Below are 115,343 nucleotides of genomic sequence, written 5' to 3'. Positions count from 1 at the left end.
GCGCCGGGCCGGCCCGCGCCACCGGCCTGGAGCAGGAAATCCTGGCCGGTCTCAAGCAAAACCTGCAGCAAATCAGCCAGCACGGGCAGCGGGCCTCGTCCATCATCAAAGACATGCTGGCCCACTCCCGCGCCGGCACCGGCCCGCGCGGCCTCTGCGACCTCAACGCCCTGACTCAGGAGGCCCTGACACTGGCCTACGAGGGCCTGCGCGCCCAAGACAAAACCTTCCGGGCCACGCTCGGCCAGGACTTTGCCGCCGCCCTGGCCCCGGTGGCCGTGGTGGGGCCCGACCTGAGCCGCGTGCTGCTCAACCTGTGCACCAACGCTTTCCACGCCGTGCGCGAGCGCCAGCGCGCCGCCCCCGGCCCCTACGAGCCCGCCGTGACGGTGAGCACCCGGGCCGTGCCCAACGGCGTCGAAATCCGGGTGCGGGACAACGGCACGGGCATGCCCGAGAGCGTGAAGGCCCGGGTGTTCGAGCCCTTCTTCACCACCAAGGCCGCCGACGAGGGCACGGGCCTGGGCCTCTCGCTCTCGCACGACATCGTGACCAAAGGCCACGGCGGCACCCTCACCGTCGAAAGTCGGGTGGGCGTGGGCACCGAATTCGTCATCACCCTGCCCGCTTAGGGTGCCCGGCTGGGCCCGGCCGGGCGGCGTTTGGCACCGGCCGGCGCCCAAGGTTCGGCCATTGCTGAGTAACATTGCCGGGAACATGGCCGGGGCGGGCTCCGGCCGCTGGCCGCATCTTCTTTCATGGCGAACTATTCGGATTTAGGCGATATTTTTCTCGTTGCCCCGGTGGCCTTCGGGGTGGTTAGCGCTTTGCGCAAATTTCTGGATTTGCCCCATCGCCTGCCGCGCTGGAACCGCTGGCTGACCTGGATTTGGGTGCCGGGGGGGCTGCTCTACCTCGGCGCCCGCGTGCTCAATATTCAGAGCTCTACCCTGGACGAAGCGTACTGGCTGCTGGTGCTGGCCGGGGTGATGGCCGTGCTGGTGGCCGTGCGCGACTACCGGCCCGCCCGCTCGCTGCTGCTGGCCATGGGGCCCCTGGCCCTTTACTGGCTCATCGAATACCTGCTGGAACTCCCCACCGGCAAAGTACCCAAGCAGTACGACAGCGCCCTCGATACCACGCAGGTCTTCGTCAGCATCTGGCTAATCACCTTCATCATCATTGCGCGCAGCCAGAAGAAAACCCTGGAAAAAGAGCGTGTGCTGCGCGAAGAAGAGGAAAAAGCCAAGCGCCTCATCGAAGCCCAGAACGCCCAGCTCGAACACCTGGTGAACGAGCGCACCGCCGCCCTCACCCACCAGGCCGAGGAGCTGCGCGCGGCCCTCACCGAGCTCAAAACCACGCAGGCCCAGCTCATTCAGAGCGAGAAGATGGCCAGCCTGGGCGAGCTTACCGCCGGCATTGCCCACGAGATTCAGAACCCGCTGAACTTCGTCAACAACTTCGCCGAAGTTTCGACCGAGCTGGTGACCGAGCTGGAGGAGGAGCGCGACAAGCCCGACCGCGACCTGGAACTGGAAGCCGACCTACTGGCCGACCTCAAGCAAAATCTGCAGAAAATCCACCAGCACGGCGGGCGCGCGGCCAGCATCGTGCGGGGCATGCTGGAGCACTCGCGCCAGAGCTCCGGCGAGCGCACGCCCACCGACCTCAACGCCCTGGCCGACGAGTACCTGCGCCTGGCCTACCACGGCCTGCGGGCCAAAGACAAAAGCTTCAACGCCACGCTCAAGCCCGATTTCGACCCCAACCTGCCGCCGGTCGAGGTCATTGCCCAGGACCTGGGCCGGGTGCTGCTCAACCTGCTCACCAACGCCTTCTATGCCGTGAAGCAGCGCCAGCAGCGCGGCGAGCCCGGCTACGCGCCCACCGTGAGCGTGAGCACCCGCCGCGTGGGCGACGCCGTGGAGCTGCGCGTGCAGGACAACGGCACGGGCATGCCCGAGAGCGTGAAGGCCAAAATCTTCCAGCCTTTTTTCACCACCAAGCCCACCGGCGAGGGCACCGGCCTGGGCCTGTCGCTGAGCTACGACATCGTGACCCAGGGCCACGGCGGCACGCTGGTGGTGGAAAGCCGCGAGGGCGAAGGCACCGAGTTCGTCATCAGCCTGCCGGCCTGACCGCCGCTTTTTGCCAGGCCGAACCCGCCCCCGGATGTAGCACGTCCGGGTGGCTGGCCCGCCTACGGTCGAGTCTCAGCAAGGGAATTTCACGAAGTTTCTGAGTAGCTTGCCGCTTAATTGAGTGGGCCGGTTAATGGCCAGCCTGCTAGTTCGTTTGCTTCGGCGCGTTCGGGTAATGGTGGCGAAGAAACGCCAGCCAGCAAAAGCCCAAACGCGTCTCAGATTCGGAATACGCCGACTTTTTCCAGGCCTCGTGCCCCGACCATTGCGCCCGTCGTTTTTATTTCTTTTTTCTCGCGTTGCCCGGCCGCTGGCGCAGCTGGCCGTGCTGCTGGGGCTGCTGGCCCGGCCCGGGGCGGCGCACGGCCGCGCCCCGCTGCCCGCGCCCGCCCAAAGCCGCGCCGTGGACAGCCTGCGCCGCCGGCTGGCCCGCCCGCTGCCCGACAGCAGCCGCGTGATGCTGCTGTGCCAGCTCAGCGACCAGCTTTGGACCCAAAGCACCGACTCGGCCGCCGTGTACGCTTACAAAGGCCTGGCGCTGGCCCGCCGCATTCATTACCGGCACGGCGAGGGCGAGGCCCTGAACCGCCTGGGCGCCGCCCTGCGCGAAAGCAACCTGGCCCGGGCGCTGGAGGTGTTCCAGAAGTCGCTGCGCATTGCCGAAGCCACCCACGACCGCGCCCTGGCCGCCCAAAACCTGCGCAGCATCGGCATCATTTACGTGTACCTGCGCGACCAGCGGCAGGGGCTGGCCTACTACTTCCGGGCCCTGAAAATAGGGGAGGAGCTGAAGGACGAGCGCCGCGTGGTGATTGAGCTCAGCAACATCGGGCTGGCCTACGACGTGTTCGACCAGCTCGATTCGTCGCGCATTTTTCAGGAGCGGGCCTACGCCCTGGCCCGCCGCCTGCACACGCCCACCAACTACATTTTGTACGGCCTCGGCAACGTGGCCCGCAAACAGGGGCGCACGGCGCAGGCCAAAGCCTTCTACCGGGCCAGCATCGCCGAGTCGAAGCAGGTGCAGCACCTGCGCAGCCTCAACTTTTCGTACGTGGGCCTGGCCACGCTCTACCAGGAGCAGGGCCGGCTCGATTCCAGCATTTACTACGCCCGGCTGGGTTGCCAGGCGGCCCAGGCCAACGGTTTTCTGCGGGGCGTGCTCAACGCCAGTACGCTGCTGACCAAGGACTTCAAGGCCCGCGGCAACGCCGACAGCGCCCTCAAGTACCAGAGCCTGATGCTGGTGATGCAGGACACGCTCTTTGGCCAGGAAAAGGTGATGCGCCTGCAAACCCTCAACTACCGCGAGCAGCAGCGCGCCCAGGACGTGGCCGCCGGCCAGGCCCGCCTCAAGGCCCGCTACCGCACCTATGCGCTGCTGGCGGGCGTGGTGGGCCTGCTGGCCCTGGCCCTGCTGCTGGCCCGCCACGCCCGCCAGCAGCAGCGGGCCCGCGAAGCCCTGGAGCAGTCATTGGCTGAGCTGAAAACGGCGCAGGACCAGCTGGTGCAGCGCGAGAAGATGGCATTTCTGGGCGAGCTCACGGCCGGCATTGCCCACGAGTTGCAAAACCCGCTCAACTTCGTGAAGAACTTTGCCGAAGTCAGCACCGACCTGGTGGACGAAATCACGGGCGAGCACCGCGACCCGGTGCGCAACAACGGCCTGGAGCAGGAAATCCTGGCCGGCCTGAAGCAAAACCTGCAGCAAATCAGCCAGCACGGCCAGCGCGCCACGTCCATCATCAAGGGCATGCTGGAGCACTCGCGCACCGGCACCAGCCAGCGCGTGCCCACCGACCTGAACCAGCTCGTGGACGAAAGCCTTCGCCTGGCCTACCAGGGCCTGCGCACCAAAGACAAGGAGTTCAACGCCGAGCTGATTACCAAGTTCGACGACGCGCTGCCGCTGGTGCCGGCCGTGCCGCAGGATTTGGGCCGAGTGCTCATCAATCTGTTTACCAACGCGTTTTACGCCGTGCAGCAGCGTCAGCGGCAGGGCGACGACTCCACCTACCACCCCGCCGTGACGGTGAGCACCCAAGTGGTGCCCAACGGCGTCGAAATCTGGGTGCGGGACAACGGCACGGGCATGAGCGAGAGCGTGCAGGCCCACATTTTCCAGCCCTTCTTCACCACCAAGCCGGTGGGCGAAGGCACCGGCCTGGGCCTCTCGCTGAGCCACGACATCGTGACCACCGGCCACGGCGGCACCCTCACGGTGGAAAGCCAGGAAGGCCAGGGCACCGAATTTGTGGTGCGGCTGCCCGCCTAACGCGGGCCCGGCTCTACCTTTGGGGAAGACTTTTTCATTGCCGATTCCGCCCCATGCAAATTCTGGTAGTTGACGACGAAACCGACGTGCGCGACTTGTTTCAGCAGCGCTTCCGCCGCGAAATCCGCAGCGGGCAGTGGAGCTTCAATTTCGCGTTTTCGGGCGAGGAAGCGCTGGAATACCTGCGCGCGCACCATTCCGAAGTCCTCATCATTCTTTCCGACATTAACATGCCCGGCATGAGTGGGCTCGATTTGCTGGGCCACGTGAAGGAAGAGTTCGAGATGCCGCCCACCACCATGATGATGATAACGGCCTACGGCGACGAGGAAAGCCACCGCAAGGCGCTAGAGCTGGGCGCCCACGATTTCCTCACCAAGCCCGTGGATTTTGCCGTGCTCAAGGATAAATTAGCACATTTGCTGCCGTCTTAAGCATTTGCATAAAGACCGTTATGTCGAGCTTGTCGAGACATCTCGCGTGCTTCGTTCCCACGAATGATTATTGCTCCGAGCGAGATGTCTCGACAAGCTCGACATGACGTTTAGCTGGTGTCCGCCGCATGGACTCTACCGACTACAACCCGTTCTATGAAAACGAAAATCCTGGTGGTCGACGACGAAACCGACCTGGAACTGCTCATCAAGCAGAAGTTTCGGCGCAAAATCCGCGAGGCTGTTTACGAGTTTGTGTTCGCCACCAACGGCGAGGAGGCCCTCACGCGCATCACCGAGCACCCCGATACCGACGTCATCCTCTCCGACATCAACATGCCGGTGATGGACGGCCTCACGCTGCTCACCCACACCCACGCCCAGCACCCGGCCATGAAAACGGTCATCGTCTCGGCCTACGGCGACCTCGGCAACCTGCGCACCGCCATGAACCGCGGCGCGTTCGACTTCGTGGTGAAGCCCGTCGATTTCACCGACCTGGAAGTGACCATCGAGAAAACCGCCGACCAGGTGCGCCAGTTACGCGACACGCTCAAGGCCATCCAAGAAAACAACATTCTGAAGATGTACGTCGACGAAACGGTGCTCAACTTCATGACCCGGCCCGACTTCGAAAACCGCCTCACGGCCTCCGAAACCGTGGAAGCCACCGTGGTTTTCCTCGACATCTGCGGCTTTACCTCGCTGGCCGAAAAGCTCGCGCCCGCCGACGTGGTGACTTTGCTCAATACCTATTTTGACCTGGTGGTGAAGGAGTTCATCGCCCACGGCGGCCACGTCGACAAGTTCATGGGCGACGCCGTGATGGTCGTTTTCCGCGGCGAACACCACCTCGACCGCGCCATCGACGCGGCGCTTTCGGCCCGCCAGGCCCTGCAGCAGAGCGACGCCCCGCTGCCCGCCGGCTTCGACTACCGCCCGCAGGTAAGCATCGGCGTGAACACCGGCGAAGTGGTGTCGGGCAACATCGGTTCGGCCTCCCTCAAACGCCTGGACTACACCGTTATCGGCGACGTGGTGAACATGTCGCAACGCCTGCAGTCAGCCGCCAAAGCCGACCAGATTATCATCAGCGAAGCCGTGTACCTGAAGGTGAAGGAGTCGTTTCAGTGCCAGTTCGTGAGCGAAGTGACGCTGAAGAACAAGGCGCTGCCAGTGAAGATTTACGAGGTGGTGGAGTAGTTAGCGCCAGAAAGCAAAGAAGCCCGTCATGTCGAGCTTGTCGAGACATCTCGCGTGCAGCAGCAATTCAATCGGATGAGTTACTCCCCCATGCGAGATGTCTCGACAAGCTCGACATGACCGTCTTTCTAGGCATGGCTGTCTGAATCTTCTCATGCAACCGGTTTAGCGAGCCAGCTCACGCATCTTCTCGTTCTGCAGCCGGATGCGCTGGCACAGCATCCGCAGGATGTTGCGCAGCACTTCGGCGCGCTCTTCCATCACATCGTAGAAATCTTCCTGGTCGATGCGGAAGGCCAGGACTTCGCTCAGGGCCACGGCCGTGGCCGAGCGGGGTTCGGCGTCGAGCAGGGCCAGTTCGCCGAAGAAGTCGCCCGGCCCGAAGGTGGCCAACTGCTGCGCGCCGGTGAAAATTCCCACTTGCCCGTCGTGCAGAATGAACAGCGAAGTGCCAATGTCGCCCTGCGCGAAAATCTCCTCGCCCTCGTGAAACGTCACTTCCTTCATAATGGGCACGATGCTGCTCAACACGTTTTCGGGCGTTTGGGCAAACAGGGCGGTGCTTTTGAGTATCACCACCCGCTCCAGCGAGGAGATGCGGGCTTCGGCGGTGTCGGAGGAATGATGGCTCATGTCGGGGAGGTGAAGCGTGGAAAGAGGCTGGCCCAGCGCGGCGGCCAACGAGGCGGCCGCCACCTGGGCGGCCTCGCGCAGCAGCTGGTAGGGAGAAACGAGGTAGGGGCGCAGCAGCCCGGCCGCGTCGGGCTCGGTGGGCTGCCAGCGGCGCAGGGCCAGGGCCAGCGTCCAGGAGGTGAAGGCCATGTGGCCGCGGCGCAGCAGCAGCGCGGGCAGCGGCTCGGCGGGCAGCGTTGCGGCGGTAGGGAAGGGCGCTGGGGAATTGCCGGCTCCGGCGGCTGGCCGCTGGGGCGCGGTGAGGCGGGCAAATAGCGCCGCTTTCTCAGCCAGCGGCGAGTCATCGAGCAGGGCTTGCAGTCCCTGGTACACGGGCCGCGGAATGAGGTTGTCGAGGATTTCGAGGGCGTTGGCCTGGCGCTCGCGGGCGGCGTGGGCCACGTTGCGCTGCGCCGTGGCCACCGATTCGGCGTCGTAGAGCTGTGCCAGCAAGCCGAACACGCGCTGGTGCAGCAGGCTCAGCTCGTACTCAATGGCGGGCTCAAACTCGGGGCGTCCATCGGCCACCAGGCCTTGCAGCAATTGCGTGGCAAGGTCGAATTCCTCGCGCAGCAGGTGCTCAAACACGGGGCGGTCGGCGGGCCGGGCTGGGAAGCGGCGCAAACTCCGCAGCGCCACGCTCCGGGTGAACAGGTGCGGGTGCCGGGCCAGCTCGACCAGGGCGGCGCGGCTGGTGCCGGTGTTCAGCCGTTCCAGCACCAGGGCCGCGCGTTGCGGGTGCAGCGGTTCGGGCTCGCGGCGCAGGGCGGCTTGCAGCAGCGGCACCACGGCCGGGCCCAGCGCCACAAGGCTGTCGGCGGCGGGCTGCCACAGGTGCTTGTCGTTGAGGGCCGCCAGCAGCGGCGGCACCAGCTGCAAATGCCCCACCGCGCCCAGGGCCGTGAGGGTGGCGCGCACCACGTCGGGCTCGGGGCTGGCCAGGCCGCGCTCCACCAGCTGCGCCTGAATGTCGGGCGGAAAGAAGGCCAGCAGGCGCAGCGCCACGTCGTAGGTGGTGGCCGGAGCGCTGCCGTGGGTGCCCGGCAGCAGCTGAAGCAGGCTGTGCCGGGCCGCCTCGTGCTGCGGCGCCACGTCCAGGCTGCCCCGAATGGCGCCCTGGCGCGCGTCCAAATCCTGGCCGGTGAGCAGCTGCCGCACCACCGGGGCGTCGGGGGCGGTGGCGGCCAGCTGCTGGGCGGCGGCGGCGCGCACGGCGGGGGCGGGGTCGCGCAGCGCCAGCGCCTGCAACGCCTCCGCGGGCAGGGCCGCGCCGCCGGAAGGGGCCAGCAGCGCCAGGCGCACGCGCTCATCGGGGTGTTCGAGCAGGGCGGGGGCGTGGCTGGCGAGGGTGCCGGGCTCGCGTTGGCGCAGCCAGGCCACGGCATTGAGCACTTCCGTGGGCTGCGGGCTTTGCAACTGGGCCAGCACCACGTGGCGGGCAGCATCGGGCAGGGCCAGCTCGGCGGTTTCGGCGAAGCGGCGGCCCAGGCCTTCTTTCAGCTCGGCGAGGTAGCTGCGGTAGGTGCGGGCCAGAAACAGAAGCGCCAGCAGCAGCAGCGCCCCCATCCACGCGAAGGGCCAGCCGCCGCCCAGCCGGCCCACGTAGCCCAGCACGAAGAACAACAGGCCCGTAAGCCCCATGCCCAGCGGCTCGTAAAAGCCCTTGGCCAGCGTGTGCGCGGCCAGGCGCTGCGTGGGCGCCAGCGGCTGAAAGAGCACGAGAAAAACGGGGTCGAACACGGTGCGGCGCAGCACTTCCAGCAGCAAGTACAACCCGCAGAAGAAGGCCAGCTGCCCGGTTTGGCTGTAGCCACCGGCCACCTGCAGGCCCCCGAAAACGGCCAGCGCCACCAGCGCCACTGCCGGCAGCAGCCGCAGCGACCACTGCACTCCGTAGCGTTCCAGCGCCTGCCGGCTCACCAGCAGCTTGAAAAACGTGGCCGCCACGTAGGTAGCTGCCAGCACCCAGCCCACTGACTGCATCACGTCGGCCGACGCGTGGAACTTGTGCTTCACGTTGAGGAAAAACATGTACTCGACCCCCGTGATGACGCCCGCAATGGCCACCAGGCTCAGGCACATGGCCAGCACCAGCTCGCTGCCGCCAAAGAGCTGCTGCACCAGCCGGCCCGGCGGCCGCCGCACCCGGCGCACCGCCCGCGCCGTGGCCTCCACCACGTGCGAGCTGAGCGTGGCCCGCAGCGTGAACAGCGCCCCCAGGTAGGCCACAAACGACAGCCCCAGCAGCACCGGCAGCTGCGCATCGCCGTGGATGAGGGCCGCCAGAATAGCGCCCAGCGCCTTGGCCGGCATGTCGCCAGAGCTGATGACGCTGAACAGGCGCTTGCTCTGCCGCACGTCAAACACCACCGCCGAAACGCCCCAGAACTCCAGATTGGTCAGCAGATAGATAACCCGGTAGCCCGCCATGATGGCCACCGCCGCGGCCACCGAATGGCCCACGGCCACCAGCACGCCCAGCACGCCTACCAGCGCCACTGCCGCCAGCAGCACGCGCACGGCCAGCTTGCGCAGCAATAAATGGTGCTCGAAGTAGGTGTATATTTTTCCCACCGCCATCATGGCCAGGGCGCCGGCCACGTAGCCCAGGGGCAGGCTTTCGGCGGGGTTGTGCTCCAGCAGCAGCACGTTGGCCGCCACGTACACCAGCACCGAGCCGATGCCGAGCAGGAAGTTGTGCAGCGAAAACAGCCCCACGGTGCGGGTTTCGCCGGCTTTGATGCCGAACAGGCGTTGGAGAGAGGTGGCCGAGAGCATGCAGAAAGGGCGGCCGGCACCACCGGGCACGGCCGTTGCCAAAGATACGGGCCGGGAGAAGCTATGCGGGGATTGTTAGGTAGAGCAACCCTAAGGGAAAGCAAAAGAACGTCATGTCGAGCCTGTCGAGACATCTCGCGTGCAGCAGTAATTCCTGATGATTGGATTACTACTGCACACGAGATGTCTCGACAGGCTCGACATGACGTTCTGCCCAAAACCATTACTGGACCGAGAAGCCCGATGTCCAGCTGTTAATACACCCGAATGGGCCGGCTGAAGCTGTTGTTGCTTTCCAGCCACTCGCTGATGGCGTTGCTGCCGTCCACCACGGCGCCCACGGTGAAGTTGCCGCTGGCGGTGGGCTTCCAGTTGTTCGTGGTGGCGGGCAGCAGGCGGGCCTGGCCGGGCAGCAGCGGCTGCTGCAGGCCCTGCAGGCTGCCCACGGCGGCCTTATCGATGGTGAAATTGACGCCGAGCTTGCTGCCGGTGGGCACCGGGGCGGTGCCCATGTTTTTCACCATCGCATAAAAGGTCACGGGCTGGCCGGGCTTGGGGAAGCGCGGCACCGTGAACACCTGCGTCACCTTCAAATCGGGCTTGGCCGTGGCGGCTTGCAGCGTGAAGGCGCCGCCCAGCGGCAGCTTGTCGGAGGCACTGCCCACGTTGAAACTGTAGGCGCCGGGGTGCACTTCGTAGGCCTTGGTTTGCTCGTTCCAGAAGTAAAAGTCCTCGGCCGAGAGCGTGAAGGTGACGGTTTTCTTCTGCTTCGGCGCCAGGTTAATGCGCTCGAAACCTTTGAGCTGCTTCACGGGCATGTCCAGCTTCGAGGATTTGTCGCTGAGGTAGAGCTGCACTACTTCGTCGCCGGCCACGGCGCCGGTGTTGGTTACGTCCACGCTGATGGTGACGGGGGCGCCGGCCGATACCGGGGCTTTGGGCACCTGCAGGTTGCCGTATTGGAAAGTGGTGTAGCTCAGGCCCGCGCCAAAGGCAAACTCCGGTTTCGTGCCTTTCTTATCATACATGCGGTAGCCTACGCCGTTGGCATCGCGCAGGTCGTCGCTCCAGGCGGTGAGCTGGCTGTCGCCGGTGGGCATGCTCACGGGCATGCGGCCGGCGGGGTTGTAGTCGCCCAGCAGCACATCAGCCAGGGCCGTGCCGGCTTCCTGGCCCGCGTAGAAGCTGTAGATGAGGCCTTTCATGCGGGGCAGGCTTTCGTGCATGGCGCACACGCCGCCGCTTTGCACCACCACCACCAGGTTGGGGTTGGCTTTGGCCAAAGCGTTGATGAGGGCCTGTTGCTGGCCGGGCAGGGTGGCCGAGTTATTGGCGCGGTCGTGGCCGGAGTTGTAGCCTTCGCCTTCCTGGGTGCTGTCGAGGCCGGCGGCGAAAATCACCACATCGGCGCCGCGGGCCAGCTCGCGGGCCAGCCGGAAGCCGGTGGTGTCGGCGCTGTTCATGTCGCAGCCTTTGGCGAAGGAAATTTTGGCCACGCCCAGCTTGGTTTCCAGGCCTTGTTTCAGGCTCACGGCGTAGGGAGGGCTGGTTTCGGAGCTGCCGTAGCAGTTCAAGTTGCCCTTGTCGGCGTTGGGGCCGATGAGGGCAATGCGCTTCAGCGAGGCCTTTTTCAGCGGCAAAATATTGCCGGAGTTCTTGAGCAGAATGATGGACTCGCGGGCCGCCTGCTGGTTGAGCTGGGTGTGGGCGGGCGTGTTGGCGTCGGCCTTGCTGCCTTTGGGGTAATAATCGAGCAGGCCGGCCATGATTTTCGTGCGCAGCACGTTGCGCACGGCCGCGTCGATGGCCGTCATCGGCACGGCGCCGCTGGCCACCAGTCCGGGTAGGTCCTTGAGGTAGTCGTCGGAGCCCATGCACACGTCGTTGCCGGCCAGGATGGCCTTTTTCGTGTCGTGCACCGCGTCCCAGTCCGACACCACGTAGAACGGGAAGCCCCAGCGCTCGCGCAGCACCGTGTTCAGCAGGTACGGGCTTTCGGCCGCGTGCTCGCCGTTGATGAGGTTGTAGGCCGACATCACGCTGAGCACGGCGCCCTCCTGCACCACCGTGCGGAAGTTGTAGCCGTAGTGCTCCATCACGCCGCGGTCGGTGAACAGCTCGTTGCGCGAGTGGCGCGTGGACTGCTTGCCTTCAATCATGAAGTGCTTCACGGTGGCCATCACGGGCGTTTTTTGGATGCCCTTGGCCACGCGCGACTGCAGCTGGCCAATCAGGTAGGGGTCTTCGCCGCCGCTTTCGGCACTGCGGCCGCCGCGCGGGTCCTGCGCCAAATCGATGCACGGCCCCAACTGCTGCTGCTTGCCAAAGGCCCAGAATTCCTCGCCCATGGCCTGGCCCACCTGCTCGGCCAGCCCGCGGTGCCAGGTCGAGACCATGCCCATGCCGGTGGGCCAGGCCGTGGCTTTCTGGAAGCGCACGCCGTGGGGGCCGTCGTCCATCACGAAGCCCGGAATCTTGAGCCGGGCATTGTCGGGCGTGGTCATGAAGCTGTTTTTGGTCAGCTGGGCCAGCTTTTCCTCGGTGCTCATGGCTTTGAGCAGCGAGTCGACGCGGGGCTCCAGGCCCAGGCGCTGGGCGGTGGCGGCCGGGCTGGCGGCCACCGCGAAAGCGGCCCCCAGGGCCAGGCGCCGGAAAAGGGAAACGGGTTTTTTCATAGTAAAACGGAAAGTCGGAGGGAAGGAAGCGGCGCAATGCCGCAAAAGGAACGGGCCCGCCGCGGGCCGGCTCACCAACTGGCACTCCGGGGCCCGTTCCTTCAAGATGACGCCGGCAGCCACTGGCGCCGGCATCGGCAGCACCGGCCGGAGTCTCACCATTCCGGGCGGTGTAAGGGGGGGGTGGAAAATTTAGTAGCCCGTCATGCTTCGACAAGCTCAGCATGACTTTCTTGATTTATTGTCCCATGTCAATAAATCAGCCTTTTTTCATGGCGTAAAACCGCACGTAGTCCACCAGCATCTGCTGCGGAAACGCGGCTTCGTCGATGCCTTTCTGGCCGCCCCACTCGCCGCCCACGGCCACGTTCAGCAGCAGGTGGAAGGGCTTGTCCCAGGGCCAGGCTTCCCAGCCGGTGCGCTCGTTGCGGGCCGCGAAGTATAGTTCGCCATCGATGTCGGCCGTAATGGTTTCCGGCGTCCACTCAATGGCGTAGACGTGGAAGGCCGTAGTGGCGTCGGGCAATTTGGTGGTGCCGCTTTTTTGGTTGTTGATGCGGAAGTAGTAGGCCTTGCAGTGCGTGGTGGCGTGTATCACGTTGGGGTCGTAGCCCACGTGCTCCATGATGTCGATTTCGCCGTTGTCGGGCCAGCTGTGGTTGCCGTAGCCGTTCACGTCGGGCAGCATCCAGATGGCGGGCCAGGTGCCGCGCCCGGCCGGGATTTTGGCCCGTATCTCGAAGCGGCCGTAGGCTTGGCTGCCGCGCGAGAGCAGCCGCGCCGAGGTGTAGGGGTTGGCGGGCATCAGGGCTTCCTTGCGGGCCTCCACTACGAGGTTACCGCCTTCCACGCGGGCGTTTTCGCGGCGGGCTTTGGTGTAGTATTGTTCCTCCTTATTGCCCCAGCCGCTGCCGCCCACGTCGTATTTCCACTTCGTGGAGTCGGGCAGGCCGGTGTAGTTGAACTCGTCGCTCCACGTCAGCTTGCTGAAGGTGTAGCGCGGCTTGGACGGGGGCGAGGTCGGGGGCGTGCCGCTCGAATGCAGCAGCAGGAGCCCGGCAAAGAGAAAGGAAATCATTGGGAGTCAGAATTGGGGCCCGAAGCGGCCGCAGTGGCAGCAAATCGGGCCGAAAATACCATCGGGGGCAGCCGCCCCGGCTTGTCCGGGCCAGAAGCGGCTGCCGCCCTATCCGGCGGGCTCATATCCCACCAAGTCCCGGCCGGAGTGGCAGCAAGCGGGCCGGGCGGCCCGCTTATTTGTACTGGTAAAACCGCACGTAATCCACTTGCATTTGCTGCGGGAAGGTGGTGGTGGCGTCGGGGTTGCCGTCGAAGTTGCCGCCCACGGCCACGTTGAGGATGCCGAAAAACGGGTTGTTGAAAGGGTAGGGGTTGGCGTCGCTGCTCGTGAACGAGTAGTACTGGCGGCCGTCGATGTAGAAGCGCATCAGGTTGCGGCTGCGCACCACCGAAAACAGGTGGAAGTCGTCGGAAAGGTCGGCGGGCAGGTTTTCCGTAGTGCCTTTGTAGCGGTGGTCGGCACCGCTGCTGCCGAAGTGCATGGTCGAGAGCAGCTCGCGGGGCCGGCTGCCGCGCTCCTCCATGATGTCGATTTCGCCGCACACCGGCCAGTTGTTCTGGTCAATGTCGGCGCCCAGCATCCAGATGGCCGGCCAGATGCCCTTGCCCTTGGGGGGCTTGGCCCGCACGTCGAAACGCCCAAACGTGAAGCTCTGGCGCCCTTTGGTCAGGATGCGGCCCGAGGTGTAGCTGGTGTTGCTGCCCGCCTGCGTGCGAATGGCCTTGATGACGAGGTTGCCCCCGCTGAGGAACACGTTGTCGGGCGAGTTGGTGTAGGTTTCGAGCTCGTTGTTGCCCCAGCCGCCGCCGCCCAGGTCGTAGGTCCACTTGGCGGGGTCCAGGGTAGCGCCGTCGAACTCGTCGCTCCACACCAGGTCGGTGTACTGGCTGTAGTCGCGCTGTTCTTCGTTGGCCACGGGCACCACCGGGTCAGCGGGCGGAAGCACTTTGGGAGATTCTTTGGTGCAGCCGCCCAGGCTCAGGGCCAGCAGCAAGCTGGCCCCGGCCCACGGCCTGAAAAAAGAAGGACGTTGGGAAAAAGACATAAGGACGAAGGGAAAGGAAGGGGTGGCAGGAAAACAGCGCGCCGCGCTACTTCACCACCAGTTTCAGGTCGAACACCAAGTTATCGGCCGTGCTACCGGCCCGGAGCACCATGTTGGTGTTGGTGATGGATAGGATGCGGTAGCGCAAGCCCGGCGCGTCGGTGACACCAATGAACGGCGAGGGCGTGGCGCTGGCCAACGTGAATTGGGCCAGGCCCTGGCCTGTGGCCGCGGCAAAGGTGAACGGCGTGGTCACGTTGCGGGGGGCATCGCAGGCGCCGCCCGCCACGAAAGTCTGCCCTTTGGCGTCGTAGGTAAACACGTCGTTGGTGCTGAAAGTGTACTCGTCGTCGGCCTGGCAGGCCGGCAGGGCACCGGGCGTGGGGTTGCCGGCGTAGTAGCTGGTGGGGTCGGCGTCGGAGGGGCCCACCGTGATGGGAGCCACCACGCCGTTGTCCAGCTTCCAGGTGCGCGACGAGCCGCCGGTGAGGTACTGCTTCACCAGGTTGAGCGACGAGGGAATCACGATGTCCTTGGTGGCGGAGAAGCCCTGGCCGCCGCGGCCGGCCGTAATCAGCTGCGCCTTGAAGGTGCCGCCTTTGGTGTAGACGTGCGTCACGGTTTGGCCCGAGGCCACCGAGCCGCGGCCGTCGGTGCCGCCGCCGTCGCCAAACTCCCATTCGTACAGGAAAGCGTCGGGGTTGGGCACGGCCGTGAAGGTGACTTCGGTGGTAAAGCCCACCGTGCGGGAGGTGGTGGTGAAGGTGGTGGTGGGCACGGGGCCATCCAGGGCGCCTTCGTCGCCCTTTTTGCAGGCGCTTAGCAGCAGCGTGCCGCCGAGCAGCAGCATCCCGGCCTTGTTCCAGATAGTATTCATGAGCGGTGTAAAGCTGAAAATGTGAGCGAAGGCGGCTTAGTAGCCGGGGTTCTGTACCAGGCCGGGGTTGGCGTCCAGTTCCGACTGCGGAATGGGCAGCACCAGGTTGGTGGCCGTGGGCACGGCACGCTGAATGCCCAGCGTGCGCAGGTAGGCGGCCTGGGCCGTCATCACCGGAATGAGGCCGTAAGGCGTGCCGTTGTAGCGCTTCAGGTCAAACCAGCGGTCGAACTCAAACGCCAGCTCGTACTTGCGTTCGCGCAGCACAGCGCCCGTGAAGTCGGTTGTGGCGGCCGTCAAATCGTGCGCGGGGGAAGCCACGTCGATGGGCAGGCCAAAGGCGCGGCGCCGCACTTTGTTGATGGCTTCCAGGCCTTCGGCGGTCGGGCCCACGGCCTCGGCCACAATCAGGTACATCTCGGCCAGGCGCAGCACGGGCACGTTCAGCGGCGAGTCCCAGATGTTGGTGTTCACCTTGCCCGTAAACCACTTCTTCACGTTGTAGCCGAAGGGCGAGCCCGTGGCCCGCGCCGACTGCCGGTTGCCGTCGGGGTACACGTCGCCGGGCACCCAGATGGTGGCCGCCTTGCGCGTGTCGCCGGCCTCGTAGCCGTTCACGAAGTCGGGCTCCGGCACATTGAAGCCGTAGCCGCTGCCGGCCGTTTGGTTCGAGCCGCGGGGGGCGAAGAACTCGTTCATGGCCGAGCCCACGTTGTTGCGGTCGTACTCGTTGTGGCCGTTCACATACTGCACCTCAAACAGCGACTCTTTGTCGTTGCGATTCTCGTTGGCTGGCTTGAAGTTGTCGGCGTAGTTGTCCCACATCGTCTTGCCCGAGCTCGTGATGACCCGGCGGGCCCAGGTGGCGGCGTCGGCTTTCTTGCCTTCGGTGATGTACACTTTGGCCAGCAGGCCAGCGGCGGCCCACTTGGTGGCGCGGCCCAGGTCGGCGCCCGAGTAGGAAGGCGGCAGGTTGTTGTAGGCGTCGGCCAGGTCTTTTTCGATTTGGGCGTACACCTGCGCGGCGGGGGTACGCGGAATGTTCACCGCTTCCGGGCTGGCCGGCGGGGCCGTGAACAGGGGCACGTCGCCGTAGGCCCGCACCAGGTCGAAGTAGAACTTGGCCCGCAGGAACTGGGCTTCGCCCAGGCAGCGGTTCTTGATGGCGGGGTCCATGTTGGCAATGCCGGGCACTTTCTGCAGCACCAAGTTGGCCCGCTGCAGACCCACGAAGCAGCCGCCCCAGAGGCGGGTGGCCACGATGTTGGTGCTCGGAATGCTGAAGGATTCCAGCTGCTTGTACTCCACGGCGTCGTTGCCGTCGTCGCCACCCGACACGGAGTTGTCGGCCCAGATGTCGAAGGCCCACATGGATAGGTTGTACTGGCCTTCCTTGGTCAACTCGCTGTAGGCGGCGTTGGTGGCCTGGATGGCGTCTTGCTGGCTTTGATAAAAGTTGGCGTCCGTAATCTGGTCAACGGGGGCTTCTTCCAGAAACTTCTCGCCGCAGCCGCCCAGCAGCAGGCCCAGGGAAAGCAGGAAAGTGCCGCAGGTAAATTTTGAGATGGTCATGACAGTGGTGGTGGGAATGTAAAAGGATTAGAACCCGATGTTCAAGCCGCCGAGGAAAACGCGGGTTTGGGGGTAAATGCCCAGGTCGACGCCGCTGGCGCTCACCTCCGGGTCGAAGCCGGTGTACTTGGTGAGCGTTATCAGGTTTTGGGCCGTGAAGTACACGCGAATCTGAGCGGCCGAAATGCGGCTCAGCACGGCGCGGGGCAGCGAGTAGCCCAGCGTCAGGTTCTTGAGGCGCACGTAGGAGCCGTCCTCGATGTAGTGGGTCGACACGCGCAGGTTGCTGTTCGGGTCGCCGTTGATGGCGCGCGGAATGTCGTTGCTCGTGCCCGGGCCGGTCCAGCGGCCCAGGATGCGGGTAGTGCCGTTGGTGGTGCTATACAGCGCGCTTTCCGTGATGTAGCGGTTGAGGTTGTACACGTCGTTGCCGCGCACGCCCTGGATGAAGAAGCTCAGGTCAAAGTTTTTGTAGCTGGCCGTGTTGGTCATGCCGAACGAAAAGTCGGGGTTCGGATTGCCGATGAACGTGCGGTCCTTGTCGGTGATGGTGCCGTCGCCGTTCAGGTCCTTGAACTTGATGTCGCCGGGGCCGGTGCCGCTGAGCTGGTAAAAGTCGGCCTTGGCCGAGCCGGCTTTGGCTGCCGCGTTCAGGCCGTTCAGCTCTTCCTGGCTTTGAATCAGGCCGTCGGCCACGTAACCGTAGAAGGAGCCAAAGGCCTGGTTGACGTCGTAGCGCACAATGGTGCCGCTCAGCGACGTCAGGCCGTTGTAGGGGATGCCGGCGCCCAGCGACTCCAGGCGGGTTTTGAAGGCCGAGAAGTTCAGCGTGGTCGACCAGTTCAGCGCGCCATCGGCCCCCCCGGTGAAGTTGTGCGAGGTCAGCGAGAGGTCGATGCCGCGGTTGTAAGCCGAAGCGGCGTTGGCGTTCACCGACTCGTAAGTGCCCGACACCAAGGACGGCGGCACGCCCGCAATCAGGTTGGGCGAGTTGCGGTTGTAGAGGTCGATGCTGGCTTCAAACCGGTTGTCCATAAAGCCCATGTCCAGCCCGATGTTGGCCTGGTCGTTGTATTCCCAGCGCAGGTTGGGGTTGGGCAGGCGCGTGGGTGCCCCGCCCGTGTTGAGGGCCCCGTCTGAGCCAAACGGGTAGTTGATGCCAAAGTTGATGGAATACAAATAGGCGAAGCGACCGGCGTTCAACTCGTTGCCCACCCGACCGTAGCCGGCGCGCAGCTTCAGGTTGCTGACGGTGCGGTTGCCTTTCAGGAATTCCTCCTCCGAAATGCGCCAGCCCACCGAGCCGCCGGGGAAGAAGCCGAACTTGTTGCCCGGCTGGAAGCGCGACGACCCGTCGTAGCGCAACGTGGCCTGGACGATGTACTTGCCGGCAAACTCGTAGTTCAGGCGGCTGAAGTAGCTGGCCAGGCGCCGGGGCGGGTCCACGGTCCCCCCGTTGCTGAGCAGCGGGTTGATGGGGCCCGAGTTGATGGTCTGCAGGTCGTTGCGCAGGTACTGCGTCCGGTTGGCCGAGATGTTGCTGAAGTTAAACTCCTGCGCCGACTGGCCCACCAGGAACGTGACGTGGTGCTTGTCGCCGCCGAACGTGCGGTCGTAGGTGGCCGTGTTCTCAATCAGGTAAGTCGGCGCGTAGCTCGACGTGGCTGAGGCGCCGGCCGTGGTGTAGCGTTGCGTGTAGCCGGCCAGTTCGGGGCCCTTGGGCGAGAAGCTGTTGAAGTTGTCGTAAATCATGTCAACGCCCACGTTGGTGCGGAAGCGCAAGCCTTTCAGCGGCTCCAGCTCGGCGTAGAACGTGGTGATGGCGCGGTTGCGGGTGAACTTCTGGTTGGTGCGCAGCGAAGTGGCCAGCGGGTTTTCTTCCGTGAAGTTGTCGGCCGCGCCGTTGGGCTGGTACCAGTAGCCGTCGGGGCGGTAGGCCTGCACCGTGGGTGGAATGCGCAGCAGCTGCTGCACGGCGCCGTATTCGTTGTTGCCGCCGTTGCCGCCGCCGTTGCTCGACACCTGCCGGTCGCCCAGGTGCGTGAGCGAGATGCTATTGCCGATTTTTAGCATTTTGCCAATCTGCACGTCGCCGTTGGCCCGCAGCGTAAAGCGCTCGAAATTGGTGCCTACGATGATGCCGTCCTGCTGGAAGTAGGTGCCCGACAGCGCGTAGCGGGCCTTCTCGCTGCCGCCCGTGGTCGAGAGCGAGTAGTTCTGAATCTTGGCCTGGCGGAACAGCAGGTCCTGCCAGTCGGTGCCTTCACCCAGCGAATTTGGGTCGCGCAGCTTGTCGAGCGCAATGGGCTTGCCGGCGGCAATGAGCGACTCGTTGTTGATGGTGGCGTACTCTTTGGCGTTGAGCAAGTCCAGCTTGCGCGCCAGAATCTGCACGCCCCGGTAAGCATCGACGTTGACGTTGGTTTTGCCGGCTTTGCCCCGCTTGGTCGTGATGATAACCACCCCGTTGGCCGCGCGCACGCCGTAGATGGCGGTGGCCGAAGCGTCTTTCAGGATGTCAATCGTTTCGATGTCGTTGGGACTGATGGCGTTCAGCTGGCTGTCGCCATTGTCGGGCAGCGGAAAGCCGTCGACCACGAAGAGCGGGTTGTTATTGCCGGCCGACGTGATGCCGCGCACCCGAATGGCCGTGCCCGCCGCCCCGCCGGGCGCCCCGCCGTTGGAGGTGATGGTGACGCCGGAAACCTTGCCCTGAATGGCCTGGGTCACGTCGGGCACGGGCTGGCGCACGATGTCGGCCGAGCCCACCGACGAAATGGCGCCCGTCACACTGCCCCGCTCCTGGGTGCCGTACCCCACCACCACCACTTCATTCAGCTTCTGGGCATCTTCTTTCAGGCTCACGCTCACGGCGCTGGCGTTGGCAGCCGTCACCACCACGGTTTGGGTGGTGTAGCCTATAAAGCTGAACACCAGCGTGCTACCCTCGGGTGCTGTCAGGCTGAAGGCACCATCGGCGTTGGTGCTGGTGCCCACGGAGGTGCCCCGCACGAGCACCGTCACGCCGGGCAGGCCAGTCCCGTCGGGCCCGGTCACGCGCCCGCTCACGGGCACCTCGGCCGCCGGCCGAACCAGCGGGTGCGCTGCCGCCACCGGCGCACTGTGCGCCAGCACCGGAAGCCCGCATGCCAACACCACCGCCGAACGGTGGAGCAGCGTATTTAAGTAAACAAGTCGCTTCATAATGAGAATTGTGAAGTGGGTGGGAAAAAATGAAAAGCTGTAGCACCGGTACCAGCAAGGCACCGCAAATCAGATTAATTAAATTAGTTCGTTGAGCCAGTAGTTTTGGCCGGAGCGGGAACACTGTGGGCACTGGCGCCGCCCGCGTAGCGGAACCGCGCCTGCTCCGTACCCACCCGCAGCGTGTACCAGCCGTCTTCGAGCTGCGGCCGGCCCTGGCCGTCGGGGTAGCTCAGGTCGCGCAGCGGGTCGATGTCGAAGGTCAGTTTCCGGCTTTGCCCGGCGGCGTAGGGCTGCTTCTCGAAGTGCTTGAGCAGGCGCACCGGCCGCGCAATCCGACCCACCTCGTCGGTCAGAAACCACAGGGCCGCTTCCTGCCCGGCGCGGGCGCCGGTGTTGGCCACCTGCACGGTGGCGCGCAGCTTGGCGCCGGTTCCAGTGAGTACCGAGTCGCTCAACGTCAGCCCCGAGTAGCGGTAGGAAGTGTAGCTCAGGCCTTCGCCAAACTCGGTGAGCATGTTGCTTGTATACTTGGCCCCAGCCGGGGCAAAGCCGGCCGCGAAGTCGCGCAGGTCGGCGCTGTTCTCGTTGGCGTCGTGGTGGTAGTTGGTGACGTGGCCGGCAAATTGCGGGTAAGTAAACGGCAGCTTGCCGCTCGGATTGGTTTTGCCGCTGATGACTTCGGCCAGCGCCGTGCCCCCGCCGTAGCCCGGCAGTCCCGCCCAGATAACGGCCGAACTGGCGCCCGCCACCGCCCGCACAATGCTCGGCCGGCCGCCGATGACGACCAGCACCGTGGGCTTGCCGCTGGCCTGCGCCGCGCGCGCCAGCTGCTGCTGGTCGTCGGGCAGGGTCAGGTCCGAGGTATTACCCAGCACTTCGGTATACGGCCGCTCGCCCAGGGCCAGCACCACGGCATCGGCCCGCTTCGCGGCGGCTCCCGCGCTGGCCAGCAAGGACTTGCCTTTAGAGTCGCGGCCGGGCAGCGTTTCAATAATGGCGTGGGGGTACTCCTTCCGCAGGGCTTCCACCAGCGTGGGCACGTCTTTAGGGTACGCTTCTTCAGCGCGGCCCTGCCAGGCCAGCGTCCAGCCGCCACACAGGTTGGCCCGCGACTCGGCCGAGGGCCCGAGTACCAACAGGCGCTTCACGAGGGCCGGAGCCAGCGGCAGCACGTTCTTCTCGTTTTTCAGCAACACCAGCGACTCGCGAGCCGCCGCCACGGCCTGGGCGCGCAGGGCCGGGTCGCCCACGCGGGCCAGCCGGTCGGCGCGCGGCAGCGGGGTTTCAAAGAGGCCAATTTCATCCTTCATCTGCAACATCCGGCCCGCCGAAAGCGTGATGCGCTCCTCGCTTAGGCGGCCCTCCTGCACCAGCTCTTTGGCGTAGCGGCAGAAGTTGGTGTTGTAGGGCGTCATGGCCACGTCGATGCCGGCGTCGATGGCCATCCAGGTGGCTTCCTTTTCGTTGGCGGCCACTTTCTGCACACGCGCCATGCGGTTGATGTCCTCCCAATCCGTCACCACCACACCCCGGAAGCCCATCTGGCGGCGCAGCAAGTCGGTGAGAATGGCCTTCGACGCGTGCACGGCTTCCCCGTTAATTTCGCCGGAATTTACCATCACGCTCTTCACCCCGGAATCGATTGCGGCTTGGAACGAAGGACGAAAGAACTCCTGCAAGCGCTGGTCGGGAATGAGGGCGTTGGTGCGGTCCCACCCGTTGCGCGGGTCTGAGTACCCAAGAAAGTGCTTGGCGCAAGCCGCTACTTTGTAAGGGGCTATGTCGTTATTAGACTGCAGCTCCCGCACGTAAGCCGCGCCCAGCGTAGCCGCTACCAGCGGGTCTTCGCCGTAGGTTTCGTAGAGCCGCGGCCAGTAGGTGTTCACGCCCAGGTCCAGCACCGGCGAGAACTGCCAGCGGTGGCCCAAGTCCGCCGATTCCAGCACGGTGGCGCGGGCGGTTTGGCGGGCCAGCTCGGGGTTGAAGGTGGCACCCAGGTTGAGATTGTGCGGGAAAATGGTGGTGCCACTTACGTAGCTGGCCCCATGCATGTGGTCGATGCCGTAGATGATGGGCACGTGCAGCCGCGACTCGCGCAGGGCAATGCGCTGGAGCGCGGCCACGTAGCGCAGCCACTGCGCGGCCGGCACTGCCTGACCGTTGATGAACGAGCCGACGTGAAAGTCCCGTACCAAAGCAGTTGCCTTGGCTGAGTCCAACACCACGTCCTTGTCTTCGCCCGTGGTGTTGATGGCCGAAATGTTGAGCTGGGTCATCTGCCCGATTTTCTCCTCCAGCGTCATCTGAGCCAGCAGTTGCTGCACCCGCGGGCTGAAAGTAGTTTCGGGCCGGTTGGCTGCCACCGGCGCGCTCGCTGAGACTGCTGGAGCCACTGCAACGGTAGGCACCGCCGCCCGCTGACACCCGAGGCACAGCGCCATGGTCAGCAGGTGCGCGGGCCAGCGGTGACGGCGCATAAACGCCGGCAGTGGGGCACGGGCAGGCACTTTCAAAAAGAAGGTGGCAGCGGTAAAAAACACGAGCGTCAGGTGGGATAGGACGCTCAAATGTATAAGGGCGTGTTTGGCAAATGCAAGAACGAAAACTGCGTCTATTGGCTGTTTTGGCTGTTTTTGCGTTTGCCCCACCTAATGCTTATACGCTTGCTGCACACACACACAACAGGCTTTAGGGCTTGCCGCATCGGGCAGCGCCTTTTCGTGGAATTGGTTCTTGGTCTAAAAAACAACGAAAAAAAACGCTTGCAATCAGAAAAAAATTACTCTTCAGCTACCTGCGCCCGTACTCCGACAGATTATTTGTCTGCACGAGTTGCCAGTGCCCAATCAGGGTAAACCGCCTCGTCGCAATCGTTGCCGGGCAAATGCCTGGCTATTTCTCGCTATCCACCGAGGCTTCTTCGGCCAGTTCCGGTTCGGTGGTAGCGTCCAGCAGCACGTGCGTCCACGGTTCGCCGTCTTCGTAGTCGGCGGCCTGGCGGCGGCGCTGCAAGGCCGCCAGCACCTTTTGCGCAAATGCCCAACTGGTGGCTTGGCGCAACTCCAGCACTCGGGCCAGTTCCGAAGCCGAGTAATTGCCTCTGTGCGCGTGCAGCAGAAACACGGCATACAAGGCCTTCACAATAGAAAACTTGCACTTCTGCAGCAGCGTACCGGCTGTGGCCGACTCCACGTAGCGGCAGCGGGTACAGCGGCGGGCGTGGGGTTCGCGGGCTTCGCAGCTTTTCTCGTGGCCGCATTTGCGGCAGCGGTAGCTGCTGTGGCCCCATTTCAGGTCGGCGAGGTAGCGCAGGCAGGCATCCTTGTCCGGGTAAATCTGGCTGAACTCGCCGAAGTCTACCTCGCGGGCTTCGATGCGGGCAGCCTTTTCGGCGTGCAGGTCGCGGCTAAGCTCGGCGTTCAGGTTCTCGATGGCCGCCGATTGCAGGGCCAGCAGGCCGTTGGCTTCCAGCAACTCACGGTTTTGGGCGGCCACGGTGTCGTTTTGGCGGCGCAGCTCGGCGGTGCGCTGGGTCACGAGGGCTTCCAGCTCGGAGTTGAGGCGGTCCTTTAGCTCCTGGTTTTCACGCATTTGCTCCACCAGGCGGTCCTGGGCCTGGTGCTTTTTGCGGAGCTGCTTCAGCAGGCGGTGCTGGGTGAGCAGGGTGGTGTCCATCAGGCCTTTGAGCTTTTCGCCCAGCGCGTAGCTCAGGATGACCACCTCGGCCACGAAGGCAGCATAGAGGCTATAAACGGTGTAGGCATTGTTGTAGAAATTAATGCCCAGCTTGCGCATGATGAGGAAAACCAGGCTGGTGGCCACCAGCGCCTGGGCCAGCAGCAGGTAGCGGGCCGGCCGCAGCCCGCTCCGGTACGCCCGGAAAGCCGAGTAATACAGCAGCCCATACGGCAGCAGGTACAGCCAGAAGCTAAACCCCGAATGAATCAGGGCCGCGTCGAGCACCAGCAGCGTGGTGCTCAGGCCCACCACCCAGCGCCCCACGCGGTACAAGGTGGGCAGGCGAGAGGCCATGTCGAGAAAGCCGCTGGCGTACACTGCAAACGTGATGAGCAGCAGCACCGGAGCCGCCGCGCCGATGAAATGGTTGAGCCCCGGCCCACCGGGCCACAGGTACTGAAACCCCAGCCCGTCTTCCGTCAGAAACAGCAGCGTGCCGCTCAGCACGTAGAGCACGTAGAATAAATAGGTCTGTTCTTTTAGAAAAAAGAACAGTATCAGGTTGTAAAGCAGCATGATGGCCAGCACGCCATAGAACACGCCCAGCAACCAGTACTGCACCGACAGCTCCGGAATCAGTCCCGGCCCGCTGTGCAGCATGGCCCGGAAGCTGGTGCGGGTGTCGGAGTGCAGGCGCAGGTAGTAGGTGGCCGTCTGGCCCGGTCGGGGCGGCAGGTCAAACAGGAAGTTTTTATAAGGGTGCGGGCGCGTGGCAAACGAGAGGCTGGCCCCCGTCACCACGCTGTCGTAGCCTGCGGCGGCGCCAGGGCGGGGGCGGAAAAACACGGCCTGGCCAATGTGCGAGTCGTAAAGCTCCAGGTACCAAGCGGCCGTCTCGTTGAGTGCGTGGCGCACGGTGATGCGCAGCCAGTAGGCGCTTTGGGTGCGGTTGATGTTGGACGGGTGCCCCGAGCCGCGCAGCCGCTCGAAGCGCCGGCTCCAGGCCGGGCTGTGCACTTCGGCGAAGCTGAGCCGGCCCGTGGGGTCTTCCAGCAAGCTGTAATAATTTTCGTCGAGGTAGATGGCCGACTGGGCGGGGTTGACGACGAGGGTGTCTTCGGGGGCGGCGTGCGCCGGAAAACTGCTTCCCACGAATGCCATCAACAGGAAGCCGAAGCCCGCCAAGAGCCGCCGCCACCCTTTCCCAACCTCGCCGCATTGGCCCGAAAGCGAATGGGTAGTGCGTGATTGTTGCATAAGACGCCTAAAATACAAAAAGCCCACCGGCTTTGGGCCGGCGGGCTTCGCAAACCAAAGGCGGCGGGCGCTACAAGCGGAACTGCGCGCCTACTTTGACGCCGAAATTCTGGTGTTTGGGCGTGATGGGCGTGTCCTGCGCAGGCTGGTCGCGGTAGGTGAGGCGGTGGATGAAATCGACCCGGATAAACTTGAAAATGTTCTCGATGCCGTAGCCCACTTCCACGTAGGGCTGCTTGTCGAGGGTGGGGATGGGGGCCAGCTCGTGGCCGCCCATGTCGCGCCGAGGCTGCGTGGTGTTGGCGTTCGACAGGCTGCCGTAGAGCAGGTTGGCCGTGCCCACCAGGCGCCAGTTGAGCGAACGAATGCCGGGGATGCCGTTTAGAAAGAGCCCTTCAAAATGATGGTCGAGGCGCAGCGACACCGAGTGGTCCGTCACGAACTCGAAGTAGTTCATCAGGTTGAAGGAGTTGGCGTTATAGAACGGCGTTTGGTTGCCGAGCGGCGTTTTGAGGATGAGGTAGGGCACGGCATCCGGAATGTAGCTGCCTTCCACGCGGTAGTTCAGGCGGCCCAGCTGGCCCACCGAGGCGCTGTGCGTGATGAGCAGGTTGAACTTCTGGTAGGGCGGCGGGGTGTTCTTCTCGAACAGGTTGCGGTAGCCGAACGTGTAGCGGAACGTGAACACGGGCAGGCGCTTGAGGCCCACCGCGCGGCGCCGGTTTTCGCTTTGCACCAGGTTTTCGTCGGGGGCGTAGCGCGATTCCAGCACCACTTCCGACAGCGTTAGGTCGTGGCCGATGGGCGCCGTCGGGCCACGGTCGGAAGTGGAGTAGTAAGCGAAGTCGTGCAGCGGCGAAATGTCCTGGTGGCGCGCCGTCAGGGTCTGGGTGAAGCCGTGAAACAGGTCGCGCTGTACGCTCAGCGAGTACAAATCGCGCAGGATGGGCCGGCCCTGAATGAAGCGGCCCCAGCGGGAGGCGGCCGCAAACAAATTATTATCAGAAGTAAAGTCGTTGTCGAGCAGGGCCACCTGCTCCACGTCGTGCTTGAACTCGCCGGTGAACACCGTCCAGTGCCGGCGCTCGGCAATGTAGTAGGTTCGGATGCCGTACTTGATGCGGGTGTCCTTGGTGCCGTAGGCCACGTAGCCCTGCGTCACCCAGTCGCGGCTGATGTCGGGCGTGGTGCGGAAACCCAGCCGGATGCGGCTGCCTTCGTAGTCGTTGTGCGCATACGAGGTGAGGATGGGGCCCACGTCCCAGCGGCCCACGCGCTTGTAGCCGTTCACAAACAAGTCGACCCAGTCCAGCAGGTTGCGCACCGAAGGCAGCTGCTTGGCCGAGTCGAGCACGGCAAACGTCTGGCGCTCCGAGAGGCTGAGCGTGTCGGGGCGGTGCTCGTCGAAGTAGCCGCGGGCGCCGCCCTGCGGCACGCTGGCGAGCAAGCCACCGCCCTGCTGCTCGGCGGGCTCCATCAGCGACGACACGATGGGCTGGTCGTAAAAGCCAGGCTCGGTGTGCAACTGGTTCCGCACGAAGTTGCTGCTCACCGTGGTAAAGCGCACCAGCATGGCGGCCTGCTTTTCGTAAGGCCGCACGCTGAGCACCAGCTTGGTGCGGATGGGCAGGCCCGGCCCGTCGCCGGGCGAGGTGAAGTCTTGGTAAATGCGCAGGTCGCTCACGAAGTTGATGTTGGCGTCGGGGCTGGCCACCACGTCGATGCGGCGCAGCGCGTAGCCTTCCTGCGTAATCCAGATGGTGCCTTTGAAGGCCAGGTCGTGGCTGCGCTTGGGCGTGACGGCGATTTTGTAGCACCAGTCCTTGCCCACAAACACGGAATCCTGCAGCTCGTAGTCGTAGGTCAGGCGGCCACCTTCGGCGATGGGGGAGATGAAGTCCTTGCCCAGCACGTTCTGCCAGTTGGGGTAGAAGTCGAAGTTCTGGAAGTTGGAACCCAGCATCTGCGAGAGGATGGAGCCCTCGCGCGGGCCGGCGCCGCGCATCTGCTTGTGCAGCAGGTCCTCGCGGCGGCGCAGCGGCGCGTTGCGCTGGTACACCCGCGAGCCCACTTCGGACGCGAAAATGGGCAGCGGGGCGTCGGCATCGGCAGCGGCGGCGGCGCCCTGGCGCACGGCCAGCGCCCGAATGTCTTTGATGACCTTGCGCTTGGCCAGGTTGGCGGGCACGTCAATCAGGCTGGTTTCGATGCGGTTGTAGGAGTCGTACTCGGCTGCCTGCAGGGCCGAACGCTCGTTTTCGGGCTTGTGGCGCTGCACTTCGCGCAGGATGCGGAAGGCCGGGTTTTCGGGCTGGCGCGACGACACCACCACTTCGCCCAGGGCCACGCCGCCGGTTTTCAGCCGGAACAGCACGGTTTGCGTGGCGGCGTCGCTGAGCTTGCGCCGCAGCGTGGCAAAGCCCATGGCCGAGGCCGCAATGGAATCGGGCGAGCCCGTGATGGCCAGCTTGAACTTGCCGTCGGCGTCGGCCGTGACGCCGAAATTGGTCTTGGGTACGAAGATGGACGCAAACGGCACCGGCTCGCCGTTGGTGGCCTCCACCACTTGGCCGCTGATTACGATACGCTGGGCGGCGGCTGGCAATACCAAGAGGAGTGCCAGGAGCAGCGGAGCAAAAAATTTCATACGGAGTAGTGTCGGGCCAAATGCAAGGAACTGTTGTAGTCTCGCAATTTACGCAAAGCGTGCATGGCTCCCAACTAGTTCCAGGCCGAAAGTATGAAAATTTCGGGCCAACTGTTAAACCTGGCGGCTCAACTGCTGTCCGGGCCCGGCCAAGGGCGCGCCGGTGCGTCGCCAAATCCGATTTTGCCCGCTGTCATCTTCATTTTCAGGGTACCCGGAGTCACTGGGCGAACCCAAAACGTTTGCGGCCTCCAAACCACCCGCGACTGCACGGCCAGCTATGCCAAAACCAATTCATCGACCAAAACCGCACGGAAGCGTGCCCTAGTCGGCAAGGCAAAAATTATCAGGTAGCCCGGTGAGCCAGATTTCGGCGCCGGCCCCTGCCGCCACGGCCGCATCAATATCCAGGAGCAAGCCTTGCTCCGCAGTCGCAGGTGTTTCCGGGCGGGTTATTTCTTCCACCGTGGCCACGGCCGGGTGGCGCGTGCCGTCGGGCAGCACCACCTCCACGGCCAGCGCGGTGTGCAGGGCATAGGCCGCCAGCGCGGGCGCCGGCCCGGCGGGCAGCACCAGCAGGCCGAGGCCGGGCAGGGGCCAGGCGGCGGCCACGTGTAGCAGCCGGGGAGCGGGCGTGTTGGGGGTGGGTGGCATCAGGGCTGGGCTGGGTTTTCGGGCGGGGCCGCCTTTTTGCGGCGCGGCCCGGGCCGCAGGAAGTTAGCGGCATTCGAGATAACGAAAACCGTGGACACGAAGCCGGCTATTTTTTCCAGCAGCAACAGGACTTCGGTGGAGCCCGCCGCGGGCACCGCGCCGCCTTCGGAGTTGCTGATGAGCGTGCCCACGCTGAAATAGAACAACTGTCCGAACACCGCCAATTCACTGCCCGGACGCAAGCTGTTGAAGGCGTGGTCGTTCACGCGGTAGAGGCAATAGAAGTCGAGCGCGAAGGACAGCACAATCATGAAAAGATTGAGCGAGACCAACAGCACAAACTGCCGGAATGCCTGGCGCAGCGCGGCCAGGGCCCGGAAATTGTGCAGCAGGAAATAGCCGGTTTTGCCCGCCGCACCTACCAGCAGCACGGCCGTGATGACGTTGGGCGACAGGCCCTCATACTTGTCAACCAAATACAACCCCAGGCCCAGCAGCAACAGCAGGCCGTGCTGCCAAAGCAGCTGATGCAACTGGTTTTGGGGCCGCGGGCGACTCATAATGCCAAAGAAAAAGCGGGCGAGGCGCACGCGGGGCAAAAGAACAACGGGAATTTCCGGCTTTTTGCCTACACCTCCACTTTCAGCGTGGCTGGCTCTTTGGTTACTTCAAACAGCTCGCCGTGGGGCACGATGGTGATTTGGCCGTATTCCTGCAGCAGCATCTTGTAGCATTCGGCCACGGGGCGGGGCTTGCGGTCGAGGTCGAAGAGGCCGCAGGGGTTCACTTTGCCCACTTTGCGGGCCAGGCCGATGTCCCAATCCAGCTGGTCGATGAGCGAGTACCAGGTGAAGCCGAGCACGGGCACGCCCTCGTCGCGCATGCGCAGGATATTCACCCACTGCTTCCAGAGCCAGGTCGGGGCGTTGTGGGCTTCCAGCACGTTGGTTTCGGTGTGCATCACGGGCTTGCGGTAGCGGCGGTAGTATTCGAGGGTGATGTTGTACCAGCCCAGCACGTCCATGCTGGTGCACAGCGTGCCGTCGGGCAGGATGATGCGCTCGTTGCGGCCGTAGTAGTCGTTGCCCATAATCTGGTAGCCGGGCGGCTCGCCGGCCATGAACCAGTCGTACTCGCGCCGGGTCAGGCCGTTGTCGAAGAGGTAGTTGAGCACGTCGCCGTCCGGGTGGTGGGCGTAGAGCAAGTCCAGCGAGACAAAGCGCAGCTTGTTTTCCAGCGTGACCTGCGGCGAGGGGTTGGCGCGCAGTTCGTGGATGTATTCGGCCGACTCGCTCTGCACGATGATGCAGTCGGGCCGGTGCACGGCAATCTGCTGGGTGGCCAGGATGCTGGCCGCCACCAGGTGCTTCATGGCCGTCACAAAACCGCGGTCGGACTTCAGCTGCTCGTTCCAGACGCCGTCTTTGGCGCTCATGCGCGCCGTCACGTAGATTTCGTTGATGGGCGTGTAGTAGCGCACCCAGGGGTAGCGCCGGGCCACGGCCCCCGCGTACTCGGCAAAATGAATGGGTAACTCAGGGTTCTGGAAGTTACCCAGCCAGTCGGGCACGCCGAAGTGCAGCAAATCCAGAATGGGCGTGATTTCTAGGCGCTGCATCTCGGCCATCACCTGGTCGGCAAATTCCCAGTTGTATTTCCCTGGCCCGAGGTGCGTCTTATAATACGGCAGCCCGTAGCGTAGCACTTTCAGCCCCAGGTTTTTCACCAACGCCAGGTCTTCGCGCCACCGTTCGTAGTGGCCGCACTCCTGCAGCAGGTCGCGCCGCGTGCGGCCGTGGTCAATGGTCGGGTTCGAGCATTCGATGCCGGTGGCAAACATGAAGTTGTTGGGCAGGCCGGTGGGCAGGCCACGGCCGTCGTGCCCGCGCGCGCCGCCAAACTCGTCGCCGGCGTAGTTGCCGTCGCCGTATTTTTCCTTGATGTGGGTGAGGAAAGCTTTCATTATGCTTGATTATGACTGAGAATGTCATGCAGAGCGTAGCGAAGCATCTTTACCGCAACACTAATACAAACAATGAGTTACTGCTGCGGTAAAGATGCTTCGCTACGCTCTGCATGACGGTCTTTTTGTACTCGTTCATGCGTCGCGCCGCTGCTGGCTTTTCAGAAACTTGTCCGCCGTGCGCAGGCTCAGCGCCATAATGGTCAGGGCCGGGTTCACGCTCAGCGCGCTGGGAAAAACGGAGTTGTCGCAGATGTACAGGTTGGGTACGTCGAAGGCGCGGCCATTGGCGTCCACCACGGCGTCGTCGCCGCTCAGGCCCATGCGGGCCGTGCCGATGACGTGCGCGTAGCGCGGAAACGCCCAGATGTCGGTGGCGCCGGCGGCTTCCCAGATGCGGCGCATCAGGGCTTCGGCGTGCTGGTTCATGCGCACCTCGTTTTCCTGGGCGGTGAAGTGCAGGCGCGGCTTGGGCAGGCCGCGGGCGTCTTTTTCCTCGGCCAGCTCCAAGTAGTTGTCGGCGTGAGGCAGGCAGTCGCCGAGGATGTTGATGCCGGCCACGTGGTTGTAGCTTTTCATGTAGTCGCGCAGCCGCTGGCCCCAGAATTTGCGCCCCCGTGCCACCTGTCCGGCAAAGGTGACGGGCATAATGCCAATGCTTTGCAACAGGTAGCCGCCCACAAAGTCGGCGTCCTGCGGCCGGTGCGTGTCCTGCGAAATCAACGCGCCCGGGATGCCTTTGTTTGGCCGCACGCTTTCGGCAAACGTGCCGAAAACCTGCACGCCGGGATGCGCCATGAGGTTTTTGCCCACTTGCCCGCTGGTCAAAGCCAGCTCATTCAGCAGCAGCAAGCGAGGCGTTTCCACCGAACCGGCGCAAAGAAACAGGTGGCGGCAACGTTGCCGCTGCTGCTCCCCATTCTGCGTGTACACCACGCCGGTGATGCGGCCCTGTGCATCGCGCTCAATCTCGGTCACGAAGCTGCTGGGCCGGATGTCGGCTCCGTGCTTCACGGCCAAGGGAATGAACGTGACGTCCATGCTGGCCTTGGCGCCGTTGGAGCAGCCGGCTTGGCAAAACCCGCGGTTGGTGCAGGCCTCGCGCCAGCCAATGCCTTCCTGGTAGTAGCGCGCCGACAGCGCCGCATTGGCCGCTGGCGAGGTGCGGATGCCCAGTTTCCCGGCGCCGCGCACCATGAGCTGGGCGGCGCCATTCAGCGGCAGGGGCGCCAGCGGGTAGCCCTTGCGCCGGCCCGGCCCCCAGGGGTAGGGCGTGGGCCCCGAGATGCCCAGAAACTGCTCCAACTCTTCGTAATACGGCTCCAGCTCCTCGTAGCCAAATGGCCAGTCCTCGCCCTTCCCAAAGTCGCGCTTTAGGTGCAAGTCATCGGGCAATGGGCGCGGCGTGTAGGCCGTGTAGTGCAGCGTGGAGCCGCCCACGCCGGTGCCGGAGTTGTTTTTGCCCATGGCCAGCGGGTCGCGCCCGGCGGCCAGCCGCTCGTCGTTCCAAAACAGGAAGTTCTGGGCCTGCTCGTCGGTGGCGAAGTCCTTCCCGGGGTTGTGCCAGGGGCCGGCTTCCAGCGCCACCACCTTCAGGCCGGCCATGGCCAGGCGGGCCAGTAGCGGCGCCCCGCCCGCGCCCAGCCCAATCACCACGCAGTCCACTTCATTGGCCTCGGCGGGCAGGGCCTGCGGCTGTTCCAAAGGCGTATCCACGGGCGCGGCAGCAGCCGCGGGTTCGTCGGCCAGCAGCGCGCGCAGCAGCGGGTCCTGGATTTCAGGTTTCACGGGATTAAGGACACTTTCTTCCAGGGTTTCTTCGTCGGGCATGCGGTGGGTGGTGATGGGTGAGTGGTGATAGAAAACATCTGTCATCCTGAGCATTCTGCGAAAGCAGAGACGAAGGACCTTATCGCCGCTGAACGACTTGCAGTAATCAAAACCAGCAGCCGTGAGAAGGTGCTTCGTCTCTGCTTTCGCAGAATGTTCAGGATGACAGCCGCTGCTCGTTTGCCTCGTCAGGTTCCCGGTCTTCGCGCTCGTTCAGCCCAATTTTCGTCCAGGCGGGCAGGTCGGCCATGCCCACGTAGCCGATTTCCTCCTGGGCTAGCGGGTGGGCGTAGTAGGTTTCGGTGAGGCCGGCCAGCAGCTCTTCAAAAAAGCGGCCGGCGTCCAGGGTTTGCCAGGCGGCGCCGGGCGGGCGGCCGTCGGCCAGGGCGTGCAGCACGGCGTCTTGCTGCTCGGGCGCTAACGCCAGGAAATCAGCCTGAAACAGGCTCTGCGCAATTTCCTGAATGCCGCCCAGGCCCAGGCGCATGGCTTCGCGGTCGGGCGGCAGCGCGTCGTAGCGCCAGCCGTCGGCCAGGCCCTTGGCGAGGCGGTCGTCCAGGGCCGGGGCCAGGGCAATGGGCTGCTCCGGCCGGTCGGGCTGCGGAAACAGCCGGCTCGCCACCGCTTCCAGCAGCGCGTATGCTTCGGCACTCAGAAACTGGGGCTCGTAAGTGGCCGGGGCAGCGAGGCGCTCCTGCAAGGCGGCGCGGGTGGCCTCGGAAACGTGCTCGGTGCCGAGCAAAGCGCGCACGGTGCCGCTCGGGTAGGTGGGGACGGGCATAGAAAAAGCTTTAGCTGACGCGGTGCCGCATCGAACGGCTCAGCTAATAACTCCTTACGAGCAAAATCTTCCCGCGGACTGAGAAAAAGAACGCCGTGGGGAAAAGAACGCCCCGGAACAAATTGAGAACGTCATGTCGAGCTGGTCGAGACATCTCGCGTGCCACCACTAACCCTGTTGGTTGAATTACTGCCCCAGGCGAGATGTCTCGACCAGCTCGACATGACGTTCTCATTTATTCCAGGGCGCCCCGTCTCTTATTCGTCGCTGCTGAGCTTGCCGCCGGTCACGTGCACGAGGCTGCCGGTCATAAAGGAGCCGTCCTGCGAGGCCAGCAGCACGTAGGCGGGCGCGAGCTCTTCGGGCTGCCCGGGCCGCTTGAGCGCGACTTCGTGGCCGAACTTCTCGATTTCCTCAATGGGCATGGTGCCGGGGATGTTGGGCGTCCAGACCGGGCCCGGCACCACGCAGTTCACCCGGATGCCCTTCTCGCCCAGATACAAGGCCAGCGACTTGGTAAGGGCGTGAATGCCGGCCTTGGAAGCCGCGTAATCGACCAGAATGGGAATGCCCGTGATGCCCACGATGCTGCCCGTATTGATGATGCAGTCGTCCTTTTGCAGGTGCGGAATGGCCGCCTGGGCCATCCAGATGTAGCCGAGAATGTTGGTGTCGAACGTGCGGCGGATTTGCTCTTCGGGAATGTCCTCAAACTTCTCCTGGCTGTTCTGAAAGGCGGCGTTGTTCACCAGAATGTTCAGCCCGCCCAGCTCGGCCACGGTGCGGCGCACGGCCTGCTTGCACTGCTCCGAGTCGCGCACGTCGAGCTGCAGCAGCAGGCACTTGCGCTTTTCGCGCTCCACCAGTTGCCGGGTTTTCTCGGCATCCTCCACGTTTTCGTTGAAGACCACGGCCACGTGGGCACCTTCTTTGGCGAAGGCAATGGCCACGGCCCGGCCAATGCCCGAGTCGGCCCCGGTGATGAGGGCAATTTTGTCCTGGAGCTTGCCGGCGGCGCGGTAGTTGGCCAGGTCCGAGTCGGGCTGCAGCTTCATGTCGGCCTGCCTGGCCGGGTAGGGCAGCTTCTGGGCGCCGGCTTTCATGTCCTGGGCCGTGGGGCGGCGCTCGGGTTTGGCGGGGGCGGTCTTGGCGGCAGCGGGGGCTTTTTTAGCGGCGGGCTTGGCGGCTGCGGGTTTTTTGGTGGGCATGAGCAGAAGGAAATGGACTGTTCCGCTTACGCGTAAATTGACGGAAAGGCTACCCGCAGCATTTCTGTCGGACTACGCGGCCGGGTCGGGATACATCGGCGGGCGCTCGGCGCCGGCCCCGGCCCGGCGGTGGCGGCGGTAGGCTTCGGCGGTGGCCCACATGGCGGCCAGCGGGCCCAGAAAGTACAGCCAAAGGCCTTGCCACTGGCCCGCCGCGACGGCCGCGCCCAGCGTGCGGGCCGGGTTCAGGCTCATGCCCGAAAGCGGCGACTCCACGCTCACAAAGAGCGCCAGCAGCAGCCCGGCCAGCGCGCCCGCCCACTTTTTGCGCCGGGCCGAGTGCAGCGCCCACAGCAGCCCCAGCATCAGCCCGGCCGAAATCAGCATTTCGGCCCCCAGCGCCAGCGCCCAGCCGTGGGGTGCCTCAATGGGCCGGGTGGTGTTGTAGTGAATGAGGTGGTGGCCAAACCACGGCGCCAGCAGCCAGTACATGCCGAGGCCCGCCCCCAAAGCCCCTGCAAACTGCGCCAGCACATACCACACCGCGTCGGGGGTGCGGATGTGGCCAAGCTGCCAGAAACCCAGGGTCACGGCCGGGTTGAAGTGCGCACCCGAGCGCCGGCCCCAGGGCGAATAGGCCATGGCCACTATCAGCCCGCCCACCACCAGCCCCACCCCCGTGCGCTGCACCCACTCGTGCGGCCCCAGTGCCCGCGCCACGGCCGAAGCCGGGTGATGAAAGACGACCGCCGCCGTGCTCGATACCGCCAGAAACGCCATGATGCCGCCGGCCTCAACCAAATAGTGGCGCCAGTGCTGGCGCAGCGCCTGGGCCATGCGGGTGGCAAACGCCATAGCGAAACGGGAAAGGGTGGGCTTCTGCAACGCAGAAAAGCCCGACAAGTTGGCCATTTAGCCGCCTTTGCCGGGCTTCCCTACTGATTTACAGCCGGCGCAGTGCCACCCGGCGGTTGCGCGGGCGTTGGGCGGGGTCGGCATTGTCGGCCACGGGCTGGGTGCCGCCGTAGCCCACGGGGCGCAGTTGCCCCTCGGCCGCGCCGTGGGCGGTGAGGTAGAGGCACACGGCCTCGGCGCGCTGCTGCGAAAGCTGGCGGTTGAGTTCGGCGTTGCCCACGTTGTCGGTGTGGCCCTGTACTTCGAAGCGTAGCGTGGGTTGGGCGTGCAGGATGGCGGCCAGCCCGTCGAGGGCAGTGCGCACGGCGGGCAGCAGGCGGGCCTGGCCCTGGTCGAAGTACAAGTCTGGCAGGGTCACGGCCTCGCCCACGGCCAGGGTGGCCAGGCGCGCCGTGCGGTCGGAGTCGGCCAGCACCAGGGCTGGTGGGGCAATGGGCGCCGCCGAAACCACCGCTGGCTTTGCCAGAATTGGAGTCGCCGGAGTCACCCGGCGCGGCGGCTGTGGGCGCGGGGTGGCCTTGGCCGGCGCGGGCACCGGGGGCTTTGCGGAGGCTGGGGTTTTGGCTACGGTTGGTGGCTTGGGCACCGCCGGCACCGGCCGGGCGGCCGCGGGCCGCGGGTTGTTCACAAACAAAAACTGCGTCGGAATCGGCTCGGGCTTGGGGTCGTCCGCATTCAGGCCCCATAGGTTGCGCCACGACGAGGGCGGCGGGGCCAGTGGCACGTCGGGCCGCTCCCAGGTGAGCTGGGCGCGGGTATCAAGGATGTCTTGGAAGTACTCCACGCGCAGCTTGTAGGGCTCGCCGGCCTTCAGCTCGGCGCTGGTGGTGAAGCGGCTGATGGGCTGCGGCCGCCACTCGTCCAGAATCAGCCGGTCGTTGAGCCAGATGCGCATGCCGTCGTCCACGGTCACATGAAAGACGTAGCGGCCGCTGGTGGGCACCCGCAGCCAGCCCGTCCAGCGCACCGAGAAATATTCGGCCGGCATGCCGGCAATGGGCGGCTGGTGCGCCCAATCGAAGGAAATGGTGGCGTCTACCCGGCTCCGCATAAACTGGGTGAAATCGGTACCGCGGTAGTATTCGGCCATCAGGCCGTTGCCCGCCTGCGTTTGGGCGCGGGCCGGGCCCGTTGCCAGCAGCAACAGTAGCGGGAACAGCAGTTGCTTGCAGTAGTTCAGGAAATTCAGCCGGGCCATACCCCCACAACGCTTCATTCGGGAAATGTAGTATCCGTTTCCCGGGCAAACCAGCTGCCGCTGGCTACTTAAACTCATTGCCGCAGTGGAAGCAGTGAAACCGCTTGTCGCGCACCGGGTAGCGCAGCAGCACCGACAGCAGCCCTGACCAGAACCCGTAGGTGTTGCGCGTGGCCGGCCCCCAGGCCACGTTCGACGACCCGCAGCGCGGGCAGCGGGGCGTCACCGGGTCGGGCGCTTCGGCCGCGAAAGACGCCACATCGGGCGTGGTAGCCAGTGGCACGGGCACCGAATGCAGCAGCTCCAGGGCCGCTTCCGCGTCGCGCTGGCGCACGTGCAGCCGCACGCCGCCCGTGGTGGGGCTGTAGAGCGGCAGCAGCCCCACCAGGTTTTCGTTGCTGAGAAAGCACGGAATGCCCGCCGCTTCCAGCCGCGTGCGGGCCAGGTTGGCCGCCATCGGCTCGTAGAACGATTCGAGGAAAACGACGGAATCGGGGTTGGCCACGGAACAGGGCGAGGGTTGGGTGAATTTGGGAGGCGTAGCGGCCCGTCATGCCGAGCGCCAGCGAAGCATCTTTACCGCAACAGTAATCAGATTTACTATCGCAGTAAAGATGCTTCGCTGGCGCTCGGCATGACGTTCTTTTTGGTTTTATTTTCTCTGCTTGGCGGTTTCGTTAATGCCTTTGGCCGCGTGGCCGGCCTGCAGCGCCACAAACTCCGCCTGCCGGGCCCGGATGGGCACCTCGTAGCGGGTGGGCATGTCCATCCGAATCTGTTTGAGCTGGTCGTTCAGGCGCTGGTACACGGCGCGGGCGTAGTCCCAGTCGCGGTCGGTGAAGGTGGCGCGCTCGGCTTTCACCGCCCGCACAAACTGGGTGTAGGCGTTGGGCAGGTCAGCGGGCGTGAGGGCGTTTACTTGGCCGGAGTAGGGGCCCAGCAGCTTGGTTTCCATCGCAATCTGCTCGCGCGGGTCCAGCGGGCGGGCGCGGCGGGCGCGGTTGGCCTCGTGGTAGGTGGCGGTGGCCTTACCCACGTTGGCAATCTTTTTGGTGGCTTTGCGGGCCAGCGTGTCCAGCTCGTGGCCGGCGGTGCGGGCGGCTTCCTGGCGTTCGCGCGGCGTGGAGTCGCAGCCGGTTAGGGCCAGGGCCGTCAGGGTTGCCAGGGCCCAGACGGGCCGGCAGGCAGTGGTTTTGAAACCTTCAACTAGATTGTTCATCGGGCACCGAAGTAAGGTGGGAGGCATTTGTTTTCTCGCCTTCTACGGCTGGGCCCGGCGAAAGTAAGGGCAACGGTTCGCGTGGCGGCCCGGGCCGCTATTCCAGCGCGCCGCCGTCTTCCAGCCGCTCGCGTAAGCTGAATTCCTGCTCCTGCAAGCCAGGCAGGTGAGGGCAAATGGCGGCCAGCCGCCCCAGCACGCGCAGGGCCCGGCGGTATTCGCCCAGCTGCCGCAGGATGCCCACCTTGCCCCACAGCGCCCCAAAATGCCGCGGCTCCCGGCGCAGGGTTTCGGCAATGTCGGCCAGCGAGGCCTTGAAATCACCGCGCAGGTAGTAGGCCGTGGCGCGCTTGTTCCAGGCTTCGGTGAAGTCCGGTTTGAGTAGGATGAGGCGCGTGAAGAGACTGATAGCCTGGGTGTACTCCTCGGCGTGCATCACGCGCATGCTGAATTCCATGTCCTTGTCCAGGGTCGCGTCGCCGCTGCTCAGCCACTGCTGCCAGATGCCGTTTTGCAGGGCCTCAATCTCGGCCGGCGCGGTGGCCGTGCGCAACTGGGCAAACAGGTCGTCGAGCATGGGATGATGGACCGATTAATGAATGTGCTGATGTGCTGCGGAAACCGGATTACATACGTGGCAACGGTTTTTCGGTAGTAGTTCGCATGGAATGCCACTCCACCTCAGCCATTGTTCTGGTGCGGCGGCCAGCACATCAGTACATTCATTAATCAGCATATCAAAACAGTTCCTTGGCCACGCGCCGAATGCTCTCGGCCTTGCCCATGCTGTAGTAGTGCAGGCAGGGCACGCCGTGGGCCATCAGCTCGCGGCTTTGGTTGAGGCACCACTCGATGCCGATGGCGCGGGCGGCCTCGTTGTCGCGGCACTGGCTCACGGCTTCCACCAGCGGCTCGGGCAGGTTGAGGTAGAAGGAGCGGGGCAGCATCGAGAGCTGCGCTTTGGTGGTGAGCGGCTTCAGGCCGGGGATGATGGGCACGTGGATGCCGGCCGCCCGGCACAACTTCTCGAAGCGGAAAAACTCCTCGTTGTCGAAAAACATCTGGGTCACGATGTACTCGGCGCCGCGGTCCACCTTGTGCTTGAGGTAGCGGATGTCGGCGTTGTAGTTGGGCGCTTCGAAGTGCTTTTCGGGGTAGCCGGCCGTGCCGATGCAGAAGTTGGTGGCCCAGGCCTCGTCCTGCTCCTGGTCGAGGTATTCGCCCTTGTTTAGGTTGGCCACCTGCCCGATGAGGTCGCAGGCGTAGGCGTGCCCGTCGGGCTCGGGCTTGAACACGCCTTCGCTCTTGATAGGGTCGCCGCGCAGGGCCAGGATGGAGTCGATGCCCAGAAAATGCAGGTCAATCAACGCATTCTCGGTTTCTTCCTTCGTGAAGCCCCCGCAGATGAGGTGGGGCACGGTGTCCACATCGAACCGGTTTTTGATGGCCGCGCAAATGCCCACGGTGCCGGGGCGGCGGCGCACGGTTTTCTTTTCCAGCAGGCCGTTGGGGTGGTGGCGGTACACGTACTCCTCGCGGTGGTAGGTCACGTCGATAAAGGGTGGCTTGAATTCCATCAGCGGCTCAATGTTCGAGAACAGCGTGTGGATGTTTTCGCCCTTCTTGGGCGGCAATACCTCGAAGGAAAACAAGGTTTTGCCGTTGGCGCGGGCCAGGTGGTCGGTAACTTTCATATAGTAGCGCGGACTTTGTAGTCCGCGTCCGGAATAGGGGTAAGGCGGTAAATTGCCACAACGAGGAAGTGGCGCGGTGACGCGGACTACAAAGTCCGCGCTACGTTACTTCTTCGGCTCGTAGTTCAGGTTCGGCATCAGCCAGCGCTCCAAATCGGCCAGTTTCATGCCCTTGCGTTGGGCAATGTCGGCCACCTGGTCCACCCCAATTTTGCCCAGGCCGAAGTAGCGCGAATCCGGGTGCGCGTAATACATACCGCTCACCGAGGAAGCCGGGTACATGGCCAGGTTTTCGGTGAGCGAGATGCCAGTGTTGCCCTCGGCGTCGAGCAACTGGAAGAGAGTAATTTTTTCGGTGTGGTCGGGGCAGCCGGGATAGCCGGGGGCGGGGCGCACGCCGCGGTATTTCTCCTGCACCAGGTCTTCGTTGGTGAGGTGCTCGTCGGGCGCGTAGCCCCAGAACTCGCGGCGCACCCGCTCGTGCAGGCGCTCAGCAAAGGCCTCGGCCAGGCGGTCGGCCAGGGCCTTCACCATGATGCTGGAGTAGTCGTCGTGGTCGGCCGCGTACTGGTCCAGCAGCTTCTCGATGCCGATGCCGGCCGTGACGGCGAAGCCGCCCAGGTAGTCGGCCCGGCCGGATTCCTTCGGCGCCAGGAAATCGGAGAAGGCGATGTTGGGAATCTTCGGTCCCTTCTCGCCCTGCTGCCGCAGCGTGAAAAACTCCGTGGCTACCGTCTCACGCGCGTCGTCGGCGTACACTTCAATGGTGTCGTAGTCCTTGGTATTGGCCGGCCAGAAGCCCAGCACGGCGCGCGCCGTGAGCAGCTTCTCGTCAATAATTTTCCGGAGCAGCGCCTGCGCGTCTTCAAACAGCTTGGTGGCGGCCTCGCCCAGGGTTTCGTCTTCCAGAATGCGCGGGTAGCGGCCCTTCAGCTCCCAGGTGTGGAAGAAGGGCGTCCAGTCGATGTACTGAGCCAGCTCGGCCAGGTCGTAGTCTTCCAGCACCTTGGTGCCGAGAAAGCTGGGCTTGGTAATCGAAACCGCGTCCCAGTCCGACTTAAAGCCGTTTTCGCGGGCGGCTTCGATGGTCAGGTAGTTCTTTTCGCGCTGGCGGCTGGCGTAGTCGGCGCGCAGGGCGGCGTAGTCGTCGGCCACGGTTTGAGCGTAGGCTTTTTCCCCTGAGCCCAGCAGGCCCGCCGCCACGCCCACCGAGCGCGAGGCGTCGTTGACGTGTACCACCGGGCCGCTGTAGGAGGGCGCAATTTTCACGGCCGTGTGCAGGCGCGAAGTCGTCGCGCCGCCGATGAGCAGCGGCGTTTTCATGCCGCGCTTTTCCATGGCCTGGGCCACGTACACCATCTCATCCAGGCTCGGCGTGATGAGGCCGGAGAGGCCGATGACGTCCACGTGCTGGGCCTGGGCTTCATCCAAAATGCGTTCCAGCGGCACCATCACGCCGAGGTCGATGATGTCGAAGTTGTTGCAGGCCAGCACCACGCCCACGATGTTCTTGCCGATGTCGTGCACGTCACCCTTCACCGTCGCCATCAGGATTTTGCCGGCCGTTTGGCGGTCCGAGCCCTGCTTGTCGGCCAATAAATATGGTTCGAGGTAGGCCACCGCTTTCTTCATCACCCGGGCCGATTTCACCACCTGCGGCAGGAACATTTTGCCGGCCCCGAACAGGTCGCCCACCACGTTCATGCCGGCCATCAGCGGGCCCTCAATCACGTCGAGCGGGCGGGCCAGCTCCTGGCGTGCGGCTTCGGTGTCTTCGTCGATGAACTCAGTCAGGCCCTTCACCAGCGCGTGCGTCAGGCGCTCCTGCACCGGCAGGCTGCGCCACTCGTCGGCCACCACTTCCACTTTGCCTTTCTGCTTCACCGTGTCGGCAAACTCCACCAGGCGCTCGGTGGCGTCGGCGCGGCGGTTCAGCAGCACGTCTTCGGCCAGTTCGAGCAAAGTGGGCTCGATTTCGTCGTACACGCCGAGCTGGCCGGGGTTCACGATGCCCATGTCCAGGCCCGCCCGGATGGCGTGGTAGAGGAAGGCCGTGTGCATGGCCTCGCGCACCACGTCGTTGCCGCGGAAGGAAAACGAAATGTTGGAAATGCCGCCGCTGGTGAGCGCGCCGGGCAGGTGGGCTTTAATCCAGCGCACGGCCTCAATGAAGTCGAGCGCGTAGTTGCGGTGCTCGTCCATGCCCGTGCCCACGGTCAGAATGTTGGGGTCGAAAATGATGTCGGCGGGGTCGAAGCCCACTTCCTTCACCAGAATGTCGTAGCTGCGCTGGCAGATTTCAATGCGGCGTTCCAGCGAGTCGGCCTGGCCGTTTTCGTCGAAAGCCATCACCACCACGGCGGCGCCGTACTGGCGCACCGTGCGGGCGCGTTCCCGGAACACGTCCTCGCCCTCTTTCAGCGAAATGGAGTTAACGATGCTCTTGCCCTGCACGCATTTCAAGCCGGCTTCCAGCACGCTCCATTTCGAGGAGTCTATCATGACGGGCACCCGCGCAATGTCGGGCTCCGAGGCGATGAGGTGCAGAAACGTCGTCATCACCTGCTCGGAGTCGAGCATGCCCTCGTCCATGTTGATGTCGAGCACCTGGGCGCCTTCCTCCACCTGCAGGCGGGCCACGGCCAGGGCTTCTTCATAGGCGCCGGTTCGGATGAGCCGGGCGAAAGCACGCGAGCCGGTCACGTTGCAGCGCTCGCCCACGTTCACAAACAGGCTGTCTTCTTTGATGCCGAACGGCTCCAAACCGCTCAGGCGCGTCACGGGGGGTACTTCGGTGGGCAGCTGGCGGGGCTTGTACTTCTTCGCCAGGCGGCTCAGCTCGGCAATGTGCTGGGGCGTGGTGCCACAACAACCTCCCACCACCGTCACAATGCCTTCCTGCAAATACTCCTCCACCAGCGCCGCAAATTCCTGGGCCGACTCATCATACCCACCGAAAGCATTCGGCAGGCCCGCGTTCGGATACGCCGAAATGTGCACGTCGGAAATGCGGCTCAGCTCCTCCACGTACTGCTTGAGCTGGTGCGCGCCGAGGGCGCAGTTCAGGCCCACGCTCAGCAGCGGCAGGTGGCGGATGCTGTTCCAGAAGGCTTCCACCGTCTGGCCGCTCAGGGTGCGGCCCGAGGCGTCCGTAATCGTGCCCGAAATCATGATGGGCACCACCCGGCCGCCTTCGTCAAAGAACTTTTGCACCGCAAAAAGCGCGGCTTTGGCGTTCAGCGTGTCGAAGATGGTTTCGATGAGCAGCGTGTCGACGCCGCCGTCCACCAGCCCGCGCACCTGCTCCAGGTAGGCGGTGGCCAGCTCATCAAACGTCACGGCGCGGAAGCCGGGCCGGTTCACGTCGGGCGAGAGCGAGGCCGTGCGGTTGGTGGGGCCCACGGCGCCGGCCACGAAACGCGGCTGCTCGGGCGTGGCGTACTCATCCGCCGCCTCGCGGGCCAGGCGCGCCGACTCATAATTCAGCTCGTACACCACGTGCTCCAGTCCGTAATCGGCCTGCGCAATGGTGGTGCCGCTGAAGGTGTTGGTTTCCACCATGTCGGCGCCCGCGGCGAAGTACTCGGCGTGGATGCCCTTGATGATGTCGGGTCGCGTCAAACTCAGCAGGTCGTTGTTGCCGCGCAGGGGCTTGGGGTGGTCGGCAAAGCGGGTGCCGCGGAAGTCCTCCTCCGTGAGCGGGTGGCGCTGAATCATGGTGCCCATCGCGCCGTCGAGAATCAGCAGGCGCTGGCGCAGGAGGTCGGGCAGCAAGTAGCGCGAACTTTGTAGTTCGCGTTCCGGTGCGGAGGTGGGCAGGGCAGGGGCGGAAACAGACATTGCTTTCTGGTCGGTATAGCGGCGTACAAGCGCGTATCCAGAAAGAAACCCGAACGGCTAGGTTCGGTTCCGGCTGTCATCTTCTCTCACCCAACAACGCGGTGAAACGGGAGTTGGCACCTACTCGCGGTAGGTTGCCAAGACGTCATCGGGCCCGGTCCCTCGGTCTTTCTGGATAGCAGCGCAAGGCGAAGATACAACGCCGGTGGCTTAATGAAGAAGTAGACTGTACCGAAGCACAGTCGGCTTTTGGAGTTCCGAAAGCGCATCGTGCCTCGGTACGGTGGGCTTCTGGCGGTTCCGGAAGGGCATTGCACCTCGCTCTGGTCCATTTCCGGCAGTACCGAAAGGCATCGTACCTCGCTCCCATTCACTTTCGGAAGACCGGAAGTGGATGGGAGCAAGCTCCGGTGGGCTTCCGCCAACTCCGGAAGTGAACGGGAGCAAGCTCTGATGCAACGGCCCTGCCCTACAGCGCCCAGGCCGGCCACACGCTGCCGGCCGCAAACACGGCCGGCTCCGGCGGCAGCTCCAGAAACGCGGTGGCACCCAGCAGCCCGGCCAAATCGCCGGAGCCGCCCACCCGCAGGGGCGTGGCCCGGCGGCCCTCGGCGTCCACGGCCAGGCGCACGGGCACGAAGTGGGCGAGCTGCGGCTTGAAATAAATGTCGACGGTGAGCACGGCCGGCAGCGGTGCCTCAAAAGCAGCGGGAGCGTCGGCCGCGCCCACGGGCCGTTGCACGGCACTCAGCCAGGGCCGCACGTAGCGGCAGGCCGTGATGAAGGTAGAAACCGGGTTGCCGGGCAGGCCAAACACCACCGGCCCGCCCGCCCGCGCCCCAAACCACAGCGGCTTGCCCGGCCGCTGGTTCACTTCATGAAAAATTTCGGCCACGTGCAGCTCGCGCAGCAAACCCGGCAGGTGGTCGGCGCGGCCCTTGCTCACGGCCCCGCTCAGCACCACGGCGTCGAAGCCGGCGCCCAGAATTTCAGTAAGACCGGCGCGCAGCTCGTCCAGCGAATCGGGTAGGTGAAACTGCGACACCTCGGCCCCGGCCTGGGCAAACAGCGCCTGCAAGGCATACACGTTGGACCGCCGAATCTGGTGCGGCAGGGGCGTTTCCCGGATGCTCACCAGCTCGTCGCCGGTGCTCACCACGGCCACGCGGGCGGCGCGCGTCACGCGCACTTCGGCGGCGCCCACGGTGGCGGCCACGGCCAGCTCGGCGGGGCCCAGGCGGGTGCCGGGCCGCAGCAGCGCATCGCCGGCGCGGCGGTCGGCGGCTTGGTGGTGAATGTTGACGCCGGGCGCCTCGGGCGGCGGAATCTGGACGGTGGCGCGGTTGTCGGCCAGCAAAATATCCTCGTAGCGCACCACCGTATCAGTGCCGGCGGGCAGCACCGCGCCGGTCATCACTTCCACGGCGTTTTGCGGGTTGAGCAGCGGCCGGGGCGGGGCGCCGGCGTACTGGGTGTGCTCGATGTCGAAGGCGGTTTGGCCCCCGGCCCAGGTGGCGAAGCGCACGGCAATGCCGTCCATGGCCACCCGGTTGAAGGGCGGAAAGTCGCGGTCGGCCGTGAGGGTTTCGGCCAGCATCCGGCTCGCCGCCTGGGGCAGGGGCACGGTTTCGAGGGGCAGCGGGCGGGCGGTGGCCAGCACGCGGGCAAAGGCTTCGGCAACGGAGAGCATAGGCAGGCTTGGGGCAGAGACGCATATTTGCGTCTCGGTGTTGAACGGGGCAGCCGCGCATTTAGCCGGCATCCGCGCGGGGCAGTCAAACAATCCGGGGCCGGGACGGGCTGTTACCAGCCGGCTTCGCTTCCGTGCTTTCGCGGCTGAGCTTCCTCTTAACGATTCAACGATTAGACGCAAATATGCGTCTCTACTCCTATGCTAACCAAGAACTTCACCCACGTCAACGCCGCCAACCAGCCCACCATGGTCGATGTGGGCCAGAAAACCCCCACCCGCCGCGTGGCCCGCGCCCACTGCCGCGTGGTGCTGGGCGAGGAGCTGCTGGCCCGCGTGCAGGCCGGCGAAATGCCCTCGCACAAAGGCCCGGTCATCCACACGGCCATTCTGGCGGGCATCATGGGGGCTAAGAAAACCGCCGACCTCATTCCGCTCTGCCACCCGCTGGGGCTGGACGATTGCTCGGTCAGCATCGAGCCCGACGGCCCCGCCGCCCTGCGCGTGGTGTGCACCGCCGTGGTCACGGGCCGCACCGGCGTGGAGATGGAGGCCCTGACCGGCGCTACCGTGGCCGCCCTCACCATCTACGACATGTGCAAGGCTTTCTCCCACGACATTACCATTGAAAATGTGCAGCTAATCGAGAAAACCGGCGGCAAAAAGGACTTCCATCGCGCCGAAAATTTGTAGATTTCCACATGGACAGTCTCCCCAATTCAACTACAAAGCGCCCCAAGCACGCCGCCCTCGCCCGCCCCGACGTGGGCGAGTTTGGCCGCCACGAACTGGCCATTCTCGGCGCGCCCTGCTCCGACATTCAGGCCCTGGTGGCCCGGCTGCTGCCGCTGCTTAGCCCGCAATTGCGCGTGGCCTACGTGGATGCCGACCACGCCGCCGGCGACGCCGCGGCTGCGGAAGAAGCGTTAGATGCTGCTGCCAGGCCTGTGCCCTACGTGGCTGAAAACAGCCTCTCCGCTGAGCTGGTTGATAAAATCACCCACCGCCAGCTCAACCTCACGCGGGCCCTCGACAAGTTCTCGCAGCCCGAGCTGCTGGCCCACGAAAGCGTGGTGCTCGTGAACGGCAACCACTTCCGGGCCCGCCAGCAAGTCGTCATCGTTGACCCGCGCAAGCCGCTCGACAAAAAGCTCGACCGCCTCACCGACGTCCGCCTCATCCTGCTCGCCGACGGCCAAACCGAGTTGCCGGCCGTCCTCACCGAGCACCTCAGCGCCGCGCCTTTGCCGCCGGTGCTGCGGTTGGCCGACACCGCCAAAATCGCGGCTTTCGTTCGGCAGTGGTACCAGATGGCCGTGCCCGTGCTGCGCGGCCTGGTGCTGGCCGGCGGCCGCAGCGAGCGCATGCTCACCGACAAAGGCAAGCTGCACTACCACGGCCTCGACCAGCGCCAGCACACGGCCGCACTGCTGGCCGAGTTTTGCCCCGACGTGCGCGTGTCTGTGCGCCCCGACCAAGCCGCTGACCTGCCCGCCGGCCTCACCGGGCTGCCCGATACATTTCTGGGCCTGGGCCCGCTGGGCGGCGTGCTTTCCGCCTTCCAGGCCGACCCCAACGCCGCCTGGCTGGTGCTGGCCTGCGACCTGCCCTTCCTCACCCGCGACACGCTGGAACACCTGGTGACGAACCGGCAGCCGGCCCGCATGGCCACCACCTTCCGCAGCCCCTGGGACGAGTTTCCCGAGCCGCTGGTCACCATCTGGGAGCCGCGCAGCTACGGGCAACTGTTGCGTTTGCTGAGCCTGGGCTATTCCTGTCCCCGCAAGGCGCTCATCAACTCCGACATCGAACTGCTGAGCCCGCCCGAGCCCAAGGAGCTACGCAACGTGAACACGCCCGAGGAGCGCGCCGCTGCCGAGCAGGAGCTGACACGCTGATTCAGCAAGAATGCCCACCCCGGTCCGACGCCTACGGATGCGCAGCCACCCACTCCGTGCCGTCCTCGTATTCCTCGCGCTTCCAGATGGTGACGACTTGCTTGAGCGTGTCGATGATGAACTGGCAGGCGGCAAAGCTTTCGGCGCGGTGCGGCGTGGCCACGGCCACCACCACGGCCACGTCGCCCAGCTCCAGGGTGCCTTTGCGGTGCACCACGGCCACTTCCTGCAGCATGGGCCACTTTTCGACGGCCTGCGCTACCACGTGGCCCAGCTGCGTGAGGGCCATGCTGTCGTAGGACTCGTAGTGCAGCCGGCGCACCGGCCGCCCGCCCGACTGGTTGCGCACCGTGCCGATGAAGGCATTGACGGCCCCGGCGGCGTCGGTTTGCACGGCGGCCAGCGCGGCGGCCACGTCAATGGGCTGGTCGGTGATGGAAAGGGTTGGCGTCATGCAGGCAGTAGCGCGGCAGTAGCGCGAACTTTGTAGTTCGCGTGCCCCGCGCTGTTCGGGTATCATTCTGGCACGCGAACTGCAAAGTTCGCGCTACTAAAAAAATCAGCCGCCGGCCACTGGCGGAATCAGGGCAATTTCATCCACCGTGTGCAGGGACTGGTCCAGGGCGGCGTACTCGTTGTTCACGGCCACGGCGCAGCTGCGCAGCTCGCCCAGCGCCGGGTATTGGCGGCGCATTTCGGCCAGCAGCTCGCCCACGGTGGCGGGGGCCGGCGCCGGCAGCTCAATGACGGACGTGCCCACGATGTCGCGGGTGATGCCGAACAGGGCGACTTTTAAGGACATATCTTCGACGTATCTTTTGGGCGTAAAACCGGGGCGCCGCCGCTAGCCAAGCCGCTTCGGCCGCCGGGGCCTGAACACCTTTCCCGCGTTGGGGGTTTAGCGCAAGCCGGCAGTCTTACGTACAGCCGGGCAAAATTGGTGATAAACGTGCTTCCATCTTCTGTTTCCGTGGCCCCGCCGGCCGTCTCGCCCCTCTACGACCAGCACGGCCGGCCGCTGGAGTACCTGCGCCTGGCCGTGACGGACCGCTGCAACCTGCGCTGCTTCTACTGCATGCCCGAAGAAGGCATCAAGTATTTGCCCAAGCACGAGCTGCTGAGCTACGAGGAAATGCTGCGCCTCACCGGCCTGCTGGCCACCCTGGGCGTGCGCAAAGTGCGCCTCACCGGCGGCGAGCCCTTCGTGCGGCGCGACCTGGTGCCGTTCATGGAGCGCCTGGCCGCGCTGCCTGGCATCGATGACATTAGCCTGACCACCAACGGCGTGCTCACGGCGCCGCACGTGCCCGCCCTGGCCCGCCTGGGCGTGCGCGCCGTCAACCTCAGCCTCGACACGCTGGACCGCGAGCGGTTCTTTCAAATCACGCGCCGCGACGAGCTGCCTAAGGTGCTGGAAACCTTCCACGCGCTGCTGGAAGCCGGCATTCAGGTAAAAATCAACGCCGTGGTGATGGACGGGCAAAACATCGAAGACCTGGCGCCCCTCGCCGGCCTCAGCCGCGACTTGCCTGTGGAAGTGCGCTTCATCGAAGAAATGCCCTTCAACGGCGGCAGCCACGAAGCCGGCCCCGCCTCCCTGCCCTGGAACCACCTGCGCATCCGCCAGCACCTGGAAGCCCGTTTTGGCGAGCTCACGCCCGTGCCCATGCCGGCCGGCGCCACGGCTTCCGAATACACCATTGCCGGCCACCAAGGCCGCGTGGGCATCATCGCGGCGTATTCGCGCACCTTCTGCGGCACTTGCAACCGCCTGCGCCTCACGGCCGAGGGCGGCATCAAAACCTGCCTCTACGACCAGGGCGTGCTCGACACCCGCGCCCTGCTGCGCGGCGGCAAATCCGACGAGGAAATCGTGGCCGCCCTCTCCGCCGCCTTCCGCCACCGCGCCGCCAACGGCTTCGAGGCCGAGCGGCAGCGGCCCCTGCACCAGCTCAGCTTCGAGAGCATGGCCACCATCGGCGGGTAGTTCAGGAGTAAAGCTCAGAACCTAGAACTTAGAGCTTAGAACTCAGAAGTTGAGATTTATTTGTTCTAAGCTCTGAGTTCTGAAATCCAAGTTCTCCTGATATGAAAGTTGTGCTTATCGTGGTGGGAGTGCTGGCGGCGCTGTACGTGCTGCTGTGCGCCGTGCTATATGTCAAGCAGGAAAGCCTGCTGTTCTTCCCCAGCCGGCTGCGGGCCGACTACCGATTCCGCTTCCCCGGCCGCTTTGAGGAGCGCTGGATTGCCGCGGCCGACGGCACGCGACTGCACGGCCTGCTGTTCCACGCCCCCCATCCGAAAGGCCTCGTTTTCTACCTGCACGGCAACGGCGGCGACCTGAGCAGCTGGGGCGAAGCCGCGCCCACTTACACCCGCCTCGGCTACGACGTCTTTTTCCTCGACTACCGCGGCTACGGCAAAAGCGGCGGCCGCATCAGCAGCCAAAACCAGCTGCTGAGCGACGTGCAAACGGCCTACCGCCAGCTCCTGGCCGAGTACGACGAAGCCGACATTGTGATTCTGGGCTACTCCCTGGGCACGGGGCCGGCCACCTGGCTGGCCGCGCAGCAGCACCCGAAACTGCTGATTCTGCAGGCGCCCTACTTCAGCATGCGCGATTTGGCCACGCATCATTATCCTGTCGTGCCGGGGTTTCTGGTGCGCTACCCGCTGCCCACCAACGAGCTCATTGCCCGGGTGCCGGCGCCCGTGGTGCTGTTTCACGGCGACCGCGACGAGGTGATTTATTACCAGTCCTCGCTGCGGTTGAAGGCCTTGCTGAAGCCTACGGACCGGCTCGTGCTGCTGCCGGGCGCGGGCCACAACGGCATGACCGACAACTTGGAGTACCAGCGGGAACTGGGCCGCGTGTTGCAGTGATTTTTGCCGGTTCAGGGAAAAGGTTAATAATGAACATCTTGTTCAGCGCGGTTGCAGTTACCATTGGCTTTATTGGCGTACTGCTATTGCCAGCAAAGTATTTATGTTAAATTTTTATTAGAAAAGTTAAAAATAATAAAATTCCAATTATAAGAGAATAAGAGTGTTAAACTGCACTGACGCCTTATATTTGCTAATTATTAGCGTGTTAGTGATTATACTATATGGCCGAATTGTACAATTTTGAAATCTCTTCTTCTTCGATTGCCACTCAGCCACAATCAACGGCCGAAACGCTTACGACAATTGAGCAGATAGCGCAGCTACGGCAAGAGTTAGCCGAGGCCCAGGCGGGGCGGCGCGCAGCCGAACAGGCGCTCGCCGACCAGCGCGAAATGTTCACTTCGATGCTCGACCAGTTGAAGGTGGAAGTCGTGGCCTTCGACGCCGAGCATCGCTACCAGTTCATCAACGCCCGCTGTTTCCAAAACGACGAAATGCGCACGTGGATGATTGGCAAGGACGATTTTGCCTTCTGCGAGCAGCGAGGCCGGCCCCTCGACCTGGCCCTGACCCGGCGACAGAAGTTTAAAGAAGCCGTGGCCCAGCGCACCGAAGTGGCTTGGGAAGAAACCATGGATTCGCCCGACGGGCAGCAGGTGCTGCGCCGCCATTTCATTCCGGTGTTTGCCCCCGACGGCTCGCTCCGCATGATGGTGGGCACGGGCGCCAACGTGACCCGGCGCCGCAACGCTGAAGCAGAACTAGTGAAGCAGCGCGAATTCTACGAATTTGCCCTGAACAACATCCCCAGTGACATCGGCCTGTTCGACCCCGATGGCCGCTATATGTTTGTGAACGCCAGCGGCATCAAGGACCCCGCCAAGCGGGCCTGGGTGCTGGGCAAGGACAATTTTGCGTACTGCGCCCAGTACGGCTACCCCATGTCGCTGGCCGAGGAGCGCCAGCAGCGCCTGCGGGAAGCCTTCGAGACGCGCCAGATGGTGACGTTCGAGGAGGCGTTTGACCGGCCCGAGGGCATTCGGCACCAGATGCGCTGCCTGCAGCCGGTATTCCACGCCGATGGCTCGCCGCGCATGATAGTGGCCTACGGCATCGACATCACCGAGCGGGTGACCACCGAGCGCGCCCTGCGCCACGCCAAGCTGGCCGCCGAGTCGGCGGTGCGGGCCCGCGAGTTGTTTCTGGCCAACATGAGCCACGAAATCCGCACGCCGATGAACGCCATCCTGGGCATGAGCCAGCTGCTGGCAAAAACTCCGCTGGCGCCCGACCAGGACAGCTACCGCCAGGCCATCACCACCTCGGCCGAGCACTTGCTGGTGATTATCAACGACATTCTGGACTTGTCGAAGCTGGAAGCCGGCAAGATGACGCTGGAACAGGTGGGCTTCACGCCGGTGCACTTGCTGGCCGAAATAGAGCAGACCCTGCACTACAAGGCCGAGGAGAAAGGCCTGCGCCTGCTCACGCGCGTGGATGACGCCGTGCCGCGCGTGCTGCTCGGCGACCCCTACCGCATCCGGCAGGTGCTGCTGAACCTGGCCGGCAACGCCATCAAGTTCACCGAGCACGGGTACGTGTCCATCACCTGCAAGTACGTGCCCGACAAGGGCGGCGAGGGCGGCGAAGTGGTGTTCCGGGTGGCCGACACCGGCATCGGCATCGAGCCGGAGTACGTGCAAAACATCTTCAACGAGTTCAGCCAGGCCGATTCGTCGGTGACGCGCAAGTTTGGCGGCACCGGGCTGGGCCTGAGCATCTGCCGCAACCTGCTCAAGCTCATGGGCAGCGACGTGCAGCTGGAGAGCGAGAAGAACAAGGGCACAGTGATGCAGTTTCCGCTGCGCCTGCCCGTGGGCTCGGCCGAAGACCTGGCGCCCAAAACCGTGCTGCCGCCCGACAACTCCGTGCGCCGCCACCTGCGCAACAAGCAGGTGCTGCTGGTGGAAGACAATCGCTTCAACCGCCAGATTGCCAAGACTTTTCTCACCCACGCCCACGTGCAGGTGACCGAAGCCGAGCACGGCGCCATGGCCGTGGAGCTGGCCCAGCACACGCGCTTCGACCTGATTCTGATGGACATTCAGATGCCGGTGATGGACGGCTACGCGGCCACCGCGCTGCTGCGCCACCAACTGGGCCTCACCACGCCCATCATCGCCCTCACGGCCAACGCCGTGAAGGGCGAGCGCGAAAAATGCCTCGGCGCGGGCATGGACAGCTACCTGGCCAAGCCCTTCAAGGAGGAAGAGTTGCTGAAAGTGGTGACCGAGTGGGCCCTGCCGCCGGGCTCCATTCCGCTGGAAGAAGAGCCGGAGCCCGACGCCGAGCCTACCTTCCTGCCGGCCCCGGCCGCGCCGGTGGAAAACGCCCCCGGCAAACTCTACGCCGTGGACGAGCTGCTGGCCGTGGGCCAGGGCGACCCGGAATTCGTGGCCTTTATGCTGGCCACCTTCGTGGAAAGCTGCGAGGAGGCCATGCAGGGCCTGAGCCAAGGCATGGAAAACGCCGACCTGACCCTGCTGAAAACCACCGCCCACACCCTGAAACCTAACCTGGTGCACCTGCGGGCCCAGCACCTGCTGCCGCCCGTGGAAGCGCTGGACAAGTGGGAAGGCGGCTTCCGGGCCGCGGAGCTGCAGCCGCTGGTAGATTCCATTGCGCTGCTATTGCGCGAAGTGGTGACGCAGATTACCCTCGACACCGCCGCCTGATAGGGCCGGAGCCTGGGGCCGCTTGGAACCCAGTGGACCTATTGGAGCCAACTAAAACGTCATGCCGAGCGCCAGCGAAGCATCTTTACCGCGCAAGTATTCATTTACTCTTCGCGGTAGGGATGTTTCGCTGGCGCTCTGCATGACGGGATAGTAAATGGATTTGGTGAAGCAATGGCGGGATTGGCCACTGGGCAGGAAACAGCTAACAAACTGCTGGTTACGGCTGCGCAATCTGCGGCTCGCAGGGCGGAAACGTTTGTTGGAAGAGGCGCGACGCATTTGCAAATCAGGCAACTACTAGCGGCTGCGGGGCGTTGGGGAAGCTTGTAATTTGCAGCTTTTGGGCGGGTGCGCCGGGCTGAGAAGAAGGAATACTGTATGATTTCGTTGACTGCATCGGCCCGGCCGATTTCCCGCAAGGCCCACCGCGTGGCCGTGGGGGCGTTGTTTTTCCTGTTGGGCTTGTGCTTTGCTACCTGGGCCTCGCGCATCCCGAGCGTGCAGCAGCGCATGGGCATTTCGGAGGCAGCGCTGGGCGGCGTGCTGCTGGCCATTCCGCTGGGGCAGCTGGTGTCGCTGCCGCTCACCGGCTGGCTGGTGGCCAAGGAAGGCAGCCGCAAAGTGGTGCTGTGGGGCGTGGTGCTCTACGCCACGGCGCTGCTGGGGCTGGGCTGGGCCACCAGCCTCTACCAACTGGTGCCTTGCCTGGTGCTGTTCGGCGTGGGCGGCAACCTCACCAACATCTCCGTGAACACCCAGGCCGTGGGCGTGGAGCGGCTGTATAAGCACAAGCCCATCATGGGCTCCTTCCACGGGCTGTGGAGCCTGGCGGGTTTCGCGGGGGCGGCCATTGGCTCGTTTATGATGGGGCAGGCCATCGCGCCCGGCGTGCATTTTATCTTCATCGCGCTGTTCATTCTGGCGGGCTTGGCGGTGAGCGCGGGCTACACCGTGCGGCAGGACGCCGGCGTGGACCCCGACCAGCCCATTTTTGTGAAGCCCGACAAGGAACTGCTGGGCCTGGGCGCCATCGCCTTCTGCGCGCTCGTGTGCGAGGGGGCCATGTTCGACTGGAGCGGGGTGTATTTCAAAAAGGTTATTCGGGCCGATAAGGACTGGGTAGGCGTGGGCTACACGGCCTTCATGAGCACCATGGCGCTGGGCCGCTTCGGGGCCGACTGGCTGGCCGCCCGCCTGGGGCCGCGCCGCGTCATTCAGCTGTGCGGCCTGCTCACGGCCACCGGGCTGCTCACGGCCGTGCTGCTGCCCACGCTGCCCACGGCGCTGCTGGGCTTTCTATTGGTGGGGTTTGGCACGTCGGCGGTGGTGCCGCTCGTGTACTCGGCGGCCGGCAAGTCGACGCAGATGTCGGCGGGCATGGCGCTGGCTTCGGTGTCGACGATTGGGTTTTTCGGGTTCCTGCTGGGACCACCGCTGATTGGCATGGTGGCCGGGGCCACGAGCCTGCGCGTGTCGTTTGCGCTGATTGCGTGCATGGGGCTGTGCGTGTCGGCGGTGGCGAGCCGGGTGCGGGTGTGAGAAGGGGATAGGGGACTCGTCAAAAGCGTTGAAACGTCATGCCGAGCGTCAGCGAAGCACCTTTACCGCAGCAGTAAATCCTAACATTTGAATTAGTATCGAGGTAGAGATGCTTCGCTACGCGCTGCATGACGTTCTTTTAATTCACTCGCTTACCCATCCCCAAACACCTATGCCCGAAACTCCACAAGTAACCAAATACGCCTGGGACGACATGCCCAAAGAGCAGCTGTCGGACCAGCTTTCCCGCCGCCTCATCACCGGCGATAAGGTGATGCTGGCCCACGTCTACCTCAAAAAAGGCTGCATCGTGCCGCTACACCACCACGAAAACGAGCAGATAACCTACATCCTGGAAGGCGCCCTGCGCTTTTGGATTGGCTCCGAAGACGCCGAGCCCATTGTGGTGGGCGTGGGCGAAGTGCTGCACATCCCCGGCAACGTGCCGCACAAAGCGGAGGCCCTGGAGGACACGCTGGACGTGGACATTTTCAGCCCGCCTCGCCAGGACTGGCTCGATAAATCGGACGATTACCTGCGTAAAAAGTAGCCCGGCCATGGACCTCGGATTGAAAGGCAAAGTGGCCCTGGTGGCCGCCGCCAGCAAGGGCCTGGGCCGGGCTGTGGCCGAAGAGCTGGCCGCGGAAGGCGCCGCGCTCATCCTTTGCGCCCGCCACGACGAAGCCTTGCAGGCAACCTGCGCCGCCATCTCCGCCGCCACGGGCGTGCCCGTGCTGGGCATTGCCGCCAACGTGGCCGAGCCGGCCGACGTGGCCCGCGTGGTGCAAGCCGCGCAGGGGCGGTTCGGGCGCATCGACATTCTGGTGACCAACGCGGGCGGCCCGCCCGCCGGCACCTTCGACGCGCTAAGCGCCGAGCAGTGGCACGCCGCCACGCAGCTGCTCCTCACCAGCGTGGTGGAGCTGACGCGCGCCGTGCTGCCCGGCATGAAGGCGCGGGGCTGGGGCCGCATCCTCAACATCACCTCCATCTCGGTGAAGCAGCCGGTGGAAAACCTCATGCTCTCCAACAGCCTGCGCGCGGCCGTGACGGGCATGGCCCGCACCCTGGCCACCGAAGTAGCTGCCGAAGGCATCACCGTCAACAACATCCTGCCCGGCTACACGCGCACCGAGCGGGTGGTGAGCCTGGCCGATGCCACCGCGGCCAAGGAAGGCATTTCGGCCGCTGATGCTACGGCGCGCTGGGAAAGCCAGATTCCGATGCGGCGGCTGGGCGAGCCCCGGGAGTTTGCCGCACTGGCCGCGTTTCTGTGCTCGGAGCGGGCCAGCTACATCACCGGCACCTCCATCCCCGTGGATGGCGGCTGGATTCGGGGGCTACTGTAGCCGCCTCAGCAGGCACGTCCGTCTGGCCCGGGCCGTTGCTATCAAACACTAAAAAAGCCCTGGCAACGAGCCAGGGCTTTTTGATGAGCCAGTGCCGGCCGCTTATTGCACTTGCAGGCGCGCCGACTGCGCGCCGTTGCGCACCAGGTACACGCCCGGCGCCAGGCCTTCCAGGCTGAGCGTTTCGCCCGCCGGCTGCTGGCGCAGGAGGCGGCCGGTGAGGTCCAGCAGCTGCACCGTGCCGCCCGTGGCGCCCAGCACCTGCACGCGGCCCTGGGCTGGGTTGGGCAGCAAGGTGAGCCGCGCGGGGGCGAGGCCGGTGGTGCCGCAGGAAGCGGTTGCCACCGGCGAGTATGACTCCGTGCCGTCGGCATCAACCTGGCGCAGGCGGTAGTACGCCGCGCCCGTCGCGCTACGGTCAGTGAAGGCGTAGCTGCCGCCCGTGGCCGAGGTGCCCAGGCCTTCCACAAAAGAGAGCGCCGTGAATTTCTGGCCATCAGCGGCGCGCTGCACTTCAAAGCCGCGCGAGTTTTTCTCCGACGCCGTGCGCCAGCTCAGCGCCACATCGGTGCCGCGGCACTCGGCCGTGAAACTCACCAGCGCCACCGGCAGCGGCAGCACGGCCGCCGTGGTGCCGTTGATGCGGTAGCTGACGGCGTCGGGCAATTGGCTGGCCACCACAAAGTCGAGGTCGCCGTCGCCGTCGAGGTCGCCCAGCACAATGTTGCGCGGGCCGCTGTTGGCGGTGGCATACGTGGTGGACACTGCCGTTGCAAAGCCTGTGTTGGCCGCATTGCGCAGGATGGTGCTCACCGTGCGGCCGTTCAGGTTGTTGTAGTTGGCCGCCATGATGTCCAGGTAGCCGTCGGCGTTCACGTCGCCCAGCGCCACGCTGATGGGGTCGGCTCCCACCCCAAGTTCGATGCCGCTGGTAGCAATGGAGCCAACGCCGGTGGACGCGTTTAGCAGCACCGAGACGCTGTTGGCGTCGCGGTTGGCGGTTACGAGGTCCACTTTGCCGTCGGCGTTCACATCGCCCGCAACCACTCCGTAAGGCGTTGCGCCAACCGTCGAAGTAACCCGCGTGGCAAATGCGAGCGCCCCGGGCGAGCCCGTGGTATTGCGGTAGATGTTCACGTTGTTAGGGCCGCTGCTTGCCACGGCAATGTCGAGCAGGCCGTCGTTGTCGAAGTCGGCCAGGGCCACGCTGGCGGGGGCACTGTTGTTTCCGTTGGCCACGGTGGCGCCCGTGATAAAGCTGGTGGCCGTGAGCGTAGAGCTAACCGCCAAGCCATTGGCGGCTTGCACCGCCGCCGGCAACAACACATTCTGCAGCACCGTCAGGTCGTTGCTGTCAAAATTAGCCGTCACAATGTCCAAATCCCCATCCGCGTCGACGTCGCCCAGCGCCACGCCGAAGGGTGTGGTGCCCACGGCGTATTGCTGGCTGGTGGCAAAGCTGACCGTGCCGGCCGCGGTGCCGGTGTTTCGAAACACGCTCACGTTGTTGGGGCCGGAATTGGCCGTGACGATGTCCAGCCGGCCGTCGCCGTTCACATCGCCCACCGCCATGCCGTAGGCAATGGCGTTGGTGGGCAGGTTGAGGACGACACGAGCCGCGAAGGTGGGTGCGGCCGGACTGCCGCTGTTGCCGGTGTTCCGAAACACGCTCACGTTGGCCTCGCTGGCCACAATGATGTCCAGCCGGCCGTCGCCGTCCACGTCGGCCGTGGCCACGCCGCGCGGATTGGTGCCCACGCCAGGATTTTGGGCTCCGCTGAAGGTGCCGTTGCCGGTACCGTTGTTTTGCGTGGCCACCGTGAACTGGTACACCTGCGCGTTGTTGCTGGCCTGGCCCAGGGCGGCGCTCACCACCGTATTGGGCACCGTCACGCTGATTACTTCGCCGGCTTTGTAGTAGCGCGCGGGCGTGATGGTAGCAGTGTTGCCGCTGATGGTGGGTACTTTTTTCAGGTTCAGCAATCCCCCGTACTGACTGCTGAAAATGTTGGTTTCCAGAACTGCTGCCGCCGTGGTGGGCGCGGTGAAAGTCAAATCCACGTCACTGGTGCGGTCCACGCCCAGCTGGTTGCGGGTGGGCGCCAGCGCCGTCAGCGCGAAAGGCGTGGAAGCCACCACGGTGAACGGCGCCGTGAGGTACGTGTTGTAGACGGAGGAGGAAGGGGGCTGCACCGCCGCCAGCACTGAGATGCCATCTATCAGCACATCCAACTTCTGTACGTTGGTGACGGCCGGGTAGAAGCGCTGCGACGCGCTGAACCGCACCCGGTAGGTGCCGGGCGCCAGCGTCAGGGTTTGCTGAAACTGGGTGGCGCCTTGCAAAAAGGCTACCCGGCTGCCGTCGGGCGGCGTGCTGGGCGAAAATCCCGCCCCGGTGTTGGCGATGCCCGAGCCGCCGTTGAACGTCCAGACCGCGCCGGTGGGAATGTAGCCATAAGTGCCATTGGCCAGCGGGTCGGCACTCTCGAAGCTGGCGTTGGCCACGGCCCCGGCTGCCTGGGTGGTGCCCGTCAGGACTTGCACTTGGTCGATGAAGGCGGTGTTGTCGCCGGTCGTGACCGTGCCGCGAAACGTCAGAACCGGATTAGTGGCGTGTGAGGCGGGAGCATTGGCCAGAAGCAGGCCGAGTGCGAGTGGGGTTAAGCGTAAGAATGATTTCATACAGAAAAAGGACAGCAAAAATTGTCAACCACAAAATTATAGCATTTATAGCGCATCCAGTATGATAATGCAACGAAAAGTGACAAATGTCACTTTATGCAAATGGCCTCAGTTGGCAGTTGAGAGGTGTGCTATTGGCACTTTTTCGATGGGTTGTAATGGCTGAAGCCGGTGTTACGGCGGTGCTTTTGTAACCTGCCAAGGTGCCTGCGCCGTTCTACCGCTCTCCACCTTCCGCACTGCTGTTTTGACCGAGACCCTCACCCACCGCCAGAAGATGTTCACCTTCGGCGGCATTTTGCTGGCCATGTTTCTGGGGTCTCTGGACCAAACCATTGTCTCGACGGCCCTGCCGCGCATTGTGGCCGATTTGCACGGTTTGGATAGGTTTACGTGGGTGGCCACGGCCTACCTGGTGGCCAGCACGGCGCTGGTGCCCATCTATGGCAAGCTGGCCGATATGTATTCGCGGCGCACGATTGAGGTGACGGCGGTGAGCATTTTTCTGGTGGGCTCGATGCTGTGCGGGCTGGCCGGCGAGTTTGGGCCGCTGCCGCTGCTGGGCGATGGCATGAACCAACTGGTGCTGTTTCGGGCCGTGCAGGGACTGGGCGGCGCGGGGCTGTTTGCCATGGCCTTCATCATCATCGCCGACTTGTTTGCGCCGGCCGAGCGGGGGCGCTACCAGGGCTTCACGGGGGCGGTGTTTGGCACCTCGTCGGTGCTGGGACCATTGCTGGGCGGCTTTCTCACGGACCGGGGTACGGGCCTGATTCCCGGGGTGGCGGGCTGGCGGCTGGTGTTCTACGTGAACCTGCCGCTGGGCGCGCTGGCCCTGTGGTTCATCCTCACCCAAATGCCGCCTCTGCGTCCGCAAACGGCGCCGAAGAAGTTCGATTTCCTTTCCGCCGTGCTGCTCATGGTGGGGCTGGGGCCGCTGGTGGTGGCCCTGCAGCTCAACAAAGCCGTGTACGGCTGGACTTCGCCCCTCACGCTGGGCCTGCTGGCGGTGGCGGCGCTGGCGCTGGGCTTGTTTGTGGTGCGCAGCCTGCGCCACGAAAACCCCATTCTCAACTTCGGGCTCTTCAAAAACACCGTGTTTCGCACCGCCAACGGGGCGCTGTTTCTGATGGGCGGGGCCTTCCTCGGCGTCATCATCTTCGAGCCTTTGTTCATGGTGAACGTGCTGGGCGAAAGCGCCACCCGCGCCGGCATCAGCCTGATTCCGATGTCGCTGGGCGTGGTCACGGGCTCCATGCTGGCAGGGCAGATGGTGTCGCGCTTCGGCCACTACAAGCGCTGGATGCTGGCCGGCCTGTCGCTGTTGCTGGTGGGGCTGTCGCTGCTGGCCACCATGCCGGTGGACGTGCCCTACTACCGCGTACTCGTGTTTCTGGCCATTTGCGGGCTGGGATTGGGGCCCACTATGCCGCTCTACACCCTGGCCGTGCAAAACGCCACCGAGCCCGCGCTCATGGGCCAGGCCACCTCGGCCAGCCAGTTTTTCCGGCAGATTGGCGGGGCCATTGCGGCCTCGGTGCTGGGCACGGTGCTCACCCTCACCCTGGCCCAACACCTGCCCGCCACGGCCGCTGGCCCCGCTGCCCGGCAAACCGTGGTGGCCGAAGGACCGGCCCTGCCCTCGGCTGCCGCCACCGGCCGGCCGAATGAGCAGGTGCGCCAGGCCTTTTCCAAGGCCGTGTCGCGGGTGTATTTCTGCAATATTTTCCTGGTGGTGGGCGGGCTCATCATGACGCTCTTCATCCCGGAGCTGCCATTGCGTAAGGCCAACCAGCGGGTGCCCGTGGCCGTGGAGTAGCGTCGGCAGCACCCGCACCCAGCGGCTGGCCGTACCTTCGCCCCGTTGGTTCTTAGGTTGAATTCCTTCAATCAGCGGACGGTTTCCGGCCGGACTCACCTCCTGGCGGGAATTAAAAGGGAATCGGGTGCAACTCCCGAACAGACGCGCTACTGTAAGTTTCCCGGCCCCGGTGGGCCGGAGCCGGTGCCCCGACGCACACCCATTGGCCTGCTTGCCGCGGGCTGAGAAGGGCGGGGCTCACCCGAAACAAGTCAGGAGACCTGCCGGCCGCCGAGTGATGCTGCCCTCGCGCTTTGGGGCTGGCATTGGCGGTGCCGTGCCGCTGCGCCGTGGGCGCGGCCGGTGGCGGCCGGCTGGTGGCGGCTTTGCTCAGAACAGGGCTTGAATACAGCAGGAGGCCGTTTTCCTCTCTTTTTTTCCTGTTGCCCATGCTCCTTGCCGACCGCATTGCCCGTGCCGAAACGCGCATTTTCAAGGCCGTTTTTCCCAATACCACCAACCATTACGACACGCTGTTTGGCGGGACCACGCTGCTGCTCATGGACGAAGTGGCCTTCATCGCCGCCACCCGGTTCTCGCGCCTCAAAATGGTGACCGTGTCCTCCGAGCGGGTCGATTTTACGCACCCCATTCCCGGCGGCTCGCTAGTGGAGCTGGTGGCCAGCATCGAGCACGTCGGCAACACCAGCCTGAAGGTGCGCGTCGAGCTGTTTGTGGAGCAGATGTATTCCGACGAACGCCACAAGGCCGTCACGGGTCTCTTCACCTTCGTGGCCGTGGACGAGCACAAGCAGCCCGTGCGCATTCTGCCGGCGGCCGAAGCCGCCTTACCAACGCTGGTAACGCCGCCTTTGGCCTCCTAACCACCGTTGCCAGCGTTGGTAATGGCATCTTTGGGCTTAAAGCCAGCCTTACCAACGTTGGTAAGGGCACCTTTGTCCTAAACCTTGCCTTACCAACGCTGGTAAGGGCATCTTTGGTCCCAAACCTAGCCTTACCAACACTGGTAAAGCCATTTTCGACTTTAAAAGGAAGCTTCCCAAACTTGGGAAGCAAGGTTTTGCCCTAAAGATGGCTCCCATAGTTTGGGGTGGCCACCTTTGGCGCTGTAGGTGCCCACCCCAAACTTGGGGAGGTGGTTTTAGCGCTTAATAAGACTCCCCAAGTTTGGGGCGGGCACCTACAGCGCCAAAGGTGGCCACCCCAAACTATGGGAGCAAGGTTTAGCGCCAAAACCTCCGCCCATAGTTTGGGGTGGCCCCTGGCCGCTAGAGCTTGCCCAGCCCCACCCAGCCGCGGCGCATGGCGTAATAAATGGCAGTGCCCACCACCAGCCCCACCAGGTAGCCATAGGGCAGCCCGGCGCTCAGCAGCCCCACCAGCAGCGCCACCAGCAAGTCGGCCCGCTGCTCGCTGATGTCGCGCAGCAGCGCGGCCAGGGACAGTGCCTCGAACAGCAGCAGCACGCCCAGCACCGGCAGCGGAAATATCTGCACCACTTCGGCAAAGCCCTGGCTGAAAAACAGCCCCATCACCAGGAAAATACCGCCGTAGATGACCACTGAGCCGCCCGTGCGCGCCCCGAACGCATAATGCCCCACCATGCCGCCCGAGCCGTGGCACACCGGAAAGCCGCCCAAAAATGGATTCACCAAGTTCATCAGCGCATAGGTGAAGCTGATTTTGCGGGTCGTCAATTGCCGTTCGGGAAATAGGTCCTGCGCCACCTGCCGGGTGGCCAAAACGGAGTTGCCGAGCGACAGCGGAATCTGAGGCAGCGCCAGCAGCAGCGCGCCGGTGAGGATGTCCGGCGTTTCGGGCAGGTGCCAGGCAGGCAAGTGTAGGCCCACGGCCTTTTGCGCGGTGGCCAAATCGAGCTTGAACACCAGCGCATACGCCACGCCCAGCGCAATGACGAGCAGTGCCGCCGGCCAGCGCCGGTTGCCAAACAGCACCACCGTCACCACGAAAGCCGCCGCGGCCAGCGCGTAGCCGGCCGCGCCATCGGCGCCCACGTACTTGGTGAGGGCCAGCGTGGCCAGCTGCAAGGCCAGCCCAAACTGAATGCCGCGCACCACGGCCTTGGGCACCAGCCGCGCCAGCGCATCAATCAGCCCCGTCACGGACAGGAAAAACATGCCGACGCCAATGGCCAGCCCGCCCCCAAAAATCAGCCTGCCGGGCAGCTTCTGGGCAATAACCAGCGCCGCGAAGGCCTTGAGCGGCTGCACCGGCATGGGCATGCGGTACCAGAGCCCGGTAAACACCTGCATCAGCCCGAACAAGATGAGCACCGAAGCGCTGTCGATGCCCGAGGCGGCGATGACGCCGATGAGCAGCGGCAAGTCAGTGCCCAGGTCGCCGAACGCGCCGGCCAGCTCGTTGCGGTCGAAGCGGATGGGCGGGCGGGCGGGGGCGGGGCGGGGCGGGGGAAGGGTTACGGGTTGCATAGAGACAAAGGTGGGAAGGTAGAACGTCATGCAGAGCGCAGCGCAGCATCTTGCCCGCAGGCACTAGTGCTTCCAATTGAGTTTACTGTTGCGGTAAAGATGCTTCGCTACCGCTCTGCATGACGTTCTTTTATCACACTGCCCCTACTTACGGTTCTTCAGCAGGCGGGCCAGCTCGCTGGCTTGCTCGGCGGCTTCGCCCAGGTACTCGCCGCTGGTGTAGCCCCGGCGGAAGCGCAGTGGCTTGAGGCGCTTGCCCAGCGCCTCCACGGCCATCTCGTGGTCGAGGGCGCCTTCGTGGTGGGCCAGGAAAACGGTGGCCACGCCGTTGCCAATGAAGTTGGTGATGCTGCGGGCTTCCGACATAAACCGGTCCACGCCCAGCAGCAGGGCCAGGCCTTCCACCGGAATCACCTTCATGGCCGTGAGCGTGCTGGCCAGCACCACAAAGCCGCTGCCCGCCACGCCCGCCGCGCCCTTGGAAGTGACCATGAGAATGCCCATCATGGTCAGAACCTGAGCGCCGGAAAGCTCAACGTGGAACACCTGGGCCAGAAACAGGGTGGAGAGCGAAAGGTAGATGGTGGTGCCGTCGAGGTTGAAGGAGTAGCCCGTGGGCACCACCAGCCCCACCACCGGCTGGGCACAGCCCATGCGCTCCAGCTTTTCCATGAGGCCCGGCAGGCCGGCTTCGGAGGACGACGTGCCCAGTACAATCAGCAGCTCCGCTTTTAGGTATTTCAAAAACGACCACACGCCCACGCCACAGTAGCGCAGAATAGCCCCCAGCACCAGAAAAACGAACACGCCCATGGTCAGGTACACCGTCACCATCAGCTTGCCCAGCGGCAGCAGCGTGGCGATGCCGTATTTGCCAATGGTGAAGGCCATGCCGCCAAACGCCCCGATGGGCGCCAGCAGCATCACGAGGTGCAGCCCGCGAAAAACGTATTTGGAAGCCTCTTTCAGGAAGTGAATGACGGGTTTGCGGCCGGCGTACTTGCTGAGCGCAATGCCCAGCGCGATGGCCACAATGAGTACTTGCAGCGTCAGATTATCGGCCAGAAAGTGGCCCCACGAGAACTCTGTGGCCCGTTTGGTGAACTCGCCCACCTTCCCGGCATCAAGCCGGCCGGTACTCACGCCCGCGCCCGGCCGCACCAGCGCCGCCACGCCCACCCCAATGAGCAAGGCCAGCGTGGTCACGATTTCAAAGTACAGCAAGGCCTTCCCGCCAATGCGCCCCACCTTCTTCAGGTCGCCCATGGTGCTAATGCCCAGTGTGATGGTAAGGAAGATAATCGGGTTGATGAACAGCTTCACCACGTCGATAAACCGCTTGCCCAGCGGCTCCATCTGCACGGCCGCGGCGGGCCGGAAGTGGCCCAGCAGCGCCCCGGCCACGATGGCCAGCAGCACCCAAAGCGTGAGGTTGCGGCTGAGTTTCTTGAGTTTCATGGGCAGCGGCGGGTAGGGACGGGGAGTGAAAGGAAAGGACTCACAAGAACGTCATGCGGGCAAGAACGTCATGTCGAGCTTGTCGAGACATCTCGCGTGCCACCACCAATCCTTTTGTTTGACGTTTGGTTTAGTGACAGCACGCGAGATGTCTCGGCAAGCTCGACATGACGTTATAACTATTCCCAATGGACCCTGCCATCCTGCTCCCTGCCGCCAGCTACGAATTCGCCAGCATCCAGAAAGTGAGCGGCGCCGGCCCGCCCGTGCCCGCTTCCGACCAGCTGGCCGCCGAAGAGCCCCTGGAAATCCGCATTGGCTACGAAACCGCCGGCCAGCGCCAACACCGCACCCTCTCCGTGACCATGCGCACGCCCGGCCACGACGAAGAGCTAGCCGCCGGCTTCCTGCTCACCGAAGGCCTGATTCACCATAAAAACGACCTGCTGGGTATTATTCCCTGCCCCGACGTGCAGAAAGCCGAAGAAGCCGGCAACGTCGTCCGTGCCGAGCTGGCGGCCCATGTGCAAGTCGATTTCGCGGCCCTGGAACGGCACTTTTACACCAGCTCCAGCTGCGGCGTGTGCGGCAAAACCAGCATCGATGCCGTGCGCACCGCCTCTTGCCCGGTGCTGCCGAATGAGGGGCCACGCATCGGCTACGAAACGGTGCACCAGCTGCCCGGGAAGCTGCGCGCCGCCCAGGCCGGCTTCGAGCAAACCGGTGGACAGCACGCCTCGGCCCTGTTTTCGCCGGCCGGCGAGCTGCTGCTGCTGCGCGAAGACGTGGGCCGCCACAACGCGTTGGACAAAGTCATCGGCGCGGCGCTGCTGGCCGACTGGCTGCCGCTGCACCAGCACGTGCTGCTGGTAAGCGGCCGCGTCAGCTTCGAGCTGGTGCAGAAAGCGGCCGCCGCCGGCATCGGAATTTTGGCGGCGGTGGGGGCCCCCAGCAGCCTGGCCGTGCAGGCGGCCGAGAGCTTTGGGATGACGGTGCTGGGTTTTGTGCGCCACGAGCGGTACAACGTGTATTGCCACGGCTGGCGGCTGGTCAGCTAGCAGTTAGCATTCATCAGTTAACATTTAACAATCCCAAGCCCGGCTTCAACTAACGAATGAAGCTGCGCGTAACACAGCATCCGGGGCTGGGCGCCGGGGGTGAAACGATAACTATTAACCGGTAAACGACATGAAGCTTCGCATCGAAGACGACACCCTCCGCTTGCGCCTCTCCGGGGCCGAAGTAGAAGAATTTGCCCGCACCGGCCGGGTCGAAAGCTCCGTGCATTTTGGCACCACGCCCGAGCAGCGCCTCACCTACGCCCTGGAGCGCGGCTCTGAGCCAGCCCAGACCCTCCCTCACGCCGAGCCCGTGCAGGTGCACTACGAGCCGGGCGCCCTCACCGTGCTGGTGCCTTTCGCGCTGGCCAAAGCCTGGGTCGAAACCGACCAGAACGGTTTTTCGCACGACCTGCCCCTGGCCGAAAACGAGCGCCTCCACATCTTGGTCGAAAAGGATTTATCCTGTGAGCACTGAGTTTACAGTGAACAGTTATCAGTGAGCAGTGAACAGTTAGCAATGACCTCACTTGGTACGGTTCTGCCCTCCTAATCCCCTGATAAAATTGATAACTCCTCACTGATAACTGTTCACTGAAATCATGCCCGATACCCCGCACTCCCCCCAAAACGACCCCGCGCAGGCCGGCAAAACCTACCAGCAGGGCGCCGAAGCTAATGCTCCCAAAAGCGGCGAGCGGCCCGACCAGGGCGCCGCCCCCTCGCCCAACCACTACCGCTCCGACCCCAACCGCACCCACGTGCACGCCCACATCCCGGCGCCCGATGTGGCCGGCGCCAAGTACCAGCATCCGGTATTGGCCCAGCCGCCGGAGGCCCTCACCGGCCTGCACCTGGAAGAGCGCCAGAAAATAGCGGCCGGCGTCACGGCCGTGCTCAAGTCCATGCAGTTCAGCTGGAGCGAGGCGGGCCTGACGCGCGGCACCCAGGCCCTGCTGAAGATGAACCAGAAAGACGGCTTCGACTGCTCCAGCTGCGCCTGGCCCGACCCCGACGAGCACCGCTCGGTGGCCGAGTTCTGCGAGAACGGCGCCAAGGCCAGCGCCTCCGACTCGGACCACCGCGCCGCTGGCCCCGAGTTTTTCAGCAAGCACAGCTTGGCCGAGCTCTCGCGCATGACCGACCGCGACCTCAACAACGCCGGCCGCCTCACGCACCCGCTGGTGAAGCGGCCCGGCGACAACCACTACTCGCGCATTGCCTGGCCCGATGCCTTCGACATCATTGCCAAGGAGCTGAACGGCATGACGTCGCCCGATGAAGCCATCTTCTACACCTCGGGCAAGGTGCCCAACGAGCCGGCCTTCCTGTTCCAGCTGTTTGCCCGTGAGTTTGGCACCAACAACCTGCCCGATTGCTCCAACATGTGCCACGAGAGCAGCGGCTCGGGCCTCACGCCCACCACCGGCCTGGGCAAAGGCTCCGTCACGCTCAACGACATTCACGAGGCCGAGGTGCTCATCATCATGGGCCAGAACCCCGGCACCAACCACCCGCGCATGCTCACGGCCCTGCAAATCGCGAAGAAAAACGGCGCCAAAATCATCAGCGTCAACCCGCTGATTGAAGCCGGCCTCAACCACTTCCGCAACCCGCAGGACTTCATGAACCCGCTGAAGGCTATGGGCACCCTGCTCGGGGGCGGCACGCAGATTACCGACGTGTACCTGCAGGTGCGCATCGACGGCGACATGGCCCTGTTGCGCGGCATCATGAAGCATTTGTTTGAGGCCGAGGACCTGAACCCCGGTCAGGTGGTAGACCGCGCTTTTGTGGAGGAATTCACCACTGGCTTCGAGGAGTTCAAACAGAACATTCTCAGTACCAGTTGGGAAGACATCGAGGAAATCAGCGGCATCAGCCGTGCGCAGCTCTTGGAAGCGGCCAACCTGATTGCCCGCAAGCAGAAAATCATCGTGTGCTGGGCCATGGGCATCACGCAGCAGCGCCAGGGCGTGGAAACGGTGAAGGAAATCGTGAACCTGCTGCTCATGAAGGGCGCCATCGGCAAGCCCGGCGCGGGCACTTGCCCGGTGCGCGGCCACTCCAACGTGCAGGGCGACCGCACGATGGGCATCTGGGAGCGCATGCCGCAGCATTTCCTCGATTCGCTGGAAAAAGAATTCGGCTTCACGCCGCCCAAAAAGGAAGGCTTCGACGTGGTGGAATCCCTCAAGGCTATGCGCCTGGGGCACACCAAGGTGTATTTCAGCCTGGGCGGCAACCTGCTGGCTGCCGGCCCCGACACCGAGATGATTGCCGAAGCCATGCGCCGGCAAAAACTAACCGTATTTGTGGGCACCAAGCTCAACCGCGGCCACCTCGTAACTGGCGAAACCAGCCTGCTGCTCCCCACCTTCGCCCACGCCGACATGGACATGCAGAAGGCCGGCCACCAGATGACCAGCTGCGAAAACTCCATGGGCGTGGTGAGCCAAAACAAGGGCGTGCTGGTGCCCGTGGAGGGCGACCAGCTCAGCGAAGTGGCCATCATTTGCGGCATGGCCATTGCCACGCTCGGCAGCAAGACCAAGACCGACTGGGTGGCCATGACGGAGAACTACGACGTCATCCGCGACCACATCGCCCGCGTCATCCCCAGCTTTGAGGACTACAACCACAAGCTGCGCAAGCCGGGCGGCTTCTACCTGCCCAACGGCCCCCGCGAGCGGAAATTCACCACCGACAACGGCAAAGCCAACTTCAGCAAAACCACGCTGGAGAAATACCCCCTGGAGCCCGACCAACTGGTGCTGATGACCGTGCGCTCGCACGACCAGTTCAACACCACCATTTACGAGTACAACGACCGGTACCGCGGCATCCACGGCGAGCGCCGCGTGCTCTTCATGAACCCTGCCGACATGCAAGCCCGCGGCATCAAAGCCAAGGACCTTATCGACATCACGAGCCACTACAAAGGCGAGCAGCGCCGCGTCGAGAAGTTCGTGGCCGTGCCCTACGATATTCCCAAGGGCAACGTTTCGGCCTACTTCCCGGAGGCTAATCCGCTGGTGCCTATCGGCTCGGTGGCCAAAGTCAGCAACACGCCCACTTCCAAATACGTGGTGGTGACAGTGGTGCCCACAGCTGCGAACAACGACGTGCGCATTCAGGAGCGGGAGAAAATGATGGCGGAATAGCCACCTGTCATTGCGAGCACAGCGAAGCAACCCGTCCTGTCAACCCCAGACACGCTCTTTTACCAGAAAGCCCCGGCACCATTGGTACCGGGGCTTTTTGTTTGGGCTTGTCACATTACTGGGTTGGTCGCTGAGAACAGGACGGATTGCCACGGCCTGCGGCCTCGCAATGACAGACGGAAAAAGCTTAAACCGCCGCCGGCTGCTTTTCCAAATCAAACAGCTCGCCCAGCAGCTCCACCAGCTGCCCGGCGTCGTCGCGCTTGCAGGCGGCTTTGAGCTGCAGCACGTGTTGCTTCAGCACCTTTTGCATCAGCGAGCGGGTGGCCTCGTCGAGGAGCTTGCTTTCGGCGGGCGTGGCTTTTTTCTGGAACCGGTCCAGCTCTTCCTGGCGCAGCTGCTCCAGGCTGGCTTTCACGCGCTGGATGATGGGCGACACCATCATTTCCTTGCTCCACTCGCTGAGGCCGGCAATGCTTTCGCCGATGATGGCGCGCACCTGCGGCACGGCGGCCAGGCGCATTTCCAGCGCGGCCGAGGCTTTGCTTTGGATGGCGTCGATGTTGTAGACCAGCACACCGGGCACTTGCTCCACGTCGGCCGCAATGCTGCGCGGCACGCTCAGGTCGATGAAAAACTTGAAGCTGAGCACGTCGAGGTGCTGCACCAGTTCTTTGGTAAAGAAAGGCTCGGCGCGGTTTATCGAAGAGATGATGACGTCGGCTTCCTTGAGCGCGGGCACCAGATTCTCAAAATCAACGATGTTCATGCCGCACTCCTCGGCCAGCGACTCGGCCTTGGCGCGGGTGCGGTTGCAGAGGGTGATGCTGCCAAAGGCCTTGCTGGCAGCCAGGTGGCGGCACACGTCGGCCCCAATTTCGCCCAGGCCCACCACCAGCACGTTGGGGTTGGCCACATCGGCGGTCAGCTCTTCCACCAGCTCCAGGGCGGCGTAACTCACCGAGGCGGCGCCGTCGCGGAAGCTGGTTTCGGTTTGCACGCGCTTGTTGGTGAAGAACACCGTGTGCAGCAGGCGGTGCAGGAAGGGGCCGGCGGCGTCGGCATCGGCGGCCCACTGGTAGGCCGTTTTCACTTGGTTGCTGATTTGCAGGTCGCCCACCACCTGCGCGTCGAGGCCCATGGCTACTTCAAAAAGGTGCTGCACGGCCGCGTCGGCATCGGTCAGCAGGTCGAAGTAGGGCAGAAACTGGCCGATGTCGGCGCGGTCCTTGAGGTGGCCCAGGGCGAGGATGACTTCGCGGCTGCGGTCGTCCTCGGCGGCGTAGTAAACTTCGGTGCGGTTGCAGGTGCTGAGCACGAGCAAGTCGGAGAGACCCAACTCGTTGTGCAGCGTGTGTAGAAAGCGGCGACAAGCGGCCTCGTCTAAAGAAAGCAGCTCGCGGATGGCCAGCGGCGCTTTCTTAAAGGATAGGCTAACGGCCTTGAACGGATGGGACATAGAATAGACGACACGAAATCGGACTACAAAATTACGGCAGGATTTCGGTACGCCCTACCAACAACCAACGCCCGGGCTGGGTTCGCGGCCCAAACCTGACGAATATCAGCCACCGGGCCGGCCCCAGGCGCCGCAAACGCCGCTGGCCTGCCAGCGGCTGATAAAAATCAGTCGCCCCGCGCCCGCACCCGCGCCCCAAAACCGCAACTTTCCGGAAGAACCGCCGTGCCCAGGGCCCGTACCTTTGCGTTATGTTACCGAAAAACGTTTCTGCTGCTGATTCTCCACTCGCTTCGCGCCCCGCCGGGGTTGCCTCGGGCGGACCAGCAGCCAGCGGCACCCTGGGAGCCGCCGGCGCCACCGACGAAACCGCGTCGCTGGAAGCCGAGGAAGCCATTGCCGCACCTGCGCCCGCCGTTACCTCTCCCGTGGCGTGGCTCTTGCTGCTGGTGCTGGCCTCCATCTGGGGCACGTCGTTCATTCTGATGAAGAAGGGCCTGGTGGTGTTTTCGGCCATGGAGCTGGGCGCTACCCGCGTCACGGTGGCCTCGCTGCTGCTGCTGCCGTTTGCCCTGCGCCACGTGGGCAGCGTGGAGCGCAGCCGGTTCAAGTGGCTGGCACTGAGTGGGGTGGTGGGCACGTTTATCCCGGCTTTCCTTTTTGCTTATGCCGAAACCAAGCTGGCTTCGGGGCTGGCGGGCGTGCTCAATGCTCTCACGGTGGTGTTTACGCTGCTGGTGGGGGCGCTGCTGTTTGGGCAGCGGCTCACGGCGCTGCGGGTGCTGGGCATCACGCTGGGCCTGGTGGGCACGGTGTTGATGCTGCTGCTCGGCGGCAGCGGCGGCGCGGAAACGCCCACGGGCGAGGGCAACGCTTGGTACGGGGTCTATATTCTGATTGCTACAATCGGCTACGGCTTGAGCGTCAACGTCATCAAGCACAAGCTGGGTGGCCTGACGCCGGTGGCCGTCACGTCGGTGCTGCTCATGCTTATTGGCGGGCCGGCGCTGGCGTATCTGCTGCTCGGTACTGATTTTGTGCACAAGCTGGCCACGGTGCCGGGCGCCTGGGCCGCGTTTGGCTACATCGCGCTGCTGGCCACCATGAGCACGGCGGTGGCCATGGTGCTGTTTAATAAGCTTATTCAGCAGTCCACGGCGCTGTTTGCCTCATCCAGCACCTACCTCATCCCCATCGTGGCCCTGGCCTGGGGCGCCCTCGATGGCGAAGCCTTCAACCTCTGGCATTTCGCGGGCATGGTGGTCATCCTGGCCGGCGTGCTGATTATTCACCGGGCCAAGTAGGCGAGTGAGAAACCGCCTGTCATCCTGAGCACAGCGAAGGACCTTCTCACGTTGAAACGATTAGTTCGGGCGTGAGAAGGTCCTTCGCTGTGCTCAGGATGACAGTCGATTACCGTTTTACTCGTTTACATAGGGCCACTCCTGGAACCAAGCGGGCAGGCCGGCCTGGCGGGCGTTGCCGCGCACGTAGGCCAGCAGGCGGGTGAGCTCGGCCTCGTCCTGCACCTCGTATTCAAACCAACCCACTTGCCAGAATTCGGCTTCGGGCGGGAGCTTGGGGCGCACCAGCCGGCGGCAATTGGTGCCGGTGCGCAGGTGCAGCAGGTCGATGGCTTTGGCGAAGGACAAGCCGCTGGCGGCGGGCAAATGCAGCACCAGGTGTGCGTGGTTGGGCAAAATGGCGAAGCCGTGCACCACGAAACCGGTTTCCTCCAGCATCATGATTTCGCCGGCCAGCACTTCGGCCATCTTCTCGTTTTCGAAGTAGCTAGGGCCGGTGGGCGCGCGGTCGAGCACGGCGTCGAACCTGGCGAAGAACTGCTTTTGGGCGCGGCGGTGGTCGGTGCCGGCAACTTGGGCCTGGCGCAGCTCGGCCTTCAGCTCGCGGCCGGTAGCGGCGGGGATGGTGCCGTGCAGGCGGAAAGTCAGAAAAGAGGTTTCGCCGGGAGCCATGCCTTGCAGTGCTGGAATTGGCCCATAAGGTACTCCGCCGCCGTAAATAATTGGTTTTATAGCTGCTGGCTGAGGGCTGCTCACCAAAACGCCTCCCGCCGGCAAACAGCGGCGGGAGGCGTTTGAACAGGTTTTGGGGCCGGCTACTTCCGGCGCAGCAGCGCCACCAGGGCGCCGCCGGCCACGGCCGCCACCACGCCCGCCACGGCCGGATGCAGGCTGGAACGGGTGTACAGGCTCTTTTGCATCACGTAGCCGGGGTGGTCGCCGTGCACGTGGCCGTCGCGCACGTAGGGGCCGTGCAGCGAGCCGCTGGGCTGGCGCGGGGGCTCGTCGCGGGCCTGCATTTTCATGGTCACCTTTTCGTTCACCAGGTCCATGGCGGCGGGCAGGTGCTTGTTCATGCTGCTGAACATCTTTCCGCCCCCGCCAATGTAGATGTCGCGCTGCGGGTGCTCGCAGGCGTGAATGATGGCGTTGGCCACCTCCTCGGGCGCGTACACGGGCGGCGGCAGCTTGGGCTCGCGGTCCATGTAGTTTTTGGCGTGCTGCGGGAAGGGCGTGTTGATGGCCGCCGGCTTGATGAGCGTCACCGAAATGGGATAGCCCGACTCGGCCAGCTCGATGCGCAGCGCGTCGGTGAAGCCCTTGATGGCGTGCTTGCTGGCCGAGTACATGCCTTGCAGCGGAAAGGCGATGTCGGAGGCCACGCTGCCGAGGTTGATGAGGGCGCCGCCGTGCTGCTTCAGCAGCTTCACCGCCGTCAGCGAGCCATTCACCACGCCCCAGAAGTTGGTGGCAAACATGCGCTGGCTGTCCTCGTCGCTCACTTCCTCCAGCCGGCCCCAGATGGACGCGGCGGCGTTGTTTATCCACGTGTCCACGCCGCCGAACTCCTGCTGTGCGGTGGCGGCAATGCGCTCAATGTCGGGAATGCGGGCCACGTCGGCCACCACGGTGGCCACTTGCGCGCCGTGCTGGCGGAGCTGGCCGGCCACTTTTTCGAGGTCTTCGGCGCTGCGGGCGGCCAGCATGAGCCGGGCGCCGCGCTTGGCCGCCATCTGGGCCGTGCAGAGGCCAATGCCGCTGGTGGCGCCTGTAATCACCACCGTTTGCTGGTTGAGGGGTTTGAGCTTCATGTGGGAAATCAAAGTGGAAAGGTTTCCCCAGCTTACGCGCCCAGCCGCAGCCCGGATGCAACGGCCGAGGTTAACCCGCGACAAAGGCTGGGTGCCCGACTACGGTTTCAGCCTCGATATCACCTCAGCCACCTACGAAATGAACCCCGAAATGCAAAAAGGCAGCCCCTTGCAGAAGGCTGCCTTTTTACTAATGATAGGAATAAGGAATATTTATAAAGTAATCAGCTATAAATCAAGCCACAAGTGATGAATGCACGGGTTAATACGGTAGCTTATTGCTTCATCACGCGCAGCGTAACGGGGCTATCGAGGCCGCGCAACTGCACCACGTAGATGCCGGCGGGCTGGGCGCTGAGGTCGAGGGCGAGGCGGGCCGGACCGGCCGGCAGCTGCTCGTTGATGGTCAGCACTTTTTCGCCCAGTACGTTCAGCACCGTGCCTTGCAGCGTGGTGGGCGCCGCCAGCGTGGCCCACACGGCAAACTGGCCGTTGCTGGGGTTGGGCACGGCGCTGATGGCCGTGGGCTCGGCGGCCGCGGCGCCTTCCACCGTCACCACCGGCGAGTAGGCGGCGGTGCCGTCTTTGTCCACCTGCCGCAGGCGGTAGTAGGCGGTGCCGGCCAGCGGGCGCGCATCCACAAAGGAGTAGGAGTGGGCCCCGGTGCTCGAACCGCTGCCTTCCACGGTGCCAATGGCCGCGAAGGTTTCACCGTTGGCGCTGCGCTCCACCACGAAGCGGGCGTTGTTTTTCTCGCTGGCGGTGGCCCAGGTGCAGGTCACGGTGGTTTTGGTGCGCTTGGCGTCGAATTTTACCAGTTCCACCGGCAGCGGGCCAGCGGCGTTGGAAGTCACGGCGAAGGGCGAGAAGCTGCTCACGCCGGTGCGCTGCGCGGCCCATTGCGTGGCGGTGCCGTTGCTCACGGTGCCCATGTCTTTCCGGACTTTGTCCCAGCCCGTGCCCACCGTGTAGTGGTCGATGAAGGCGTTGGCCTGCGTAAAGCCGGCGCCCTGGCGGCCGGTGTCCCAGCCCATTTTGAGCGTGGCCGACACCGGCGTGGCGGTTTCGCGGCTGATAAGCCAGGTGGTGTTCACGTTGCCGGTGTTGCTGGTTATCGGCGTCGAGCCCACGCCCGCGGCCGTATAGGTCGTGTAAATGCCGTCAATCACGCGCACACGGTAGGTTTCGTCCTTGTCGTTGCCGGCGCTGTTCACGCCCGCCGTGATAGATACGGGGAGGTAATTGGCAATGGCCGCCGCCGACGCCACCGGAAACAGCACCGGCACGCTGCTCGTACCCGCTCCCACCACGGTGGCGCGATACTCGCCGGTGCCGTTGGTTTGCACCTGGCCGCCGTTGGCGCGCGTGAGCGTGGCGCCGCGCAGCATGGTCAGGTTGTTGTTGCCCAGGCGAATGGTTTGCCGGTTGTTGGTGCCGTTGGTGAGCGTGAGCGACTGCGTCACCACCACTGCACCAGCCAAGTCCTTGTTGCTGAGGTTGCTCATTTCCAGGTTGGCGTAGGTGGCGGGCAGCACGCTCTGGGTAGCGGCGGCGCTGGCGTATTGCACGGTGCTGCCGGCGTCGAGGGCGCCCAGCGTCAGGCCGGCGGGGGCGTTTTCGAGGCGCAGCGTCGAGCCCGACGACACGTCCACGGTGCCCGTGAGGGCGTCGGCGGCGGTGAGGGTGAGCGCGGCCGGCGCGCCATCGGTGCCCACCACCACGCGGGAGTTGGTGCCGCTCACGTTCCAGCCGCCGGTCATGCGCGAAGTGGTGTTGGCGCTGCCCTGCACGATGTAGGTGTAGTTGGCCGCAGTGAAGTCGATGGGTGTTGTGGGGGGGCTGCCGCCGTCGGCGTTCTGGCCCCAGGTTGCGGTGCCATCGGTGGCGGTATTGTTGAGCAACCCCGTGGTTTTGGAATACAACACGTTGGTTTCCGGGTAGATAACGATGTCGTCGATGCTGATGCCGTTGCCGTTGGTGGTGGAGTTGAACGGGTAAACGAAGCGGATGACGATTTCCGTGTTGTTGGCCAGGCTCACGGGCAGGCGGTGCTGGGCCGTGCGCCGGTAAGTGGTCGAGTTGCCGTCGGACTGGCCCACGATGCCGCCGGTGGCCGGGGCCTGCAGGTCGAGCTCCGGCACGGCCGTCCAGCCGTTCACGCCGTTGTCCTGCACCAGGTCGTTGTTGGCGAAGCCCGTGGTGGTGGAATACTTGCGGTAGGAAGCGCGGAAGTACGCATCGAGGGCCAGCGAGGAGTTGTACCACTGCTCAATGGCGTAGCGGATGTCCAGGTTTTTGATGGTGACCCCCGACGTGTTGCGCAGCCGCACGCAGATGTAGCCCGTGCCGCTGTTGCCGTTCAGGCCGCCGGCAATGCCGCCCAGCGCCCGGTCGGCCGCGCCGGCCGTGCCAAAGTTGTAAGCTGCGCTGCCCGTGGCCGAGCCGTCGTTGGCCACAATGGGCGAGGGCACGCCCGCGAAAGAGCCGCCGGCATTATATCCCACAATAATACCAGGCAATAATCCACTGTTCGTGCCGCTGCCAAATGTTACATTTCCATTGCCCATGCCGTTGAAGTTTTGAACGTAGGGCCCCAGGGTAGTGGAAGTAAACGTGTATTGTGCCTGGGCGGAAAGCGCTAAAAACAGCGAAAATAAAGCTGTCAGGATGGTGTATCGTTGTTTCATAATGCTGAGGTTATTGTGTAAGAGGGCAATAAATAAACCGGCCCTTTTAATTCATATTGTATTAAAAGGCTATGACAAAGTTATCATGATGTTTTAGCTTTGGATGCTATTTATTTAAAAAATGCAAAATAAAATGATATTATAACGAAAGTTATTCTACGGTTGAGGTTATATTTTTCCGTTCATAGACGGCAAATAGTTTAGGCGATGCCAAAAATGGCCCGGCCCGAAACCGGTACAAACGGAGCCAGTACAAGCCAGCCAGGTGCAAGGGGCTACGGCTGCGCTTCGGTAGTTTGCCGGCGATTGGCCGGCGGTTTTTTCCGGTGCCGGGCGGCGGTGCGGGAGCCACAAAAGCGGGCTGGTGCCGTATTTAGAGGCACAATCGGCCGGGGCAGCACGCCCGGGCTTCTGCTCTTAGTTTGCTTACGAATGGACCTCGCACAGCTCATGGAAAACGAGCAGCGGTTCCGGGCTTTGTTTGAAAACAACCCGGACCTGATGCTCTTTCAAAACCGCGCAGGGATAATACTGGACGCCAACCCGGCCTTTCTGGCGCTCATCCATGCCGAAAAGGAGGCGGTGGTGGGGCAGTCAATTGACGAGTTTCTGCCGCCGGAGCTGCGGGCGATGTTTGCCCGCAAGCTGGCCGAGGCCTTCGAGGGCCACAAGGTGAAATTCGACGTGGAAGTCGGCTTCATCGGCGCCGACCGGCCGGTGTGGCTGAGCTGCACCAAAGTGCCCCTGCTGGTGGACGGCAGCGTGACCGGCGTGCACTTGGTGGCGCGCGACGTCACGGAGCTGTTTGCCTCGCACCGCACCATTCAGGAGCAGGCCCACCGGCTCAACACCATCTTTGAAAGCATCACCGACGCGTTTTTTCTGCTCGACGACAAGCTGCGCTTCACTTATGTGAACGGCGAAGTGGAGCGCCTGCTGAACGTGAGCCGGCCCGAAGTGCTGAACGTGCCCATCGAGGCGGTGGTGGGCGAGGGCAGCGACTTTTACAAGTACCTGAAGCGCGCCCAAGCCAGCGGGCAGGCCGCGCACTTCGAGGCGGTGTACGCCAAAACCAACCGCTGGCTGGAGGTGAAGGCCTTCCCGTCGGAGCAGCAGCTGTCGGTGTATTTCGCCGACATCACGGAAAAGGTGCGCTCGCAGGAAGACATGTACCGGCAGCACCGCGACCTGCAGCAGTTCACCTACATCGTGTCGCACAACCTGCGCGCGCCGCTGGCCAACGCTTTGGGGCTGGTCGATTTGCTGGGTTCGGTGCCCGCCGACTCGCCCGACCATACCCTGGCCCTCAGCAACCTGAAAACCAGCGTGCAGCAACTCGACGTGGTGCTGCGCGACATGAACACCATCCTGTCCATCCGCGACCAGCAGGGCATCACGGAGCCCGAAATGGTGCCCCTGGCCGACGTGGTGAACCAGGCCAGCCTCAACCTGCGCGAGCCCATGCAGCAATACCGCGGCGAGCTGCTGCTGAACATTGCGCCGGAGCTGCGCGTGCGCGCCAACCGCGCCTATCTGTACAGCATCTTCTTCAACCTGCTCTCGAACGCCATGAAATACCGCGCCGAAAGCCGCCCGCTGCGGGTGGAGGTGTCGGCGCGGGCGCGGCCCGAGGGCGGCGTGGACGTGGTGGTGGCCGACAACGGCTCGGGCTTCGACCTGGAGCGGGCCGGGGCCGACGTGTTTCGCCTCTACAAGCGGTTTCACACCGCGCAGGCCGGCCGCGGCATTGGCCTCTACCTCGTCAAAACCCACGTGGAGGCCATGGCCGGCACCATCGACGTGACCAGCGCCGTCGACGCGGGCACCCAATTCCACATTTATTTACCCTGAGCTCCGGCGCCCTACTCTTCCCTGCATGCACACCCTGCTGATTGACGACGACGCCATTGGCGTGTTTCTGACCGAGCGCCTGCTCAAGCGCGAGTCCTTTTCCGACAACATTACCTCCTTTGGCAGCGCCGAGGAAGCCCTCAACTTTCTGCGCCAAGCCCCGGCCGAAGAACTGCCCCGCGTGATTTTTCTGGACCTGAACATGCCCGTGATGGACGGCTGGGAGTTCCTCGAAGCCCTGCGGCCGCAGGAGGCGCAGCTGCACGGGCGCTGCCGCATCTACATCCTCACCTCCTCATTGGCCCAGTCCGACACGGCGCGGGTCGACGAGTTTGGCCTTGTGGCCGGCCTCATCCACAAGCCCATCGACAGCGCCCAGATTCAGAGCGTGCGCGACCAGATGGGGGCAGTTGAGACTTAAGAGTTGATAGAACAACAAACTCTTGACTGCTAACTCCTAACTCTTAACTGCCCCCGCCTGGAGCGGTAGGCACCTTGATGAAAAACGTAGTGCCGCGGTTTTCCGCGCTCTCAAACCAGATGGTGCCCTCGTGCAGGCGCACCAGCGTGTGGATTAGGTGCATGCCCAGGCCGGTGGTTTTTTCGCCGCGCAGGCCCGGGCGGCGGGCTTTGGTGAAACGGTCGAACAGCACCGGGTGCATCCGCTCCGGAATACCGATGCCGTCGTCGGCCACGGTCACGAGCACGTGGTCAGCGTGTTGCTCCAGGCCCACGGCAATGCGGCCGCCCTCGCCCGTGAACTTAATGGCGTTCGAAAGCAGGTTGTTGATGACCTGCAGGAACTTGTTGTTGTCGATTTCGACGTAGACCGCCGGGTGCGAGGTGCGGAACGAAAAGGACTTGGCCACCAGGTGCTCGCCTTTCTGGTAGGTGTCCATCACCTGGCTCAGGGCGGTGGCCAAGTCCACGCGGGTGCGCTTCATGTCCACGTTGGCCGAGTCCATGAACTCGCCGTCCACGAAGTCGCGGATGAGGTTCACGCTGTCGCGGCAGGTGTTCTGCATCACCTCAATCATCTTCTGCACTTGCGGGTCGTGCAGCACCTGAGTTTTCTCTTCCAGAAAGTCGGCCAGCTGGCGCAGCATGTTGAACGGCCCGGCCAAGTCGTGCGACAGGATTTCCAGGGTCGTGTTCTTCTTGGCCATGTACTTGTCGGCGTTGCGCAGGTACTCCTGCTCCACGGTCACGTCCTGCACGGTGCCCGTGAGCAGCACCTGGCCGTCGGCGGCCAGGGCCTGGTGAGCCTGCACGGCCAGCCAGCGCTGGGGCCGGTCGGGGCGGGGCTGCAGGCGCAGCAGCAGGTCGTCGTGGAGCTGGCCGGCGGCCAGGTCGGCAAAGCATTCGCGGGCGTAGGCCTGGTCGTCGGGCGGCAGGTAGCTCAGCAGGGTGGGCAGGTCAGCGTCCACGGCGTCGCGGCGGGCCCCCGGAAACAGCTGCTCGTAGGCGGCGCTCACGTAGAGCACCCGGCGTGCGCTCACGCTGTAGATGAAGAAGGTTTGCCGGCTGCCTTCGAGCAAGTGCTGAAACGGTTCCGGAGGGGTAATCATGGGAAAAGCAAGCAGAAAAGGCAAGGGCAGCAGAGCGCGGACCCGGCCGGTACAAAGACGGAATGGCGAAAGCCCGCGCTGCAAGAACGCCGAAATATACGCCGTTTCACTTTGCCCCCGCGCGCCCGAAACCGGGCCCGCAAAAGCTGGGCCGTGCGCCGCCCTCAACCTCAGCGAAAGCCACCAAAAAACGGGCCCCGGCAACCTACTTGCCGGGGCCCGTTTGGGCATCAAGAAGCAGAGCGGCCCGGGCTAGGCCGTGGCCGGTGCGCTGGGCTGCCCCAGCTTGGAATTCTTGTAGCCGTAGGTGAAATACACGGCCAGCCCAATGAGCAGCCACACGAAGAACAAGGTCCAGTTGCTGATGCCCAGCTCGGTCATCAAATACAGGTTGATGAGCAGGCCCAGGGTGGGCAGCAGCGAGAGCTTTTTGCGGAAAGAAAGCACGCTCAGGGCGATGCAGAACAGGAAAAACACCAGCGTGGGAATCTGGTGGGCAAAGCCACCGGTCACCTTGTCGCTCACGGCGTCGCGCTGCAGCCAGCCGTGCTGGCCGCTGGCGTCGAGCCAGAACTCGTGGTTGCTGGCCGCGTTGTAGCGCACCACCAGGAAGGCGCCCACGGCCAGAATGAGCGGCACCAGCCACTGGCCGTTGATGTAGGGCACCTTGAACCGGGCCTCCGAGCGGCCGTAGGGGTCGATGATGAGGATGCCGCCGCACACCAGCGCAAACGCGAACAGCGTGCCGATGCTGGTGAGGTCGACCACCAAATCCATGTTCAGGATGAGGGCGGGCACGGCCACGAAAAAGCCCGTGACGATGGTGGCAAACGACGGCGTGTGGAAGCGCGGGTGAATGCGGGCAAACACCGACGGCAGCAGCCCGTCGCGGCTCATGGTGAGCCAGATGCGCGGCTGGCCCAGCTGAAATACCAGCAGCACCGAGGCCATGGCAAACACCGCACTCACCGCCACCAGGCCCGAGAGGCGCGACAAGCCCACTTTGGCAAATACGAACGACAGCGGGTCGCCCACGCCCAATTCTTTGTAGGAAACCATGCCCGTGAGCACCAGCGTGATGATGACGTAGAGCACCGTGCAGATGACGAGGGCGTACATCATGGCCTTAGGCAGGTCGCGCTGCGGGTTTTTGCACTCCTCGGCGGTGGTCGAAATGGCGTCGAAGCCGATGTAGGCGAAGAACACCGCCGACACGCCCTTGAGCACGCCGCCCACGCCGTTGGGGGCGAAGGGGTGCCAGTTGGCGGGCTGCACGTAGAACGCGCCCACGGCAATGACGATGAACACCACAATCAGCTTGAGCAGCACTAGTAGGTTGGAGGCGTTTTTGCTTTCCTTAATGCCCACGTAGACCAGCGCCGTGATGAGGACGGTGATGACGAAGGCCGGCAAATCGACCACCAGGTGGAAGCCGTTGAACAGCTCAGGGGCCGAAGTCCAGGCTTTATAGCCGTCCATTTGGGTGGGCGTGGCCTCGGCCAGCGGCCGGCCGGTCTGCATGAGGCTCATCACGGCCTCGTAGCCGGCGTGGCCCGTTTGGGTGCCCATGGTGAGCCAGAGCGGCAGGTGCAGGCCGATGCCGTCGAGCAGCCCAGTGAAGTAATCGGACCAGGAAATGGCCACCACGATGTTGCCCACCGCGTATTCCATTATCAGGGCCCAGCCGATTATCCAGGCGGCCAGCTCGCCAAACGAAGCGTAGGCGTAGGTGTAGGCCGAGCCGCTGACCGGGATGGTGGCCGCGAACTGGGCGTAGCACAGCGCCGAAAACGCGCAGGCCACCGCCGTGAACACGAACAGCAGCGACACGGCGGGGCCGCCGTCGAGGCTGGCCTTGCCGATGGTGCTGAAAATGCCGGCCCCGATGATTGCCGCAATGCCCAGGGCGGTGAGGTCGCGCACGGTGAGGTGGCGGGCCAGGCCCCCGGCCACGGGGCCCTCATGGTCGGCGGGCGGGTTTTGGAGGATGGCCGCGATGGTTTTGCGGCGGAAAAGGGAAGTGGAGGAACGCATGAACGGTGGGCGGAGCAGGGTTTTGACGGGCAAAAGATAGCGCCTTTTGCGGGCTGCGGCTACGGCGGCGCGGCCCGGCCCCGTGGCGGAGCACCTCGAAGGGGTGGCGGAGCATCGTGAAACGTTGGCGCACGGCCTCGAAACGTTGGTGCAACACCCCGAAGCCGTGGCGCACTGCTCCAAAGCCGTGGCGCAACGGGCGGCTGGCGAAGCCCACGCCACTGCTCGCGGCCGGGACGTGTGCAATTGGCCGAGCCCGCGCATCAGGCTTCCAAACCAACCTGCCCTATGCGCCGCTCCACTGCCCTCACCATTCCGCAGCCCTGCCACGAAAGCTGGGATGCCATGACGCCTACCGCAACCGGCCGCCACTGCGCCGCCTGCCAGAAAACGGTGGTCGACTTCACCCGGAAAACCGATGCCGAAATCCTGGCCTTCCTGGCCGGGGCCGCGAGCGGGCGCACCTGCGGGCGCTTCGCGGCGGGGCAGCTGGCGCGGCCGTTGCAGCGCGCCGTGTCGGCTGCCCCCACGGCCCGGTGGCGGGCCTGGCTGGTGGCGGCCGTAGCCGTGTGGGCTGTGCGCGAAGGCGTGAGCCCGGCCGCCTGGGCCCAAGCCCCGGCGGAAACCCGCGCCCGCTACTGGGGCGGCCCGGTGCCGGCCACGCTGCCCGTGGAGGGGCCGCCCCTGGCGGCAAAAGGCTCCGCGACGACGACCTCAAACCAGCCCGCGGAATCAAGGGAAGCCACAATGGGCGCCCCACTGGCGTTGGAAGTGCAGCCGCTCACGATTCGGGGTGCCGTGACCGATGCGGCCACGGGCGAGGGCGTGCCCGGCGCCACGGTGCTGGTGCAGGGCACCACCGTGGGCGCGAGTACTTCGGCCGATGGCTCGTTTCAGCTGCCCATTCCGGCCGAGCTGGTGGGGCCGGCGGGCGTGCCGCTGCGCGTGTCGTTCATCGGCTACGTGGCGCAGTCCCGGGTGCTGGCCGCCGACAGCGCCGGCACCGCGCAGCTTATCCGGCTCGAAGCCGATACGAAGGGCTTGATTGGCGAAATTGTAGTAACGAGCCTTTACCGGGCCCTGCCGCCGGCGCCCTGGCACCCCCGGGCCCTGTTTGGCTGGGGCAAGTACTGGCTCACGCGGCCGTTTCGGCGGTGGTAAACCCTAAAGAAGCTAATTTAGACACATGGCCGTTCACTCTCTTATATCCATTCCGCGCCCCTGCTCCGAAAGCTGGGCCACGATGACGCCCACCGCCCAGGGCCGGCACTGCGCCGCGTGCGCCACCGAAGTGGTGGATTTCACTCGCTTGAGTGAGGCCGAAATCCTGGCTTTCCTCTCGGCGCCGCGCGGCTGCGCGCCGGTGTGCATCGTGGCGCACACCTCGCAGGTGGCGGCTGCGCCCGGTGCAAGTGGTAGCCGCTGGCGACGCTGGTTGGTGGCCGGACTGGCGCTGCTGGGCTGGCACCCGCTGGCGGCCAGCGCCGCCGACACCCCACAGGTGCCCCCCGCCCCGCCCGCGCTGGCGGCGGCCGACCCGGCGGCGCACAAGCAACTCATTATCCGGGGGCAAGTGACGGATGGCGAGAATGGGCGGCCGGTGCGGGGCATGTTCCTTTTTATCAATGACACCCAGTACGGGGCCACTACCGACGAGGCCGGCCGCTTCGAACTGGTGCTGGGAGCGCAGTGGCCGCCGGTGCAGGCCGGTACCCTCACGCTGCGCGTGCAAGGCCAGCCGTTTGAGTTCAAAGCGCAGGAAGTGCGCGTGAACCTGCGCGCGCCCCAGCCCATTGAAGTCCACATCACGTTGCAATCCGTGGAAGGGCGGGGGCGGATAATGGGCAAGCCCTACCTGCCGAAAAGGCCGGTGAAACCGCCACGCAGTTAGCTGCGAACAACAGCGAAACCCAGTGCCGACCAAACCTTTCGGCCCCAAAAAACCTTGTGGCAGGGTATGAGATTCCTGCGTTTCGCCCTGCTGCTGACGGTTGCCACCGCCTGTTCCATCCTCAAGCCCACCACCAAAAACGACCGGTTTCCCGGCCGGGCCCAGCTGCCCCAGGAAGAGGCGCCCCACGTCAACAACTCGTTGGAGTGGTGGTATTTCACCGGCCACCTCAAGGACGTGGCCACCGGCCAGACCTTCGGCGTGGAGTACGTTTTCTTCCACTTCAACCCCGACGGCAAGCAGGACTACCAAATGGTGCACTTCGCCCTCACCGACCCGCAAACCCAGCAGTTTCGCTACGACTACTACCTCGGCAAGCTGGCTCAGCCCCTCACCGCCGCCCTGCCCATCAGCCTCACCCAGCCCAAAGCCGCCGAAACCTGGACCCTCACCGGCCAGGAGGGCACCTACCAGCTGCGCGCCCGCATGGCCGCCCACGCCGGCCAGGCCATCAACCTGAGCACCATGCCGGCCAAGCCCGTGCTGTTGCACGGCGGCACCGGCTACGAACAGTACGGCGCCGTGGCCCAGGCCGGCTACTACAGCTACCCACGCCTCGCGGCCACCGGCACCATCGAAGTGGGCGGCCAAACCCACCAGGTGACCGGCGAGCTGTGGTACGACCGGCAGTGGAACTGCGGCGGCGTGAACAAGAAAAACGTGGCCTGGGACTGGCTCAGCCTGCAACTCGACGAGCCCCGGGAGGAACTGATGCTCTACACCGTGCACGACACCAAAACCGACCAGCACATCGGCGGCGGCTCGCACTTTGGCGAGAAAGGCGAAAACCTGCACCTCGCCGAAACCGACTTTCACCTGGAGCCCGTCACGTACTGGACCAGCCCCGTCTCGAAGAAAAAGTACCCCGCCACCTGGCACCTCACCGTGCCCGCCAAAGGCTACGACCTCACCGTGACGCCCCTGGTGCCCAACCAGGAGCTGAACCTGCGCGTCTTCAAAGTGCTGAACCTGCGCTACTGGGAAGGCATGTGCCGCGTGACCGGCACCCACCACGGCCGGCCCGTGACGGGCAACGCCTACGTGGAAATCACGAACCGCTAGCTGGCCGGCGTAGCACCAGCGTGGTGAGCGGTGGAAAGGTGGTGAGCAGGTGCGGCCCGCGCTGCTCTATTGGCCAGCCCAGTTCTTCCAGCGTGCGACGGCATTCGCCGGTAGTGCGAAAATCGGACAATACCGCCGTGCCGCCGGGCCGCAGCACCCGCGCTATTTCCTGGCAGGCCCGGCGCCGGCCGGCCAGGTCGGGGATGTTGTGCAGGCACAGGTTGCTCAGCACCACGTCGAAACTGGCATCGGCAAAAGGCATTGCGCGGGCGTCGGCGTTGAGGATATGGGTGCGGCTGCGCACGCCTTCGGCTTCGGCATTGGCATAGGCATTTTCTATCGAATTGCCCGATAAGTCTGCCGCGTTCCAGATATCGATGCCCGTGACGTGGCCCATGGGCGCGCGCTGGGCGGCGCCCACCAGCAGCAGGCCCCGGCCGGTGCCCACGTCAAGCACCTGCTCGTGGCCGCGCCAAGGCACCAGCGCCAGCAACCGGTCGCGGTGCGCCAGCTTGCCCCGCCCGCCGTACAGCAGCATCAGCACGGCCGAGGTGGCAAAGGAAATTCCCATAAACAGGAAGGTAGCGCCCAGCTCCAGCTCAATGGTGCTGAAACGAATAGTGCCGTGGGTAAAAGCATGAAGCAGCAGGCAAAACGCCCCTGCCAGCGCCAAATTGCCAATGACCGGCAAGGCATCAATCCCGTAGCGAAAAGCTTTCATGGGTTCAGTTATCAGCGGACAGTGAGCAAAAGAACGTCATGCAGAGCGCAAGTCGAAGCATGAAGCTCTTTTGCTCACGGCTACCCAATTACTGGTTCAGCACCACGCGGAAGGTGGTGCCGCGGCCCATTTCGCTCCATTTCACGAAGAGCCGGCCCTCGTGGTAGTTCTCGATGATGCGCTTGGCCAGGGCCAGGCCCAGGCCCCAGCCGCGCTTTTTGGTGGTGAAGCCGGGCATGAACACGCTGTCCAGCTTGTTTTTGGGAATGCCCTTGCCCGTGTCCGTAATGTCGACGGCGACCTGGCGGGGCGGGGCGCCGCGCCGGTACCAGGTGCGGCGCGTGCGCACCCGCCGCAGGTGCAGCGTGATGGAGCCGCGGCCGTCCATGGCGTCCACCGCGTTTTTGCAGATGTTCTCGATGACCCAGTCGAACAGGGGCACGTTGATGCGGGCGGGCGTGTCCAGCGGCAGGTCGGTTTCAATCTTGAAGATGACCTTTTTCGACACCCGGCTTTGCAGGTATTCGATGGCGTTGCGGGTGGTATGAAGCAGGTTTTCGTCCTTCAGCACCGGCACCGAGCCGATGTTGCTGAACCGCTCGGTGATGATTTCGAGGCGGCGGATGTCCTTGCCCAGCTCCTCCACAATGGGCTCATCCTTGAAGCGGTCGGAGTCGCGCAGGTAGTTTTGCCAGCCCACCAGGCTGCTGAGCGGCGTGCCCAACTGGTGGGCGGTTTCCTTGGCCAGGCCCACCCACACGCGGTTTTGCTCGGCCCGGCGCGAGGAGCTGAACGCGAAGTAGGCAATGACGGCCAGGCAGCCAATCACCACCAACTGCACCAGCGGGTAGGTGCGCAGCTGCCGCAGCAGCTGCGAGTCGCGGTAGAAAATGTAGTTCACCTGCCCGCCGCCAAATTTCACCACGATGGGCGGGTGCTTGGTTTTCATCAGCGCCAGCTCGGTTTGCAGGTAGGCCATGGAGTCGGACAGCGACAGGTGCCGCGCCATGTCGATGTTTTTGGCCGCGATGACGTCCTTGCCGTCGCTGCTGAGAATGACCGGGATGGTGGTGTTGCCGTTGATAATCTGGTCGAAGACGAAGGGGTTGGTGTCCAGCTCCGAATTGGCAATGTATTCCTGCGCCTTGGCGTAGAGCTGAATCTGCTGCTGCTCCCGCTCCGACACGCGCTGCACCAGCAGGTTGGTGTACACCACAGTGGCCGCCCCGATGAGCAGGGCCAGCACCGCCACCAGGATTTTGATGCGGGTTTTCTTTTCGTAAATCGGAATCATTCAGAAATAACAAGAGAAAATAAAGAACGTCATGTCGAGCTGGTCGAGACATCTCGCGTGCAGCAGTAATCAGTTACTCTGGCACGCGAGATGTCTCGACCAGCTCGACATGACGTTCGGTTACGTGCGCAGGTTACCCCACCAGCACGGCGTCGCTGCTGGCAATCTCCTGCAGAATCTCCAGCACCGCGGCGGGCGTTTCGGCGTCTACCAAACGGGTGCGCCAGGCTTTGGCACCTTCCAAGCCGCGGAAGTACTGGGCGTAGTGCCGGCGCATCTCAAACACGCCCACTTTTGGGCCCTTCCATTCCACGCTGCGGTCGAAGTGCATCTGGCACATGGCCACCCGCTCTTCCAGGGTGGGCGGGGCCAGCAGTTCACCAGTAGCCACGTAATGCTTCACCTCCCTAAAAATCCAGGGGTAGCCGATGCTGGCCCGGCCTATCATCACGCCGTCCACGCCGTAGCGGTTTTTATATTCCAGCGCCTTTTCGGGCGAAGTGATGTCGCCGTTGCCGAAAATGGGAATCTTGATGCGCGGGTTGTTTTTGATGCTGGCAATGAGGCGCCAGTCGGCCTCGCCCTTGTAGAGCTGGGCGCGGGTGCGGCCGTGCACCGTGAGGGCCTGAATGCCCACGTCCTGCAGGCGCTCGGCTACTTCTTCCACGTTTTTGGTGCCCTCGTCCCAGCCCAGGCGGGTTTTCACGGTCACGGGCAGGTGGGTGCTTTTGACCACGGCGGCGGTCATGGCCACCATCTTGGGGATGTCCTGGAGCAGAGCCGCGCCGGCGCCGCGGCAGGCCACCTGCTTCACCGGGCAGCCGTAGTTGATGTCAATCAGGTCGGGCCCGGCCTCGGTGCTGATGGCCGCGCACTCGCCCATCGTTTCCACATCGGAGCCGAAGAGCTGAATGCCGATGGGCCGCTCGTAGTCGAACACGTCGAGCTTCTTGCGGCTCTTGGCAGCGGCCCGAATCAGGCCTTCCGAGGAAATGAACTCGGTGTACATCAAATCGGCCCCGTTGGCCTTGCACACGGCGCGGAAGGGCGGGTCGCTCACGTCCTCCATGGGCGCGAGCAGGAGCGGGAAGTCGGGGAGGGAGATGTTGGGACCGATGTTGACCACGGGGATAGGTGAAATTGTAGGATACTGCATCGTTCAATCCCGTCTGTCATCCTGAGCGCAGCGAAGGACCTTATCACGTTTGGTGTCGAAATCAATCGCCAAAAGCGTTTCTTGGGTAACAAGGTCCTTCGCTGCGCTCAGGATGACAGACGGAACCAAGCGGAGCCTAAGTTAAAAACTGCGGTAAATTTACGCCTTCTGCAACTTGCACCCCGCTATGAAAGGTTTCCTGCCCCGCACCCTGCACCCCGGCCTGCAGATACTCATGCTGCTTGTGTTTCTGGTGGCCGGCGCCTGCGTGGGGCTGGCCGTGTTTTATGCCCTGGCGCAGGGCGTCTTCCACACCTCGGGAGTGGAGGCCGGTAACGCCATGCTGAACCCCAAGGCCTACCCGCAGGCCTGGCCGCTGCTGATGACCTACCAGGGCGTGCTCCTGTTTTGTGCCTGCGCGGGCGGGGCGCTGGCGCTGGCCTCGGCCTTGGGGTATCGGTGGGCCGAGTATTTCAACCCGCGGCGGCTGGGCGCGGGCTGGTGGCTGCTGGCGGCGGCGGCGCTTATCATCGTCATCCTGCCGTTCATGTCCACGCTCATTGCCTGGAACGCGGGGGCGCATTTCCCCGGCGCGCTGCATGGCTTTGAGGAGTGGGCGCGGGCCAGCGAAGACCGGGCCCAGGGCCTCACCACGTTTCTCACGCGGCTGACGTCGGCGGGGCGGTTGGTGGTGGCCTTGGTGGTGGTGGCGCTGGTGCCGGCCATCGGCGAGGAACTTATGTTTCGGGGCGTGATTCAGAAAAATCTGGTGCGCTGGTTTTCGCCGCACGTGGGCGTGTGGCTGGCGGCGGCCATTTTTTCGGCCATTCACCTGCAGTTTTTTGGGTTTGTGCCGCGCTTCGTGCTGGGGCTGGTGCTGGGCTACCTCTACCTCTGGAGCGGCAACATTCTGGTGAGCATGGCCGCCCACTTCACCCAAAACGCCTTTCAGCTCGTCATTCTCTACCTCACGCAGCACGGGCAGTTCGGCTGGGGCTTCGACCCTGACGCCACCGAGCCCCTGCCCTGGACGCTGGTGCTGCCCTCGGCGCTGCTCTCGGCCGGGCTGCTGTATTTCCTGCACCAGCGCATGACGGCCCCGGCCGCCCCCAGTGCCATGCTCACGCTGAGCAGCCAAGGCGTGGCGGTGCACCGAAACGAACCGTCAGCATAACCCAACAATCAAAAGTCCGTCATGCAGAGCGCAGCGAAGCATCTCGCGTGCTACAACTATTATTTACTATTGCACGCGAGATGCTTCGCTGCGCTCTGCATGACGGTCAGGTTTCCGTCTCTTTACCCATCCCAACTTGTCCGACTCTACGCCGCCGCTGCCCGCCACTCCCGCTGAAACCCCCGCCGCCAAAGCCGGCCCCAGCAACCTGCGCCTGCGCGTCATCTGGGGCGTCATCGGGGCCGCGCTGCTGCTGGGCAGCGTCTGGTTCAGCCCCTTCACGTTCGGGTTGTTTTTCGCCTTCGTGCAGGCCGTGATGCTGTGGGAGTTTTACCGCATGATGCGGGCGGGCGGCTACGCACCGGCTACGTGGTTGGGGATTGGAGTAGGACTTTTGTTATTCATTACCGCATCTGAAGGCTACTTGACTTCGCCTGTTTCTGGTGATACGGAGGACGGTATTCACTTCATGAATGCAAACCCATTCGGTCTGCTGATAATTTCTTCTGTTGTCTGTGGCACATTGTTGCCATTGGTACTGCTGGTGCGCGAAATGAAGCACTGGCCTAGTGCTAAACAGCCTTTCGTCAACGCTGCTACAACAGTCTTTGGGTTGCTCTACATAACCTTACCTATGACGATGCTTCATCTTATAGCTTTCTCTAAGGATGAAAGTAAATATGAGTATAGTTACGACTACCGTCGCATCTTCGCCCTGCTCTTCCTCATCTGGGCTTCTGACATCGGCGCCTACGCGGCCGGCAAAACCTTCGGCAAGCACAAAATGGCCCCCAAAATCTCGCCCGGCAAAACCTGGGAGGGCTGGGCCGGCGGCTTTTTAATGACTTTAATCGTGGGCTGGGCCATCGGTTTCATGCTGCCCGACCTGCCGCTCACGCACCGCCTCGTGGCGGCCGGCGTGGTGGCCGTGTTCGCGCCGCTGGGTGACCTGGCTGAGTCCATGCTCAAGCGCAGCGTGGGGGTGAAGGACTCGGGCAGCATCATGCCCGGCCACGGCGGCCTGCTCGATAGGTTCGACGCGTTTCTGCTGGTGCTGCCGGTGCTGGCGCTGCTGCAGCTGCTGGCGGGGTAGGGGACCGCCTGTCATTGCGAGCATTCCGCGCATCAAGCGGCGACGAAGCAATCTGTCCTGTTCTCAGCGACCAGCCTTGGAAAGTGATGAATTCAACCAGAAATCCCCGGCACTGCGCAGTACCGGGGATTTCTGGTAAAAGGACGTCTCTGGGTTTGAACAGGACGGATTGCCGCGTTCCGCTGCGCTCCACTCGCAATGACAGACGTTTGTGGCATTCCCCAAACGTTTGCAGCCAATTCATCTCCGGTCTTGCCAAAAACAATACCTTTGCGGCCCTGAACCGTACCCATAGTCCCACCCAACACCACTTCAACCAACCCCCACGAATGGCAGCCCACACCGTGTATAAAGAGCCCGCTCCGCTAGTAGACCGCGAAAACCCGCTTGAGTCGATGATGTCGCGCTTCAACATCGCCGCTGAAATCCTCGGCCTTGACGAAGCCACCTACAACGTTCTCAAAGCCCCCGACAAGCAAGTCATCGTCAACATCCCCGTGACGATGGACGACGGCCAGATTCACGTGTTCGAGGGCTACCGCGTGATTCACAACACCATCCTCGGCCCCAGCAAAGGCGGCATCCGCTACGACAAAAACGTGCACCTCGACGAGGTGAAGGCCCTCGCGGCCTGGATGACCTGGAAGTGCGCCGTGGTCGACATCCCCTACGGCGGCGCCAAAGGCGGCATCATCTGCGACCCGACCACGATGAGCCCCGGCGAAATCGAGCGCATGACCCGCGGCTACACGCTGGCCCTGAAAGACATTTTCGGCCCCGACCGCGACATTCCGGCCCCCGACATGGGCACCGGCCCCCGCGAAATGGCTTGGTTGATGGACGAATTCTCGAAAACCAACGGCATGACCTCGCCCGCCGTGGTGACCGGCAAACCGCTGGTAATGGGCGGCTCGCTGGGCCGCACCGAGGCCACCGGCCGCGGCGTGATGGTGTCGGCCCTGGCCGCCCTCAAAAAGCTAAACCTCAAGCCCACCGAAGTATCGGCCGCGGTGCAGGGCTTCGGCAACGTGGGCTCGTGGGCCGCAATTTTGCTGCACGCCCAGGGCGTGAAGATTAAGGCGGTTTCCGACATCTCAGGCGCCTACTGGAACGACAACGGCATCAACATCGACGAAGCCGTGGCCTATAAAAACGCCCACAACGGCCGCCTCGAAGGCTTCACCGGCGCCACGCCGATGGACCCCAACGACCTGCTGACTTCCGACGTGGACGTGCTGGTGCCCGCCGCCGTGGAAGACGTCATCACCGAGCACAACGCCCACAACATCAAAGCCAAGCTCATCGTGGAGGGCGCCAACGGCCCCACCTCAGCCTCGGCCGACCCGATTATCAACGAGAAGGGCATCATGGTGGTGCCGGACATTCTGGCCAACTCGGGCGGCGTCACGGTGTCATACTTCGAGTGGGTGCAGAACAAGCAGGGATTCAAGTGGAGCCTCGACATGGTGACCGAGCGCGCCGACCGCATCATGTCCGACGCTTTCGAGAAAGTGTACTCCACGAGCCAGAAATACAAGATTCCGATGCGCATCGCGGCCTACGTGGTGGCCATCGACAAAGTGGCCCAGACCTATAAGTTCCGCGGCGGCTTCTAAGCCTACATGAACCAATCCACTAACGTCATTGCTGGCGTTGGTGGAATTGAAGGCCGCGCAAGGCCTGCGTTTTGCGCGCCATTAAGAACCTCCGGCCCACTTTGCCCGTTGCGGCAAGGCGGGCCGTTGTTTCAACAGTGGGCTTTAACTTCGCCCCGGCGGCCAGTCTCGCAACTCAGATGAAAATACACAAAGAAGGAAGACGCATCCTGTTCGTCACGCTGCTGATTTTGCTGGCGCTAAACCTGTTGATGTTTTATTTCAACAAGGGCAACGTACTGGTCAACCGGCTGTTTGCGGGCGCCACGGTGATTATCTTTTTGCTGATTCTGCAATTTTTCCGCAGTCCGTTCCGGCACATGTTCACCCACGAAGACCTGCTGCTGGCCCCCGCCGACGGCAAAGTGGTGGTGATTGAAAATGTGTTCGAGCCCGAGTACTTCGAGGACGAGCGCAAGCAAATCAGCATTTTCATGTCGCCCATCAACGTGCACGTCACGCGCAACCCCATTTCGGGCCTGGTGAAGTACTTCAAGTACCATCCCGGCAACTACCTGGTGGCCTGGCATCCCAAAAGCAGCACCCAAAACGAGCGCACCACCGTGGTGGTCGAGTCGGATGCCGGCCCGCTGGTGCTCTTCCGGCAAATTGCCGGCGCCATGGCCCGCCGCATCGTGTGGTACGTGAACGAGGGCGACGAAGTGAGCCAGGGCGAGGAGTTCGGTTTCATCAAGTTCGGTTCGCGGGTCGATGTTTTCGTGCCGCTTGATGCCGAAGTGAAAGTGGAGCTAGGCCAGAAAGTGAAAGGCGGCGAAACGGTTATTTGCCAGCTGAAGGTCTGAACCGCAGATTCTCGCAGATTAAACGGATAAGAACGGATTCTAACGGGTCCGTTCTTTTTCGTTTTCTGTGCTTTTGCATTTACAACTCAGTAAATGGGCTTGGTTTTGACGAAGCGCTTAAATTCTAACGAAGGGCCACCGAAATTGATGAGGAGTCCAATGGGAAGGCGGTACGCCTCCAGGTAGTTGATGATTTGTGCGTGATGTGTTTCGTTCAGTCCACTTAGGGCTTTCAGCTCTACCAGCACAGTATTACCTACCAGAAAATCGACCCGACGCGAACCAATCTCCTTTTGGCGGTAATAGATGGGCATTTCCAGTTCTCGCTGCGCTTCCACGCCACACTGTTCCAACTCAATAGCCAGCGCCCGTTGGTAAATCACCTCTTGAAAACCGGTGCCAAGTACTCGATGAACCTGCATCGCGCAACCAATAATTTTACCCGTCAATTCCTTGTACGAGTTCAAATCTACTTGTGCCTTTTCCATACCCGAACACTTGTTTAACTCAAAAGGAAATCTATCAACGCAAAGCACAGAAAACAAAAAAGAACGGACCCGTCAGAATCCGTTCTTATCCGTTTAATCTGCGAAAATCTGCGGTTCAGACAAGCACGTGCGGCACAAACTCCGATAAGTTGGTAATGAGCCCGGTTTCGCGGCGAAAGCCCAGCGCACAAGCCTCACCGGCCCAGAACACGCCGGCCTGGTAGCGGCGGCCTTGCGCATCGGTTGGCAACTCGGCCCAGCGCTGGTAGAGCTGCGGCTGCTCGCCGAATTCGCCGGGTGCTTCGGCGCCGGGGCGGCCATCGGCCTGCATTTCAGCCACGTTCTGGCCTTCGCGGCCCAGCACTGGCTTGCGGATGTGGTGGCCGGACAAGGGATTTAGGCTGGCTTCGAGCAGCAGCGGGTGGTGCGGAAAAACTTCCCACAAATGCGCCAGCAGGGCTTTGCTTTGGAAGAGAAGGCTGTAGGCGGGGTTGGCCGTCACCACGTCGCGCGTGAGCTGTAGCTGCGTGAGGTCGGCGGTGAGGGCGGGCTCTTCCTCGGCCAGGATTTCCCAAGGCACGAGCTTGAACAGGAAGTCAAACTTCTGCCATTGGCCCGGCACCGATTCGGCCCACACGCCCCGGTCTTGGCCCTGCACCGAAACCGTCATGGCATCCACGGAGCAAACGAAGACGTCGGCAAATCCTGCCGTGCGGGCGGCTTCGGCCAGCACGGCGCAGTTGGCTTCGTCTTCGGCGCTGCCGGGCAGGTGCACGAGCAGGAGGGTGGCCTGCCGGTCGTTGTTCAGGGCGCGCCAGTGGCGGAACTGGTCCTCCAGGCACTCGAACAGGCCGTTGGCTTGGCGGTCGTCCTCCGATTGGCCGGCGGCCACCAGGCTGGCCCATTGCACCACGGCGGTTTCGGGCAGGCCGGTGGCGGTGTCGGCGTTGAATTCCAGCAGCTTGGGGCCGTCGGCGGTGAGGGCGATGTCGAAGCGGCCGTAGAGGTGCCAGTGCCGCTCGTCGTTCCAGGAGTGGCGCACGGCTTCCCACAGGTTGGCCGGGATGGCCAGTTTCTGCAGGAACTCGTCCAGAATTGGGTCCGGAATGGCCGCCACCAGCATGTCGTAGAGCGTGTCGGCGGCTTGGAGCAGGGTTTCGGCCTCGGTTTCGGTGAGCTGCACGGCTTCGCGGGCCACGTAGTGCTGGCAGGCGTCTTCGATGGCCCAGTCCCAGCCCAGGGCTTGCACGGCCGGGGCCACGTCGCCGGCGAGCGGAAGGAGGTTAATCATAGCTTTGGGTGATGAGTAAAACCGCTCGTCATGCAGCGCGCAGCGAAGCATCTTTACCGCAGTCGTAATCAGATTTAGTGGTGGCGGGCAAGATGCTTCGCTCGCGCTGCATGACGTTCTACTTTGTACAGTAACATCAGCCCAGCTACCCGCCAAAGCCCCGGAAGCCGCCGCGGCGGCCGAAGCCGCTGCTGCGGCCCGCCGGCGCGCTGCTGCGGAAGCCGGGCCGCGGCGCGCTGCGCACCGTGGAACGGCTTTCCTGCACGCCCGCCGTGGGGGAGGTGCGCCCGCCGCCGAAGCCCCGGCCGAAGAAGCCGCGGCCGGACTGGCGCTCGCGGGCCACGTTGGCGCGCCAGCCCTGGGTGCCTTGCATCAGGCCGGGGCTGGCGTAGTAGCCGGCGTTGGGCGTCAGGTAGCGGCCGGCCATGAAGCCGATGCCGCTCCACATGAGCACGTCCATCATGCCGGTGCCGTTGGCGCGGTTTTCGGGGTATTGGCGGCTGTAATCCTGCATCTGTCGTTGCAGGGCCTGGCCTTGCAGGGTGTCGGTTTTGCCGTCGAAATGGTGCAGCACGGCGGCCACTTCCTCTTTGCCGGCGGGGCGCTCGGCCGTGATTTTCCACTGGCCGGGCTGCACTTCGGTCATTTCCGTCACGACGCCCTGGCTGTAAGTTTCGCCGCTCCAGCTGCCTTCGGCGCCGTTGTCGTCGGTGCGGGTGTCGTCGTTGGAGCAGGCAGGCAGGGTGAGGCCCAGGCTGCTGGCCGCGGCCAACAGCAGCACATTGCGGCGCCAGTCGCCAAGGAGGTGAAAATGCTTTTTCATTTGTCTGAACCGCGGATTTATCGGATTGGTCGGATTACTCGGATTTTGTGGCCGATTATTTCGTCAGCCGATTATTCGTTCTTAATAGCGCAGCATTACTGTTTTCAGTTCGCAAATGACCTTTCCATGCTGCACCGCTGTAATTATTACCCAAATTATTACCCACAAAATCCGCGTAATCCGACCAATCTGCGGTTCAGACAAACCACTGCGCCGCCAGCTGCATCAGCTGCTCCAGGGCGGTTTGGTCGTCGGGGTCGAAATCGTTGAGTTGGTCGCTGTCGACATCCAAAACAGCCACAACCTGCCCGTCTTTGAAAATGGGCACCACGATTTCGGATTTTGACTCCGAGCTGCAGGCAATGTGGCCGGGGAAGGCTTCCACATCGGGCACGAGGATGGTGGCGGCCCGGGCCCAGCTGGCGCCGCACACGCCCTTGCCGTGCCGGATGCGGGTGCAGGCAATGGGCCCCTGAAACGGACCCAGCACCAGCTCATCGCCTTTCACGAGGTAAAACCCCACCCAGAAAAACCCGAATGCCTGGTGCAAGGCCGCGGCCGTGTTGGCCAGGTTGGCGGTGAGGTCGGGCTCGCCGGTGGTGAGGGCTTCGATTTGGGGCAGCAGTTGCCGGTATTGCTCGGCTTTGGTGAGCGTGGTGTCGAGGGCAAGGGTTTCGGCCATGGGGTAGCGCGGACTTTTAGTCCGCGAATTGACAAGACAGGGGATAAAAATGAATGGCGAACTCACGGACTGAAAGTCCGCGCTACTCGTTCACGTACCAGAACAACTCATCGGGCCCAACGTTTGTGCGCTCGCGCAGGCCACTGAACCCGATGCGCGGCGCGGCAATGCCCTGCCCCAGCTTGGTGGGCGAGCGAAACACGCGGATTTCGTCCCACAAACCGGCCTGGAGCAGCGCATTCAGCACCGTGGGGCCGCCTTCCACCAGCACCGACTGCACCTGCCGCCGGTAGAGGTCGGCCAGCAGCTGCGGAATCAGGTCGTCGGCTTCCGATAACGTCACCAGGTCGAGGTTGGCGGTGTGGTAGGGCTGGCGGTAAGTGTAAATGAGGGTCGGTTGCGAGCCGTCGAGCAAGTTGTGAGCAGGCGGCAGGCTGAGGTTTTTGTCGATGACGACGCGCGTGGGCTGGGGGCCGGGCCAGTCGCGCACGTTCAGGCGCGGGTTGTCGTGCAGCGCCGTGCGCGTGCCCACCAGGATGGCCGCTTCCTCGGCGCGCCACTGGTGGGTGAGCAGGCCGGCCTGCGGGCCGCTGATTTGCACCGTCTGGAAATAGCGCCCGGCCAGAAAGCCGTCGGCGGTTTCGGCCCATTTCAGCACCAGGTAGGGCCGTTTCTTCTCGTGGAAAGTGAAGAAGCGGCGGTTGAGCCAGCGGCCTTCTTCGGCCAGCAGGCCAGTTTCTACCTTAATGCCGGCGGCGCGCAGCTTCTCCAGGCCACGCCCGTCCACCAGCGGGAAGGGGTCTTCGTTGCACACCACCACTTCGGGCACGCCTTTGGCAATGAGCAGGTCGGCGCAGGGCGGGGTTTTGCCGTGGTGGGCGCAGGGTTCCAGCGTCACGTACACGCGGGCTTGCTTCAGCAATTCCGGGTCGGCCACGGCGGCCAAGGCGTTTACTTCAGCATGCGGGCCACCGTATTGCTTGTGCCAGCCCTCGCCGATGATGCGGCCCTGGTGCGTCACCACGCAGCCCACCAGGGGGTTAGGTCGGGCGTACCCGGTGCCGAGGTGGGCCAGTTGAAGCGCGCGGCTCATGCAGGAAACGTCGTCGGTTTTCATGGGGGCGAAGGTAGGAACGGGGGCGTGGCTAGGCCCGCGGCCTACCTTTGCCGCGATGAATTTACGCGACGCCACCGCTTCCCTGACCGCTGCGCTCACCGCCGTTTACCCCGAGCCGGAAGCCGACGCCATTGCCCGCATGGTGCTCAAGCACCTGCTTCACCTCGATGGACTGCACTTCATGATGGCCGCTTCCCGGCCGGTACAGCCCAGTGTGCTGGCACAGCTGCCCGCCTTGCAGGCCCGCCTACTGGCCCACGAGCCGGTGCAGTACGTGCTGGGCACGGCCTACTTTGCGGGCATGGAGCTGGACGTGACGCCGGCCACGCTCATTCCGCGCCCCGAAACCGAAGAGCTGGTGCGCGTAATCGAACGCGAGCAGGGCACCGTGCCCGGCCGGCTGGTGCTGGATGTGGGCACCGGCTCCGGCTGCCTGGCCCTGGCGCTGGCCCGCGTGCTGCCCGCGGCCGAGGTGCTGGCCGTCGACATTTCCGCCGAAGCCCTGGCCGTGGCCCGCCGCAACGCCGCCCGCTACGCGCCGGGTGTGGTTTTTCAGCAGGTCGACATTCTGCAGGCACTGCCGGTGGGCCTGTCCGCGGCCACCCTTGATGTGCTGGTGAGCAACCCGCCCTACGTGCGCGAAAGCGAGCGAACCGACATGCGCGAAAACGTGCTGGCTTGGGAGCCGGCCACGGCGCTGTTTGTGCCCGATGAAGACCCGCTGCTGTTTTACCGCCGCTTGGCTGAAATCGGCCGGGTGCTGCTACGGCCGGGCGGTGCCATTTACTTCGAAATCAACGAAGCATTGGGCTCCGAAACCGCCGACCTGCTCACGCAGCACGGGTTTAGCGAAGTAAGGGTGCAGGCCGATATGTTCGGGAAAGCACGGGTGGTAAAAGGGCTAAGCGCTGGTTAGGGCAAGCTCACCAAGCCAACGGCGCAGCGGCCGGACTGTTTAAAAAACGCCGTCCGGGCCGCCTAAAGTCCGGCGGGCAGTCTGGCGTTTTGGCACCCGGTACCGGACACGGTGGCCGAGTGCAAAGTGTCAGATAGCCAGTGGCTCAGCCTGGCAATAGGTGCTGCTTTACGCTGCCTGGGCGGGCCTTGCGGAAGGCTTGAGCTAATGCGTGTATAAGCAAAATCTATCGAACGCCTGCCCCCGGTTTGGCGTTATTTGCGCAGCAAAAGCACTTATTCTTTCCACCATCCCAACTTATCTCTTCCATGAGTGACGAACAAAACCCCACAACAGGCGACGGCACGGGCACGGCGGTGAACGGGGCCGGCACCTCGCAGGACGGCCGCATGGCCGCCGGCGAAAACGCCCAGACCCTCACCACCCGCCAGGGCCACCCCCTCACCAACAACCAGAACACCCGCACCGTGGGCAACCGCGGCCCGGCCACGCTGGAGAACTACCAGTTCATTGAAAAAATCAGCCACTTCGACCGGGAGCGCGTGCCCGAGCGCGTGGTGCACGCCCGCGGCGCCGGCGCCCACGGCGTGTTCGAAGCCTACGGCAAAGTGGGCGACGAGCCCATTGAGAAGTACACCCGCGCCAAGCTGTTCAACACAAAGGGCAAGCAGACGCCGGTGTTTGTGCGCTTCAGCACGGTGGGCCACGGCGGCCACTCGCCCGAAACCCTGCGCGACCCGCGCGGCTTCGCGGTGAAATTCTATACTGAAGACGGCAACTGGGACTTGGTGGGCAATAACCTGAAGGTGTTCTTCATCCGCGACGCCATGAAGTTTCCGGACCTCATTCACTCGCAAAAGCCCGACCCGGTGCACAACCGCCAGACCGGCGAGCGCATCTTCGACTTCATCGCGAACACGCCGGAAGCCATGCACATGGTGAGCTTCCTGTTTTCGCCCTGGGGCATTCCGGCCAACTACCGCCAGATGCAGGGCTCGGGCGTGAACACCTACAAATGGGTGAACGCGCAGGGCGAAGCCGTGCTGGTGAAGTACCACTGGGAGCCGCAGCAAGGCATTAAAAACCTGACCGCCAGCGAAGCCGAAGCCATTCAGGCCAAGAACTTCAACCATGCCACGCAGGACCTGTTCGAAAACATCGAGAAGGGCAATTTCCCCAAATGGGAGCTGTGCGTGCAGATTATGAGCGACGGCGAGCACCCCGAGCTGGACTTCGACCCGCTCGACGACACCAAAATCTGGCCCGAAGACCAGTTCCCCTTCCTGCCCGTGGGCATGATGACGCTGAACAAGAACCCCGAAAACTACTTCGCCGAAGTGGAGCAGTCGGCGTTTGGCACCGGCGTGCTGGTGGACGGCCTCGATTTCTCGGACGACAAGATGCTGCAGGGCCGCACGTTCTCGTATTCCGATACGCAGCGCTACCGCGTGGGCACCAACTACTTGCAACTGCCCATCAACGCGCCCAAAAAGCACGTGGCCACCAACCAGCGCGACGGCCAGATGGCCTACCACGTGGACTCGGCCCCCGGCCAGAACAACCACATCAACTACGAGCCCAGCTCGCTGAACGGCCTGAAGGAGGCGCCCCGCACGGCGCCCGACCACATGCCCGAGTACACCGGCCGCCTGATTCGCCAAACCATCGACCGCCAGAACAACTTCAAGCAAGCCGGGGAGCGCTACCGCCTGCACGAAGACTGGGAACGCGACGACCTCATCAGCAACATGGTGGGCGCCCTGGCCACCGCCAACCGCACGGTGAGCGACAAGATGGTGGAGCTCTGCACCAACTGCGACGCCGACTGGGGCCGCCGACTGGCTGAGGGCCTGGAAGCTGCTCGCAACGGCCAGACGGCCCAGGGCGGCAACCAGTACAACGAAGCCAAAGGCTCCGATGCGGTGGCTGAAGCCGAAGCCATTGCGCACGACGCCAAGCCCTATTAATTCCGGTTTTTAATGTCACGAAAAAGGGCGCCCGGCCGGGTGCCCTTTTTTGTTGCCTCAACGTTCGGGGCGGCTCAGCGCGGGCGGAACGCCCCTGCACAACGGCGCAGCAGCGTCTACGACTGCCTTTGCAGCACTTGCCGGCGGTGTTCTAGCATTTGCGGGCGACGTTCCAGCGCTTGCCGACGATGCCTCAGCATTTGCGGGAAGCCTTCCACGACTTGCCGACGATGCTCCGTGGCTTGCCGGCGGTAATCCACGACTTGTTGCCAGCGCCGCCTTACAAATTCTGCAGCACGAAATTGGTCATCTGGCGATAGAGGTGCAGGCGGGTGTTGCCGCCGCTGATGCCGTGGTTGCGGTTGGGGTAATACAGCGTCTGGTAGTCCTTGTTGGCTTTGATGAGGGCATCGACAAAGGCGATGGAATTCTGAAAGTGCACGTTGTCGTCGCCGGTACCGTGCACGAGCAGGAGCTTGCCTTTCAGGTTCTGGGCAAACTGCACGGGGGAGTTGTCGTCGTAGCCGCTGGGGTTGTCCTGGGGCTTTTTGAGGTAGCGCTCGGTGTACACCGAGTCGTAGTAGCGCCAGTTCGTGACCGGGGCCACGGAGATGCCCATCTTGAAGAGGTCAGCGTTTTTGGTCATGGCCAGCGCGGTCATGTAGCCGCCGTAGCTCCAGCCCCAGATGCCGATGCGCGCCTTGTCGACGTAGGGCAGGCCGCCGAGGTACTTGGCGCCCTCGCCCTGGTCGATGGTTTCGAGCTTGCCCAGGTTGGCGTAGGTGGCTTTGCGGAAAGCCGCGCCGCGCCCAGAGGAGCCCCGGCCTTCCACCGAAACCACGATGTAGCCCTGCTCGGCCAGCAGGTGGTGCCAGAGGTAGTTGGTGAGAGCGGTGCCGCCGCCCACGTTGTCGAGCACGGTCTGGGTGCTGCTGGCGCCGAAGCTGGGGCCGCCGTACACGTGCATCAGCACGGGGTATTTCTTGGCGGGGTCGAAGTTGCTGGGCTTAATCATCCAGCCGTTCAGCTCAATGCCTTCGGAGGTTTTGAAGGTAAAGAACTCAAACTTGCCGAGGTCGTACTGCGCCAGGGTTTGCTTGAGCTTGGCGTTGTCTTCCAGGGTTTTCACCAGCTTGCCGGTGCTGCCTTCGCGCAGGCTCACCACCGACGGCACGCCCGCCGAGGAATGCGTGTTGAGGAAGTACTTGGTGTCGGGGCTCATGTTCACCACGTCGGTGCCGTTGCCGGCCTCGCTGATGCGCTGCTTGCCCTTGCCGCTCAGGTTGATGCGGTAGAGGTGGCGCTGCAGGGCCGAGCCCTCGGTGCTGGTGAAATAGATGTTGCCGGTTTTGGCGTCGAAGCCGTTGATGGCCGAGATTTCCCAGTCGCCTTTCGTGATTTGGCGCACCTGCTTGCCGCTCATGTCGTGCAGGTAGAGGTGCTGGTAGCCGTCCTTCTCGCTGGTGAACACGAACTGCTTGCCGCCGGCCAGGTAGCGCAGGTCGTCGTTGATTTCCACGTAGGCCGGGTTCGTATCGGTCAGGGCCACGCGGGTTTTGCCGGTGCTCACGTCGCCGTGCAGGATTTCGAGCTTGTTCTGCAGGCGGTTCAGCCGCTGAATGCTGAGGGTGTTGGGCACCTGCGTCCACATCACGCGCGGGATGTACTGGTCGGGCTCGGGGCCCACGTCCATCTTGGTCGTTTTGCCGCTGGCCACGTCGTAGCTGCTCACGCTCACCACCGAGTTTTTCTCGCCGGCTTTCGGGTATTTAAAGCGGTATTCCTCGGGGTATAGGTTGCCCCACTTCTGCATGTCGTACTCCGGCACCTGGCTTTCGTCGAAGGTGTAGAAGGCAATCTGCTTGCTGTCCGGCGACCAGAAAAAGCCCTGCGCAAAGCCAAACTCCTCCTCGTACACCCAATCGGTGGAGCCGTTGATGAGGTTGTTTTTCACGCCGTTGGTAGTCACGGCGGTTTCCTTCATCGTGGCCAGGTCGGTCACAAACACGTTGTTGTCGCGGGTGAAGGCCACGCGCAGGCCGTTGGGCGAGAAGGTGGCGTAGCCCTGCTTGCCGGTGCTCAGGGGCGTGAGTTTCTTGGTGCCGCGGTCGAACACGTAGTACACCGACCGGCTGCTGTGGCGGTAAATGGGCTCGGTGGCGGTGGTGAACAGGATTTTCTGCTCGTTGGCGTTGAAGGTGTAGCCGTCCACGGCCAGCGGCTTGGCGGCGCCGGGCAGCTGCAGCTCGGTGGCGGCCACCAGGGTTTGCACGGCTTTGCCGGTGGTCACTTCGTGCTGCACCAGGCTGCCGCCGTCCAGGGCCGAGTAGTAGCGGCCGTCGTTCATCCAGTTGAAGCCCGGCACGCTGGCCGCGCGAAACGTGGGCTTGGCCCAGATGTCTTCCAGGGTGAGGGGCAGCTTTTGCTGCGCCCGCACGGCGGTGGGGGTCAGGCCCGGCAGCAGGGCCGGCCCGTTGGCGGCCAACAGCGCGGCCAGAACAAAAAAGCGTAAACGCATATCGGGAAAAATCGTGAGCGAAATAAGGGAGGGAATCGAACGTTAAAGGTACTAGCTGCCCGCAGCACCCACACGCTCCCGTTACCTTTGCGCCATGCGATTTCGCCTGCTTCTGCTTTGCCTGCCCGTGCTGCTGGGCGCCTGCTCCAAAACCAGCACCCCCGTGCAGCTCGATTTAATCGGGGCCACCGGGCTCACCTCGGGCAGCCGCACGGTGAACCCCGGCGACACGCTGACGTCCCGCCTCTACGCCGTAGGCAACGACGACTCGCTCCGGCGCCTGCGCATTGTGGTCACCTATTCGCCCGGCCTCAAGCCCATTGCCTACCCCACGCCCCTTTCCAGCTTCAACCCCGACAATGCGCCCGACGCGCAGGAAATCGTGTACCTCGATTCGCTGATAAGGCCGATATATGTCGGCAACTCGCCCCGCGGGGGCGAGTACCTGTTCAATAACTCGTTTTCGACGCGTACCACCTCCGGCACCGAGCTCTGGCAATACACCGTTACCGACAACAAGCAAGAGTCGGCCAGCCGGGCCTACCGCCTCACGGTGCGCCAGCCCGATTCGTCCCTTGTGTACCACCGCTACACCGCCGTGCTGCGCCCCGTGCCCGGCACCCGCACGGGGGCCGACGACCTTCGCGCCCGCAACCGCGTCTTCCTCAACCTGCGCACGGGGCTGCTGCTGCCCAAGTTTGCGGTGCTGAACCGCGAGGCCTCCGTGCAAGCCAACCAAACCCTGGTGGACCTGGTGGCCCTGAGCGCCAACGGCACCAGCGTCAGCCTGAGCTCGCCCGACGACACCCGCGAACTCAACCTGAACGCCGCCCGCTGGCCCGACCGCCGCAGCACCGTGCTGAGAAGCACCCGCCTCAACGAAACCGACTTCGCCAACACCGCCACCACCGCGGCCCTCGACACTGCTTTCGCCCGCGGAACCGACTTCGCCCTGAAAACCAACACCGGCCCGCTGGCCAAAAACCAGGTCATCGCCTTTCAGGTCAAAGACGCCAACGATACCTATACCGGCTTGCTGCTGGTGCGCGACCTGTTGCTGGGCACCTCGCCCACGCTGGCCTGCACCGTGAAAGTAGAGAAGGCCCCGTGAGGCCGCCAATGCATACAAAAAAGCCGCTCCTGGTAACAGGAGCGGCTTTTTTGTGAAATTCAGCTTGCTGTTTTAGAAAGTGACGCCCGCCGTGATGCTGGTGGTGAAGCGGGAGTTGTCGACCTTAATGAGAGGCTCCAGGCCGCCCAGGTCGTAGGGCGTATAGGTTTGGTTGAAGGTGGTGTACACGCTGGCCACGTCGAGGAAGAAGTTGTTCTGGCGCAGGCCCAGGCCGGCCGTGTAGAAGTTCTGGGCGCGTTCGGCGTTAGTATCAGCCTGATACGGGTCGCCGTAGTAGGCATAGCCCAGCCGCACGCGGAACACATCAAACCGGCCCTCGGCGCCCACGCGCATGTTCACCGTGTTTTTGTAGAGCGACTGGATGTCGCGGTTCTGCGACGTAAACGGGTAATTGTCGCCGTTGGCATCGTCCGGGTTGCTGTGCAGGCGGGCCTGGCCGTAGCCCACGTATTCCACGTCGCCGCTCACAAAACCGTGCTTGCCCAGGGTGAACACGGCCCCGGCATTGGCCCGGAAGGGAGTAGTCAGGGCGTAGGCGTAGTCGTTGGGCAGGGCATCTACCGACGAGGTGCCAATTGGCAAGGAAGCCGGCACAGCATCGTTGCCCTGGGCGCTGAACGTGGTGGTGATGCTGGCGTTGTAGGTGTCATTCAGGCGTATGTACGTTGGCGTCTGAATGGAAGCGCCAATGCGGAAAGCATCCGTGGCCCGGTAAATGGCCCCAATGCGGGCATTGATGCCGGTGCCGGTGGTTTTTTGCACGTCGTGCAGCGTGTAGTTGCTCAGGTGGGTGGTGGGGTCGGTTTCCGTTTCGCTGAAGTCCCGGGTGACGGTGTAGTTCGAACTCACGATTCCGATGCCCAAGCCCAGGTAAAGCCGGTCGCGGTAGCTGGCGCCGTAGCCCAGGTCGAACTGCGACACCGAGCCCTTGCGGGTAATGAATTCTGACTGCCCGATGGGCCCGCGGCGGGTGCGCGTGGTAATATTGGTAGTAGAATCGTTGATGGTGCCGCCCGGAATCCGTATCCGGTCAACATTGCTCAGGTAAGCTCCGTAAGCCAGCCCGTCCAGGCCGTAGTCAACCGTATTGTAATCGCCAGACTTACCCTGCGCCCGAATGTTGCGGTAATAGTCCAACCCTGCCGTGCCGCGCAACGACGCCAGGTAGGAGAGGTCGTCGGCTGAGTAATTGACGCCGCCAATGGTGCGGGCGTTTAGGGTGCCCTCGTAGCGCGAGGCGATATTGAAATCGGCCAGGCGGCTAAAGCCCAGCGCAAAGGCCCCACCGCGCCAGTTGGTGCTCTGGTCTTCGTCGGGGCGGCGGGAGGCCAGCACCAGCCCCGCGCTGGCGATGTGAAAGCTGTTCTTGTCCTCGCTCACTGCCGCCGCCGAGTTGCCTTCGATGCGGGCGCTGCCCGTGCCCAGGCCGAGGCCGGGCGTGATGTGCAGCTCCGACTTCTGGAACAGCCCCAGCCCGGCGGGGTTACTGGTGAGGTTGCCAAAGTCGGCGCCCAGCGCCACGTTGGCCCCCCCAATGCCTTGGGTGCGGGCCGGGCCGCCAAATTGCAGGCGGGAATAGCGCAGGGCATCGCTGGCGCCTTGGGCAAAGGCGTGGCCGGCCTGCCCTGCTACGAGGGCCAGGCTAAGCCATAATATCCGTTTTTTCATGGGGTGGGAAGAAAAGGAGCCGGCCGTGTGGCCGGCTCGCTTGGAAAATATTTTGCAGAAACCTTAGGCGGAAAATCTAGTCGGCGCGGCCACGGCTGTGGCCACCGCCCCCGCCACCGCCACCTCCGCCGTTCGACGGGGCCGAGTACGACGGCTGGCTGTACGAGCGCTGCGGTGCTTCATACGACCGTTGGGGAGCCTCATAGCTGCGCTGTTGAGGCTGCTCAAACGTGCGCTGGGGCTGTTCGTAGCTGCGCTGCTGGGGCTGCTCAAACGTGCGCTGCTGGCGGCGCTGCGGCTGCTCCGTCACCGCCTGGTCGCCGCCCGTATTGGGCTGGGGCGCCGGCATGCTCTGGAAGAACCCGCCGCGGCGGCGCTGGCTTTCCTGCGGCTGCGAAGCGGCGGGCTGCCCCGCGTCCATTTGCGTAGCGGCCTCGGTGTTGCGCCAGCGGCCACGGGTATTTTCGCGGGTTATCTGGCCCTGGCCCGGATTAGAGTCCAAGGGCTGGCGGCCGGTGGGCAGCTGGTCGAGGCCGCGGGATTGGGCCTGCTCGCGGTTGTCAAGGCTGCGCGGGCGGTTGAAGCGGCCCTCAGCAGCCGGGGCGACCTCTGAGCCGGGGGCCGACGTCACCACTTCGGTGCGGGTGCGGCCGGCATCGAGCACGCCCGGCGCCGACGGCGAGGCCGGCAACTGCTGCGGGCGAAGCTCGTCGCGCACCCGGCCTCCGCCGGATGGGGCGCTGGTGCCCCCGCCGCTGCCCGCTACCCGGCCGCCCGAGGAAACGCGGCCGTCGGAGCTACGGTCGTTGCGGTGGCCCGAGGTGCGGCCGCGGCCGTTGCCGCCGTCGTTGCCATAGTAGCCATTGCTGTAGCCGTAGTTGCCGCCATAATAGCTGCTGCCGTAGTAGCCGCCGCGGCCATAATAGCCGCCGTAGAACGGACCGCCATAGTAGTAGGGGTCGTAGAATCCGCCATAGCCGCCGTAAGCGTAGCCATAGCCGTAGGGCCGGCCGTAGTAGCTGCCATACCCCCACGGGCGCCCAAACCCGAACGAGATGCTCAGGCCCGAGCCGTAGCCGTAGTACGGACTGTAGAAGGGGCTATATACCGGGCTGTAAAACGGGTCGGCAAACCCGTAGGCGTAGGGCGAGTAGCCGCAGGCCCCGCCGCCCCAGCCGTAGCTCAGGCTGGTGTAGGGGCTGTAGGGCGTGTAGTAAGCCAGGCCGGGGCCGTAGCTGGGTACGCCCTGCATGTAGGTGTAGGTGTTGTCGTAATACTGGGTGGAGCCGCTGCCCTGGCGCGCCGCCGCTTTCGGCTGGGAACTGCCATTGTAGTCGGGGTTGGCGGCCTCGTCGGTGCTGGCCGGGGCGGGGGAGGCACTCACCACCGCGGTGGTGCGGTCCTTGGAGGAATAATACACCCCGTCGTCTTCCGACGTGGCAATGGCCGAGGTGCTCGCGCAACCACCCAGCGCGAGCAGGGCCATGGCGGGCAACAAAGCGGTGAGTAGGTTTTTCATGACGACGGGCTTGAGAGAGTGGGACAGCGTACGGTAAAGTAACAACGCAAACGACGGACTGGGTGCAAAAGGTGGCGATACTCGATGAACCGTTAACCGGCAGAGATATAAGGCAATGTTATACCGACTAGGACTTGCCGGCTTAGGGCCTGAGCGCATGCCCTTCGAGGTCCACGCATTAGTAACGTAATTTGGCATCGAAACGGTGCCGCTTGGTCAATTCAAATCTTGTACCAGAGTTGGGAACTTTTTCAATTACCCCTAAGATGCCTTCCATGAGCAAAAAGTTGCCTACCCGCCAAGAAGATTACTCGCTTTGGTACAATGAGTTAGTGAAGCGCGCTGGCCTGGCCGAGAATTCGGCCGTGCGCGGTTGCATGGTCATCAAGCCCTACGGCTACGCCATTTGGGAGAAAATGCAGCGCCAGCTCGACGACATGTTCAAGCGCACTGGCCACGAAAACGCCTATTTCCCGCTCTTCGTGCCCAAAAGCCTGTTTGAGGCCGAGGAGAAAAACGCCGAAGGCTTCGCCAAAGAGTGCGCCGTGGTGACGCACTACCGCCTCCAAACCGACCCCGACCGCCCCGGTAAGCTGCGCGTGGACCCCAACGCCAAGCTGGAAGAAGAGCTGGTGGTGCGCCCCACCTCGGAGGCCATCATCTGGAGTACCTACAAAAACTGGATTCAGAGCTACCGCGACCTGCCGCTGCTCATCAACCAGTGGGCCAACGTGGTGCGCTGGGAAATGCGCACGCGCCTGTTTCTGCGCACCGCCGAGTTTCTGTGGCAGGAAGGCCACACCGCCCACGCCACCGCCGAAGAAGCTGTGGCCGAAACCCGCCAGATGCTCGACGTGTACGCCGAGTTTGCCGAGGAGCACATGGCCCTTCCCGTGGTGAAAGGCGTGAAAACGCCCAACGAGCGGTTTGCCGGCGCCGAAGACACCTATTGCATCGAGGCGCTGATGCAGGACGGCAAGGCCCTGCAGGCCGGCACCAGCCACTTCCTGGGCCAGAACTTTGCCAAGGCCTTCGACGTGCAGTTTGCCAACAAGGAAGGCGGCCTGGAGCACGTGTGGGGCACCAGCTGGGGCGTGAGCACTCGCCTGATGGGCGCCCTCGTGATGGCCCACTCCGACGACGAAGGCCTCGTGTTGCCACCCAAGCTGGCGCCCATTCAGGTGGTCATCGTACCCATCTACAAAACCGGCGAGCTCGACGCGCTGCTGGAGCGCATCCGGCCCATCCAGCAAGGCCTCATCGCGCGCGGCATTGCCGTGAAGGTGGACAGCCGCGACACCGAGCGCCCCGGCTTCAAGTTTGCCGAGTGGGAGATGAAAGGTGTGCCCGTGCGCCTGGCCATCGGCGCGCGCGACCTCGACGCCGGCACCGTGGAAGTGGCCCGCCGCGACACCAAGGAAAAAATGAGCCTGCCGCTGGCCGACATCGTGGCCAGCGTCGACCAGCTGCTGACCGACATTCAAACCAACATCTACAACAAGGCGAAGAAATTCCGCGACACCCACACCACCCGCGTGGACAGCTACGACGAGTTCAAGCGCCTGCTCGACGAAGAGCCCGGCTTCCTGCTGGCCCACTACGACGGCACTTCCGAAACCGAGGAGCGCATCAAGGAAGAAACCAAAGCCACCGTGCGCTGCCTGGCCTTGGCCGAGCCCGACGAGGAAGGCGTGTGCATGGTGACGGGCCAGCCCAGCGCCCGCCGGGCCTACTTTGCCCGGGCATACTAAGGTTTGTAGAGAAACCTGCGAACATCAGGGCTTTATATTTAAATAAGTAATTATATTTGTCGAAAAAGAGGGCTGCGTGATTACGCAGCCCTCTTTTCGTTCACCCATAATTGCTATGAACAAGGTTCTGCTCTTCCTCTTTCTGCTTACGGCCGGTTCGGCATCTGCTCAGGCTACTGCCGGCCTCGCGGTGCCCGCAAAGGCGGCCAACCAGTTGGAAAAGATGCTCAAAAAAACCCAGGACGCTTTGGTGACGGGCCGCCGCGCGGCCGATATTCCGGCCGAATCCCGGCCTCAGTTCAATAAGGTTCTGGTGCAATCGACCACCGAGTTTGTGGCCATTACCAAGGGGACGCCTACCAAAGAAGCCTACTACGCCAGCCTCGACGCGGGCCTGGCCAAGCTGGCGCCGCTGGCCCGCCTGCCCGAAGACCGGCAGCACGTGGCCGCCTACTACCAGGATTTGCTCGACATCGTGGGCCTCGACAGCTCCGAAGGCCGCCTGAATGCTTTCGTGGAAGCGGCGCCCCCGGCCAAAGCCAAGCGGTAGGCCGCGGGCGCTGGTACCTTTCGGCGGCGGGCCGCGTATCTTTAGGCATCACCTTTTGCCTGCTTGCTATGCCCTGGCTCACCATTGCGCTGCTGTTGCTGTTCGGCCTGCTTTTCGTGGCGGCCGAAGTCATTTTCATTCCCGGTACCACCATCGTGGGCATCGTGGGCTTTGCGCTGCTGGCGGTGGGCGTGTGGCTGGGCTACCGCGACCTGGGCACGCCCGTGGGCCACTACGCCCTGGCGGGCGTGATAGCCGTAGCCGGGCTGATAGTGTACGTGGGCCTGCGACCCAAAAACCTGGCCCGCGTGGCCCTAAACAGCGTCAACGACGCTTCGGTGCAGGACGTGCGGCGACCCGATGTGGCCCCCGGCACAGTGGGCCGCACGCTGTCGGCGCTGCGGCCGGCGGGCACGGTGCTCTTCGGCACCGACCGGCGCGAGGTGGTGACGCGGGGCGAGTTTGTGGCCAGCGGCAGCGAAGTGCGCGTACTCGGCATTGAGCATAACCGCATTGTGGTGGCCGCGGCTTGATGAATAGAGGGGACGGTATGAAATTCGGCGTTACTTTACGCCATGAATTTTCCCGTCTTTCCCCTGGCAATAGCGGCCGTTGTGCTGCTGGTGTTCCTGTACTTCTTCCCGATTAGCCTCTGGGTAACGGCTATTTTCTCGGGCGTGCGGGTGAGCTTGTTTCAACTGGCGTTTATGCGGGTGCGCAAAGTGCCGCCCTCGCTGATTGTGAACTCGCTGATTACTTCCACGAAGGCGGGCCTGCAGCTCACGGCCAATGATTTGGAGACGCACTTCCTGGCCGGTGGCAACGTGCCCAGCGTCATCAAGGCCCTGATTTCGGCCGACAAGGCCAACATTCCGCTCAGCTTTAAGCAGGCCACGGCCATTGATTTGGCGGGCCGCAACGTGTTTGAGGCCGTGACCACCAGCGTGAACCCCAAGGTGATAAACACACCGAGCGTGGCCGCCGTGTCGCAGGACGGCATTCAGCTCATCGTCATCGCCCGCGTCACGGTGCGGGCCAACATCGCGCAGCTGGTGGGCGGCGCCGGCGAAGAAACCATTCTGGCGCGCGTGGGCGAGGGCATCGTGAGCACCATCGGCTCGTCGAAATCGCACAAGGAAGTGCTGGAAAACCCCGACAAGATTTCCAAAGTGGTGCTCGCCAAAGGCCTCGATGCCGGCACCGCCTTCGAAATCCTCTCCATCGACATTGCCGACGTCGACATCGGCGAGAACATCGGCGCCAAGCTGCAAACCGACCAGGCCAGCGCCGACCTGCGCGTAGCCGAGGCCCGCGCCGAAGAGCGCCGCGCCATGGCCGTGGCCATGGAGCAGGAAAACCGCGCCAAAACCCAGGACGCCAAAGCCCGCGTGGTAGAAGCTGAAGCCGAAATCCCGAAAGCCATTGCCGAAGCCTTCCGCAGCGGCAACCTGGGCGTGATGGACTATTACAAAATGCGCAACGTGCAGGCCGATACCGAAATGCGCGATTCCATTGCCAACCCGGGCGGCAGCGGAAGCGGCAGCATCAAGCCGGGCCGGGAAGAGGGGCGGCAGAGCTAACGAGGCCGCCTGTCATTGCGAGCGCAGCGAAGCAATCCGTCCTTTCTCAGCGACCAGCCTTAAAGCTGTGACGAACTCAATTAAAAAGCCCCAGCTCCATCCAGAGCCGGGGCTTTTCACATCTCAGAGTGTCTGGTTCTTACAGGGCAGATTGCCACGGGCTGTGCCCTCGCAATGACAGGGCCGCCCTGCCCGAAGGCTTTTACTTCTTCGTAATCGTGAACTCCACGCGGCGGTTTCTGGCGCGGGTTTCTTCCTGGTCGTTGCTGGCGATGGGCTTGGTGCCGCCGAAGCCTTCGGTGGTGATGCGGCTGCTGTTGATGCCGTGGCTGCTGAGGTATTTCTTCACCTCGTTCACGCGGTCCTGGCTTAGCTTGAGGTTCAGGGCGGGGTCGCCCTGGTTGTCGGTGTGGCCCGAAATCTTGATTTCCACCGTCGGGTACTCCTTCATCACGCGGATGAGGCGGGCCAGCTCGGGGTAGGAACTGGTGGTGAGGTAGTACTTGCTCTGCTGGAAGAAGATGTTGTTCAGCTTCACCGTCTGGCCCACGTCGAAGGGCACCAAATACAGGTCCTGCTTCTGCTCGGAGTACTTGTCCTTGGCCGTCACGTCGAGGTTGGCGTTTTCGGCGATGTAGCCTTTGGCTTCGGCGCGCATGCCGTACTGCACGCCGCTGGGCAGCACAATGGTGTAGGAGCCGTCGCGCGGGTCGGTTTCGGTCACCCCGATTTCTTCGCCCGTAAGCAGGTTTTCGTAGTGAATGATGGCCCGGATGGGCTTTTTAGTGTTCACGTCCAGCACCTGACCGGTCACCAGCGTCACCACTTCGGGCTGGAAGGCGGGCGCCAGCGAGATGCGGAAAATGTCGGCCGAATTGTCGATGCCGTTGCGCTTCGACACCAGGTAAGCGTCCTGGCCGGCGGCCGAAATGGTGTAGTAAGCATCGAAGTCGGGCGAGTTCACCACCGGGCCCAGGTTGCGCGGGGTGCTCCAGTTGGTCCAGCTGTCGTCGAGGCGCTTGGTGTAGAAGATGTCCGACTTGCCGTAGCCGCCGCGGCCCTCGCTGGCGAAGTACAGCGTCTTTTCATCGGCGGCCAGGAAGGGGGCGAAGTCCGACTTGTCGGTGTTCACGTTGCGGCCCAGGCTCTTGGGCTTGGTCCAGGTGTTGGGCGTTTCGGGCACCGGGAAGCTCACGAACAGGTCCTGCCCGCCCGCGCCGTCCGGGCGCTCCACGGCCATGAGCAGGGCTTTGCCCGAGGTGGCCAGGAAGAAGTCGACGTGCTCCTTGTCCAGGTTCACGAAGTCCTTGATGTCCTGCTTCACGGGCTGCGTCCAGCCCATGCGGGTGCGCTTGCTCACGCTGCAGCCCTGCGGGTCGATGGTGCCGTCGCGGTTGTAGATGTTGATGACGATGGCGCTCTGGCCGTTGGCCGACACCGAGGCCAGGCCGTTGGGGTCGTCGGGGGTGTTGATGGGGCCGCCGATGTTTTTGGCCTTGCTCCAGGTTTTGTTTTTGCCGCTCACCAGCGTGGAGTAGTACACGTCCTGCGGGTCGCGGCCGCCGCCCACGTTTTCGGGCATGCTCTGGCGGGCGAAGTAGAGGGTGCGGCCGTCGGGCGAAATCACGGGGTGGGTGTCCACGTAGCGCGTGTTCACGTTGGGCCCCAGGTTCACCAGCGCCGAGTCGAACTGGGTCGACTTCACGGCGTCGGGGCCTTTGGGGGCGTCGAAGGCCTGCTTCACCATGGTGGAAGCCACGTCGGCGATGCCGATGGCGTCAATCTGGTTCACGCCCTCCACCTTGGCGGTGTTCATGTACACCTTCACGCCCAAGGTGCGGTAGTCGGCGGCCGGAAAGCGGATTTCCAGTGTGCGGAAGGCCTCGGGCAGGGGGCCGGGGTTTTCGTTGGCGTACACCTCGTGGTGCTCGCCCTTGGTATCTACCAATTCTACTTTGGTGATGGAGCCGGGGTTGAAGTTCTCCACGATGGTGACCTGCTGGGCGGCCACGGAGCGCGCAAACCGCACTTCAATGAACTCGTTCGGCCCTTCCTTGCGCGGAATCCAGGCGTCGTTGCTGATTTGGCCCAGCGGCAGGGCGTTGGGCACGCCCAGCACCTGGTTGGGGGAGAAGGGGTCTTTCCCTTCGGCTTTGTAGGACGAAACCGCTACGAGGCGGGCGGCCCATTGCACGTGCTGGGCCGCCGCCGGGGCCGCCGCGAGCAGCAGCGCCGCGGGCGCCGCCAGTAGCAGGTTTTTGATAAGATAATTACTCATAGTAGCGAACGCATGAAAAAGTAACGACAGCGGTAGTTTTGACAAATAACGGGAATTGCAACGGAACAGGGAAGTTATTTCCCACTGCTAACCTAAGGAAAAAGGATTTGCCGGGCCTGCCCGGCGAATGTATTACCTTCCCCCAACGGTTCGGCGAGGCAGCATTTCGGGGACCGCAGCGGCGTGGCAATTCAACGATTTTTGGTGCGTGAGGGGGCGAATGGGACGGGCAACCGGGCCCGGAACCGGTGCGTGGCCGCGGTGCTGATTTTATTATTTTTCCTAGTGCCGGCCCCGCGCGCCGCGGCCCAGGTGCTGGTGGGCGCCACGCCGTTTGGGCCGGTGTTCAGCGGCTTGCGGCCGGCGGGGGCCGACACGGCCCTGTTCTTGCTGGCGCGGGCCCGGCGGGTGGGCGTCAGCACCTTCGTGCAAACCACCGGCGCCCGCGGCTACCTGCAGCTGGGCCCGCGCCAGCAGTTGCGCTACCGCGTGGGCACCGACATGATTTACGACTCGCGCGGCACGCCGCCCTTCGTGCGCGAGGACTACGGCGCCGACGTGGCCCACGTCTTCACCCTGGATGCCGCCAACCACTGGCAAGTGGGCCAGCAGCTGCACTACGACCAAAGCCGCGCCAACGCCACCCGCACCGGCCTGTGGCTGGGCCGCCTGGGCTACCAGCGCCGCCTGCGCCCCGAGGGCAATGCCGACTCGCTCTCGCAGCTGCACCTCACGGTGCTGGGCGGCCTGGCCACCGACCGCCGCAACGGCCGCGACGACGCCGGCGTGGCCCTGGGCTTCGACGCGGCGGCGCTGTATTTTCTCAACGGGACGGCCGCGCCGCCGCTGGCCGTGCGCGTGCTGGGCACCCGCTCGCGGCTGGGCCCGCGCACCATGCAGCGGCTGGTGGCCGAGGCCGCCGGCGAGCAGGCGTTTCTGGAAGACGCCCCGCTCACGGTGCAGGGCCGCCTGGGCTACCGCACCAACCGCGCCGAGGACTATCTGCTGGGCTCGGTGCAGCGCATTCAGAGTGACACGGTGCTGGCCCAGGCGGGCGCCACCTACCGGGTGAACGAGTACGCCACGCTGCGCTCCGACAACAGCGTGCTGCTGCCCACCCGCGCCTTTCGGTACCGGCGGCTGGAGGAGCGCAGCGACACGCTGCAGGACGTGGGCTACCGGCAGCGCGAAATCGACACGCGGCAGGAGCTGCGCTTTGCCCGGCCCAAGCTGCAGGCCAGCCTCACCTTCAACTACCGCGAGCGCACCCGGGCCTACTACCTCGACAACTCCCGCAACCTGAGCGCCCCGCGCCTGGCCACGGCCCTGGCCCGCGAGCAGGTGAAGGACATCACCGAGCAAACCACCCTCTGGCAGGGCAACCTGACCTGGCTGCCCACGCCCCGGCACGCGCTGGCCCTGCTGGGCACCGCCCAGCTGCTGCGCGTGGACGCCCCCAGCAAGGACAACCAGCAAACCCGCGACGAAGCCCAGCACCTGCTGCGCCTGACCTGGACGGGCCGCTGGGCCGGGGCCTTCCGCACCACGCTGGGCGTGGCCGGCGAGTACCGCCAAACCATCTTCATCCGGGCGGGGCTGAGCGCCGAAAACTACGCCGACCACCTGCTGCACTGGGAGCCGGGCTTCACCTGGGCGCCGGGCAAGTGGAGCATCCGCTCGCAGTACCACCTGTGGGTGAGCTACCAGGTGCGCGACCAGCCCACCGAGCAGGCCCGCAACCGCGCCAGCCGCGTGCTGGAGCAAACCCAGGGCCTCACCTACCAGCTGCGGCCGCGCCTGTTGCTGCTGGCCGACTACGTGCGCCGCGAAAACCGCGTGGGCCAGCTCAACTGGGACCAGTTTCGGGAAAGCCCCCTAGATACCAGCGTGACGCACGACTTCTCCATTGGGGCGCGGCAGGGGTGGGCGGGGCCCCGGGGCAGCACCAGCCTGCGCCTGGGCTACCGCCTGCTGGAGCAGCGCAACTACGGCCGCGCCGCCCTGCTGCCCGAAGCCACCGCCCCCAACCTGGCGCCGCAGCTCATCTACCTGCACAACATCACCCGGCAGCACGGCCCCGAGGTGGCGGTGGAGCGCCACGCCACCGCCGGCTTCAACCTCACGGCCAGCCTGTGGCTGCAATGGCTGCGAACGTTCTCGACCTACGCCGTGGGCCGGGGCTCCTTCGTGGGCAGCAGCTACTCGGCCCTGGATTTGGCCCGCGAAACCAGCCGCGTGCTGCCCTACTTTGAGCTGACGGCGGAGTGGCGCGTGGGGCGGCGCTAAAGGGCTATATTCGTTAACAGCCTTTTCCTGAATCTTATGAAGCGCCCCTTAATGCCTGTAATAGCGTTGCCAACCAACACCGCCGTTGACCAACCAGTACCGGTGGTCCTACCCCGCCTGCCAACTGGCACATATGGTTGCCAACTCATTATAGGGGGAGTGGTGCAAGACACGCAACGGGTGGCTGTACAATAACGCCTTCTTATGCTGTTCCTACAAGCTTACCGCCGCGCCGCCCTGCTGCTGGCGGCGCTGCTCGGCGGCGCAACTGCACACGCGCAACTGGTCACCCAAACCGTGTGGGAAACGCTGGCGCCTCTCGCGCCGGATGCTGATATGGCTGCGTATCTTCGATTGCTGCCGCATCAAGGGCGCTATATAGCGGGTGGCTGCGATGGCGTGGGCGGCGTGGGCTGGCCGGCGTACCTGGGGGCGTACGGCTCGGGCGGGCAGGTGGCTTGGCAGCACCGGGCCAGCAACATGGCCACCTGCGAGCAAGAGCTGCTGCCGTGGGGGGCAGGCTTTTCCTTTGTGGGTACCGAAAACCTGCGAATCAACAACGCCGACGTGTCCGTGCCATTCCTGGAATGGTTCAATGCGGCGGGCGTGTCGGTACGCAAGCAGGTACTGCCCGTGGCCCAGGCCCGCACCACTCCCTGTAGCGCCCTGCGGGAGGCCGACGGCGGCTACACGATAACGGGCTTCGGCTACGACCCGGCCGGGCCCTTTCCGGTGGACGCCGATTCGTACACGCTGACCCGCACCGACTCGCTAGGGGTGGTACTCTGGTCGCGGGCCTACCGCTACCCGACGCGGGCCAATCCTTACCCCAACGAAGTGATGCGTACGGGGCGCGGTGGCTACCTGCTCACGGGGTTTGCCAGCTACGCGCTGCCCAGCGTGCCCGACGGCTACACCAACCGCCCCTGGCTGGTGGAAACTGACGCCGCCGGCTACCTGCTGCGCCAAGCCACGCTGCCCGTCTGCGCCGCCCCCGAGGCCAAGGCCCAGGTGCTGCGCACCTTCAACAACACGCTGGCCCTGGCCGGCGGGGCCACGTATGCCTTCGCCGGGCTGGCCGATTCATCCTACTGGCCGGTCACGCGCCGCTGGGGCTACGTGGCCTGCTTCGACACGGCCCTGCAGCTGCGCTGGACCACGCGCCTGCCCGCCCGCCGGGGCCAGGCCCAGCGCACCTCGCGGGTGCGGCAGTTGCCCTCGGGCGCCGTGCAGGTGCTTAGCTTCAACGAACGGGTGTCGCCCTACCTGTTCTTAACCACGCTCAACCCCGCCACCGGGGCCGTGGTGCAGGAGCAGGAGTTTCAAATCGCGGGCATGGCCGGCGTGAGCGTGTGGGACTGGCAGGCATTGGCCGATTCCTCTATTGTGGTGGCCGGCTCGGCCCAGCGCCGGACGCCCAGCGGCGGGGCCGGCCCCGCGCAGGCCTGGCTGGGGCGCTACAAGCTCGTGCCCCGCCTGGTGTCGGCCGCGGCCGCGGCCAGCGCGGCCGGCGGCGCGCCCCTGCGGGTGTACCCCAGTCCGGCGGCGGCCAGCGAGGCCGTGCGGGTGGCCC

85 protein-coding genes and 2 riboswitches (1 of these 87 running past the window's edge) are annotated in these 115,343 nt (G+C 64.0%); of the genes, 38 read left to right on the top strand and 47 right to left on the bottom strand.

The annotated features are described in order from the left end of the window. The 5 genes from I2H31_RS17650 to I2H31_RS17630 form a co-directional block, all read left to right on the top strand. Positions 1-632, top strand: partial view of a sensor histidine kinase gene (locus I2H31_RS17650; RefSeq protein ID WP_196294378.1) — the 3' portion only. Its footprint begins 1,576 nt before the window's first position; only the last 632 of its 2,208 coding nucleotides appear in the window; its start codon lies beyond the left edge, outside the window; it ends in the stop codon at positions 630-632. A gap of 126 nt (positions 633-758) precedes the next feature. Further along, positions 759-2,141 carry an ATP-binding protein gene (locus I2H31_RS17645; RefSeq protein WP_196294377.1) on the top strand — a complete coding sequence of 461 codons (1,383 nt, stop codon included), beginning with the start codon at positions 759-761 and terminating at the stop codon, positions 2,139-2,141. 256 nt (positions 2,142-2,397) lie between these two features. Further along, positions 2,398-4,419 carry a tetratricopeptide repeat-containing sensor histidine kinase gene (locus I2H31_RS17640; RefSeq protein ID WP_196294376.1) on the top strand — a complete coding sequence of 674 codons (2,022 nt, stop codon included), beginning with the start codon at positions 2,398-2,400 and terminating at the stop codon, positions 4,417-4,419. Positions 4,420-4,472: 53 nt separating this feature from the next. Next, complete coding sequence (locus I2H31_RS17635; RefSeq protein ID WP_196294375.1) at positions 4,473-4,853, top strand: response regulator; 381 nt, start codon at positions 4,473-4,475, stop codon at positions 4,851-4,853. Between the two features lie 156 nt (positions 4,854-5,009). Next, a complete protein-coding gene (locus I2H31_RS17630; RefSeq protein ID WP_196294374.1) occupies positions 5,010-6,056 on the top strand; it encodes an adenylate/guanylate cyclase domain-containing protein in 1,047 nt (348 codons plus the stop codon). 165 nt (positions 6,057-6,221) lie between these two features. Here I2H31_RS17630 and I2H31_RS17625 read toward each other — a convergent pair whose 3' ends face one another. From I2H31_RS17625 to I2H31_RS17510, 24 genes are all read right to left on the bottom strand, one after another. Continuing rightward, the gene (locus tag I2H31_RS17625) at positions 6,222-9,506 is read right to left on the bottom strand and encodes a cyclic nucleotide-binding domain-containing protein (protein ID WP_196294373.1); all 3,285 of its coding nucleotides are present in this window, start codon (positions 9,504-9,506) and stop codon (positions 6,222-6,224) included. Positions 9,507-9,760: 254 nt separating this feature from the next. After that, positions 9,761-12,181, bottom strand: coding sequence for a glycoside hydrolase family 3 C-terminal domain-containing protein (locus I2H31_RS17620; RefSeq protein ID WP_196294372.1), 2,421 nt, complete (start codon positions 12,179-12,181; stop codon positions 9,761-9,763). A 259-nt stretch (positions 12,182-12,440) separates the two neighbouring features. Next, complete coding sequence (locus I2H31_RS17615; RefSeq protein WP_196294371.1) at positions 12,441-13,259, bottom strand: glycoside hydrolase family 16 protein; 819 nt, start codon at positions 13,257-13,259, stop codon at positions 12,441-12,443. A 175-nt stretch (positions 13,260-13,434) separates the two neighbouring features. Next, complete coding sequence (locus I2H31_RS17610; RefSeq protein WP_196294370.1) at positions 13,435-14,307, bottom strand: glycoside hydrolase family 16 protein; 873 nt, start codon at positions 14,305-14,307, stop codon at positions 13,435-13,437. Between the two features lie 46 nt (positions 14,308-14,353). After that, positions 14,354-15,184 (bottom strand): PKD domain-containing protein, encoded by an 831-nt coding sequence (locus I2H31_RS17605; RefSeq protein ID WP_196294369.1) that lies wholly within the window; start codon positions 15,182-15,184, stop codon positions 14,354-14,356. 36 nt (positions 15,185-15,220) lie between these two features. Further along, a complete protein-coding gene (locus tag I2H31_RS17600; protein ID WP_196294368.1) occupies positions 15,221-16,756 on the bottom strand; it encodes a RagB/SusD family nutrient uptake outer membrane protein in 1,536 nt (511 codons plus the stop codon). A gap of 27 nt (positions 16,757-16,783) precedes the next feature. Next, complete coding sequence (locus I2H31_RS17595) at positions 16,784-19,960, bottom strand: SusC/RagA family TonB-linked outer membrane protein (RefSeq protein WP_196294367.1); 3,177 nt, start codon at positions 19,958-19,960, stop codon at positions 16,784-16,786. Positions 19,961-20,043: 83 nt separating this feature from the next. Then, positions 20,044-22,440: a beta-glucosidase family protein gene (locus tag I2H31_RS17590; protein WP_196294366.1), complete on the bottom strand. Its 2,397-nt coding sequence runs from the start codon at positions 22,438-22,440 to the stop codon at positions 20,044-20,046. Positions 22,441-22,855: 415 nt separating this feature from the next. Continuing rightward, positions 22,856-24,802 (bottom strand): 7TM diverse intracellular signaling domain-containing protein, encoded by a 1,947-nt coding sequence (locus tag I2H31_RS17585; RefSeq protein ID WP_196294365.1) that lies wholly within the window; start codon positions 24,800-24,802, stop codon positions 22,856-22,858. A gap of 166 nt (positions 24,803-24,968) precedes the next feature. Next, on the bottom strand, positions 24,969-27,545 hold the full coding sequence (locus I2H31_RS17580; protein ID WP_196294364.1) for a DUF5686 and carboxypeptidase-like regulatory domain-containing protein: 2,577 nt from the start codon (positions 27,543-27,545) through the stop codon (positions 24,969-24,971). Between the two features lie 324 nt (positions 27,546-27,869). Further along, positions 27,870-28,199, bottom strand: a complete 330-nt coding sequence (locus I2H31_RS17575; RefSeq protein WP_196294363.1) for a hypothetical protein — start codon at positions 28,197-28,199, stop codon at positions 27,870-27,872. Beyond that, the gene (locus I2H31_RS17570; protein ID WP_196294362.1) at positions 28,199-28,759 is read right to left on the bottom strand and encodes a hypothetical protein; all 561 of its coding nucleotides are present in this window, start codon (positions 28,757-28,759) and stop codon (positions 28,199-28,201) included. Before I2H31_RS17570 ends, I2H31_RS17575 begins: the two co-directional genes overlap by 1 nt. Before the next feature lie 68 nt (positions 28,760-28,827). After that, the gene (locus I2H31_RS17565) at positions 28,828-30,162 is read right to left on the bottom strand and encodes a family 1 glycosylhydrolase (protein WP_196294361.1); all 1,335 of its coding nucleotides are present in this window, start codon (positions 30,160-30,162) and stop codon (positions 28,828-28,830) included. Positions 30,163-30,297: 135 nt separating this feature from the next. Beyond that, complete coding sequence (locus I2H31_RS17560) at positions 30,298-31,992, bottom strand: GMC family oxidoreductase (RefSeq protein WP_196294360.1); 1,695 nt, start codon at positions 31,990-31,992, stop codon at positions 30,298-30,300. 157 nt (positions 31,993-32,149) lie between these two features. After that, complete coding sequence (locus tag I2H31_RS17555; RefSeq protein ID WP_196294359.1) at positions 32,150-32,773, bottom strand: gluconate 2-dehydrogenase subunit 3 family protein; 624 nt, start codon at positions 32,771-32,773, stop codon at positions 32,150-32,152. A gap of 257 nt (positions 32,774-33,030) precedes the next feature. Next, entirely contained in the window at positions 33,031-33,876 is an 846-nt protein-coding gene (locus I2H31_RS17550; RefSeq protein WP_230687907.1) for an SDR family oxidoreductase, read from the bottom strand. Positions 33,877-34,053: 177 nt separating this feature from the next. Beyond that, a complete protein-coding gene (locus I2H31_RS17545; protein WP_196294357.1) occupies positions 34,054-34,836 on the bottom strand; it encodes an MIP/aquaporin family protein in 783 nt (260 codons plus the stop codon). 88 nt (positions 34,837-34,924) lie between these two features. Beyond that, positions 34,925-36,094 (bottom strand): PA14 domain-containing protein, encoded by a 1,170-nt coding sequence (locus tag I2H31_RS17540; protein WP_196294356.1) that lies wholly within the window; start codon positions 36,092-36,094, stop codon positions 34,925-34,927. A 64-nt stretch (positions 36,095-36,158) separates the two neighbouring features. After that, positions 36,159-36,599: a putative signal transducing protein gene (locus I2H31_RS17535; protein WP_196294355.1), complete on the bottom strand. Its 441-nt coding sequence runs from the start codon at positions 36,597-36,599 to the stop codon at positions 36,159-36,161. 147 nt (positions 36,600-36,746) lie between these two features. After that, entirely contained in the window at positions 36,747-37,313 is a 567-nt protein-coding gene (locus tag I2H31_RS17530; RefSeq protein WP_196294354.1) for a hypothetical protein, read from the bottom strand. A 97-nt stretch (positions 37,314-37,410) separates the two neighbouring features. Then, positions 37,411-37,890, bottom strand: coding sequence for a tetratricopeptide repeat protein (locus I2H31_RS17525; RefSeq protein WP_196294353.1), 480 nt, complete (start codon positions 37,888-37,890; stop codon positions 37,411-37,413). Positions 37,891-38,050: 160 nt separating this feature from the next. After that, complete coding sequence (gene metF / locus I2H31_RS17520; protein WP_196294352.1) at positions 38,051-39,007, bottom strand: methylenetetrahydrofolate reductase [NAD(P)H]; 957 nt, start codon at positions 39,005-39,007, stop codon at positions 38,051-38,053. Between the two features lie 105 nt (positions 39,008-39,112). Continuing rightward, entirely contained in the window at positions 39,113-42,733 is a 3,621-nt protein-coding gene (gene metH / locus I2H31_RS17515) for a methionine synthase (RefSeq protein WP_230687905.1), read from the bottom strand. A 187-nt stretch (positions 42,734-42,920) separates the two neighbouring features. Further along, positions 42,921-43,029: riboswitch (SAM riboswitch) on the bottom strand. A gap of 287 nt (positions 43,030-43,316) precedes the next feature. Next, positions 43,317-44,537, bottom strand: a complete 1,221-nt coding sequence (locus tag I2H31_RS17510; RefSeq protein ID WP_196294350.1) for a molybdopterin molybdotransferase MoeA — start codon at positions 44,535-44,537, stop codon at positions 43,317-43,319. Positions 44,538-44,738: 201 nt separating this feature from the next. Between I2H31_RS17510 and moaC the strand changes: the two genes are divergently transcribed. Together moaC and I2H31_RS25270 are read left to right on the top strand one after the other, a co-directional pair. After that, positions 44,739-45,230 carry a cyclic pyranopterin monophosphate synthase MoaC gene (gene moaC, locus I2H31_RS17505; RefSeq protein WP_196294349.1) on the top strand — a complete coding sequence of 164 codons (492 nt, stop codon included), beginning with the start codon at positions 44,739-44,741 and terminating at the stop codon, positions 45,228-45,230. A gap of 8 nt (positions 45,231-45,238) precedes the next feature. Then, on the top strand, positions 45,239-46,435 hold the full coding sequence (locus tag I2H31_RS25270) for an NTP transferase domain-containing protein (RefSeq protein ID WP_230687904.1): 1,197 nt from the start codon (positions 45,239-45,241) through the stop codon (positions 46,433-46,435). A gap of 31 nt (positions 46,436-46,466) precedes the next feature. On the opposite strand, the gene I2H31_RS17495 is transcribed toward I2H31_RS25270, so the two are convergent. Continuing rightward, positions 46,467-46,889 carry a molybdenum cofactor biosynthesis protein MoaE gene (locus tag I2H31_RS17495; RefSeq protein ID WP_196294348.1) on the bottom strand — a complete coding sequence of 141 codons (423 nt, stop codon included), beginning with the start codon at positions 46,887-46,889 and terminating at the stop codon, positions 46,467-46,469. Positions 46,890-46,994: 105 nt separating this feature from the next. Then, positions 46,995-47,237 carry a MoaD/ThiS family protein gene (locus I2H31_RS17490; RefSeq protein WP_196294347.1) on the bottom strand — a complete coding sequence of 81 codons (243 nt, stop codon included), beginning with the start codon at positions 47,235-47,237 and terminating at the stop codon, positions 46,995-46,997. A 147-nt stretch (positions 47,238-47,384) separates the two neighbouring features. Here I2H31_RS17490 and moaA point away from each other — a divergent pair, with 147 nt between their 5' ends. The 6 genes from moaA (at position 47,385) to I2H31_RS17460 (ending at position 54,947) form a co-directional block, all read left to right on the top strand. Then, entirely contained in the window at positions 47,385-48,422 is a 1,038-nt protein-coding gene (gene moaA / locus I2H31_RS17485) for a GTP 3',8-cyclase MoaA (protein WP_317192239.1), read from the top strand. A gap of 101 nt (positions 48,423-48,523) precedes the next feature. After that, positions 48,524-49,318: an alpha/beta hydrolase gene (locus I2H31_RS17480; protein WP_196294345.1), complete on the top strand. Its 795-nt coding sequence runs from the start codon at positions 48,524-48,526 to the stop codon at positions 49,316-49,318. A 224-nt stretch (positions 49,319-49,542) separates the two neighbouring features. Further along, a complete protein-coding gene (locus tag I2H31_RS17475; protein WP_196294344.1) occupies positions 49,543-52,056 on the top strand; it encodes a response regulator in 2,514 nt (837 codons plus the stop codon). A 381-nt stretch (positions 52,057-52,437) separates the two neighbouring features. Continuing rightward, positions 52,438-53,598 carry an MFS transporter gene (locus I2H31_RS17470; RefSeq protein WP_196294343.1) on the top strand — a complete coding sequence of 387 codons (1,161 nt, stop codon included), beginning with the start codon at positions 52,438-52,440 and terminating at the stop codon, positions 53,596-53,598. Between the two features lie 172 nt (positions 53,599-53,770). Beyond that, a complete protein-coding gene (locus I2H31_RS17465; protein ID WP_196294342.1) occupies positions 53,771-54,148 on the top strand; it encodes a cupin domain-containing protein in 378 nt (125 codons plus the stop codon). A 7-nt stretch (positions 54,149-54,155) separates the two neighbouring features. Beyond that, on the top strand, positions 54,156-54,947 hold the full coding sequence (locus I2H31_RS17460) for an SDR family oxidoreductase (protein ID WP_196294341.1): 792 nt from the start codon (positions 54,156-54,158) through the stop codon (positions 54,945-54,947). Positions 54,948-55,049: 102 nt separating this feature from the next. On the opposite strand, the gene I2H31_RS17455 is transcribed toward I2H31_RS17460, so the two are convergent. Further along, on the bottom strand, positions 55,050-57,629 hold the full coding sequence (locus I2H31_RS17455) for a T9SS type A sorting domain-containing protein (protein WP_196294340.1): 2,580 nt from the start codon (positions 57,627-57,629) through the stop codon (positions 55,050-55,052). A 247-nt stretch (positions 57,630-57,876) separates the two neighbouring features. On the opposite strand from I2H31_RS17455, the gene I2H31_RS17450 reads away from it, so the two are divergent. Continuing rightward, positions 57,877-59,448 (top strand): MDR family MFS transporter, encoded by a 1,572-nt coding sequence (locus I2H31_RS17450; RefSeq protein WP_230687902.1) that lies wholly within the window; start codon positions 57,877-57,879, stop codon positions 59,446-59,448. A gap of 62 nt (positions 59,449-59,510) precedes the next feature. Next, positions 59,511-59,733, top strand: a riboswitch (cobalamin riboswitch). A gap of 146 nt (positions 59,734-59,879) precedes the next feature. Beyond that, entirely contained in the window at positions 59,880-60,314 is a 435-nt protein-coding gene (locus I2H31_RS17445; protein ID WP_196294339.1) for an acyl-CoA thioesterase, read from the top strand. A 405-nt stretch (positions 60,315-60,719) separates the two neighbouring features. On the opposite strand, the gene I2H31_RS17440 is transcribed toward I2H31_RS17445, so the two are convergent. Both I2H31_RS17440 and I2H31_RS17435 read right to left on the bottom strand, forming a co-directional pair. Beyond that, positions 60,720-61,901, bottom strand: a complete 1,182-nt coding sequence (locus I2H31_RS17440) for a putative sulfate/molybdate transporter (protein WP_196294338.1) — start codon at positions 61,899-61,901, stop codon at positions 60,720-60,722. Between the two features lie 144 nt (positions 61,902-62,045). After that, positions 62,046-63,359 (bottom strand): cation:dicarboxylate symporter family transporter, encoded by a 1,314-nt coding sequence (locus I2H31_RS17435; protein WP_196294337.1) that lies wholly within the window; start codon positions 63,357-63,359, stop codon positions 62,046-62,048. 188 nt (positions 63,360-63,547) lie between these two features. Here I2H31_RS17435 and fdhD point away from each other — a divergent pair, with 188 nt between their 5' ends. The 3 genes from fdhD (at position 63,548) to I2H31_RS17420 (ending at position 67,581) form a co-directional block, all read left to right on the top strand. Next, positions 63,548-64,417: a formate dehydrogenase accessory sulfurtransferase FdhD gene (gene fdhD / locus I2H31_RS17430; protein WP_196294336.1), complete on the top strand. Its 870-nt coding sequence runs from the start codon at positions 63,548-63,550 to the stop codon at positions 64,415-64,417. 130 nt (positions 64,418-64,547) lie between these two features. Next, positions 64,548-64,895, top strand: a complete 348-nt coding sequence (locus I2H31_RS17425) for a DUF7009 family protein (protein WP_196294335.1) — start codon at positions 64,548-64,550, stop codon at positions 64,893-64,895. 124 nt (positions 64,896-65,019) lie between these two features. Continuing rightward, positions 65,020-67,581: an FdhF/YdeP family oxidoreductase gene (locus tag I2H31_RS17420; RefSeq protein WP_196294334.1), complete on the top strand. Its 2,562-nt coding sequence runs from the start codon at positions 65,020-65,022 to the stop codon at positions 67,579-67,581. 187 nt (positions 67,582-67,768) lie between these two features. Here the strand turns inward: I2H31_RS17420 and hemA are convergent, their stop codons facing one another. After that, the gene (gene hemA, locus I2H31_RS17415) at positions 67,769-69,040 is read right to left on the bottom strand and encodes a glutamyl-tRNA reductase (protein WP_196294333.1); all 1,272 of its coding nucleotides are present in this window, start codon (positions 69,038-69,040) and stop codon (positions 67,769-67,771) included. A gap of 251 nt (positions 69,041-69,291) precedes the next feature. On the opposite strand from hemA, the gene I2H31_RS17410 reads away from it, so the two are divergent. Next, positions 69,292-70,344, top strand: a complete 1,053-nt coding sequence (locus I2H31_RS17410; protein WP_230687901.1) for a DMT family transporter — start codon at positions 69,292-69,294, stop codon at positions 70,342-70,344. A 117-nt stretch (positions 70,345-70,461) separates the two neighbouring features. Here the strand turns inward: I2H31_RS17410 and I2H31_RS17405 are convergent, their stop codons facing one another. Together I2H31_RS17405 and I2H31_RS17400 are read right to left on the bottom strand one after the other, a co-directional pair. Beyond that, positions 70,462-71,016: a transposase gene (locus I2H31_RS17405; RefSeq protein WP_196294332.1), complete on the bottom strand. Its 555-nt coding sequence runs from the start codon at positions 71,014-71,016 to the stop codon at positions 70,462-70,464. A gap of 143 nt (positions 71,017-71,159) precedes the next feature. After that, positions 71,160-72,155 (bottom strand): SDR family oxidoreductase, encoded by a 996-nt coding sequence (locus I2H31_RS17400; RefSeq protein WP_196294331.1) that lies wholly within the window; start codon positions 72,153-72,155, stop codon positions 71,160-71,162. On the opposite strand from I2H31_RS17400, the gene I2H31_RS17395 reads away from it, so the two are divergent. Next, positions 72,154-72,405: a hypothetical protein gene (locus I2H31_RS17395; RefSeq protein ID WP_196294330.1), complete on the top strand. Its 252-nt coding sequence runs from the start codon at positions 72,154-72,156 to the stop codon at positions 72,403-72,405. The two genes, I2H31_RS17400 and I2H31_RS17395, sit on opposite strands and share 2 nt — an antisense overlap. Before the next feature lie 25 nt (positions 72,406-72,430). Here the strand turns inward: I2H31_RS17395 and I2H31_RS17390 are convergent, their stop codons facing one another. Beyond that, positions 72,431-74,842, bottom strand: coding sequence for a T9SS type A sorting domain-containing protein (locus I2H31_RS17390; RefSeq protein WP_196294329.1), 2,412 nt, complete (start codon positions 74,840-74,842; stop codon positions 72,431-72,433). A 432-nt stretch (positions 74,843-75,274) separates the two neighbouring features. Here I2H31_RS17390 and I2H31_RS17385 point away from each other — a divergent pair, with 432 nt between their 5' ends. Then, a complete protein-coding gene (locus I2H31_RS17385; protein ID WP_196294328.1) occupies positions 75,275-76,693 on the top strand; it encodes a PAS domain-containing protein in 1,419 nt (472 codons plus the stop codon). Between the two features lie 25 nt (positions 76,694-76,718). After that, a complete protein-coding gene (locus I2H31_RS17380; RefSeq protein WP_196294327.1) occupies positions 76,719-77,114 on the top strand; it encodes a response regulator in 396 nt (131 codons plus the stop codon). A 43-nt stretch (positions 77,115-77,157) separates the two neighbouring features. Here the strand turns inward: I2H31_RS17380 and I2H31_RS17375 are convergent, their stop codons facing one another. Together I2H31_RS17375 and I2H31_RS17370 are read right to left on the bottom strand one after the other, a co-directional pair. Beyond that, positions 77,158-78,261, bottom strand: a complete 1,104-nt coding sequence (locus I2H31_RS17375; RefSeq protein ID WP_196294326.1) for a PAS domain-containing sensor histidine kinase — start codon at positions 78,259-78,261, stop codon at positions 77,158-77,160. 252 nt (positions 78,262-78,513) lie between these two features. Continuing rightward, positions 78,514-80,295 carry an amino acid permease gene (locus tag I2H31_RS17370; RefSeq protein WP_196294325.1) on the bottom strand — a complete coding sequence of 594 codons (1,782 nt, stop codon included), beginning with the start codon at positions 80,293-80,295 and terminating at the stop codon, positions 78,514-78,516. Between the two features lie 288 nt (positions 80,296-80,583). Between I2H31_RS17370 and I2H31_RS17365 the strand changes: the two genes are divergently transcribed. From I2H31_RS17365 to I2H31_RS17355, 3 genes are all read left to right on the top strand, one after another. Next, positions 80,584-81,456, top strand: coding sequence for a carboxypeptidase-like regulatory domain-containing protein (locus I2H31_RS17365; protein WP_196294324.1), 873 nt, complete (start codon positions 80,584-80,586; stop codon positions 81,454-81,456). A 25-nt stretch (positions 81,457-81,481) separates the two neighbouring features. After that, entirely contained in the window at positions 81,482-82,186 is a 705-nt protein-coding gene (locus I2H31_RS17360) for a carboxypeptidase regulatory-like domain-containing protein (protein WP_196294323.1), read from the top strand. A 66-nt stretch (positions 82,187-82,252) separates the two neighbouring features. Continuing rightward, positions 82,253-83,308, top strand: coding sequence for a lipocalin family protein (locus tag I2H31_RS17355; RefSeq protein ID WP_196294322.1), 1,056 nt, complete (start codon positions 82,253-82,255; stop codon positions 83,306-83,308). Here I2H31_RS17355 and I2H31_RS17350 read toward each other — a convergent pair. The 3 genes from I2H31_RS17350 to dusB form a co-directional block, all read right to left on the bottom strand. Then, positions 83,295-84,029, bottom strand: coding sequence for a class I SAM-dependent methyltransferase (locus I2H31_RS17350; RefSeq protein ID WP_196294321.1), 735 nt, complete (start codon positions 84,027-84,029; stop codon positions 83,295-83,297). The genes I2H31_RS17355 and I2H31_RS17350 overlap by 14 nt on opposite strands. 88 nt (positions 84,030-84,117) lie before the next feature. Then, positions 84,118-85,323 (bottom strand): ATP-binding protein, encoded by a 1,206-nt coding sequence (locus I2H31_RS17345; RefSeq protein ID WP_196294320.1) that lies wholly within the window; start codon positions 85,321-85,323, stop codon positions 84,118-84,120. A 133-nt stretch (positions 85,324-85,456) separates the two neighbouring features. Continuing rightward, positions 85,457-86,449 carry a tRNA dihydrouridine synthase DusB gene (gene dusB, locus I2H31_RS17340; RefSeq protein WP_196294319.1) on the bottom strand — a complete coding sequence of 331 codons (993 nt, stop codon included), beginning with the start codon at positions 86,447-86,449 and terminating at the stop codon, positions 85,457-85,459. 217 nt (positions 86,450-86,666) lie between these two features. On the opposite strand from dusB, the gene I2H31_RS17335 reads away from it, so the two are divergent. The 4 genes from I2H31_RS17335 (at position 86,667) to I2H31_RS17320 (ending at position 91,204) form a co-directional block, all read left to right on the top strand. Next, positions 86,667-87,653, top strand: coding sequence for a CPBP family intramembrane glutamic endopeptidase (locus I2H31_RS17335; RefSeq protein ID WP_196294318.1), 987 nt, complete (start codon positions 86,667-86,669; stop codon positions 87,651-87,653). Positions 87,654-87,789: 136 nt separating this feature from the next. Beyond that, entirely contained in the window at positions 87,790-88,746 is a 957-nt protein-coding gene (locus I2H31_RS17330; protein WP_196294317.1) for a phosphatidate cytidylyltransferase, read from the top strand. Between the two features lie 329 nt (positions 88,747-89,075). Next, positions 89,076-90,362, top strand: coding sequence for a Glu/Leu/Phe/Val family dehydrogenase (locus I2H31_RS17325; RefSeq protein ID WP_196294316.1), 1,287 nt, complete (start codon positions 89,076-89,078; stop codon positions 90,360-90,362). Positions 90,363-90,541: 179 nt separating this feature from the next. Next, positions 90,542-91,204, top strand: a complete 663-nt coding sequence (locus I2H31_RS17320) for a phosphatidylserine decarboxylase family protein (protein WP_196294315.1) — start codon at positions 90,542-90,544, stop codon at positions 91,202-91,204. 86 nt (positions 91,205-91,290) lie between these two features. On the opposite strand, the gene I2H31_RS17315 is transcribed toward I2H31_RS17320, so the two are convergent. From I2H31_RS17315 to ribD, 5 genes are all read right to left on the bottom strand, one after another. Beyond that, positions 91,291-91,692: a GxxExxY protein gene (locus I2H31_RS17315; RefSeq protein WP_196294314.1), complete on the bottom strand. Its 402-nt coding sequence runs from the start codon at positions 91,690-91,692 to the stop codon at positions 91,291-91,293. 115 nt (positions 91,693-91,807) lie between these two features. Further along, complete coding sequence (locus I2H31_RS17310; protein ID WP_196294313.1) at positions 91,808-92,983, bottom strand: glutathionylspermidine synthase family protein; 1,176 nt, start codon at positions 92,981-92,983, stop codon at positions 91,808-91,810. Positions 92,984-93,128: 145 nt separating this feature from the next. Beyond that, a complete protein-coding gene (locus I2H31_RS17305; protein WP_196294312.1) occupies positions 93,129-93,806 on the bottom strand; it encodes a hypothetical protein in 678 nt (225 codons plus the stop codon). A 196-nt stretch (positions 93,807-94,002) separates the two neighbouring features. Next, positions 94,003-94,488 (bottom strand): GAF domain-containing protein, encoded by a 486-nt coding sequence (locus I2H31_RS17300; protein WP_196294311.1) that lies wholly within the window; start codon positions 94,486-94,488, stop codon positions 94,003-94,005. Between the two features lie 82 nt (positions 94,489-94,570). Beyond that, positions 94,571-95,605 carry a bifunctional diaminohydroxyphosphoribosylaminopyrimidine deaminase/5-amino-6-(5-phosphoribosylamino)uracil reductase RibD gene (ribD, locus tag I2H31_RS17295; RefSeq protein ID WP_196294310.1) on the bottom strand — a complete coding sequence of 345 codons (1,035 nt, stop codon included), beginning with the start codon at positions 95,603-95,605 and terminating at the stop codon, positions 94,571-94,573. A gap of 55 nt (positions 95,606-95,660) precedes the next feature. Here ribD and prmC point away from each other — a divergent pair, with 55 nt between their 5' ends. Then, positions 95,661-96,521, top strand: a complete 861-nt coding sequence (gene prmC / locus I2H31_RS17290) for a peptide chain release factor N(5)-glutamine methyltransferase (protein ID WP_196294309.1) — start codon at positions 95,661-95,663, stop codon at positions 96,519-96,521. Positions 96,522-96,829: 308 nt separating this feature from the next. After that, positions 96,830-98,488: a catalase gene (locus I2H31_RS17285; protein ID WP_196294308.1), complete on the top strand. Its 1,659-nt coding sequence runs from the start codon at positions 96,830-96,832 to the stop codon at positions 98,486-98,488. A gap of 280 nt (positions 98,489-98,768) precedes the next feature. Here I2H31_RS17285 and I2H31_RS17280 read toward each other — a convergent pair whose 3' ends face one another. Beyond that, entirely contained in the window at positions 98,769-101,006 is a 2,238-nt protein-coding gene (locus I2H31_RS17280; protein WP_196294307.1) for a S9 family peptidase, read from the bottom strand. Positions 101,007-101,100: 94 nt separating this feature from the next. On the opposite strand from I2H31_RS17280, the gene I2H31_RS17275 reads away from it, so the two are divergent. After that, the gene (locus I2H31_RS17275) at positions 101,101-102,117 is read left to right on the top strand and encodes a hypothetical protein (RefSeq protein ID WP_196294306.1); all 1,017 of its coding nucleotides are present in this window, start codon (positions 101,101-101,103) and stop codon (positions 102,115-102,117) included. A 72-nt stretch (positions 102,118-102,189) separates the two neighbouring features. On the opposite strand, the gene I2H31_RS17270 is transcribed toward I2H31_RS17275, so the two are convergent. Together I2H31_RS17270 and I2H31_RS17265 are read right to left on the bottom strand one after the other, a co-directional pair. Then, positions 102,190-103,806, bottom strand: a complete 1,617-nt coding sequence (locus tag I2H31_RS17270) for an OmpP1/FadL family transporter (protein WP_196294305.1) — start codon at positions 103,804-103,806, stop codon at positions 102,190-102,192. Positions 103,807-103,882: 76 nt separating this feature from the next. Continuing rightward, positions 103,883-105,325 carry a hypothetical protein gene (locus tag I2H31_RS17265; RefSeq protein ID WP_196294304.1) on the bottom strand — a complete coding sequence of 481 codons (1,443 nt, stop codon included), beginning with the start codon at positions 105,323-105,325 and terminating at the stop codon, positions 103,883-103,885. 275 nt (positions 105,326-105,600) lie between these two features. Between I2H31_RS17265 and proS the strand changes: the two genes are divergently transcribed. The 4 genes from proS (at position 105,601) to floA (ending at position 109,206) form a co-directional block, all read left to right on the top strand. Beyond that, on the top strand, positions 105,601-107,076 hold the full coding sequence (gene proS, locus I2H31_RS17260) for a proline--tRNA ligase (RefSeq protein WP_196294303.1): 1,476 nt from the start codon (positions 105,601-105,603) through the stop codon (positions 107,074-107,076). Positions 107,077-107,191: 115 nt separating this feature from the next. Next, entirely contained in the window at positions 107,192-107,626 is a 435-nt protein-coding gene (locus I2H31_RS17255; RefSeq protein WP_196294302.1) for a DUF4844 domain-containing protein, read from the top strand. Positions 107,627-107,694: 68 nt separating this feature from the next. After that, entirely contained in the window at positions 107,695-108,159 is a 465-nt protein-coding gene (locus I2H31_RS17250) for an NfeD family protein (protein ID WP_196294301.1), read from the top strand. Positions 108,160-108,201: 42 nt separating this feature from the next. After that, positions 108,202-109,206 carry a flotillin-like protein FloA gene (gene floA / locus I2H31_RS17245; RefSeq protein ID WP_196294300.1) on the top strand — a complete coding sequence of 335 codons (1,005 nt, stop codon included), beginning with the start codon at positions 108,202-108,204 and terminating at the stop codon, positions 109,204-109,206. A gap of 202 nt (positions 109,207-109,408) precedes the next feature. On the opposite strand, the gene I2H31_RS17240 is transcribed toward floA, so the two are convergent. Continuing rightward, entirely contained in the window at positions 109,409-111,484 is a 2,076-nt protein-coding gene (locus I2H31_RS17240) for an OmpA family protein (protein WP_196294299.1), read from the bottom strand. A 285-nt stretch (positions 111,485-111,769) separates the two neighbouring features. Here I2H31_RS17240 and I2H31_RS17235 point away from each other — a divergent pair, with 285 nt between their 5' ends. Further along, a complete protein-coding gene (locus I2H31_RS17235; RefSeq protein WP_196294298.1) occupies positions 111,770-113,770 on the top strand; it encodes a hypothetical protein in 2,001 nt (666 codons plus the stop codon). Between the two features lie 204 nt (positions 113,771-113,974). Then, a partial coding sequence (locus tag I2H31_RS17230; protein WP_196294297.1) for a hypothetical protein occupies positions 113,975-115,343 on the top strand: 1,369 nt, incomplete at its 3' end.

Origin of the sequence: Hymenobacter ruricola, from assembly GCF_015694525.1 — a bacterium.
Taxonomy (GTDB): Bacteria; Bacteroidota; Bacteroidia; order Cytophagales; family Hymenobacteraceae; genus Hymenobacter; species Hymenobacter ruricola.
Note: the sequence above shows the minus strand (reverse complement) of the source record. Positions and strands in the feature narration are given on the sequence as shown.

Coding starts and splice junctions, on each gene's coding strand:
- I2H31_RS17550 (WP_230687907.1), bottom strand. CDS start 33,876: ATGAAAGCCGGCGCCCAGAAGCTGCCCTACCCGGCCAGGCAGGCCGAC.
- I2H31_RS17475 (WP_196294344.1), top strand. CDS start 49,543: ATGGCCGAATTGTACAATTTTGAAATCTCTTCTTCTTCGATTGCCACT.
- I2H31_RS17590 (WP_196294366.1), bottom strand. CDS start 22,440: ATGCGCCGTCACCGCTGGCCCGCGCACCTGCTGACCATGGCGCTGTGC.
- proS (WP_196294303.1), top strand. CDS start 105,601: ATGAGCAAAAAGTTGCCTACCCGCCAAGAAGATTACTCGCTTTGGTAC.
- I2H31_RS17585 (WP_196294365.1), bottom strand. CDS start 24,802: ATGGCATTCGTGGGAAGCAGTTTTCCGGCGCACGCCGCCCCCGAAGAC.
- I2H31_RS17325 (WP_196294316.1), top strand. CDS start 89,076: ATGGCAGCCCACACCGTGTATAAAGAGCCCGCTCCGCTAGTAGACCGC.
- I2H31_RS17380 (WP_196294327.1), top strand. CDS start 76,719: ATGCACACCCTGCTGATTGACGACGACGCCATTGGCGTGTTTCTGACC.
- I2H31_RS17280 (WP_196294307.1), bottom strand. CDS start 101,006: ATGCGTTTACGCTTTTTTGTTCTGGCCGCGCTGTTGGCCGCCAACGGG.
- metF (WP_196294352.1), bottom strand. CDS start 39,007: ATGAAAGTTACCGACCACCTGGCCCGCGCCAACGGCAAAACCTTGTTT.
- I2H31_RS17625 (WP_196294373.1), bottom strand. CDS start 9,506: ATGCTCTCGGCCACCTCTCTCCAACGCCTGTTCGGCATCAAAGCCGGC.
- I2H31_RS17595 (WP_196294367.1), bottom strand. CDS start 19,960: ATGAAGCGACTTGTTTACTTAAATACGCTGCTCCACCGTTCGGCGGTG.
- I2H31_RS17395 (WP_196294330.1), top strand. CDS start 72,154: ATGTGGGAAATCAAAGTGGAAAGGTTTCCCCAGCTTACGCGCCCAGCC.
- hemA (WP_196294333.1), bottom strand. CDS start 69,040: ATGTCCCATCCGTTCAAGGCCGTTAGCCTATCCTTTAAGAAAGCGCCG.
- I2H31_RS17300 (WP_196294311.1), bottom strand. CDS start 94,488: ATGGCCGAAACCCTTGCCCTCGACACCACGCTCACCAAAGCCGAGCAA.
- I2H31_RS17610 (WP_196294370.1), bottom strand. CDS start 14,307: ATGTCTTTTTCCCAACGTCCTTCTTTTTTCAGGCCGTGGGCCGGGGCC.
- I2H31_RS17545 (WP_196294357.1), bottom strand. CDS start 34,836: ATGGCGTTTGCCACCCGCATGGCCCAGGCGCTGCGCCAGCACTGGCGC.
- I2H31_RS17400 (WP_196294331.1), bottom strand. CDS start 72,155: ATGAAGCTCAAACCCCTCAACCAGCAAACGGTGGTGATTACAGGCGCC.
- I2H31_RS17335 (WP_196294318.1), top strand. CDS start 86,667: ATGAAAGGTTTCCTGCCCCGCACCCTGCACCCCGGCCTGCAGATACTC.
- ribD (WP_196294310.1), bottom strand. CDS start 95,605: ATGAAAACCGACGACGTTTCCTGCATGAGCCGCGCGCTTCAACTGGCC.
- I2H31_RS17355 (WP_196294322.1), top strand. CDS start 82,253: ATGAGATTCCTGCGTTTCGCCCTGCTGCTGACGGTTGCCACCGCCTGT.
- I2H31_RS17470 (WP_196294343.1), top strand. CDS start 52,438: ATGATTTCGTTGACTGCATCGGCCCGGCCGATTTCCCGCAAGGCCCAC.
- I2H31_RS17555 (WP_196294359.1), bottom strand. CDS start 32,773: ATGCCCGTCCCCACCTACCCGAGCGGCACCGTGCGCGCTTTGCTCGGC.
- I2H31_RS17310 (WP_196294313.1), bottom strand. CDS start 92,983: ATGATTAACCTCCTTCCGCTCGCCGGCGACGTGGCCCCGGCCGTGCAA.
- I2H31_RS17345 (WP_196294320.1), bottom strand. CDS start 85,323: ATGATTCCGATTTACGAAAAGAAAACCCGCATCAAAATCCTGGTGGCG.
- I2H31_RS17645 (WP_196294377.1), top strand. CDS start 759: ATGGCGAACTATTCGGATTTAGGCGATATTTTTCTCGTTGCCCCGGTG.
- prmC (WP_196294309.1), top strand. CDS start 95,661: ATGAATTTACGCGACGCCACCGCTTCCCTGACCGCTGCGCTCACCGCC.
- floA (WP_196294300.1), top strand. CDS start 108,202: ATGAATTTTCCCGTCTTTCCCCTGGCAATAGCGGCCGTTGTGCTGCTG.
- I2H31_RS17285 (WP_196294308.1), top strand. CDS start 96,830: ATGAGTGACGAACAAAACCCCACAACAGGCGACGGCACGGGCACGGCG.
- I2H31_RS17530 (WP_196294354.1), bottom strand. CDS start 37,313: ATGAACAATCTAGTTGAAGGTTTCAAAACCACTGCCTGCCGGCCCGTC.
- I2H31_RS17575 (WP_196294363.1), bottom strand. CDS start 28,199: ATGCCACCCACCCCCAACACGCCCGCTCCCCGGCTGCTACACGTGGCC.
- I2H31_RS17250 (WP_196294301.1), top strand. CDS start 107,695: ATGCCCTGGCTCACCATTGCGCTGCTGTTGCTGTTCGGCCTGCTTTTC.
- I2H31_RS17305 (WP_196294312.1), bottom strand. CDS start 93,806: ATGAAAAAGCATTTTCACCTCCTTGGCGACTGGCGCCGCAATGTGCTG.
- I2H31_RS17560 (WP_196294360.1), bottom strand. CDS start 31,992: ATGCCCGACGAAGAAACCCTGGAAGAAAGTGTCCTTAATCCCGTGAAA.
- I2H31_RS17315 (WP_196294314.1), bottom strand. CDS start 91,692: ATGGAAAAGGCACAAGTAGATTTGAACTCGTACAAGGAATTGACGGGT.
- I2H31_RS17455 (WP_196294340.1), bottom strand. CDS start 57,629: ATGAAATCATTCTTACGCTTAACCCCACTCGCACTCGGCCTGCTTCTG.
- I2H31_RS17495 (WP_196294348.1), bottom strand. CDS start 46,889: ATGACGCCAACCCTTTCCATCACCGACCAGCCCATTGACGTGGCCGCC.
- I2H31_RS17600 (WP_196294368.1), bottom strand. CDS start 16,756: ATGACCATCTCAAAATTTACCTGCGGCACTTTCCTGCTTTCCCTGGGC.
- I2H31_RS17490 (WP_196294347.1), bottom strand. CDS start 47,237: ATGTCCTTAAAAGTCGCCCTGTTCGGCATCACCCGCGACATCGTGGGC.
- I2H31_RS17435 (WP_196294337.1), bottom strand. CDS start 63,359: ATGAAACTCAAGAAACTCAGCCGCAACCTCACGCTTTGGGTGCTGCTG.
- I2H31_RS17365 (WP_196294324.1), top strand. CDS start 80,584: ATGCGCCGCTCCACTGCCCTCACCATTCCGCAGCCCTGCCACGAAAGC.
- moaC (WP_196294349.1), top strand. CDS start 44,739: ATGCTAACCAAGAACTTCACCCACGTCAACGCCGCCAACCAGCCCACC.
- I2H31_RS25270 (WP_230687904.1), top strand. CDS start 45,239: ATGGACAGTCTCCCCAATTCAACTACAAAGCGCCCCAAGCACGCCGCC.
- I2H31_RS17525 (WP_196294353.1), bottom strand. CDS start 37,890: ATGCTCGACGACCTGTTTGCCCAGTTGCGCACGGCCACCGCGCCGGCC.
- fdhD (WP_196294336.1), top strand. CDS start 63,548: ATGGACCCTGCCATCCTGCTCCCTGCCGCCAGCTACGAATTCGCCAGC.
- I2H31_RS17270 (WP_196294305.1), bottom strand. CDS start 103,806: ATGAAAAAACGGATATTATGGCTTAGCCTGGCCCTCGTAGCAGGGCAG.
- I2H31_RS17510 (WP_196294350.1), bottom strand. CDS start 44,537: ATGCTCTCCGTTGCCGAAGCCTTTGCCCGCGTGCTGGCCACCGCCCGC.
- I2H31_RS17255 (WP_196294302.1), top strand. CDS start 107,192: ATGAACAAGGTTCTGCTCTTCCTCTTTCTGCTTACGGCCGGTTCGGCA.
- I2H31_RS17240 (WP_196294299.1), bottom strand. CDS start 111,484: ATGAGTAATTATCTTATCAAAAACCTGCTACTGGCGGCGCCCGCGGCG.
- I2H31_RS17350 (WP_196294321.1), bottom strand. CDS start 84,029: ATGAAAGCTTTTCGCTACGGGATTGATGCCTTGCCGGTCATTGGCAAT.
- I2H31_RS17565 (WP_196294361.1), bottom strand. CDS start 30,162: ATGAAAGCTTTCCTCACCCACATCAAGGAAAAATACGGCGACGGCAAC.
- I2H31_RS17425 (WP_196294335.1), top strand. CDS start 64,548: ATGAAGCTTCGCATCGAAGACGACACCCTCCGCTTGCGCCTCTCCGGG.
- I2H31_RS17390 (WP_196294329.1), bottom strand. CDS start 74,842: ATGAAACAACGATACACCATCCTGACAGCTTTATTTTCGCTGTTTTTA.
- I2H31_RS17480 (WP_196294345.1), top strand. CDS start 48,524: ATGAAAGTTGTGCTTATCGTGGTGGGAGTGCTGGCGGCGCTGTACGTG.
- I2H31_RS17540 (WP_196294356.1), bottom strand. CDS start 36,094: ATGGCCCGGCTGAATTTCCTGAACTACTGCAAGCAACTGCTGTTCCCG.
- I2H31_RS17615 (WP_196294371.1), bottom strand. CDS start 13,259: ATGATTTCCTTTCTCTTTGCCGGGCTCCTGCTGCTGCATTCGAGCGGC.
- I2H31_RS17605 (WP_196294369.1), bottom strand. CDS start 15,184: ATGAATACTATCTGGAACAAGGCCGGGATGCTGCTGCTCGGCGGCACG.
- I2H31_RS17275 (WP_196294306.1), top strand. CDS start 101,101: ATGCGATTTCGCCTGCTTCTGCTTTGCCTGCCCGTGCTGCTGGGCGCC.
- I2H31_RS17465 (WP_196294342.1), top strand. CDS start 53,771: ATGCCCGAAACTCCACAAGTAACCAAATACGCCTGGGACGACATGCCC.
- I2H31_RS17630 (WP_196294374.1), top strand. CDS start 5,010: ATGAAAACGAAAATCCTGGTGGTCGACGACGAAACCGACCTGGAACTG.
- I2H31_RS17370 (WP_196294325.1), bottom strand. CDS start 80,295: ATGCGTTCCTCCACTTCCCTTTTCCGCCGCAAAACCATCGCGGCCATC.
- metH (WP_230687905.1), bottom strand. CDS start 42,733: ATGGGCACCATGATTCAGCGCCACCCGCTCACGGAGGAGGACTTCCGC.
- I2H31_RS17360 (WP_196294323.1), top strand. CDS start 81,482: ATGGCCGTTCACTCTCTTATATCCATTCCGCGCCCCTGCTCCGAAAGC.
- I2H31_RS17375 (WP_196294326.1), bottom strand. CDS start 78,261: ATGATTACCCCTCCGGAACCGTTTCAGCACTTGCTCGAAGGCAGCCGG.
- I2H31_RS17265 (WP_196294304.1), bottom strand. CDS start 105,325: ATGAAAAACCTACTCACCGCTTTGTTGCCCGCCATGGCCCTGCTCGCG.
- I2H31_RS17445 (WP_196294339.1), top strand. CDS start 59,880: ATGCTCCTTGCCGACCGCATTGCCCGTGCCGAAACGCGCATTTTCAAG.
- I2H31_RS17410 (WP_230687901.1), top strand. CDS start 69,292: ATGTTACCGAAAAACGTTTCTGCTGCTGATTCTCCACTCGCTTCGCGC.
- I2H31_RS17460 (WP_196294341.1), top strand. CDS start 54,156: ATGGACCTCGGATTGAAAGGCAAAGTGGCCCTGGTGGCCGCCGCCAGC.
- I2H31_RS17440 (WP_196294338.1), bottom strand. CDS start 61,901: ATGCAACCCGTAACCCTTCCCCCGCCCCGCCCCGCCCCCGCCCGCCCG.
- I2H31_RS17320 (WP_196294315.1), top strand. CDS start 90,542: ATGAAAATACACAAAGAAGGAAGACGCATCCTGTTCGTCACGCTGCTG.
- I2H31_RS17405 (WP_196294332.1), bottom strand. CDS start 71,016: ATGGCTCCCGGCGAAACCTCTTTTCTGACTTTCCGCCTGCACGGCACC.
- I2H31_RS17580 (WP_196294364.1), bottom strand. CDS start 27,545: ATGAAATTTTTTGCTCCGCTGCTCCTGGCACTCCTCTTGGTATTGCCA.
- I2H31_RS17385 (WP_196294328.1), top strand. CDS start 75,275: ATGGACCTCGCACAGCTCATGGAAAACGAGCAGCGGTTCCGGGCTTTG.
- I2H31_RS17420 (WP_196294334.1), top strand. CDS start 65,020: ATGCCCGATACCCCGCACTCCCCCCAAAACGACCCCGCGCAGGCCGGC.
- I2H31_RS17620 (WP_196294372.1), bottom strand. CDS start 12,181: ATGAAAAAACCCGTTTCCCTTTTCCGGCGCCTGGCCCTGGGGGCCGCT.
- I2H31_RS17570 (WP_196294362.1), bottom strand. CDS start 28,759: ATGAGTCGCCCGCGGCCCCAAAACCAGTTGCATCAGCTGCTTTGGCAG.
- I2H31_RS17635 (WP_196294375.1), top strand. CDS start 4,473: ATGCAAATTCTGGTAGTTGACGACGAAACCGACGTGCGCGACTTGTTT.